103 protein-coding genes, 3 tRNA genes and 2 pseudogenes (2 of these 108 running past the window's edge) are annotated in these 112,088 nt (G+C 72.6%); 64 read left to right on the forward strand and 44 right to left on the reverse strand.

Going from position 1 to position 112,088, the window contains the following annotated elements:
- The 7 genes from BS73_RS35085 to BS73_RS26230 all read left to right on the forward strand — a co-directional run.
- Positions 1–728, forward strand: the 3' portion of a protein-coding gene (locus BS73_RS35085; protein ID WP_051940648.1) for a tetratricopeptide repeat protein. Its footprint begins 481 nt before the window's first position; 728 of the gene's 1,209 nt are visible here — the last part of the coding sequence; its start codon lies off the left edge, out of view; the stop codon is at positions 726–728.
- Positions 729–837: 109 nt separating this feature from the next.
- A complete protein-coding gene (locus tag BS73_RS26205) occupies positions 838–1,833 on the forward strand; it encodes a tetratricopeptide repeat protein (protein WP_037576529.1) in 996 nt (331 codons plus the stop codon).
- A 65-nt stretch (positions 1,834–1,898) separates the two neighbouring features.
- Positions 1,899–2,261 carry a histidine triad nucleotide-binding protein gene (locus BS73_RS26210; protein ID WP_037576532.1) on the forward strand — a complete coding sequence of 121 codons (363 nt, stop codon included), beginning with the start codon at positions 1,899–1,901 and terminating at the stop codon, positions 2,259–2,261.
- 105 nt (positions 2,262–2,366) lie between these two features.
- Positions 2,367–3,335 carry a ribonuclease Z gene (locus tag BS73_RS26215; RefSeq protein WP_051940659.1) on the forward strand — a complete coding sequence of 323 codons (969 nt, stop codon included), beginning with the start codon at positions 2,367–2,369 and terminating at the stop codon, positions 3,333–3,335.
- A gap of 105 nt (positions 3,336–3,440) precedes the next feature.
- Entirely contained in the window at positions 3,441–4,631 is a 1,191-nt protein-coding gene (locus BS73_RS26220; protein WP_051940662.1) for a PhoH family protein, read from the forward strand.
- Positions 4,632–4,665: 34 nt separating this feature from the next.
- Positions 4,666–5,163, forward strand: coding sequence for an rRNA maturation RNase YbeY (ybeY, locus tag BS73_RS26225; protein WP_037576534.1), 498 nt, complete (start codon positions 4,666–4,668; stop codon positions 5,161–5,163).
- A 19-nt stretch (positions 5,164–5,182) separates the two neighbouring features.
- Entirely contained in the window at positions 5,183–6,535 is a 1,353-nt protein-coding gene (locus BS73_RS26230) for a hemolysin family protein (RefSeq protein ID WP_037576537.1), read from the forward strand.
- 129 nt (positions 6,536–6,664) lie between these two features.
- Here BS73_RS26230 and BS73_RS26235 read toward each other — a convergent pair whose 3' ends face one another.
- Positions 6,665–7,510: a thioesterase family protein gene (locus tag BS73_RS26235; RefSeq protein ID WP_037576540.1), complete on the reverse strand. Its 846-nt coding sequence runs from the start codon at positions 7,508–7,510 to the stop codon at positions 6,665–6,667.
- Positions 7,511–7,619: 109 nt separating this feature from the next.
- On the opposite strand from BS73_RS26235, the gene BS73_RS26240 reads away from it, so the two are divergent.
- From BS73_RS26240 to era, 4 genes are all read left to right on the forward strand, one after another.
- Entirely contained in the window at positions 7,620–8,069 is a 450-nt protein-coding gene (locus BS73_RS26240; RefSeq protein WP_407675061.1) for a PPOX class F420-dependent oxidoreductase, read from the forward strand.
- Between the two features lie 17 nt (positions 8,070–8,086).
- Positions 8,087–8,446 (forward strand): cytidine deaminase, encoded by a 360-nt coding sequence (locus tag BS73_RS26245; RefSeq protein ID WP_037576546.1) that lies wholly within the window; start codon positions 8,087–8,089, stop codon positions 8,444–8,446.
- Positions 8,447–8,515: 69 nt separating this feature from the next.
- Complete coding sequence (locus tag BS73_RS38360) at positions 8,516–8,674, forward strand: hypothetical protein (protein ID WP_161789705.1); 159 nt, start codon at positions 8,516–8,518, stop codon at positions 8,672–8,674.
- A gap of 52 nt (positions 8,675–8,726) precedes the next feature.
- Complete coding sequence (gene era / locus BS73_RS26255; RefSeq protein WP_084704372.1) at positions 8,727–9,674, forward strand: GTPase Era; 948 nt, start codon at positions 8,727–8,729, stop codon at positions 9,672–9,674.
- Positions 9,675–9,699: 25 nt separating this feature from the next.
- Here era and BS73_RS26260 read toward each other — a convergent pair whose 3' ends face one another.
- Entirely contained in the window at positions 9,700–10,761 is a 1,062-nt protein-coding gene (locus BS73_RS26260) for a M4 family metallopeptidase (protein WP_051940665.1), read from the reverse strand.
- Between the two features lie 271 nt (positions 10,762–11,032).
- Here BS73_RS26260 and leuA point away from each other — a divergent pair, with 271 nt between their 5' ends.
- Entirely contained in the window at positions 11,033–12,781 is a 1,749-nt protein-coding gene (gene leuA / locus BS73_RS26265) for a 2-isopropylmalate synthase (protein ID WP_037576554.1), read from the forward strand.
- Positions 12,782–12,958: 177 nt separating this feature from the next.
- On the forward strand, positions 12,959–13,687 hold the full coding sequence (locus tag BS73_RS26270) for a hypothetical protein (protein WP_037576557.1): 729 nt from the start codon (positions 12,959–12,961) through the stop codon (positions 13,685–13,687).
- 77 nt (positions 13,688–13,764) lie between these two features.
- On the opposite strand, the gene BS73_RS26275 is transcribed toward BS73_RS26270, so the two are convergent.
- Entirely contained in the window at positions 13,765–14,754 is a 990-nt protein-coding gene (locus BS73_RS26275) for a helix-turn-helix domain-containing protein (protein ID WP_037576560.1), read from the reverse strand.
- An 87-nt stretch (positions 14,755–14,841) separates the two neighbouring features.
- Between BS73_RS26275 and BS73_RS38365 the strand changes: the two genes are divergently transcribed.
- The 4 genes from BS73_RS38365 to BS73_RS26290 are packed head-to-tail and all read left to right on the forward strand — an operon-like array spanning position 14,842 to position 17,187.
- Entirely contained in the window at positions 14,842–15,000 is a 159-nt protein-coding gene (locus BS73_RS38365) for a hypothetical protein (protein WP_161789706.1), read from the forward strand.
- Positions 14,997–15,545, forward strand: coding sequence for a universal stress protein (locus BS73_RS35090; protein WP_051940668.1), 549 nt, complete (start codon positions 14,997–14,999; stop codon positions 15,543–15,545). Before BS73_RS38365 ends, BS73_RS35090 begins: the two co-directional genes overlap by 4 nt.
- Positions 15,542–16,294: a DNA repair protein RecO gene (gene recO, locus BS73_RS26285; RefSeq protein ID WP_037576562.1), complete on the forward strand. Its 753-nt coding sequence runs from the start codon at positions 15,542–15,544 to the stop codon at positions 16,292–16,294. The genes BS73_RS35090 and recO overlap by 4 nt, the downstream gene beginning before the upstream one ends.
- Positions 16,294–17,187, forward strand: coding sequence for an isoprenyl transferase (locus tag BS73_RS26290; protein ID WP_051940672.1), 894 nt, complete (start codon positions 16,294–16,296; stop codon positions 17,185–17,187). The genes recO and BS73_RS26290 overlap by 1 nt, the downstream gene beginning before the upstream one ends.
- Positions 17,188–17,230: 43 nt before the next feature.
- Here BS73_RS26290 and BS73_RS26295 read toward each other — a convergent pair whose 3' ends face one another.
- Positions 17,231–17,680: a Fur family transcriptional regulator gene (locus BS73_RS26295; RefSeq protein ID WP_037576565.1), complete on the reverse strand. Its 450-nt coding sequence runs from the start codon at positions 17,678–17,680 to the stop codon at positions 17,231–17,233.
- A 283-nt stretch (positions 17,681–17,963) separates the two neighbouring features.
- Here BS73_RS26295 and BS73_RS26300 point away from each other — a divergent pair, with 283 nt between their 5' ends.
- Positions 17,964–19,352 carry a glycine--tRNA ligase gene (locus tag BS73_RS26300; RefSeq protein ID WP_037576568.1) on the forward strand — a complete coding sequence of 463 codons (1,389 nt, stop codon included), beginning with the start codon at positions 17,964–17,966 and terminating at the stop codon, positions 19,350–19,352.
- 91 nt (positions 19,353–19,443) lie between these two features.
- Here the strand turns inward: BS73_RS26300 and BS73_RS26305 are convergent, their stop codons facing one another.
- On the reverse strand, positions 19,444–19,890 hold the full coding sequence (locus BS73_RS26305) for a hypothetical protein (RefSeq protein ID WP_152617724.1): 447 nt from the start codon (positions 19,888–19,890) through the stop codon (positions 19,444–19,446).
- 167 nt (positions 19,891–20,057) lie between these two features.
- Here BS73_RS26305 and BS73_RS26310 point away from each other — a divergent pair, with 167 nt between their 5' ends.
- Genes BS73_RS26310 through BS73_RS26320 form a run of 3 tightly spaced genes read left to right on the forward strand, consistent with a single transcriptional unit; the run spans position 20,058 to position 22,854 of the window.
- Positions 20,058–21,413 carry a sensor histidine kinase gene (locus BS73_RS26310; RefSeq protein ID WP_084704373.1) on the forward strand — a complete coding sequence of 452 codons (1,356 nt, stop codon included), beginning with the start codon at positions 20,058–20,060 and terminating at the stop codon, positions 21,411–21,413.
- Entirely contained in the window at positions 21,401–22,048 is a 648-nt protein-coding gene (locus BS73_RS26315) for a response regulator (protein WP_037576573.1), read from the forward strand. Before BS73_RS26310 ends, BS73_RS26315 begins: the two co-directional genes overlap by 13 nt.
- Positions 22,045–22,854, forward strand: coding sequence for a DUF4097 family beta strand repeat-containing protein (locus BS73_RS26320; RefSeq protein ID WP_152617725.1), 810 nt, complete (start codon positions 22,045–22,047; stop codon positions 22,852–22,854). The genes BS73_RS26315 and BS73_RS26320 overlap by 4 nt, the downstream gene beginning before the upstream one ends.
- Before the next feature lie 111 nt (positions 22,855–22,965).
- On the opposite strand, the gene BS73_RS26325 is transcribed toward BS73_RS26320, so the two are convergent.
- The gene (locus BS73_RS26325) at positions 22,966–24,450 is read right to left on the reverse strand and encodes an MFS transporter (protein ID WP_235215531.1); all 1,485 of its coding nucleotides are present in this window, start codon (positions 24,448–24,450) and stop codon (positions 22,966–22,968) included.
- A 101-nt stretch (positions 24,451–24,551) separates the two neighbouring features.
- Here BS73_RS26325 and BS73_RS26330 point away from each other — a divergent pair, with 101 nt between their 5' ends.
- Both BS73_RS26330 and dusB read left to right on the forward strand, forming a co-directional pair.
- Positions 24,552–25,448 carry a helix-turn-helix transcriptional regulator gene (locus BS73_RS26330; RefSeq protein ID WP_051940675.1) on the forward strand — a complete coding sequence of 299 codons (897 nt, stop codon included), beginning with the start codon at positions 24,552–24,554 and terminating at the stop codon, positions 25,446–25,448.
- Positions 25,449–25,515: 67 nt separating this feature from the next.
- A complete protein-coding gene (dusB, locus tag BS73_RS26335) occupies positions 25,516–26,703 on the forward strand; it encodes a tRNA dihydrouridine synthase DusB (protein ID WP_051940678.1) in 1,188 nt (395 codons plus the stop codon).
- A 25-nt stretch (positions 26,704–26,728) separates the two neighbouring features.
- Here dusB and BS73_RS26340 read toward each other — a convergent pair whose 3' ends face one another.
- Positions 26,729–27,451 (reverse strand): response regulator, encoded by a 723-nt coding sequence (locus BS73_RS26340; protein ID WP_051940680.1) that lies wholly within the window; start codon positions 27,449–27,451, stop codon positions 26,729–26,731.
- Positions 27,448–28,671, reverse strand: coding sequence for a sensor histidine kinase (locus tag BS73_RS26345; protein ID WP_051940683.1), 1,224 nt, complete (start codon positions 28,669–28,671; stop codon positions 27,448–27,450). The genes BS73_RS26340 and BS73_RS26345 overlap by 4 nt, the downstream gene beginning before the upstream one ends.
- A gap of 157 nt (positions 28,672–28,828) precedes the next feature.
- Between BS73_RS26345 and BS73_RS26350 the strand changes: the two genes are divergently transcribed.
- From BS73_RS26350 to BS73_RS26375, 6 genes are all read left to right on the forward strand, one after another.
- Positions 28,829–29,755, forward strand: coding sequence for an ATP-binding cassette domain-containing protein (locus BS73_RS26350; RefSeq protein ID WP_037576581.1), 927 nt, complete (start codon positions 28,829–28,831; stop codon positions 29,753–29,755).
- Entirely contained in the window at positions 29,752–31,404 is a 1,653-nt protein-coding gene (locus BS73_RS26355; RefSeq protein ID WP_051940686.1) for an ABC transporter permease subunit, read from the forward strand. Before BS73_RS26350 ends, BS73_RS26355 begins: the two co-directional genes overlap by 4 nt.
- Positions 31,401–32,189: an ABC transporter permease gene (locus tag BS73_RS26360; protein WP_037576583.1), complete on the forward strand. Its 789-nt coding sequence runs from the start codon at positions 31,401–31,403 to the stop codon at positions 32,187–32,189. The genes BS73_RS26355 and BS73_RS26360 overlap by 4 nt, the downstream gene beginning before the upstream one ends.
- 565 nt (positions 32,190–32,754) lie before the next feature.
- On the forward strand, positions 32,755–35,463 hold the full coding sequence (gene ppdK / locus BS73_RS26365) for a pyruvate, phosphate dikinase (protein WP_037576585.1): 2,709 nt from the start codon (positions 32,755–32,757) through the stop codon (positions 35,461–35,463).
- Positions 35,464–35,817: 354 nt separating this feature from the next.
- Positions 35,818–36,789: a PAC2 family protein gene (locus tag BS73_RS26370; RefSeq protein WP_037576587.1), complete on the forward strand. Its 972-nt coding sequence runs from the start codon at positions 35,818–35,820 to the stop codon at positions 36,787–36,789.
- A 216-nt stretch (positions 36,790–37,005) separates the two neighbouring features.
- Complete coding sequence (locus BS73_RS26375) at positions 37,006–37,962, forward strand: SGNH/GDSL hydrolase family protein (protein WP_051940687.1); 957 nt, start codon at positions 37,006–37,008, stop codon at positions 37,960–37,962.
- A 38-nt stretch (positions 37,963–38,000) separates the two neighbouring features.
- On the opposite strand, the gene BS73_RS26380 is transcribed toward BS73_RS26375, so the two are convergent.
- Complete coding sequence (locus tag BS73_RS26380) at positions 38,001–38,558, reverse strand: MarR family winged helix-turn-helix transcriptional regulator (RefSeq protein WP_051940689.1); 558 nt, start codon at positions 38,556–38,558, stop codon at positions 38,001–38,003.
- Between the two features lie 98 nt (positions 38,559–38,656).
- On the opposite strand from BS73_RS26380, the gene BS73_RS26385 reads away from it, so the two are divergent.
- Positions 38,657–40,015 carry an MFS transporter gene (locus BS73_RS26385; protein ID WP_063837070.1) on the forward strand — a complete coding sequence of 453 codons (1,359 nt, stop codon included), beginning with the start codon at positions 38,657–38,659 and terminating at the stop codon, positions 40,013–40,015.
- Positions 40,016–40,063: 48 nt separating this feature from the next.
- On the opposite strand, the gene BS73_RS26390 is transcribed toward BS73_RS26385, so the two are convergent.
- Entirely contained in the window at positions 40,064–41,152 is a 1,089-nt protein-coding gene (locus BS73_RS26390) for an alpha/beta hydrolase (RefSeq protein ID WP_037576590.1), read from the reverse strand.
- 263 nt (positions 41,153–41,415) lie between these two features.
- Here BS73_RS26390 and BS73_RS26395 point away from each other — a divergent pair, with 263 nt between their 5' ends.
- From BS73_RS26395 to BS73_RS26420, 6 genes and pseudogenes are all read left to right on the forward strand, one after another.
- Positions 41,416–42,375 (forward strand): trypsin-like serine peptidase, encoded by a 960-nt coding sequence (locus BS73_RS26395; protein ID WP_152617726.1) that lies wholly within the window; start codon positions 41,416–41,418, stop codon positions 42,373–42,375.
- A 56-nt stretch (positions 42,376–42,431) separates the two neighbouring features.
- The gene (locus BS73_RS38370) at positions 42,432–42,599 is read left to right on the forward strand and encodes a hypothetical protein (RefSeq protein WP_161789707.1); all 168 of its coding nucleotides are present in this window, start codon (positions 42,432–42,434) and stop codon (positions 42,597–42,599) included.
- A gap of 85 nt (positions 42,600–42,684) precedes the next feature.
- Positions 42,685–43,986, forward strand: a complete 1,302-nt coding sequence (locus BS73_RS26405; protein ID WP_037581214.1) for a deoxyguanosinetriphosphate triphosphohydrolase — start codon at positions 42,685–42,687, stop codon at positions 43,984–43,986.
- A gap of 127 nt (positions 43,987–44,113) precedes the next feature.
- The gene (locus BS73_RS26410) at positions 44,114–45,358 is read left to right on the forward strand and encodes an NAD(P)/FAD-dependent oxidoreductase (protein ID WP_235215534.1); all 1,245 of its coding nucleotides are present in this window, start codon (positions 44,114–44,116) and stop codon (positions 45,356–45,358) included.
- Positions 45,359–45,437: 79 nt separating this feature from the next.
- Complete coding sequence (gene dnaG / locus BS73_RS26415; RefSeq protein WP_084704376.1) at positions 45,438–47,417, forward strand: DNA primase; 1,980 nt, start codon at positions 45,438–45,440, stop codon at positions 47,415–47,417.
- Positions 47,418–47,884: 467 nt separating this feature from the next.
- Positions 47,885–48,811, forward strand: a pseudogene (locus BS73_RS26420) (RNA polymerase sigma factor); the annotation flags it as partial.
- A 33-nt stretch (positions 48,812–48,844) separates the two neighbouring features.
- On the opposite strand, the pseudogene BS73_RS26425 reads toward BS73_RS26420, so the two are convergent.
- Positions 48,845–50,277: pseudogene (locus BS73_RS26425) on the reverse strand (FGGY-family carbohydrate kinase).
- Between the two features lie 112 nt (positions 50,278–50,389).
- Positions 50,390–50,653: a hypothetical protein gene (locus BS73_RS26430; protein WP_037576602.1), complete on the reverse strand. Its 264-nt coding sequence runs from the start codon at positions 50,651–50,653 to the stop codon at positions 50,390–50,392.
- Between the two features lie 186 nt (positions 50,654–50,839).
- On the opposite strand from BS73_RS26430, the gene BS73_RS26435 reads away from it, so the two are divergent.
- Together BS73_RS26435 and BS73_RS26440 are read left to right on the forward strand one after the other, a co-directional pair.
- Positions 50,840–50,912: transfer RNA gene (locus BS73_RS26435), tRNA-Asn, on the forward strand.
- A 40-nt stretch (positions 50,913–50,952) separates the two neighbouring features.
- Positions 50,953–51,025, forward strand: a tRNA-Asn gene (locus tag BS73_RS26440).
- Between the two features lie 174 nt (positions 51,026–51,199).
- Here BS73_RS26440 and BS73_RS26445 read toward each other — a convergent pair.
- Both BS73_RS26445 and BS73_RS26450 read right to left on the reverse strand, forming a co-directional pair.
- Positions 51,200–51,273: transfer RNA gene (locus BS73_RS26445), tRNA-Ile, on the reverse strand.
- Positions 51,274–51,396: 123 nt separating this feature from the next.
- Positions 51,397–51,903 (reverse strand): MarR family winged helix-turn-helix transcriptional regulator, encoded by a 507-nt coding sequence (locus tag BS73_RS26450; RefSeq protein ID WP_037576604.1) that lies wholly within the window; start codon positions 51,901–51,903, stop codon positions 51,397–51,399.
- 119 nt (positions 51,904–52,022) lie between these two features.
- Here BS73_RS26450 and BS73_RS26455 point away from each other — a divergent pair, with 119 nt between their 5' ends.
- From BS73_RS26455 to BS73_RS26465, 3 genes are all read left to right on the forward strand, one after another.
- Positions 52,023–53,057, forward strand: a complete 1,035-nt coding sequence (locus BS73_RS26455; RefSeq protein ID WP_037576606.1) for an NADP-dependent oxidoreductase — start codon at positions 52,023–52,025, stop codon at positions 53,055–53,057.
- A gap of 284 nt (positions 53,058–53,341) precedes the next feature.
- Positions 53,342–53,836 (forward strand): DUF3145 domain-containing protein, encoded by a 495-nt coding sequence (locus BS73_RS26460; protein ID WP_037576609.1) that lies wholly within the window; start codon positions 53,342–53,344, stop codon positions 53,834–53,836.
- A 210-nt stretch (positions 53,837–54,046) separates the two neighbouring features.
- The gene (locus tag BS73_RS26465) at positions 54,047–56,131 is read left to right on the forward strand and encodes a S53 family peptidase (RefSeq protein ID WP_051940692.1); all 2,085 of its coding nucleotides are present in this window, start codon (positions 54,047–54,049) and stop codon (positions 56,129–56,131) included.
- A 36-nt stretch (positions 56,132–56,167) separates the two neighbouring features.
- Here the strand turns inward: BS73_RS26465 and BS73_RS26470 are convergent, their stop codons facing one another.
- From BS73_RS26470 to BS73_RS26500, 7 genes are all read right to left on the reverse strand, one after another.
- Positions 56,168–56,638 carry a hypothetical protein gene (locus BS73_RS26470; protein WP_322987296.1) on the reverse strand — a complete coding sequence of 157 codons (471 nt, stop codon included), beginning with the start codon at positions 56,636–56,638 and terminating at the stop codon, positions 56,168–56,170.
- 120 nt (positions 56,639–56,758) lie between these two features.
- Positions 56,759–57,493, reverse strand: coding sequence for an enoyl-CoA hydratase/isomerase family protein (locus BS73_RS26475; RefSeq protein WP_051940695.1), 735 nt, complete (start codon positions 57,491–57,493; stop codon positions 56,759–56,761).
- A gap of 155 nt (positions 57,494–57,648) precedes the next feature.
- The gene (locus BS73_RS26480; RefSeq protein WP_037576614.1) at positions 57,649–58,935 is read right to left on the reverse strand and encodes a beta-ketoacyl-[acyl-carrier-protein] synthase family protein; all 1,287 of its coding nucleotides are present in this window, start codon (positions 58,933–58,935) and stop codon (positions 57,649–57,651) included.
- A gap of 64 nt (positions 58,936–58,999) precedes the next feature.
- Positions 59,000–59,248: an acyl carrier protein gene (locus BS73_RS26485; RefSeq protein ID WP_037576617.1), complete on the reverse strand. Its 249-nt coding sequence runs from the start codon at positions 59,246–59,248 to the stop codon at positions 59,000–59,002.
- Between the two features lie 99 nt (positions 59,249–59,347).
- Positions 59,348–60,394: a beta-ketoacyl-ACP synthase III gene (locus tag BS73_RS26490; protein ID WP_037576620.1), complete on the reverse strand. Its 1,047-nt coding sequence runs from the start codon at positions 60,392–60,394 to the stop codon at positions 59,348–59,350.
- A gap of 111 nt (positions 60,395–60,505) precedes the next feature.
- The gene (locus BS73_RS26495; RefSeq protein ID WP_037576622.1) at positions 60,506–61,453 is read right to left on the reverse strand and encodes an ACP S-malonyltransferase; all 948 of its coding nucleotides are present in this window, start codon (positions 61,451–61,453) and stop codon (positions 60,506–60,508) included.
- Positions 61,454–61,575: 122 nt separating this feature from the next.
- Positions 61,576–62,802, reverse strand: coding sequence for a PucR family transcriptional regulator (locus tag BS73_RS26500; protein WP_037581220.1), 1,227 nt, complete (start codon positions 62,800–62,802; stop codon positions 61,576–61,578).
- Positions 62,803–63,002: 200 nt separating this feature from the next.
- On the opposite strand from BS73_RS26500, the gene BS73_RS26505 reads away from it, so the two are divergent.
- Positions 63,003–66,470 carry an ATP-binding protein gene (locus BS73_RS26505; RefSeq protein ID WP_051940698.1) on the forward strand — a complete coding sequence of 1,156 codons (3,468 nt, stop codon included), beginning with the start codon at positions 63,003–63,005 and terminating at the stop codon, positions 66,468–66,470.
- On the opposite strand, the gene BS73_RS26510 is transcribed toward BS73_RS26505, so the two are convergent.
- The 11 genes from BS73_RS26510 to aceE form a co-directional block, all read right to left on the reverse strand.
- Positions 66,418–67,254 (reverse strand): ABC transporter permease, encoded by an 837-nt coding sequence (locus tag BS73_RS26510; protein ID WP_084704378.1) that lies wholly within the window; start codon positions 67,252–67,254, stop codon positions 66,418–66,420. The two genes, BS73_RS26505 and BS73_RS26510, sit on opposite strands and share 53 nt — an antisense overlap.
- A complete protein-coding gene (locus BS73_RS26515) occupies positions 67,251–68,270 on the reverse strand; it encodes an ATP-binding cassette domain-containing protein (RefSeq protein WP_084704379.1) in 1,020 nt (339 codons plus the stop codon). The genes BS73_RS26510 and BS73_RS26515 overlap by 4 nt, the downstream gene beginning before the upstream one ends.
- A gap of 114 nt (positions 68,271–68,384) precedes the next feature.
- Positions 68,385–69,221 carry a serine hydrolase domain-containing protein gene (locus BS73_RS26520; protein ID WP_037576625.1) on the reverse strand — a complete coding sequence of 279 codons (837 nt, stop codon included), beginning with the start codon at positions 69,219–69,221 and terminating at the stop codon, positions 68,385–68,387.
- A gap of 56 nt (positions 69,222–69,277) precedes the next feature.
- On the reverse strand, positions 69,278–70,435 hold the full coding sequence (locus BS73_RS26525; RefSeq protein ID WP_037576628.1) for an alpha/beta hydrolase: 1,158 nt from the start codon (positions 70,433–70,435) through the stop codon (positions 69,278–69,280).
- A 338-nt stretch (positions 70,436–70,773) separates the two neighbouring features.
- Positions 70,774–71,472, reverse strand: a complete 699-nt coding sequence (locus BS73_RS26530) for a response regulator (RefSeq protein ID WP_037576631.1) — start codon at positions 71,470–71,472, stop codon at positions 70,774–70,776.
- The gene (locus tag BS73_RS39945; RefSeq protein WP_235215535.1) at positions 71,469–71,615 is read right to left on the reverse strand and encodes an ATP-binding protein; all 147 of its coding nucleotides are present in this window, start codon (positions 71,613–71,615) and stop codon (positions 71,469–71,471) included. Before BS73_RS39945 ends, BS73_RS26530 begins: the two co-directional genes overlap by 4 nt.
- A 5-nt stretch (positions 71,616–71,620) precedes the next feature.
- Positions 71,621–72,754, reverse strand: coding sequence for a sensor histidine kinase (locus BS73_RS26535; protein WP_051940704.1), 1,134 nt, complete (start codon positions 72,752–72,754; stop codon positions 71,621–71,623).
- A gap of 32 nt (positions 72,755–72,786) precedes the next feature.
- Positions 72,787–73,365: a hypothetical protein gene (locus tag BS73_RS26540; protein ID WP_037576632.1), complete on the reverse strand. Its 579-nt coding sequence runs from the start codon at positions 73,363–73,365 to the stop codon at positions 72,787–72,789.
- Between the two features lie 93 nt (positions 73,366–73,458).
- The gene (locus BS73_RS26545; protein WP_152617728.1) at positions 73,459–74,247 is read right to left on the reverse strand and encodes a G1 family glutamic endopeptidase; all 789 of its coding nucleotides are present in this window, start codon (positions 74,245–74,247) and stop codon (positions 73,459–73,461) included.
- Between the two features lie 147 nt (positions 74,248–74,394).
- The gene (locus BS73_RS26550; RefSeq protein WP_037576635.1) at positions 74,395–75,165 is read right to left on the reverse strand and encodes a G1 family glutamic endopeptidase; all 771 of its coding nucleotides are present in this window, start codon (positions 75,163–75,165) and stop codon (positions 74,395–74,397) included.
- Between the two features lie 267 nt (positions 75,166–75,432).
- On the reverse strand, positions 75,433–78,183 hold the full coding sequence (gene aceE / locus BS73_RS26555; RefSeq protein ID WP_037576637.1) for a pyruvate dehydrogenase (acetyl-transferring), homodimeric type: 2,751 nt from the start codon (positions 78,181–78,183) through the stop codon (positions 75,433–75,435).
- A 476-nt stretch (positions 78,184–78,659) separates the two neighbouring features.
- On the opposite strand from aceE, the gene BS73_RS26565 reads away from it, so the two are divergent.
- Complete coding sequence (locus tag BS73_RS26565) at positions 78,660–79,097, forward strand: DUF3052 domain-containing protein (protein WP_037576644.1); 438 nt, start codon at positions 78,660–78,662, stop codon at positions 79,095–79,097.
- A 198-nt stretch (positions 79,098–79,295) separates the two neighbouring features.
- On the opposite strand, the gene BS73_RS26570 is transcribed toward BS73_RS26565, so the two are convergent.
- Positions 79,296–80,255, reverse strand: a complete 960-nt coding sequence (locus BS73_RS26570; RefSeq protein ID WP_037576646.1) for a hypothetical protein — start codon at positions 80,253–80,255, stop codon at positions 79,296–79,298.
- A 109-nt stretch (positions 80,256–80,364) separates the two neighbouring features.
- Here BS73_RS26570 and BS73_RS26575 point away from each other — a divergent pair, with 109 nt between their 5' ends.
- The 4 genes from BS73_RS26575 to BS73_RS26590 all read left to right on the forward strand — a co-directional run bounded on the left by BS73_RS26575 (position 80,365) and on the right by BS73_RS26590 (position 83,779).
- The gene (locus tag BS73_RS26575; RefSeq protein WP_037576647.1) at positions 80,365–80,823 is read left to right on the forward strand and encodes a peroxiredoxin; all 459 of its coding nucleotides are present in this window, start codon (positions 80,365–80,367) and stop codon (positions 80,821–80,823) included.
- 67 nt (positions 80,824–80,890) lie between these two features.
- Positions 80,891–81,466 (forward strand): TerD family protein, encoded by a 576-nt coding sequence (locus BS73_RS26580; protein WP_037576648.1) that lies wholly within the window; start codon positions 80,891–80,893, stop codon positions 81,464–81,466.
- 353 nt (positions 81,467–81,819) lie between these two features.
- The gene (locus BS73_RS26585; protein WP_037576650.1) at positions 81,820–82,476 is read left to right on the forward strand and encodes a TerD family protein; all 657 of its coding nucleotides are present in this window, start codon (positions 81,820–81,822) and stop codon (positions 82,474–82,476) included.
- A gap of 19 nt (positions 82,477–82,495) precedes the next feature.
- Positions 82,496–83,779 carry a DUF475 domain-containing protein gene (locus BS73_RS26590; RefSeq protein ID WP_063837071.1) on the forward strand — a complete coding sequence of 428 codons (1,284 nt, stop codon included), beginning with the start codon at positions 82,496–82,498 and terminating at the stop codon, positions 83,777–83,779.
- Positions 83,780–83,972: 193 nt separating this feature from the next.
- Here BS73_RS26590 and BS73_RS26595 read toward each other — a convergent pair whose 3' ends face one another.
- Positions 83,973–85,145, reverse strand: a complete 1,173-nt coding sequence (locus BS73_RS26595; protein WP_037576652.1) for an ROK family transcriptional regulator — start codon at positions 85,143–85,145, stop codon at positions 83,973–83,975.
- A gap of 89 nt (positions 85,146–85,234) precedes the next feature.
- Between BS73_RS26595 and BS73_RS26600 the strand changes: the two genes are divergently transcribed.
- Positions 85,235–85,978: a Tellurium resistance gene (locus BS73_RS26600; RefSeq protein ID WP_037581228.1), complete on the forward strand. Its 744-nt coding sequence runs from the start codon at positions 85,235–85,237 to the stop codon at positions 85,976–85,978.
- A gap of 64 nt (positions 85,979–86,042) precedes the next feature.
- On the opposite strand, the gene BS73_RS26605 is transcribed toward BS73_RS26600, so the two are convergent.
- Both BS73_RS26605 and BS73_RS26610 read right to left on the reverse strand, forming a co-directional pair.
- Positions 86,043–86,831, reverse strand: a complete 789-nt coding sequence (locus tag BS73_RS26605; protein ID WP_084704382.1) for a TerD family protein — start codon at positions 86,829–86,831, stop codon at positions 86,043–86,045.
- 9 nt (positions 86,832–86,840) lie between these two features.
- Positions 86,841–87,146, reverse strand: coding sequence for an MTH1187 family thiamine-binding protein (locus BS73_RS26610; RefSeq protein WP_037576654.1), 306 nt, complete (start codon positions 87,144–87,146; stop codon positions 86,841–86,843).
- A gap of 200 nt (positions 87,147–87,346) precedes the next feature.
- Between BS73_RS26610 and BS73_RS26615 the strand changes: the two genes are divergently transcribed.
- Entirely contained in the window at positions 87,347–88,531 is a 1,185-nt protein-coding gene (locus BS73_RS26615) for a cysteine protease StiP domain-containing protein (protein WP_063837072.1), read from the forward strand.
- A 99-nt stretch (positions 88,532–88,630) separates the two neighbouring features.
- On the opposite strand, the gene BS73_RS26620 is transcribed toward BS73_RS26615, so the two are convergent.
- The 3 genes from BS73_RS26620 to BS73_RS26630 all read right to left on the reverse strand — a co-directional run bounded on the left by BS73_RS26620 (position 88,631) and on the right by BS73_RS26630 (position 90,481).
- Positions 88,631–89,155, reverse strand: coding sequence for a DUF4383 domain-containing protein (locus BS73_RS26620; protein WP_084704384.1), 525 nt, complete (start codon positions 89,153–89,155; stop codon positions 88,631–88,633).
- A 193-nt stretch (positions 89,156–89,348) separates the two neighbouring features.
- On the reverse strand, positions 89,349–89,573 hold the full coding sequence (locus BS73_RS26625) for an FmdB family zinc ribbon protein (RefSeq protein ID WP_037576657.1): 225 nt from the start codon (positions 89,571–89,573) through the stop codon (positions 89,349–89,351).
- 32 nt (positions 89,574–89,605) lie between these two features.
- Positions 89,606–90,481 (reverse strand): SDR family NAD(P)-dependent oxidoreductase, encoded by an 876-nt coding sequence (locus BS73_RS26630; protein ID WP_037581238.1) that lies wholly within the window; start codon positions 90,479–90,481, stop codon positions 89,606–89,608.
- Positions 90,482–90,567: 86 nt separating this feature from the next.
- Here BS73_RS26630 and BS73_RS26635 point away from each other — a divergent pair, with 86 nt between their 5' ends.
- Together BS73_RS26635 and BS73_RS26640 are read left to right on the forward strand one after the other, a co-directional pair.
- Positions 90,568–91,425, forward strand: coding sequence for a helix-turn-helix transcriptional regulator (locus BS73_RS26635; RefSeq protein ID WP_037576660.1), 858 nt, complete (start codon positions 90,568–90,570; stop codon positions 91,423–91,425).
- Positions 91,426–91,653: 228 nt separating this feature from the next.
- A complete protein-coding gene (locus BS73_RS26640) occupies positions 91,654–93,363 on the forward strand; it encodes an L-lactate permease (protein WP_037576662.1) in 1,710 nt (569 codons plus the stop codon).
- 59 nt (positions 93,364–93,422) lie between these two features.
- Here BS73_RS26640 and BS73_RS35100 read toward each other — a convergent pair whose 3' ends face one another.
- Genes BS73_RS35100 through BS73_RS26655 form a run of 3 tightly spaced genes read right to left on the reverse strand, consistent with a single transcriptional unit; the run spans position 93,423 to position 96,606 of the window.
- Complete coding sequence (locus tag BS73_RS35100) at positions 93,423–94,157, reverse strand: hypothetical protein (RefSeq protein ID WP_051940720.1); 735 nt, start codon at positions 94,155–94,157, stop codon at positions 93,423–93,425.
- Positions 94,148–95,914, reverse strand: a complete 1,767-nt coding sequence (locus tag BS73_RS26650; protein ID WP_063837073.1) for an ATP-binding protein — start codon at positions 95,912–95,914, stop codon at positions 94,148–94,150. Before BS73_RS26650 ends, BS73_RS35100 begins: the two co-directional genes overlap by 10 nt.
- Positions 95,911–96,606: a response regulator transcription factor gene (locus BS73_RS26655; protein ID WP_037576665.1), complete on the reverse strand. Its 696-nt coding sequence runs from the start codon at positions 96,604–96,606 to the stop codon at positions 95,911–95,913. Before BS73_RS26655 ends, BS73_RS26650 begins: the two co-directional genes overlap by 4 nt.
- 354 nt (positions 96,607–96,960) lie before the next feature.
- Here BS73_RS26655 and BS73_RS26660 point away from each other — a divergent pair, with 354 nt between their 5' ends.
- From BS73_RS26660 to BS73_RS26670, 4 genes are all read left to right on the forward strand, one after another.
- Positions 96,961–97,866, forward strand: coding sequence for a DUF3152 domain-containing protein (locus BS73_RS26660; RefSeq protein ID WP_037576668.1), 906 nt, complete (start codon positions 96,961–96,963; stop codon positions 97,864–97,866).
- A gap of 161 nt (positions 97,867–98,027) precedes the next feature.
- On the forward strand, positions 98,028–98,486 hold the full coding sequence (locus BS73_RS26665; protein ID WP_235215539.1) for an Hsp20/alpha crystallin family protein: 459 nt from the start codon (positions 98,028–98,030) through the stop codon (positions 98,484–98,486).
- 622 nt (positions 98,487–99,108) lie between these two features.
- Entirely contained in the window at positions 99,109–101,943 is a 2,835-nt protein-coding gene (locus BS73_RS36580; RefSeq protein ID WP_084704890.1) for a DNA methyltransferase, read from the forward strand.
- A gap of 168 nt (positions 101,944–102,111) precedes the next feature.
- Entirely contained in the window at positions 102,112–102,678 is a 567-nt protein-coding gene (locus BS73_RS26670) for an NUDIX hydrolase (RefSeq protein ID WP_037576670.1), read from the forward strand.
- 7 nt (positions 102,679–102,685) lie between these two features.
- On the opposite strand, the gene BS73_RS26675 is transcribed toward BS73_RS26670, so the two are convergent.
- Positions 102,686–103,819, reverse strand: a complete 1,134-nt coding sequence (locus BS73_RS26675; RefSeq protein WP_037576672.1) for a hypothetical protein — start codon at positions 103,817–103,819, stop codon at positions 102,686–102,688.
- Between the two features lie 142 nt (positions 103,820–103,961).
- Between BS73_RS26675 and BS73_RS35105 the strand changes: the two genes are divergently transcribed.
- The 4 genes from BS73_RS35105 to BS73_RS37720 all read left to right on the forward strand — a co-directional run bounded on the left by BS73_RS35105 (position 103,962) and on the right by BS73_RS37720 (position 107,400).
- Positions 103,962–104,582: a hypothetical protein gene (locus BS73_RS35105; protein WP_152617729.1), complete on the forward strand. Its 621-nt coding sequence runs from the start codon at positions 103,962–103,964 to the stop codon at positions 104,580–104,582.
- On the forward strand, positions 104,572–104,862 hold the full coding sequence (locus BS73_RS26690) for a hypothetical protein (protein ID WP_051940727.1): 291 nt from the start codon (positions 104,572–104,574) through the stop codon (positions 104,860–104,862). Before BS73_RS35105 ends, BS73_RS26690 begins: the two co-directional genes overlap by 11 nt.
- 2 nt (positions 104,863–104,864) lie before the next feature.
- Entirely contained in the window at positions 104,865–105,194 is a 330-nt protein-coding gene (locus BS73_RS35110; protein WP_051940730.1) for a hypothetical protein, read from the forward strand.
- 838 nt (positions 105,195–106,032) lie between these two features.
- Positions 106,033–107,400, forward strand: coding sequence for a hypothetical protein (locus BS73_RS37720; RefSeq protein WP_152617730.1), 1,368 nt, complete (start codon positions 106,033–106,035; stop codon positions 107,398–107,400).
- Positions 107,401–107,459: 59 nt separating this feature from the next.
- On the opposite strand, the gene BS73_RS26700 is transcribed toward BS73_RS37720, so the two are convergent.
- A complete protein-coding gene (locus BS73_RS26700; RefSeq protein ID WP_037576674.1) occupies positions 107,460–108,212 on the reverse strand; it encodes a GntR family transcriptional regulator in 753 nt (250 codons plus the stop codon).
- Positions 108,213–108,416: 204 nt separating this feature from the next.
- Between BS73_RS26700 and BS73_RS26705 the strand changes: the two genes are divergently transcribed.
- From BS73_RS26705 to BS73_RS26725, 5 genes are all read left to right on the forward strand, one after another.
- On the forward strand, positions 108,417–108,752 hold the full coding sequence (locus BS73_RS26705; protein WP_037576677.1) for an SCO3933 family regulatory protein: 336 nt from the start codon (positions 108,417–108,419) through the stop codon (positions 108,750–108,752).
- Between the two features lie 17 nt (positions 108,753–108,769).
- A complete protein-coding gene (locus BS73_RS26710) occupies positions 108,770–110,185 on the forward strand; it encodes an FtsK/SpoIIIE domain-containing protein (protein ID WP_084704892.1) in 1,416 nt (471 codons plus the stop codon).
- Positions 110,186–110,217: 32 nt separating this feature from the next.
- Positions 110,218–110,409 carry a hypothetical protein gene (locus BS73_RS26715; RefSeq protein ID WP_037576679.1) on the forward strand — a complete coding sequence of 64 codons (192 nt, stop codon included), beginning with the start codon at positions 110,218–110,220 and terminating at the stop codon, positions 110,407–110,409.
- A gap of 23 nt (positions 110,410–110,432) precedes the next feature.
- A complete protein-coding gene (locus BS73_RS26720; RefSeq protein WP_037576683.1) occupies positions 110,433–110,771 on the forward strand; it encodes a hypothetical protein in 339 nt (112 codons plus the stop codon).
- Positions 110,772–110,881: 110 nt separating this feature from the next.
- Positions 110,882–112,088 carry the 5' portion of a replication initiator gene (locus BS73_RS26725; RefSeq protein WP_051940733.1) on the forward strand. The gene runs 197 nt beyond the window's last position, so 1,207 of the gene's 1,404 nt are visible here — the first part of the coding sequence; it begins with the start codon at positions 110,882–110,884; its stop codon lies beyond the right edge, outside the window.

Here is a 112,088-nt window from a genome sequence, read left to right on the forward strand (position 1 = left end):
CCGGCTTCCGCTGGGGCCCGGTGGCCGTGGCGGCCTTCGAGGAGGCGCTCCGCCTCGACCCGGAGTTCACCCCGGCGCGGAACACCCTGGCGGTGATCCAGCTGGGCTCCGGCCGGGTCGGCGAGGCCGCCCGCGGTTTCGCGGCGAGCGCGGCCGCCGACCCGCAGCAGGGCATCTACCAGCACAACGTGCAGGTGGTGGCGCTGCGGCTGGTGTCCAGGCTGCGCTGGATCGCGCTGGCCGCCCTGGTGGTCTGCGGCGGCGTCGGCTCGGCGATGTTCCCGGAGCCGCTGGGCCACCGGCTCACCGCCAACGCGGTGCTGACCTCCGCCCTGCTGCTGGCCTGGGCGCTGTGGTGGGCGGGCACGCTGCGCCCGCTGCCGAAGCCGGTCCGGGCGACGGTGTTCCGGCTGGTCCGCACCCGCGGTTCGGTGCGGCTCGGCGCGATCGGCGTGGGCGTCGGCAGCGCCTGCGGGCTGATCGCGGCGGCCGTTCCGCTGCCCGATCCGGGCTGGTACGGCCTGCTGTGGTTCGTCGGGCTGGTGACGCAGGCCGTCCTGATCCTGGTGGCGGGCCAGGTCTCCCGGGCCCGTCTTGCCGAACTCCGGCGTACCGGCGAGGCGGTGAGCCGGCGCGACTTCCGGCCGGCCGGCCCGCCGGGCCCGCGCCCGCCGTTCGCCCCCGAGTCGCCGCCCGGGGCTACTCCACCGGGCCGATCCGAGGGATGATCGCCGGGCACATCCGGCGCGGCTCTTCCGCACCTCGCACGGCCTCTTCCGCACGCCGCACGGCCTCTTCCCGCCCCACCGTGGTCCGCCCGCACCCCATGGAGTCCGCATGCCCGCCGACCTCCCCGAGCCCCGCGACGAGGACTGGTGGGTGGCCAGGGCACGGGCCCTGCGCGCCGAGGACCGCCATGAGGAGGCCGTCCTCCACTGTGCGGAGGCGGTCCTTGCGCTGCCCGGCCGGGCCTCGGTGCACCGTGAGTACGGCTTCAGCCTCCTCTCCTGTCCCGGCCCGCTGCCGGCCGCCCGCCGGCAGGAGGCCTACCGGGCCGCCGCCGAGGCCGTCCGGCTGGACCCGGACCAGGCCGTCCACCACTACCTGGCCGGCCTCGCCGCCGAGCGGCTGACCCCCGGGACGCCCTGGCGGCGGGTCGCCCGCCGGGCCTTCCGGGAGGCCCTGCGGGTCGACCCGGAGTTCGCCCCGGCGCGGAGCGAACTCCTGCTGGCCGCACCGCGTCCCGAGGGCCCGGGCAGAGCGGTCGAGGCCTTCGCGGCGGCGGCCGCCGCGCCCGGCCTGCCGGAGCATCGGCATGACCGGGAGGTCGCCGCGGTCCGGCTGCTGAACGGCCTGCGCTGGATCGCGGTCCCCGCGGTCGTCCTCGCCGCCTGCGTCCAACTGGCCGTATGCCACCGGCCGATGGCCCAGCGGCTGACCGTCTCCGCCGCCATGACCGCGGTCCTCCTCGCCACCTGGGCGCTGTGGTGGGCGAGGGCCCTGCGCCCGCTGCCGCGGCCGGCCCGGGCGGCGCTCGGGCGGCTGGTGCGGACCAGGGGCCCGGTGCCGGCCGCCGTACTCGGCCACGCCTGCGGCAGCGCCTGCGCGCTGGTCACGGCGGCTGTTCCGCTGCCGGCCCGGGCCTTCTACGGCGGCCTGGCGGTCCTCGGGCTCGCCGCCGGCCAGCTGGCCCTGGCCGAGGCGTTCGACCGGCTGTCCCGCGCCTCCCTGAGCGGGCTGCGCCGCGCCCACGGCACGCTGCCGCGCCCCCCGTTCGTCCCCGCACCTCCTCCGCTGCCGCTGCCGCCTGCGGAACCCTGGCACCGAACCTGACCCCGCGACCTCCGCGGACTACGATGCACGGGCACCAACCAGCGCGCGCATGAAGGAGAGTCGACGTGGCCGGCGAGGCTCAGGCGGACTGCCTGTTCTGCAAGATCGTGGCGCGGGAGATCCCGGCGACGGTGGTCCGGGAGACCGACACCACGCTGGCCTTCCGCGACATCAACCCGCAGGCGCCCACCCACGTGCTGGTCGTCCCCAAGGCCCACTACCCGAACGCCGCCGCCGTCGCCCAGGCCGAGCCCGAGCTGGCCGGCCAGGTGCTCGCCGAGGCCGGCCGGGTCGCCCAGGAGGAGAAGGTGGACGAGAGCGGCTACCGGCTGATCTTCAACACCGGCTCCGGGGCCGGGCAGACCGTCTTCCACGCCCACGTCCACCTCCTCGGCGGCGGCGACGGCATGCACGAGCGGCTGCTCTGAGCGCCCGCACGCGACAGCGCGGCAGCGGAACACCGCGGCAGCGGAACACCGCCACAGCGGATCAGCGGAACAGCGGAACAAGTGAACCGACGGGACGTGGGCAGAGTGTCGCAGCGTGAACTCCTGGTCCTGGGCACGGCCGCGCAGGTGCCGACCCGGCACCGCAACCACAACGGCTACCTCCTGCGCTGGGACCGGGAGGCGCTCCTCTTCGACCCCGGCGAGGGCACGCAGCGGCAGATGCTGCTGGCCGGGGCGCCGGCCGGGCAGATCACCCGGATCCTGGTCTCGCACTTCCACGGCGACCACTGCCTCGGCCTCCCCGGGGTGATCCAGCGGATCAACCTCGACCGCCCGCCGCACGGCTACGCCGCCTACTACCCCGCCTCCGGACAGCACTTCTTCGAGCGGCTGCGGGGAGCGGCGGCCTTCCACGAGACCGTGGCCGCGGACCTCCACCCGGTCGACGGCGACGCCGCCGACCTCCCCGCCCCCGGCGCCCCCTTCACCCTCCGCGCCGAGCGCCTCTCGCACCCCGTCGAGTCCTACGGCTACCGCCTGGAGGAGCCGGACGGCCGCCGGATCCTCCCGGACCGCCTCGCCGCCCGCGGCATCACCGGCCCGGACATCGGCCGGCTGCAGCGCGAGGGCCGGGTCACCGCCCCCGACGGCGGCACCGTCGCGCTCGACGAGGTCTCCGTCCCCCGCCCCGGCCAGAGCTTCGCCTTCCTCATGGACACCCGGCTCTGCCAGGGCGCCGCCCGGCTGGCCGAGGGCGTGGACATGCTGGTCGCCGAGGCCACCTTCCTGGAGGCCGAGGCCGACCTCGCCGAGGCGTACGGCCACCTCACCGCCCGGCAGGCGGCCCGGCTGGCGGCCGAGGCCGGCGTGCGGCACCTGGTGCTGACCCATTTCTCCCAGCGCTACCAGGACACCGAGGGGCACCTCGCCGAGGCCAGGGAGTGCTTCGACGGCGAGATCAGCCTGGCCGCGGACCTCGACCGGATCCCGCTGCCCGCCCGCCGGGCGGCCCCCCTCGGCGAGCCCGCCGGGAAAACCGCTGGCGGGAGCTGAGCGAGTGACCGAACATCGGTCTCCGGCGGGTTGACCGTCGTACCCTTGGCAGTACCCACGCCAGTCCTACTGAAGACGGGATGACCCAGGCCGCAGCGCCGACCCATGACTTCCACACCACGCTCCCGCAGCACCGCAGCAGCCAACGGCTCTCGGGGGGATTCCGAGACATCCGAGACCTCCGGGTCCGCGGTGGCCCGCATCGTGATCCCGGAGAAACACCCGATGGTGACCGTCCTCGGTTCGGGTGACTCACTGCTGAGGGTGATCGAGAAGGCGTTCCCCGAACTCGACATCCACGTCCGAGGCAACGAGGTCACGGCGACCGGCGACAAGGCCGGGACCGCTCTGGTGCAGCGGCTCTTCGACGAGATGATGCTGGTGCTGCGCACCGGGCAGCCGCTCACCGAGGACTCCGTCGAGCGCTCCATCGCGATGCTGCGCGCCGCCGCCGTCGACCCGGAGCACCCGGACGCGGCCGAGTCCCCGGCCGAGGTGCTCACCGCGAACATCCTCTCCAACCGCGGCCGCTCGATCCGTCCCAAGACGCTCAACCAGAAGCACTACGTGGACGCGATCGACAAGCACACGATCGTCTTCGGCATCGGCCCGGCCGGTACCGGGAAGACGTACCTGGCGATGGCCAAGGCGGTGCAGGCCCTGCAGTCCAAGCAGGTCAACCGGATCATCCTGACCCGGCCCGCGGTCGAGGCGGGGGAGCGGCTGGGCTTCCTGCCGGGCACCCTCTACGAGAAGATCGACCCGTATCTGCGCCCGCTCTACGACGCGCTGCACGACATGATCGACCCGGACTCGATCCCCCGGCTGATGTCCGCCGGCACCATCGAGGTCGCGCCGCTGGCGTACATGCGCGGACGGACCCTCAACGACGCGTTCATCATCCTCGACGAGGCGCAGAACACCAGCCCCGAGCAGATGAAGATGTTCCTCACCCGGCTCGGCTTCAACTCCAAGATCGTGGTCACCGGCGACGTCACCCAGGTCGACCTGCCGGGCGGCACCAGGAGCGGGCTCCGGGTGGTGCAGGACATCCTGCGCGGCCTGGACGACGTCCACTTCTCCCAGCTGAGCAGCCGCGACGTGGTCCGGCACAAGCTGGTCGGCCGGATCGTCGACGCGTACGCCCGCTGGGACGCCGAGAGCTCCGAGGGCGCCGAGAGCGCCGAGAGCTCCCGGGGGGCAGGCGCGGACGGCGACCGTCCGCGCTCCGGCCACTCCAAGGGCGGGGCCCGGCGCGGACGCGCCCCCCGCCAGCCGCACCGCAGCGAGAGCTGACCGAGCACAGCACCACCAGAGGGCGACAGAACCCATGTCTATCGACATCAACAACGAGTCCGGCACCGAGGTGGACGAGGAGGCGATCCTCGACATCGCCCGCTTCGCCCTGGACCGGCTGCACATCCACCCGCTCTCCGAGCTCTCCGTCATCGTCGTCGACGCCGCCGCCATGGAGCAGCTCCACATCCAGTGGATGGACGAGCCCGGCCCGACGGACGTGATGTCCTTCCCGATGGACGAGCTCCGCCCCGGCACCCCCGGCAAGGAGGAGGAAGAGCTGCCGCAGGGCCTCCTCGGCGACATCGTCCTCTGCCCCGAGGTGGCCGAGAAGCAGGGCGCGGCCAACGGCCACTCGATGGACGCCGAGCTGCAGCTGCTCACCGTCCACGGGGTGCTGCACGTCCTCGGCTACGACCACGGCGAGCCGGAGGAGAAGGCGGAGATGTTCGGCCTGCAGAAGGCGATCCTGGACGAGTGGCGCGCCGCGCGGGGCCTCACCGGCCCGTCCCCGGCCCCGACCACTCACTGAGGCGGGGTGCGTCGCTCCGATGAGCGGTGAGAGTACGAGCCTTCTGGTCGGCGCCGTGCTGCTGGTGCTGGTGGCCTGGCTGGCCGCCTGCGCGGAGGCCGGCATCTCCCGGGTCTCCCGCTTCCGCGCCGAGGAGGCCGTGCGGCACGGCCGGCGCGGTGCGAAGCGGCTGCTGGCCCTGGCCTCCGACCAGGTCCGGTACCTCAACCTGGCCACCCTGATCCGGGTGGCCTGCGAGATGGCGGCCGCGGTCCTGGTGACCGTGGTCTGCCTCCACTCCTTCGACACCACCTGGGCCGGCGTGCTGGTGGCGATCGGCGTCATGGTGCTGGTGTCCTATGTCGCGGTGGGGGTGTCGCCGCGGACGATCGGGCGGCAGCACCCGATGAACGCGGCGACCGCCGCCTCCGTCCTCCTCATCCCGCTGGCCCGGATCCTCGGCCCGCTCCCCAAGCTGCTGATCATGCTGGGCAACGCGCTGACGCCGGGGAAGGGCTTCCGGGAGGGGCCGTTCGCCTCCGAGGCGGAGCTGCGGGCGCTGGTCGACCTCGCCGAGAAGGACTCGCTGATCGAGGACGAGGAGCGCCGGATGGTGCACTCGGTCTTCGAGCTCGGCGACACCATCGTCCGCGAGGTGATGGTGCCGCGCACCGACCTGGTGATGATCGAGCGCTACAAGTCCGTGCGGCAGGCGCTGACGCTGGCGCTGCGCTCCGGCTTCTCCCGGATCCCGGTGGTCGGCGAGAACGAGGACGACGTGGTCGGCATCGTCTACCTCAAGGACCTGGTCCGGCGCACCCACGTCAACCGCGCCGCGGAGTCCGACCCGGTCTCCGAGGTGATGCGCCAGGCCACCTACGTCCCCGACTCCAAGCCGGCCGCGGACCTCCTCCGCGAGATGCAGCGGGACCGCATCCACGTGGCCGTGGTGATCGACGAGTACGGCGGCACGGCGGGGCTGGTCACCATCGAGGACATCCTGGAGGAGATCGTCGGCGAGATCACCGACGAGTACGACCGGGAGGCGCCGCCGGTGGAGCCGCTGGGCGGCGGCCGCTTCCGGATCACGGCGCGGCTCGGCATCGAGGAGCTGGGCGAGCTGTTCGGCGCGGAGCTGGAGGACGAGGACGTCGAGACGGTCGGCGGCCTGCTGGCGAAGGCGCTGGGCCGGGTGCCCATCCCGGGCGCCAGCGCGGAGGTCCCGCTGCCGGACCCGGAGGCCCCGGACGAGGACGCGCCGCCGCGCCGGGCCATCCGGCTGACCGCGGAGAGCGCGGCCGGCCGGCGCAACCGGATCGGCACCGTCCTCGCCGAGCCGCTCCCCGCGCGGGGCGACGCCGCGCCGGAACCGGCGGAGACCCTCGCGGACTGAGGCCCGCGGGCGGCGCGGCTCCCCGCGCCTCCGGCGAGCCCCGCGGGCCCGGGCGCCCGGCGGGCCCGGGCGCCCGGCGGGCTCAGCCGGTCGGCGGGCTCAGCCGGCGGGCTCAGGCGCCCCGCGGGCTCAGGCCGGGGTGGGGGCCTTGGCGAGTTGGCGGGACTGGGCGACCAGGCGGCCGGCGGAGTCCCAGACCTCCGCGTCCTCCTCCAGCAGGCCGCCGGCGAAGTTCTTGGTGGCGTGGCGGATCCGCAGCCACCCCGGCGCCGGCACCGCCCGGACGTGGACGGTCAGCTCCAGCGTCGGGCACCACCCCGGCAGGCCCATGTCCATCGTCACCGGCGGCAGGGCGTCCACCGCGAACAGCAGGGACAGCGGGTCCGGCTCCCGGCCGTCGGCCAGCCGCAGCCAGCCCTGGATGACCCCGCGCCCGGACGGCTTCCCCCGCAGCCACCCCATGCAGGCCGGGTCGTACCGGATCTCCGTCCGCTCCATCAGCTCCATGTGCGGCAGCCGCGGGCCGTCCGTGCTGGAGAGGCAGTCCGCCACGGCCGGCAGCTCCGGCGGAACCGCCGTGGTGAGCACCTCGCCGTCCAGGCCCGCGTGGTCGCCGTAGGTGCCCAGCACCCGTATCCGCTCGCGCTCGCGGCCGGTCCGCTCGTCGGTCTGGACCAGCGAGGCCGTCCCCGTGGAGAGCGACCGCCCGCGCTTCAGCACCTCGGTGCGGACGTTCGCCGCGCCGGCCCGCGAGGCCGAGAGGTAGTGGGCGGTGACGGTGAACGGCGAGCCGCCGAGTTCCGCGCCGAGCGCGCGGGCGGCGACGGCGAGGACCAGGCCGCCGTTGATGCCGCCGCCGATCCGCCAGTCCACCGGCAGGTCGGCGCGGTAGGCGCCGTCCGACTCGTGGGCGACCTCGGTGGCGCGGTCGAACTCGGAGTCGAGCGAGCTTGCCGGTTCGGCGACGCTGGTCATCTGCTGTTCCCTCCCGGGGCGGAGTTACTGATGGGTAGGGTACCCGAAGGCCGCCCGGCCGATCAGGCTCGCGCGTGTCGGCGGGCGGCCCGGCCCGGTGTCGCCGACGATGGACCGCATGGCCACCATGGATGGGAACGAATGGCGGGCGTTCCTCGCGGAGGGAACGCGCACCGGCAGGCTGGCGACCACGCGGAGCGACGGGCGGCCGCATGTCGCCCCGATCTGGTTCCTGCTGGACGGGCCGCCGGGGCGGGAGGACGAGATCGTCTTCAACACCGGCGCTGAGACGGTGAAGGGGCGCAATCTCGCGCGTGATCCGCGGGTGATGATCTGCGTGGACGACGACCGGCCGCCCTTCTCCTTCGCGCTGGTGGAGGGCGTGGCCCGGCTCTCCGACGACCTGCCGGAGGTCCGCGCGTGGGCGACCAGGATCGCCGCCCGCTACATGGGCGCCGACCGCGCCGAGGAGTACGGCGCCCGCAACGGCGTCCCCGGCGAGCTGCTCGTCCGGGTGGCGATCCAGAAGGTCAACGCCCAGCGGGACATCGCGGGCTGACCCTTAGGATCGTCCGTATGAGCGAGCAGCAGCAGTCCCAGCAGTTGGACTCCGAGGACCGCAAGATCATCACCCTGGCGCGCTCCGCCCGCGCCCGCAACGGGGTGCCCGAGGGCGCCGCCGTCCGGGACGAGACCGGCAGGACGTACGTCGCCGGCACGGTCGCCCTCGCCTCGCTGGAGCTGACCGCCCTGCAGGCCGCCGTCGCGATGGCGGTGGCCAGCGGCGCAAAGTCGCTGGAGGCGGCCGCCGTGGTCGGCGAGGCCTCGATCCCCGCCGAGGTGGACACCGCCGCGGTGCGGGACCTGGGCGGCCCCGGCACGCCGCTGATGCTGGCCGGCCCGGAGGGCGAGCTCCTTGCGGTGCACCACGCCTGACGGATCATGAGGTCCTGTGCGCGGATCTCGAACGCAGGTATGGTTCGGGCGACGAGGGGGGCTGGTTCCATGGGTGCTGTGCGGTTCATCGCCGGTGTGCTTTTCGTTCTGATGGGGATGGGGCACTGGCAGCAGGACAGGAACCCGGGCTGGCTGGCCGCGTCGATCGTCGCGGCCCTCTTCACCCTCGTCTTCGGGCTGCCGGATCTCTTCAGACGCGGCAAGTAGCGCACGGCCCCGCCGGGCCGGTGGCGCCGAGCAGCGGTGGCGATGGGGGACAATGTGCTCCATGAGTGATCGCACCACCCCTGCCCCGGCGCACCGGGCCGGCTTCGCCTGCTTCGTCGGCCGCCCCAACGCCGGTAAGTCCACGCTGACCAACGCCCTGGTCGGCACCAAGGTCGCGATCACCTCGAATCGCCCGCAGACCACCCGGCACACCGTCCGCGGGGTGGTCCACCGGCCGGACGCCCAGCTGGTGCTGGTGGACACCCCCGGGCTGCACAAGCCGCGCACCCTCCTCGGCGAGCGGCTGAACGACGTCGTCCGCACGACCTGGGCGGAGGTCGACGTGATCGGCTTCTGCCTGCCCGCCGACCAGAAGATCGGCCCCGGCGACCGGTTCATCGCCAAGGAGCTCGCCGAGCTCAAGCGCACCCCCAAGGTCGCCGTGATCACCAAGACCGACCTGGTCCCGAAGGACCGGCTGGCCGAGACCCTGATCGCGGTGGACCAGCTGGGCCGGGAGCTGGGCATCGAGTGGGCGGAGATCGTCCCGGTCTCCGCGGTCCGGGACGACCAGGTGGGGCTGCTGGCCGACCTGCTGGTGCCGCTGCTGCCGGAGAGCCCGCCGCTCTACCCCGAGGGCGACCTCACCGACGAGCCCGAGCAGGTGATGGTCGCCGAGCTGGTACGGGAGGCCGCGCTGGAGGGGGTGCGGGACGAGCTTCCGCACTCCATCGCCGTCGTGGTGGAGGAGATGCTGCCGCGCGAGGGCCGGCCGGCGGACAAGCCGCTGCTGGACGTCCACGCCACCGTGTACATCGAGCGGCCGAGCCAGAAGGGCATCATCATCGGCCCGAAGGGGGCCCGGCTGAAGGAGGTCGGGACCAAGTCGCGGCAGCAGATCGAGGCGCTCCTCGGCACCCCGGTCTTCCTCGACCTCCATGTCAAGATCGCTAAGGACTGGCAGCGGGACCCCAAGCAGCTGCGGAAGCTGGGCTTCTGACGGCTCGTCAGCCGTCTGCCGCGCTTCAGCAGGTGACGCCGACCTGGCCCCAGGCCTTCACCACCGCCTCGGTCTCCTCGCCGCCCGGCCCGTAGCGGTCGCGCGCGGCGGCGGCGGTGGCCGCGGCGAACTCGGCGAAGCCGGCGCCGGCGGCCAGCCGTCCGCCGGTCAGCGCCTCGTACCAGATGCGTCCGGCCCGCTCCGCCGCGTCGCCGCCCAGGGCGTCCGCGAGGAGGAAGAAGGCGTGGTTGGGGATGCCCGAGTTGACGTGCACCCCGCCGTCGTCGTCCGTGGTGCGGACGAAGCCCTCCATGGTGGCCGGCTGCGGGTCCCTGCCCAGCAGCGGATCGTCGTAGGCCGTGCCGGGCTCGCGCAGGGAGCGCAGGCCGGCGCCGTGCAGCCCGTCGGCGAAGAGGCCGGAGCCGATCAGCCAGTCCGCCTGCTCCGCCGTCTGGCCCAGCTGGTGCTGCTTGGCCAGCGAGGCGAAGACGTCCGCCAGCGACTCGGCGAGCGCCCCGGACTGGCCGTGGTACTCCAGACCGGCCCCGAACTGCACCAGCCCGTGGGCGAGTTCGTGGGCGATCAGCTCCGGGCAGGCGGTGAGGTCACGGAAGACCACCCCGTCGCCGTCCCCGATCACCAGCCGCTCGCCGTTCCAGAACGCGTTGGCGTAGTGGGGCCCGTAGTGGACGGTGGCGTCCAGTGGCAGGCCCTGGCCGTCGAGGGAGGAGCGGCGGAAGGCCGTGCGGAGGAAGTCGAAGGTCCGGCCCATCGCGTCGTAGACCCGGTTGACCTGCGGGTCGGAGGTGGGGCGCGCGCCCTCGGCGCGGACCGCCCGGCCGGGCAGCCGCTCGCCGCACTCGGCGTCGGCGACCGAGCGCAGCGGCCGGTCCAGGGCCGTGTCGGCCGGGCCGACGGCGGTGCGCGGAGCCGAGGACCGGCGGCGTCGATGCAGGTGGTCGAGGGTGAGCGACTGGCGGGCGGCCTCCCGGACGGTCTCGTCCTGGGCGAGTGCCAGCCGCTCCAGAAGATGCGGCGGAACGATCCGGCAGCATGCCCGCCGGTGCGCGGAGTCCAGCTCGGTCATGTGACTCAAAGTCGCAGAACCATGACGCATTGTCACCCCTTCGCGGGGCGTTCTTCGTCTCATACTCCGGAAAGAACGGGGAGCCGGGTGCGGTCGCGGTGAGCCGTGGGTTAACGTGGTCGGCATCATGCGCTACGGGCTGCTTCTTCTTAGCTGCCGCGGCGGGGGCCTGTAGAAGAGGCCGGCTCCCTCGCCGCGGGTGTTGTGGTGCTGCGTGAGAACTCCGCAGAAGCCGACCACCAAGGGCCCACAGCCAGGGAGAACACCTCTGATGAAGCGTCAGACCCCGATCACCGCCGCCACCGTCCAGCAGAAGCCCTCGGGCATGCCGTTCCAGCGCTACAAGCCCTTCGGGACCGTCGACCTGCCGGACCGCACCTGGCCGGGCAAGGTCATCACCAAGGCGCCGCGCTGGCTCTCCACCGACCTGCGGGACGGCAACCAGGCGCTGATCGACCCGATGTCCCCGGCCCGCAAGCGCGCCATGTTCGACCTGCTGGTACGCCTGGGCTACAAGGAGATCGAGGTAGGGTTCCCGTCCTCCGGCCAGACCGACTTCGACTTCGTGCGCTCCATCATCGAGGAGGGCGCGATCCCGGAGGACGTCACCATCTCGGTGCTGACCCAGGCCCGCGAGGACCTGATCGAGCGCACCGTGGAGTCCCTGGTGGGCGCCCCGCGGGCGACCGTCCACATGTACAACGCGACGGCGCCGCTGTTCCGCCGGGTGGTCTTCCGGGCCTCCCGGGACGAGGTCCGGCAGATCGCCGTGGACGGCACCGGCCATGTGATGAAGTACGCCGAGCAGCTGCTGGGCGAGGACACGGTCTTCGGCTACCAGTACTCGCCGGAGATCTTCGTCGACACCGAGCTGGACTTCGCCCTGGAGGTCTGCGAGGCGGTGATGGACGTCTGGCAGCCCGAGGAGGGCCGCGAGATCATCCTCAACCTGCCGACCACCGTCGAGCGCTGCACCCCGAACGTCTACGCCGACCAGATCGAGTGGATGTCCCGGAACCTGTCCCGCCGCGAGTTCATCGCGCTGTCCAGCCACCCCCACAACGACCGGGGGACCGGCGTGGCCTCGGCCGAGCTGGCCATCATGGCCGGCGCCGACCGGGTCGAGGGCTGCCTGTTCGGCCAGGGCGAGCGGACCGGCAACCTGGACATCGTCACCGTCGGGATGAACCTCTTCTCGCAGGGCGTCGACCCGATGGTCGACTTCTCGGACATCGACGAGATCCGCCGGGTGTACGAGTACTGCAACCAGATGACCGTCCCGGAGCGCCACCCGTACGTCGGGGACCTGGTCTACACCTCCTTCTCCGGCTCCCACCAGGACGCCATCAAGAAGGGCTTCGAGGCGCTGGAGAAGGACGCCGAGGCGGCGGGCGTGCCGGTCGGGCAGCAGACCTGGGGCGTGCCGTACCTGCCGATCGACCCGAAGGACGTCGGCCGCAGCTACGAGGCGGTCATCCGGGTCAACTCGCAGTCCGGCAAGGGCGGCATCTCGTACGTGCTGAAGTCCGAGCACCAGCTGGACCTGCCGCGTCGGATGCAGGTCGAGTTCTCGAAGATCATCCAGACCAAGACGGACACCGAGGGCGGCGAGGTCACGCCGGCCGAGATCTGGTCGATCTTCGAGGACGAGTATCTGCCGACCGAGTCCGCCTGGGGCCGGATCCGGCTGCGCTCCCACCAGTCCTCGACCACCACCGACGGCCGGGACGAGCTGGTCGTGGACGCCGTGGTGGACGGCGAGGACACCGTGCTCAAGGGCGCGGGCAACGGCCCGATCGACGCCTTCTTCGACGCGCTGGGCGCGGTCGGGGTCGACGTCCGGCTGCTGGACTACGTCGAGCACACCCGCTCGCAGGGCGCGGCCGCGCAGGCGGCGGCGTACGTCGAGTGCGCGGTGGGCGAGAAGGTCGTCTGGGGCGTCGGCGTGGACAACAACATCGTCCGGGCCTCCCTGAAGGCCGCGATCAGCGCGGTGAACCGGGCCGAGAAGCGCGGCTGACGAACCGTCCGGGCCGGCGGGCGGAGCGGTGCTGGTGCTCCGAACTCCGCCTTCCGGCACGGCAGTTCACAGAAACGGTTACTCATCTCGCAGGAAGTGCTGACAGCGCGTCACTCTCATGGCAGCATCGGTCGATACGAAGCAGGCCGGTCGGCACACCGCAGGGGGTAGAGCGCCGTGACGCATCTCGTCGGGGTACGCGCCCGCTGGCGCACGGATTCACTCGGCGAGTTCTTCTGCCCCGGCTGCGGAGGCGACCGCCGCCACCGCCGCCAGCACGGCCGCCGCTGGCTGCGACTGGTCGGGGCGCCGCTGCTGCCGCTGCGCACCCTGGACGAGTGCGTGCAGTGCATGACCTGCCGCCGGCGCTACCCGCTGGAGGCCCTGGAGCGGCCCACCAGCGCCCGGCTCACCACCCTCCTGCGGGACGCGCAGTACACCGTCGCGCTGGCCGTGCTGGCGGCCGGCGGGACGACCGCCCGGGCGGCCCGGGAGGCGGCCTGCCAGGTGGTACGCGAGGCCGGCTTCGAGGACCACGGCGAGGCGCAGGTGCTGGCCGCGCTCGCCGCGCTGGGCGGACTGGGCGAGTCCGCCGGGGCGCCGGACGCCGCGGACGCCGGCGTGGAGGCGGCCGGCGCGGCCGGGCCCGGGCCGGACCGGTTCAGCGGCTGCGGCAGCGAGCTCGCCGTCGAGCTGCACGCGACGCTGGAGCCGCTGGCCCCGCATCTCGCCCCGCAGGGGCTGGAGCGGCTGCTGCTGCAGGGCGCCTGGATCGCCCTGGCGGACGGGCCGTACCGGCCGTCCGAGCGGGACACCCTGACCGCCGTCGGCTGCTGCCTGCGGATGACGGCCGAGCAGATCGACTCCACGCTGGAGGCGGCGGCGCGGATGCCGCATCAGCACTGAGCGGAGTCCGCATCAGCACTGAGCGGATGCCGCATCAGCACTGAACCGGGGGCGCGGGGAGCCTCGCCGCCCGCCCGTCACGGCGTCGCGGCCGCCAGCTCGCCCTCCGGCGCCGCCCGGGGCGCGAACGTCCGGCGGTAGGCCTGCGGCGTGACGCCCATCGCACGGCGGAAATGGTGGCGCAGCAGCGCGCCCGAGCCCAGCCCGCACAGCCTCGCCACCTCCTCCAGGTCCAGCGCGGTCTCCTCCAGCAGGCGGCGCGCGTGGAGCACCCGCTGCTGGGTCAGCCAGCGCAGCGGGGTGCTGCCGGTCTCGGCGGCGAAGCGGCGGGCGAAGGTCCGCTCGGACATCCGGGCCCGCTTGGCCAGTCCGGCCACCGTCTGCTCCCGGTCCAGATGCTCCAGCATCCAGTCCAGCAGCGGCTGGAGCCCGTCCGCCCGCGTCTCCGGCACCGGCAGGTCGATGAACTGCCGCTGGCCGCCGTCCCGTTGGGGCGGGACGACCATCCGGCGGGCGATCAGGTTGGCCACCTCGCTGCCCATCTCGCGGCGGACCAGGTGGAGGCAGGCGTCGATGCCGGCGGCGGTCCCGGCGCTGGTGATCAGCCGCCCCTCGTCCACGTAGAGGACGCCGGGGTCCACCTCGGCGCGTGGATAGCGCTCGGCGAGGGCCGCGGTGTGCCGCCAGTGGGTGGTGCAGCGCCGGCCGTCCAGCAGCCCGGCCTCGGCCAGCAGGAAGGCGCCGCTGCACACGGAGAGGATGATCGCCCCGCGCTCGTACGCCTCGCGCAGCGCGGCGATCGCGGCCGGGGGGTAGCGGGTGATCTCGGTGCCGACCGCCGGCACGCAGACCAGGTCGGCGTCGACCAGTTCGTCCAGGCCCCGGTCGGGGACGAAGGCGCAGCCGACCCGGGTGCTCAGCGGCCTGCCGGGGTGCTCGCCGCAGACCCGGAAGTCGAACGCCGGCACGCCGTCCTCGGTGCGGTCCAGCCCGAACACCTCGCACACCACGCCGAATTCGAACGGCGCGGTGCCGTCCACCAGCAGTACGGCCACGGAACGCAACATGTCCGCCACTGTACTTGGCAGGATTTTGCGGGACAAGGGCACTGCTGCCACTGGTGGCGGAATGTTGCGGGCAGAAGACTTACTGCCATGGCTGACACACTGATCGCAATCGCCCTGCTGGTCCTGCTGGCGCTCGCGCTGGAGCGCAACCACCGAAGGAACGGGCGCGGCCCCGACCGGTCCGGCCTCTCCCCGCTCGACCTGCAGCGCATCCGCGCCGAGCTGGACTCGGCGGTGGACCGATGAGGACCGGCGAACCGCGCGGATCCCGCGGCGAGGCGCAGGGGGAGCAGGCGGCACCGGGCCGGGAGCGGGTCGTGGTCGGGGTCAGCGGGAGCCCCGCCAGCCGGGTCGCCCTGCGGAGGGCCGCGGAGGAGGCCCGGCGGCTGCGGCGGCCGCTGCTGGTCGTCCAGGCCTGGCGGCCGCCGAACGGGGAGACGGCGGCGCGGGTGGCGCCCTGCCCGGAGCTCGACCGGGAGATCGAGTTCCGCGCGCAGGCGCGGCTGGACCGGATCCTGCTGGACGAGTGGGTGTATCTGACGGACGTTCAGGTCACCTCCTGGTCGCTGCGGGCGCCGGTCGCGGCGGAGGCGCTGGTCCGGGTCGCCCGCCCGGGGGATCTCCTGGTCGTCGGGGGAGCCGCCGGCCGCTCCCTCTTCCGCGGCGCCACCCGGCGCGCGGTCCGCGCGCGGGCCCGCTGCCGGGTCCTGGAGACCCCGCGCCCCGTTCCCGGGCCCTCCTTCCGCCTTCGGCGCCTCACCCGGGGCGGGACCGGCAGAATGGGGGTATGAGTCTGTACCGGGATGACGGCGTGGTGCTCCGCACCCAGAAGCTGGGGGAAGCGGATCGGATCATCACCCTGCTGACCCGCCAGCACGGGCGGGTCCGCGCCGTCGCCCGAGGCGTTCGCCGGACCTCCTCCAAGTTCGGCGCCCGCCTGGAGCCCTTCTCCCACGTCGACGTCCAGTTCTTCGCCCGTGGGAGTGAACTGACGGGCCGCAGCCTGCCGCTCTGCACCCAGGTCGAGACGGTCGCCCCCTACGGCGGCCGGATCGTCACCGACTACCCCGCCTACACGGCCGGCACGGCCATGCTGGAGACCGCCGAGCGGTTCACCGAGAACGAGGGCGAGCCCGCCGTCCAGCAGTACCTGCTGCTGGTCGGAGCCCTGCGCACGCTCGCCGCCCGCGCCCACGACGCCCATCTGGTGCTGGACGCCTTCCTCCTCCGCTCCCTCGCGGTGAACGGCTACGCCCCCTCCTTCGACACCTGCGCCAAATGCGGGCTTCCCGGACCCAACCGCTTCTTTTCGGTGCAGACCGGGGGCGTCCTGTGCGGGGACTGCCGAGTGCCCGGATGTGCCGTACCCTCCCCTGAGACACTGGAGCTGCTGGGGGCGCTCCTGTCCGGGGACTGGGAGACGGCCGACGCCTGCGAGCCGCGCCACTGCCGGGAGGGCAGCGGACTGGTCGCCGCCTACCTGCAGTGGCATCTGGAGCGGAGCCTCCGCTCGCTGAGATACGTGGAGAGCCAGACCTGATGGTGTTCGGAACGTCGTCCAAGGCAGCAGCGGCGTCGGCCCAGCCGGCGCAGTCGTCGAGGCGCCGCAACCGCCGCGAGTACCTGCCGCCGAGCCCGCACCCGAGCGGCGCCCGGCCGCCCAAGATCCCGGGCGAGCTGGTGCCGCGGCATGTGGCCATCGTGATGGACGGCAACGGGCGCTGGGCCAAGGACCGCGGCCTGCCCCGCACGGAGGGCCACAAGGTCGGCGAGGGCGTGGTGCTGGACGTCCTCAAGGGCTGCATCGAGCTCGGCGTGAAGAACCTCTCGCTGTACGCCTTCTCCACCGAGAACTGGAAGCGCTCCCCGGACGAGGTGCGCTTCCTGATGAACTTCAACCGGGACGTCATCCACCGCCGCCGGGACGAGATGGACGCCATGGGCGTCCGGGTCCGCTGGGCCGGCCGGATGCCCAAGCTGTGGAAGAGCGTCGTCCAGGAGCTCCAGGTCGCCGAGGAGATGACCAGGGACAACGACGCGATGACCCTCTACATGTGCGTCAACTACGGCGGCCGGGCGGAGATCGCGGACGCCGCCGCGGCGATCGCCCGGGACGTCGCGGAGGGCAGGCTGGACCCGAAGAAGGTCAACGAGAAGACCTTCGCCAAGTACCTCTACCACCCCGACATGCCGGACGTGGACCTGTTCCTGCGGCCCAGCGGGGAGCAGCGCACCTCCAACTTCCTGGCCTGGCAGTCGGCGTACGCCGAGTTCGTCTTCCAGGACGTGCTGTGGCCGGACTTCGACCGCCGCGACCTGTGGCGGGCCTGCGAGGCCTACGCCTCCCGGGACCGGCGGTTCGGTGGGGCGGTCCCCAACGAGACCCAGCGGGCGGGCGAGCCGGCCGAGCTGCCGTCCCAGCCCCAGCGCTGAGCCCCCGGGCCTGAGCGCCCAGCGCGGGCCCCCGGCGCGGAGCTCAGCCCGCGGGCCGCGCGGAGTGCGAGCAGTCCGCGCAGGTCCCGAAGATCTCCAGGGTGTGGGCGAGCTCGGTGAAGCCGTGCGCCGCGGCCACCTCGTCCGCCCACTCCTCCACGGCCGGGCCCTCGACCTCGACCGTCCGGCCGCACTCGCGGCAGACCAGATGGTGGTGGTGGCCCCGGCTGCAACGCCGGTACACCGCCTCGTTGTTGTCGGTGCGCAGCACGTCGATCTCGCCCGCGTCCGCCAGCGCCTGGAGGGTGCGGTAGACGGTGGTGAGGCCGACCCCGTCGCCCCGGTGCCGGAGCAGGTCGTAGAGCTCCTGGGCGCTGCGGAAGTCGTTCACCTCGTCCAGCGCGGAGCGGACCGCCGCACGCTGCCTCGTCGATCGGCCTCCCGGCCGACCGGACGGCCGGTCGGAGGGCGACTGCCGATTGGCCGTGGTCACCGCGGATGCTCCCGTCTGTCGCCGTCTTGGGCGTCCATTGTGCCAGCGGGGGCCGGGCCGACCGGAAGGGCCGCGCGAGGAGCCCGTCCGCGGGCCGGCCGCGGGCCCGCCGCGGGCCGACCGGCGCCGCACCGCGGGCGCGCGGCACACCGTCGTACCCGTAGAGTGCCCACCGATTTGAATCCGGCATGGCGGGGGCCGGTAACCTGAGGTATTCGGTCGGGGCGACGCGCCGATCGACCCCACCCGTCACTGACCGCTTCGTCGTACTGAAGAGAGCACTGTGGCCGCCGACAAGATCGACACGATCGTCAGCCTGAGCAAGCGCCGTGGCTTCGTCTACCCCAGCAGCGAGATCTACGGTGGCCAGCGCGCCGCCTGGGACTACGGGCCGCTGGGCGTCGAGCTCAAGGAGAACATCAAGCGGCAGTGGTGGCGCGCCATGGTCACCAGCCGCGAGGACGTCGTGGGCATCGACTCCTCGGTGATCCTCGCCCGCGAGGTCTGGGAGGCCTCCGGACACGTCGCCACCTTCAGCGACCCGCTCACCGAGTGCACCTCCTGCCACAAGCGGTTCCGCGCGGACCACCTGGAGGAGGCGTACGAGGCCAAGCACGGCCGCCCGCCGGCCAACGGCCTCGCCGACATCAACTGCCCCAACTGCGGGAACAAGGGCGGCTTCACCGAGCCCAAGCAGTTCTCCGGGATGCTGCAGACCCACCTGGGCGCGTTCAACGCGGATGATCCGGCGGGTCTCGCGTACCTCCGCCCGGAGACCGCGCAGGGCATCTTCATCTCCTTCGCCGCCGTGCAGCAGACCTCGCGGAAGAAGCCGCCGTTCGGCATCGCGCAGACCGGCAAGTCCTTCCGCAACGAGATCACGCCCGGCAACTTCATCTTCCGGACCCGCGAGTTCGAGCAGATGGAGATGGAGTTCTTCGTCAAGCCGGGCGAGGACGAGAAGTGGCACGAGTACTGGCTCGAGGAGCGGATGAACTGGTACCGCGGCCTCGGCGTCCGCGAGGAGAACCTGCGGTTCTACGAGCACCCCAAGGAGAAGCTGTCGCACTACGCGAAGCGGACCGTGGACATCGAGTACCGCTTCCAGTTCGGCGGCAGCGAGTTCGGTGAGCTGGAGGGCATCGCCAACCGCACCGACTACGACCTGGCGCAGCACGCCCAGCACTCCGGCCAGGACCTCAAGTACTTCGACCAGGAGTCCGGCGAGCGCTGGTTCCCGTATGTGATCGAGCCGGCGGCCGGCGTCAACCGCGCGATGCTGGCCTTCATGCTGGACGCGTACGTCGAGGACGAGGCGCCGAACGCCAAGGGCGTGATGGAGAAGCGCACCGTGATGCGCCTCGACCCGCGGCTCGCGCCGGTCAAGGTCGCCGTGCTGCCGCTGTCCCGCAACGCCGCGCTCTCCCCGAAGGCCCGCGGTCTCGCCTCCGACCTGCGCAAGCACTGGAACGTCGAGTTCGACGACGCCGGCGCGATCGGCCGGCGCTACCGCCGCCAGGACGAGATCGGCACGCCGTTCTGCGTCACGGTCGACTTCGACACCCTTGAGGACAACGCGGCGACGGTCCGCGACCGCGACTCGATGGGCCAGGAGCGCGTCTCCCTCGACCAGGTCGAGGGCTACCTGGCGGGCAAGCTGCTCGGCTGCTGACGCGGCAGGCGCCGCAGGCGCGAGCAAGGGGCGCGAGGAACCCCGCGCCCCTTGCTCGCCCTACGGGCTCAGCGGGCCGCGGGCCGAAGGGTCAGCGCGCCCTGCGGACCCGGAGGGCGACGCCCTGCCCGCGAACCACCGTCGGCCGGACCGTCCCCGTCGTCGTCGCCAACCAGAACGCCGCCCCCACGGGCACCGTCGCAGACGGTAGCTCCCGCCGCGGCCTGCGCCCGAGGAAGGCGATCTCCGGCCCACCCGCGCCCGCGCCTTCCGCGACCACCCCCCACGCCAGCCCGTACCAGCGCCCGGCCCGCCGGACCGCCTGCGCGTCCCGCAGCGGCCGGGCGTCCAGCGCGGTCCCGGCGACGACCACGTCGACCAGCAGCCCGTCCCGGTACACCTCGAGCGCCGGCCGCCCGCCCGCGCCGCGCCCGAACCGGACGGACCACGGCCCGTCCGTCGCCTCCTGGAACCCCGGCAGCGGCAGGCCCGGCGGCTCGTGGACGACGGCGCACGGCGCGTCACCGGTGATCGGCATCATGGTCCCCCCAAAAACGGTCCTGGTCGGCCGTCTCCCACTCTGCGCGTCGGACCTGTGTGAAGTCGGTAGTGGCCGCAGCCGGATCCGGGGTGTACCCAGCACCACCCCCACCCGGAACGGAAGTTCATGGCCGCCGCCCGACCAGGGCACATAGGCTCTGGCCCATGGCATCCGCAGCCGCCGGCCCCGGCCCGGGCCCCGGCGCATCGCAGAGCGCGCCCGCCGCCCCGCGCGGCGCCGGCCTGCGCCGCGCCTACCGCCTGCTGCGGGAGCGGGCCCCCTGGGCCCACCAGGCCCTGCTGGGGCAGGCCTTCGCGGCGACCGCGGTGGCGATGGGCCTGCCGGCCTTCCTGCTGGTGGCCGTCGCGCTGGGTGCCCGAGGCGGCTTCTGGCTGGTGCTCCTGCTGACGGCGCCCCTGGTGGCGCTGTCGATCCGGCCGCTGACGGCGGTTCAGCGGAGCCGCTTCGCCGCCCTCCTCGGCCTGGAGATCCCGGTGCTGCCCCGGATCGCGGGGCCGTACGGCCCGCGCCGGCTGCACGCCTGGCTGCGCGCGGAGACCACCCGGCGGCAGGCCGGGTACCACCTGCTGGCCGCCCCCGTGCTGGCCGCCGCCGGAGCCGCCTCGCTCGCCTGCTCCGCCGTCGGGCTGCTGTTCTCCACCGTCTACCTGTGGGTCTGGGCGCTGCCGCCGCAGAACCGGGTGGCCGACTGGGGCTATACCACCCAGGCCGCCTACCTCACCGCGCTCGGTCTGGCGCTGCTCTGGCTGGCGCCGTGGATCGCCGAGGGGGTGGTGCGCGCCGACGTCCGGCTGGCCGCCGCACTCCTCGGGCCGAGCCTCGCCGAGCAGCTGGAGCGCCGGGTCGAGGACCTGGCGGAGTCCCGCGCCGGGGTGGTGGACGCGGCCGACGCCGAGCGCCGCCGGATCGAGCGCGACCTCCACGACGGGGTCCAGCAGCGGCTGGTCTCGCTGGCGATGAACCTCGGTCTGGCCCGCCGGACCCTCAAGGACCTCCCGCCGGAGGCGCTCCGGGTGATCGCCGAGGCGCAGCAGGAGGCCCAGGCCGCCATCGCCGAACTCCGGGACGTGGTACGGGGTCTCCACCCGGCCGTCCTGGAGGACCGGGGCCTGGACGCGGCGCTCTCCGGGATCGCCGCCCGGGCCCCGCTGCCGGTCCGGCTGCATGTGGACATGCCGGAGCGGCCGGTGCCGACCGTCGAGGCGGTTGCGTACTTCGTGGTCGCCGAGGCGCTGACCAACGTGGTCAAGCACGCCGGGGCGAGCCGGGCGGAGATCTGGGTGGCGGCCCGGAACGGGCTGCTGCGGATCGCCGTCTCGGACGACGGCCGCGGCGGGGCCGATCCGGACGCGGGCCCGCGGGCCGGCTCCTTCGCCGGGGGCGGCTCCGGCCTCTCCGGCCTGCGCAAGCGGGTCGCCTCGGTGGACGGCCGGTTCTCCCTCTCCAGCCCCGTCGGGGGCCCGACCACCGTGACCGTGGAGCTGCCGTGCGCGCTGTGATCGCCGAGGACTCGGTCCTGCTGCGGGTGGGACTGGTCAAGGTGCTTGAGGCGGTGGGGTACGAGGTGGCGGCGGCGGTCGGGGACGCCGAGGGGCTGCTCGCGGCCGTGGAGGAGCACCGCCCGGATGTGGTCGTGGTGGATGTCCGGATGCCGCCCGGCTTCACCGACGAGGGGGTCCGGGCCGCGCTGGTGATCCGCCGCCAGTGGCCGCAGATCGGCGTGCTGCTGCTCTCCCAGTACGTGGAGGAGCGGTACGCCGCCGACCTGCTGGCCGCCAACACCCGCGGGGTCGGCTATCTGCTGAAGGAGCGGGTGGCGGACGTCGACGAGTTCGTGGAGGCGCTGCAGCGGGTCGCCGGCGGCGGCACCGCGCTCGACCCGGAGGTGGTCGCCCAGCTGCTGCTGCGCCGCCACAGCAGCGACCCGCTCGAAGCGCTGACCCCGCGCGAGCGGGAGGTCCTGGGGCTGATGGCGGAGGGCCGCTCCAACGCGGCCATCGCGGAGCTGCTGGTGGTCAGCGACAGCGCGGTGGCCAAGCACATCAACTCGATCTTCAGCAAACTGGACCTGCCGCCGGCCGAGGCCACCCACCGGCGGGTGCTGGCCGTGCTGCGCTTCCTGGAGGGGACGTGAGCCCGTCTCCCGAACCGCATCGGGGTCCGCGGCCGCATCCTCATCGTTCGCTGTGGCTGGCGGTGGCCGCGCTGGTGGCGGCGGTGGTGGCGGGGCTGAGCGGGATGCGGATCTGGAGCTCGCTGGTCCAGCAGGGCACCAGCTCCGACATCGGCTACCAGCGGCCGATCGGCTCGCTGGTGATCGACTCCGGCGGGGCCGACGTGGTGGTCGCACCCGGCGGTGCGGGGGAGGTGATGGTCCATCAGGTGCTCGACTGGACCCTCCGCCGGCCGACCGTGCAGCAGGCCTGGTCCGGCGACACCCTGACGGTGCGGGCCCGCTGCCGGACGGCGGGGCGCTGGCCCTTCGCCCGGCAGTGCGCGGTACGGCTGGCCATCGCGGTGCCGGCGGGCACGCCGGTCACCTATCTGGGCGGCTCCGGCAGTCTGCGGGCGAGCGGGCTCGGCGGGGCGCTGCGGCTGACCGCCGATTCGGGGGAGATCGCCCTCTCCGGGGTGCACGGGCCGGTGAGCGCCTGGGTGCGGTCGGGCACGATCGTCGGCCTCGGGCTGACCTCGTCCCGGGTCACGGCGCGGACCCAGTCCGGCTCCGTGGCGCTGGACTTCGCGGCGCCGCCGCTGGCGGTGGACGCGTACACCGGCGCCGGCTCGGTCGCCGTCACCGTCCCCACCGCCACCCACTACCGCATCACCGGCACCGCGAGCGGCTTCGACGTCACCCCGGAGGGGCTCCGCGACCCGGCGTCCCCCCTGCGGATCAACGCCTCGGCCCCGTCCGGCTCGGTGGGGATCGCCTACCGCTGAGAGCTGGGAAGGGGAGTGCGGGTCCGGGGGAGCGCACCCGCGGCTCCCGCCCAGCTCCCCGATCCCCCGCGCCGGGCCACCGCCTCAACCGCCTGAACCGCCTCAACCGCCTCAGCTCAGCGCCCGCGGCAACCGCGTCGTCAGCACGGCCACCACCAGCGTCATCGCCAGCTGGATCGTCAGGACCAGCGGGAGGGCGTCCCGCGTGCCCAGGCTCGGCGACAGTGCGAGGAAGAGGGTGCCGAGGGTGGCCACGCCCAGTGCCAGGCTGGACTGCTGGGTGGTGGCCATGATGCCGCCGCCCACACCGGCCCGGTCCGCCGGGACGTCCGCCAGCACCACCCGGAACAGCGGCGGCATGACCAGCCCCTGGCCGATCCCGGTGATCGCCATCCCGGGGATCAGCGCGTACGGGCTGATGTGCGACCAGTCGGCGTAGACCGTCGCCGCCAGCACCGCCAGCCCCACGGCCTGCAGCAGCGCGCCGAAGGTCATCACCCTGGTGCCGAAGCGCGGCAGCAGCCGCGGCCCGGAGAGCGAGGCGAGGAAGAAGCCGGTGGCCATCGGCACCATGGAGAGGCCCGCGGAGATCGGCCCCTCGTGCATCCCGACCTGGAGGGCGACCGCGATCACCATCATGAAGCCGCCGAATCCGGCGAAGAACGGCACCGCGGTGGTCAGCCCGAGCCGCAGCCCGCGCACCTGGAGGAGGGAGATCGGCACCAGCGGCACTCCGCCGTTCCGCTCGGTCCGCCGCTCCACCGCGACGAACCCGGCCAGCAGGAAGGGGAACGCGCCCAGCAGCAGCCGGCTCCACCACGGCCAGCCCAGCGAGCGGCCCTCCATCAGCGGGACCAGCAGCGCCAGCAGCGCCGAGGCCAGCAGTGCGGTGCCCGGCACGTCCGTCCTGGCCGGGTGCGCCGAGCGGGTCTCCGGCACACTGCGCACCGCGAGCACCGAGGCGACCAGCGCCACCGGCACGTTCACCAGGAAGATGAACCGCCAGCCGGTGCCGAAGAGGTTCGCGGTGACCAGCACACCGCCCAGGACCTGGCCGATCACCGTGGCGATGCCGCCGACCGCGCCGTAGATGCCCATCGCCCGGGTGCGGCGGTGGCCCTCGGTGGTGGACTGGATGGTGGCCAGGACCTGCGGCAGCATCATCGCGGACGCCGCGCCCTGGGCCGCCCGCGCGGCCACCAGCGCCCCGGCGGTCGGGGCGACCCCGCAGGCCAGCGAGGTCAGGGCGAAGAGGAGGGCACCGGTGATGAAGAGCCGGCGCCGCCCGTAGCGGTCGCCGAGCCGCCCGCCGAGCACCAGCAGCACGGCGTACGAGATCCCGTAGCCGGCGACGAAGAGCTCCAGGGTGGCCGGCCCGGCGGTCAGGTCGCGCTCGATGGTGGGCAGTGCGACGTTCACGATGAAGAAGTCCAGCATCGGCAGGAACGCGCCGAGGAGGACGGTGAGCAGCCCGATCGGGCTGAGGAGGGACGGGGGGTGCGGGGAGTCGGGGGCCGCGGCACGGCTGATGCGGGTGACGCTCGGCAGCACGGCGGCCCTTGAGCGGGGAGCGGAGGATGTCTGCGGTGTGCTCACGGGTACCAGGTTGCGATGGCTCTGAGCCTGGTACCAGACAGTGTTTATCCAGGTACCACGACCACCTGGCAACAGGATGCGGAAGAAGGCATCCTGGTGGCATGACGAGCCTCAGCCCTGCCCCCACCCGGCTCGATCCGGATGCCGCCCGCCGCCGCGAACTGGCCGACTTCCTGCGCAGCCGCCGCGAGCGGATCTCGCCCGACCAGGTCGGCCTGCCGTCCACCGGCCGCCGGCGCACCCCCGGCCTCCGCCGCGAGGAGGTCGCGCAGCTCGCCGCGGTCGGGGTCACCTGGTACACGTGGCTGGAGCAGGGCCGGGACATCCAGGTCTCCGCGCAGGTGCTGGACGCCGTGGCGCGCACCCTCCGGCTGGACCCCAACGAGCGGGGGCACCTCTTCCTGCTGGCCGGGGCGAGCGACCCGATGCCGGGCAAGATCTGCTCCACCGTCACCGACCCGATGCGGCTGATGCTCGACCAGCTGGAGCCGCATCCGGCCGTGGTGGTCAACTCCCGCTACGACCTCCTCGCCTACAACCGCACCTACGCCCACCTCCTGGTGGACCTGGAGGGGCTGCCCCCCGAGGACCGCAACAACGTCTGGCTCGCCTTCACCCACCCCGCCTGGCGCGAGTGCCTGCCGGACTGGGAGTCGGCGATCCAGGGGATGGTCGCCAAACTCCGCTCGGCGATGGCCGACCACGTCACGGAGCCGGCCTGGAAACTGCTGGTCAAGCGGCTGCGCGCGGCCTCGCCCGAGTTCGCCGAGGCCTGGGACCGGCATGAGGTCGCGGACGCGGCGAACGGGGTGAAGCGGATCCGGAACCCGCACGTCGGCATGCTCCACGTCGACTACACCAACCTCTGGCTGGGCCCGCGGCACGGCCCCCGGATGATCGTCTACTCGCCGACGGACGAGGAGACCGCGCAGCGCCTGGAGCGCCTGCTGGAGTACGCGGTCGCGGTGGAGGAGCGGCGCGGTCGGGGCGCGGCTTAGGGCTCACGCGGCGGCGATGGGAGAATGGGGGCTGCGCCCCCGCCGTCCCCGTACAGAAAGCCGCGACATGACCGTGACCGACGTCGCCGCCCCCGCCACGCCGTCCGCCGCGCCGCCGGCCGTAGCACCGCTGCGGCTCGGCGCGAAGCTGCGGATCTGGCCGCCGGTGGTGCTGGCGCCGATGGCGGGGATCACCAACGCGCCGTTCCGCACCCTGTGCCGCGAGCAGAGCGGCGGCAAGGGGCTCTTCGTCTCCGAGATGATCACGACCAGGGCGCTGGTCGAGCGGGACGCCAAGACGCTGCGGCTGATCCGCTTCGACCCGAGCGAGCAGCCCCGCTCGATCCAGCTGTACGGGGTCGACCCGGTGATCGTCGGCAAGGCCGTCCGGATGATCGTGGACGAGGACCTGGCCGACCACATCGACCTCAACTTCGGCTGCCCGGTGCCGAAGGTGACCCGCAAGGGCGGCGGCTCGGCGCTGCCGTACAAGCGGAACCTGATGCGGGAGCTGCTGCGGCAGGCGGTCGGGAACGCGGGCGAGCTGCCGGTCACCGTCAAGATGCGCAAGGGCATCGACGACGACCACATGACCTACCTGGACGCCGGGCGGATCGCCGCCGAGGAGGGCGTCTCGGCGATCGCCCTCCACGGGCGGACCGCCATCCAGCACTACAGCGGACAGGCGGACTGGGAGTCCATCGCGCGGCTGCGGGAGGCCGTGCCGGCCGAGATCCCGGTGCTGGGCAACGGCGACATCTGGTCCGCGGACGACGCGGTGCGGATGGTCCGGGAGACCGGCTGCGACGGCGTCGTGGTCGGGCGCGGCTGCCTGGGGCGGCCGTGGCTCTTCAAGGAGCTGGTCTCGGTCTTCGAGGGAGAGGTCGACTACGCGCGGCCGGACTTCGGGTACGTGGCCGGGGTGATGCTGCGCCACGCCGAGCTGCTGGGGGAGTGGATCGGGGACGAGGCGCGCGGCGTCATCGACTTCCGCAAGCACGTCGCCTGGTACACCAAGGGCTTCTCGGTCGGCTCCGAGCTGCGCAGCCGGCTGGCGCTGGCCTCCTCGCTCGCGGAGATGGGCGAGCTGCTGGCCCAGGTGGACCAGGAGCAGTCCTGGCCGGAGTCGGCGGACGGCCCGCGCGGCCGCACCTCCGGCGCGCACCGCGTGGTCCTCCCGGACGGCTGGCTGGACGACCCGTGGGACTGCGCGATCCCGGGCGCGGACGCGGAGCTGGACACCTCCGGCGGCTGACCGGGCTGACCGGGGCTGCGCTGGCTCAGCCGCCGCGGTTGCCGGGCACCACCAGCCCGGACTCGTACGCGATGACGACCGCCTGGGTGCGGTCGCGCAGGCCGAGCTTCGCCAGTACCCGGCTGACGTGCGTCTTCACCGTCTCCTCGGTGACCACCAGGCGGGCCGCGACCTCCGGGTTGGAGAGCCCCTCTGCGACCAGCCGCAGCACCTGGGTCTCCCGCGGCGTCAGCGCGTCGAGGGCGGGCGGCGGTGCGGACGGCCCGCCGGGCACCGGCCGGGTGCGGGCGAACTCGCTGATCAGCCTGCGGGTGACGGACGGCGCGAGCAGGGCGTCGCCGGCGGCCACCACCCGCACCGCGTCGAAGAGCCGCTCCGCCGTGACGTCCTTGAGGAGGAAGCCGCTGGCCCCGGCGCGTAGCGCGTCGTAGACGTACTCGTCGAGATCGAAGGTGGTCAGGACGAGGATCCGCGGCGCCTCGGGTCCGGCCGCGGGCCCGCTCAGCAGGCGGGTCGCGGCGATGCCGTCCATCCCGGGCATCCGGATGTCCATCAGCACCACGTCCGGGGCGAGTTCGCGGCAGACCGCCACCGCCTCGCCGCCGTCGCGGGCGGTCCCCGCGACGGTGAAGTCCGGCTGGGTGTCGAGCAGGGCGGCGAAGCCCGCGCGCACCACCTCGTGGTCGTCGGCCACCACGATCCGCACGGCGCGGTCCGGAGCAGCGCGGTCCGGTACAGGGACGCTCATCGGCCCGCCTCCTTCGGTGACTCGGCCGACTTCACCGGCAGCCGCGCCTCGACCAGGAACCCGGTCCCCGGCGCGGCGCCGGCCCGCAGCTCGCCGCCGACCGCCGCGGCCCGCTCCCGCATCCCGAGCAGTCCGTGGCCGGCGATCGGGTCCGCCGGGGCCGGTCCGGGGCCCCGTCCCGGTCCCCGTCCCGGGTCCGGTCCCGGCCCGTTGTCGCGGATCCGCAGCCGCAGCCCGTCGGCGCCGTAGTGGACCTCGACGTCCACGGCCGAGCCGGGCGCGTGCCGCCGGGCGTTGGTGAGGGCCTCCTGGGTGATCCGGTACGCGGCCAGCTCCACGCCGGGGTCGAGGGGGACCGGCGGGCCGCGGAAGATCAGGCGGGCCGGGGCGCCCGAGGTGTCCCGCGACTCGTCGACCAGTGGGAGCAGCTGGGCCACGCCCGGCTGCGGCCGCAGGTCGGCGGCGGCCGGACCGGTGTCCTCGCGCAGCACGCCCAGCAGCCGGCGCATCTCGGTCAGCGCCTCGCGCGCGGTGTCGCCGATCGCGGACAGCCGCTGGGCCCCGGCGGCGGGCATCCCGGGCGTGGTCAGCCGGGCCGTCTCGGCCTGCACCGACAGCATCGAGATGTGGTGGGCGACGACGTCGTGGAGTTCGCGGGCGATCCGGGCGCGCTCGCCGCGCGCCGTGTGCTCGACCAGCGTTCCGGCCACCGCCTCGCGCGCGGCGATGTGGACCCGGGCCTCGTCCCGGGCCCGCCGCGCGAATCCGGAGAGGGCGGCCGCCGGTGCGAGGCCCGCGAGCACGGCGGTCAGGAACGCGGCCTCGCCGGCGGACGGGCGCGGCCCGGTCAGCACCAGCACCAGATACGGAGCCGACAGCACCGAGCAGGCCCACCAGCCGCCGCCGGCGCGGTACAGGCAGCCCAGCAGCGCGCAGCAGCCCGCGACCGTCAGGGTGTGGAACAGGGCGGCCGACAGCACGGCCGCCGCGGTCGAGGCGATCGCCGCGGCGGCGGCCGCGCGGGGGCGCGGAACGGAGGCCGCGAGCGGCAGCGCCGTCGCCAGCGCGAGCAGGAGGTAGACCGTCGCCTGCTGCGGAGGCGCGTCGCTGCCGGCCGCGTGGGCGACCGCCTCGGCCGCCGCGACACCGGCGAGCGGGACGCCGACGCGGAGCGGCGTCCACGCGGCGACGGGTATCGGCCTCCGTTTCACGGGCCTCATTCTTCCGTGCGCACCGACGCCGAACGTCCCCGTGAATCGGGAGACGGATGTCCCTCCCACGGGGGATGCGGGGCCCGTCGTCCCCCGTGCCAGCCATCCGGAAGACAGCCGCTGGGCGGGACGTGCCGGGACCCCGGCCGTCCCTAGCCTCTCGGCCATGGAAGCCACCATCGAAGTCGAGGGCCTGCGCAAGCGGTTCGGCCCGACCCAGGCGCTGGACGGGATGACCTTCACCGTCACCCCGGGCACCGTCACCGGGTTCGTCGGTCCCAACGGGGCCGGGAAGAGCACCACCATGCGGGCCGTCCTCGGCCTCGACGCGGTCGACGAGGGCCGCGCACTGGTCGGCGGGAAACCGTACGCGGCCCTCCGCCGTCCGCTCGGCACGATCGGATCGCTGCTGGACGCGGCCGCGCTGCATCCGAGGCGCAGCGCCCGCAACCACCTGCTGTGGCTGGCGCATTCGCAGGGGCTGGGCGCCCGGCGGGTGGACGAGGTGGTCGCCGCCTCCGGTCTCGAGTCGGTGATCCGGCGCCGGGCCGGCGGCTACTCGCTGGGAATGCGCCAGCGGCTGGGCATCGCGGCGGCGCTGCTCGGGGACCCGCCGATCCTGATGCTCGACGAGCCCTTCAACGGCCTGGATCCGGAGGGGATCGTCTGGATCCGCGGCTTTCTGCGCTCGCTGGCCGCCGAGGGGCGCGCGGTGCTGGTCTCCAGCCATCTGATGAGCGAACTCCAGGACACCGCCGGGCACTTGGTGGTGGTCGGGCGCGGGCGGGTGGTGGCCGACACCGGTGTCGCGGAGCTGATCGCGGAGGCCTCCGGCGGCCGCGTCGAGCTGCACACCGCCGAGCGGGCCGCCGCGACGGCCGCGCTGACCGGCGCCGGGGCCACGGTCGCCGTCACCGGCGCCGACACGCTGACCGTCGCCGGGCTCGCCCCCGAGCGGGTGATCGAGGCCCTGAGCCGGCAGAACGTGCCGTTCTCGCAGGTGGCGGCGCACCGCGCGACCCTTGAGGAGGCCTATATGGAGCTGACCCGGAACGACGTCCAGTTCCGCGCGGCCGAGGAGCCGACCCGATGACGGCGGAGACGCACACCGCGGAACCGGTGGCGCCGTACCGCTCGACCGCCGCCGCCGGACGCGACGGCCTCCCCGCCCTGGTCCGCTCCGAGTGGACCAAGTTCCGCACGGTGCGCGGCTGGACGGCCGGGATGGCGCTCGCGGCGCTGATCACCGTGCTGATCGGCCTCCTCGGTCCGCTGGGGACCAGCTCGCAGTGCGAGTCGAGCGGCGGCGGAGGCGGCGGCCACCCCTGCGGGGCTTCGCAGCCGGCGCTGGGTCCGGACGGGCAGCCGGTCTCGGACACCTTCTCCTTCGTCCACCGGCCGGTGACCGGCGACGGCGGCATCACCGTCCGCCTGACCTCGATGCGCGGCTACTACCAGGGCGCGAACGCGGCCCCGGCCGAGTCCCTCGCGGACATGCGGCAGCGGCTCGAACCGTGGGCGCGGGCCGGGATCGTGGTCAAGGCGAGCACCAGACCCGGCGCCCCGTACGTGGCGGTGGTGGTCACCGGGGCGAACGGCGTGCGGATGGAGTCGGACTTCAGCTCCTCCGAGCCCGCGCTCGGCGGCCGCCGCACCGGGAGCACCGTCTCGCCGTCCTCCCCGCAGTGGCTGCGGCTCAGCCGGACCGGCGACTCCTTCACCGGCTACCTCTCGGCCGACGGGACGCACTGGACCGCGGTCGGCAGCAAGACCGTCCGGGGGATCCCGTCGAGGGCGCAGGCCGGGATGCTCGTCTCCTCGCCCGACCACGGTTCGGTCTCCCACCAGTTCGGCGGGACCAGCGTGGACAGCTCGCCGAGCGTCGCGGTGGCCGCCTTCGACCATGTCGGCTTCGCCGGCGCCTGGACCGGCGGCAGCTTCGCCGCGCCGCCCGCGACCGGCCAGGACGCCGGCCCGGCGGGCTCGGCGCTGGTGCGGAACACCTACACCCGCTCCGGCGGGGAGTACCGGGTGGAGGGCTCCGGTGACATCGCCCCGGGCACGGCCGCCACGGTGGGCGACGCCAAGTCCCTGGAGAGCGCGCTGATCGGGGTGTTCGCCGGCTTGATCGCGGTGGTCGCGGTAGCGGTGCTGACGATCACCTCGGAGTACCGGCGCGGCCTGATCCGCAGCACCTTCAGCGCCACCCCGCGGCGCGGGGCCGTGCTGGCCGCGAAGTCCACGGTGGTGGGTGCGGTGGGGTTCGCGGTCGGCCTGGTGTCCGCCGGGATCGCGGTCCCGCTGGTCAGGGCGATGAACACGGCCAAGGGCAGCTATGTGCTGCCGGCGTCGGCGGGGGCCGAGGCGAGGGTGGTCGTGAGCACGGCCGTGCTGCTGGCGCTCGTCGCGGTGTTCGCGGTGGCGGCCGGGACGCTGCTGCGGCGCGGCGCCGGGGCGGTCGCGGCGGTGATCGCGCTGGTGGTGCTGCCGTACGTGCTCGCGACCGCCTCGGTGCTGCCGGCCGGGGCGTCGGAGTGGCTGCTGCGGCTGACGCCGGCGGCCGGCTTCGCCGTGCAGCAGACCCTGGCGGTGTACCCGGGCTACGCCGAGGCGGCGTCCGGTTACACCCCCGCGGCCGGCTACTACCCGCTCGCGCCCTGGGCCGGTCTCGCGGTGACCGCCGCGTACGCCGCCCTGGCGGCGGGGCTCGCCTGGTACGCCCTGCGCCGGAGGGACGTGTGAGCGCCTGCGCGGGCGCGGTCCACGCCGAGTGGACCAAGCTGCGGACCGTGGCCGGACCGCTCTCGCTGACGGCGGCGGCGGTCGTGCTGACCGTCGCTCTGGGCGTGGTCGCCGATCTCGCCGCCTCCTGCGGCGGTCCCGGCTGCGCGGCGGACCCCGCCAGGACCGCGTTCACCGGGGTGATGCTGGGTCAGGCGCTGGTCGTGGTGGCGGCCGTGACGGCGATCGGCTCCGAGTACGGCAGCGGAATGATCGCCACCTCGCTCGCGGCGGTCCCGCGACGGCTGACCGGTCTGGCCGCCAAGGCCGCGGTCGTCGGCGGGGCGGTGCTGACGGCGGCGCTGCTCGCGGTCGCGGGGAGCCTGGCCGCCGGCTGGCTGATCCTGCCGGGGCGCGGCTTCACCGCGGCGAACGGGAGCGCGCTGTCGTCCCTCGCGGACCCCGCGCTGCTGCGGGCCGCGGTCTGCACCGTCCTCTACCTGTGCCTCGTCGCCCTCCTCGGCCTCGGCGCGGCCTACGCGGTGCGGGACTCGGTGGCGGCGACCGGCCTCGTCCTGGGACTGCTCTACCTCTTTCCGATCGTGGCGCGGGTGGTCGGGGATCCGGCCTGGCACAGGCGCCTGGAGCGGCTCGGCCCGATGACCTCAGGCCTGGCGGCCCAGACCGTCAGGGACGTGGCCGCCCAGCCGATCACGCCCTGGCACGGCATCGGCGTCGTCGCCCTCTGGGCGCTGGCCGCGCTGGCCGCCGGCGGCGCGACGCTGCGGGCACGCGACGCGGAGTGAAGCGTGCGGACCCGGCCTGCCGCCGCGCGCAGTTCCCCGCGCCCCTGATTCGCTGCCCCTTCGGGGCGCAGCCAGGGGCGCGGGGAACTGCGGGCGGCAGCCCCGTGAATGTCACCGTCAGGTGGACAGCCGTCGACGCTGCGTGAGGATACGTACGCAGAACGAGTGAGACATCCGGGTGACGCTGGACACATATTCGGCCGGGGGCCCACGCCCCGACCGCTCCGCGCTCCCCGCGCGCCTGCGGATCGCTTCCCGAACGAGCGCGTTTGCGCTGCTCGCGCCCCGTATCCAGAAAATCAAGACCGCGGTGGCGGCCGTCACCCAGCGAAGCGTTCCCTCCTGGGGCTTGTCTGATCTTGTGCATTCATGCGTTCAAGAGTTGAACGAATAGTAGCGTCAGACCGACGATTTCAGGATCACAGGCGTTTCTCCTTCGAAGGCATGCAATCGATCGCGCAAGGGGCCGTTCGGCGCTTCGAAGGCCCGTTAGGCAGGCGAAAGCGCCTTGGGATCTGGGTATGTTCATCCACGTCAGGGCAATCGTGCGGCAGGAGACCGACCCGTGGCGGCGAAGCAGAAACTCGTCTACGACTTCACCGAGGGCAACAAGGACCTCAAGGACCTCCTCGGCGGTAAAGGCGCGAACCTCGCCGAGATGACCAACCTCGGCCTGCCGGTCCCTCCCGGCTTCACCATCACCACCGAGGCCTGCAAGACGTACCTGGAGAAGGGCGACGAGCCGGCCTCGCTCCGCGACGAGGTGAGTGCGCACCTCGACGCCCTGGAGCAGAAGATGGGCAAGAAGCTCGGCCAGGCCGACGACCCGCTCCTCGTCTCGGTGCGCTCGGGCGCCAAGTTCTCGATGCCCGGGATGATGGACACCGTTCTCAACATCGGCCTCTCGGACGCCTCGGTCGGCGGCCTCGCCGCGCAGGCCGGGAACGAGCGGTTTGCCTGGGACTCGTACCGCCGGCTCATCCAGATGTTCGGCAAGACCGTGATGGGCGTGGACGGCGACCGGTTCGAGGAGGCGCTGGAGGCCGCCAAGCAGGGCAAGGGCACCAGCAACGACCTGGAACTCGACGCCGGCGACCTCAAGGTGCTGGTCAAGGCATTCAAGGGGATCGTCCGCGAGGACACCGGCCGGGACTTCCCGCAGGACCCGCGGGAGCAGATGGACCTGGCCATCCGCGCCGTCTTCGACTCCTGGAACGGTGACCGCGCCCGCCTCTACCGGCGCCAGGAGCGCATCCCGAACGACCTGGGCACGGCCGTCAACGTCTGCTCGATGGTCTTCGGCAACCTCGGCCCCGACTCCGGCACCGGCGTCGCCTTCACCCGCGACCCCTCCACCGGGCACCAGGGCGTCTACGGCGACTACCTGCAGCACGCCCAGGGCGAGGACGTGGTGGCGGGCATCCGCAACACCGTCCCGCTGGCCGATCTGGAGAAGCTGGACAAGAAGTCCTACGACGAGCTGATGGCCATCATGGCCACCCTCGAGAACCACTACCGCGACCTCTGCGACATCGAGTTCACCATCGAGCGCGGAAAGCTCTGGATGCTGCAGACCCGGGTCGGCAAGCGCACCGCCGCGGCCGCCTTCCGGATCGCCGTCCAGCTGGTCGACCAGGGCCTGATCGACCTGGACGAGGCGCTCACCCGGGTCAACGGGCAGCAGCTCGCCCAGCTGATGTTCCCGAGGTTCGACGAGAACACCAAGGCCGAGTACGTGGCCTGGGGGATCGCGGCCTCGCCGGGCGCGGCGGTCGGCAAGGCGGTCTTCGACAGCTACACCGCGGTGAAGTGGTCGCGGTCGGGCGAGAAGGTGATCCTGGTCCGCCGGGAGACCAACCCGGACGACCTGGACGGCATGATCGCCGCCCAGGGCATCCTGACCTCGCGCGGCGGCAAGACCTCGCACGCCGCCGTGGTGGCCCGCGGGATGGGCAAGACCTGCGTCTGCGGTGCCGAGGAGCTGGAGGTCGACACCAAGAAGCGGCGCTTCACCACGCCGGACGGGCGGGTCGTCGAGGAGGGCGACCTGATCTCGATCGACGGCTCGACCGGCAAGGTCTACGTGGGCGAGGTGCCGGTCGTGCCCTCGCCGGTGGTCGAGTACTTCGAGGGGACCCTCCACGCCGGCGCCGACGAGCAGGGCGGCCTGGTCAAGGCCGTGCACCGGATCATGGCGCACGCCGACGAGCGCCGGATCCTGCGGGTACGCGCCAACGCGGACAACGGCGAGGACGCCAACCGCGCCCGCCGGTACGGCGCCCAGGGCATCGGCCTGTGCCGCACCGAGCACATGTTCCTCGGCGAGGAGCGGCGCAAGGAGGTCGAGCACCTGATCCTGGCCGACAACGACAAGGACCGGGAGACGGCGCTGAAGACCCTGCTGCCGCTGCAGAAGGGCGACTTCGTCGAGCTCTTCCAGGCGATGGACGGGCTGCCGGTGACGGTGCGCCTCCTCGACCCGCCGCTGCACGAGTTCCTGCCGGACATCACCGAGCTGTCCGTCCGGGTGGCGCTCGCCGAGGCGCGGAAGGACCCGAACGAGAACGACCTGCGCCTGCTGCAGGCCGTCCACCGGCTGCACGAGCAGAACCCGATGCTGGGGCTGCGCGGCGTCCGGCTCGGGCTGGCCATCCCCGGCCTGTTCTCCATGCAGGTGCGGGCGATCGCGGAGGCGGCGGCCGAGCGGAAGCTGGCCGGCGGCGACCCGCGGGCGGAGATCATGATCCCGCTGGTCGGCACCGTCCAGGAGCTGGAGATCGTCCGGGACGACGCGGAGACGGTGCTGGCCGACGTCGAGCGGACGCACAACGTCGAGCTGGACATCAAGCTCGGCACGATGATCGAGCTGCCGCGGGCCGCGGTGACGGCGGGTCAGATCGCCGAGGCCGCCGAGTTCTTCTCGTTCGGCACCAACGACCTCACCCAGACGGTGTGGGGCTTCAGCCGGGACGACGTGGAGGCCTCCTTCTTCACGGCCTACCTGGAGAAGGGGATCTTCGGGGTCAGCCCGTTCGAGACCATCGACCGGGACGGCGTCGGCGCCCTGGTCAAGCAGGCCGTCGAGGCCGGCCGGGCGACCAGGCCCGACCTCAAGCTCGGCGTCTGCGGCGAGCACGGGGGCGACCCCGACTCGGTGCACTTCTTCCACGAGGTGGGCCTGGACTACGTGTCCTGCTCGCCGTTCCGGATCCCGGTGGCACGGCTGGAAGCCGGTCGGGCCGCCGTACAGACCGCGGGCAGCGACTCGCGCTGAAACCCTCCGCCGGGCCCGTCGCCCGCCCCACCGCACCGAGCATCGGTACCCGGGTGGGGCAGGGCGCGGGAACCCTCACCCGGCGTCAGCGCGAGCTGCCTCACCGCCCCCGCCACCTGAGCTGACATCGGCAGGAAGGGAGAGCGGAGCAGCTGCCCGCACCACCGCGCGGCGGAGCTCGGCGCAGGGTAGCCGCCGCGTATGCCGGGGCGTGGCACTGGACAACGGCGTCCGGTGCCGCGCCCCGGCCCTGTGCTTCTCGCGTACGTCTCGTGCGCTCCGCCCATCGGGGCCCCCGGACGGGAATGTCGGACGCTCCGGGGATGCTTATCCGTGCTGAAGGCAACGAATCAGATGGGGTGCGCGGTGCGCGAACGCGATCCGAGGGATCTGTACACGCTCGAACCTGGGGCGACCGAGGCACTCGCCGAGGCGTTCGGCGGGGACTCCGACGGGGGCGGGCCGGCGCTGCTCTACTTCTTCGAGGGCTTCATGGACGCCGGTGAGGTCGGCGAGCAGATCTCCGAGTACCTCCTCGGCGACGCCGACCGGCGGCTGATCGCCTCCTTCGACACCGACCGCCTGGTCGACTACCGGGCCCGCCGGCCGCCGATGGTCTTCGCCCGCGACGAGTGGATCTCATACCAGCCGCCGGTGCTCGACCTCTATCTGGTGCACGACGCGGTGGGGGTGCCGCTGCTGCTGCTCTCCGGCCCCGAGCCGGACGTCGAGTGGGAGCTCTTCGCCTCCGCCGTGCGGGATCTGGCGCAGCGGCTCGGGGTGCGGCTGGCGGTGAACTTCCACGGGATTCCGATGGGGGTTCCGCACACTCGCCCGGTCGGGCTCACCCCGCACGGCAACCGGCCGGGGCTGATGGGCGACCACCCGCGCTGGTTCCAGTCCGCGCAGGTGCCGGGCAGCGCCGCCGCGCTGGTCGAACTCCGGCTCGTCGAGGCGGGGTTGGGCGCGCTGGGCTTCGCCGCGCATGTGCCCCACTACCTGGCGCGGGACGCGTACCCGCCGGCGGCGGTGGCCGTGCTGGAGGCCGTGCAGGCGGCCACCGGTCTTGTGCTGCCGGGCGCCGAGCTGCGGGCCGCGGCCGAGCGGACCCGGGAGGAGGTCGACCGCCAGGTCGAGGAGGGCGGCGGCGAGCTGCGCTCGGTGGTGACCGGCCTGGAGCAGCAGTACGACGCCTTCGCGGGCGCGGTGGAGCGGGGCAGCCTCCTCGCCGAGACCGCGGACCTGCCGTCCGCCGAGGAGCTGGGCGACGCCTTCGAGCGCTTCCTGGCGGAGCGCGAGGACCCGGGAGACGGACCGCTCTCCTGACGGTCCGTACCGATCCGCGCCCACTGCCTGTCGAACTGCCGTAGACCAGGCGTTCGTCTCCCGTTCGACTGGCGTCTCCCTGGCGGCACATGGAGCACGGGGGTTACGCGACAGGTGTGAGTCCTGTCACCCGGACCGCACCGAACTTCGGAATCCGGGTACGGAGGACGCAGCATCGGATGGGTGAGGGTTTCGCGGGTGATCCGGGGGAGGACTATGAAGTGGCGGACGAGGGGTGCCGCGGTCGCGAGTGGGCTGCTGGCGCTCGGCGTCCTGTCCGGCTGCGGACTGGAGTCGCAGGGGGCCAAGACGCTCGGCGCGGTGGGCGGTGACTCGCCGAGCCCGCAGCGGCAGGCGGCGTTCGCCCCGTACGTCGCCCTCGGCGACTCGTACACCGCGGGGCCGATGATCCCCCACCAGGAGGGCAGTCCCAAGGGCTGCCGCCGGTCCAGCAGCAACTACCCGTCCGTGGTGGCCAGGCAGCTCGGCCTGTCCGGCGCGGACTTCCGGGACGTCAGCTGTTCGGGCGCGACCGCCGAGGAGATCGCGTACGGGCAGCGGCAGAAGGTCTCCGGCGGGACCGCGCCCGCGCAACTGGCCGCGCTCTCCGGGAACACCAGGCTGGTGACGGTCGGGGCCGGGGGCAACGACGTCGGGTACTTCGACGTGCTGGAGACCTGCGCGCGGCTGGGCATCGCGGCGACCGCCCTGGGCGACGCCGGCGCGGAGACCGCGCCCTGCCGCGACCACTACGGGACCGGCGGGCTGGACGGGCGGATCCAGCAGGCCGGGGCCACCATGGCGGATCTGCTGCGGGCCGTGAAGGAGCGGGCGCCGCGGGCGCGGGTGCTGGTCGTCGGCTATCCGGCGATCTTCCCCGAGCACAACGGCAGCTGCGGGTCGCTGCTGATGACCGGCGGGGACCTGCCCTACCTCCGGGGCCTCGAGGAGGAGCTCAACGCGGAGCTGCGGAGGCAGGCGCTGACGGCGGGGGACGAGTACGTGGACACCTACGGGCCGTCGATCGGCCACGACGCCTGCGAGGTGGCGGACGCCCGCTGGGTCGAGCCGCTGCTGCCCTCGCGGGACGCGTCGCCGCTGCATCCCAACTCCGTCGGCGAGGCGGGGATGGGCCAGGCGGTCCTCTCCGTGCTGCGCGCCCGCACGAGCTGACGGCCCGCTAGCCGCGCGGGCGGCGCTGCCTCCGGGGCCTACGGCTGGTCGAGGTCGTCGGTGCGGCCGGTGGCGTCCGGCTGGGTCGCCTCGACGCGGACCAGCATCCGGGTCAGCATCGCGGCCATGGCCTCCCGGTCGGCGGCCTCCAGGTCGCTGAGGAGCTCCTCCTCGAAGCCCGAGGCCAGGCGCATCGCCTCAAGCCACTTGTCGCGGCCCTTGGGGGTCAGCTCGATGATCACGCGGACCCGGTTGGACTCGTCCCGGGTCCTGGTGACCAGGCCGTCGTCGAGCATCCGGTCGATCCGGTGGGTCATCGCCGCCGGCGTCAGGCCGAGCCGCTTGGCCAGCTCCCCCGGCGTCAGCCGGTACGGGCGGCCGGCGAGGACGAGCTCCTTGAGGACCTCCCACTCGGCGTTGGTGATGTCCAGCGTGCGCAGCTGGCGGGCGTAGGCGAGGTCCATCCGGCGGTTCAGCCGGAAGATCGCCGCGACGATCCGCTCGACCTGCGGGTCGATGTTGGGGAACTCGCGGCGGTAGCGCGCGACGTGGCGGTCCAGGTCGCGTACGGCCGCAGGCACCTTCGGCTCGGTCATGCCGCCAGTATCGCATTCAATTCGTTAGCGTCGAAGCCTTCGGGCCTGTATTCTTTAGCTTCGAAGTCTTCGGACGTGTATGAGCGGAGGTGTGGAGAGTGACCACGGTGATCACGAAGTCGACGGTGGAGGCGCCGCGTGCCCTGCGAAGGGTGCAGGTGGGGAACGCTCTGGCAGCGTTCGGCGCCGGTTTCACCGTGCCCTTCATCTACGTCTACGCGACCGAGGTCCGGCATCTCAGCGCCGGCGTGGGCGGCGCCCTGTTCAGCATCTGGGCGGTGGCCGCGCTCCTCGTCCTGCCGGTCATCGGCAAGGTGGTGGACCGGCGCGGGCCGCAGCCGGTGCTGGTCGCGTCCTGTCTGCTGGCCGCCGCGGGGTCGATCGGCTTCGGGTTCTCGCACGGGCCCGCGGCCATCATGATCTTCGCCGCGCTGTTCGGCGCCGGGATCGCCGGCGAGCAGCCGGTGCTTGCCACCATGGTGGCGCGGTGCACCGAGCCCGGCGGCCGGGCGAAGGCCTTCGCGTTCCAGTTCTTCCTGAACAACCTGGGGCTCGGCATCGGCGGGCTGCTCGGCGGGCTGATCGTCGACCCGTCCCGGCCCGCCAGCTTCGAGGTGCTGTTCTGCATCGAGGCCGCGATGATCCTGGTGCTCGCCGGGGTGGCCGGGACGGTCCGGCTGCCGCAGGTGGGCTCGCTCCAGGTCGAGGTGCCGGAGTCGGCGGAGGCCGCGGCCACCGCTGCCGCCGCCACCGCGGCCGCGGGCGGCGGGGGCTACCGGGCGATGCTGCGGGACCGCGCCATGGTCGGGGTGTGTGTGCTGGCCATGGTGATCTTCTTCAGCTGCTACGGGCAGTTCGAATCCGGCCTGGCGGCCTTCGCCACCAGCGTCACCAAGATCTCGCCGAGCACCCTCGGCTTCGCCCTCGCCGCCAACACCGCGGTGATCGTGGTCGGCCAGCTGCTGGTGCTGCGGATCACCGGGCGGCGGCGCCGCTCCTCGGTGATCGCCGTGGTCGGATTGATCTGGCTGGCCGCCTGGGCGCTGGCCGGGGTCTCCGGGCTGGTCGGCCCGGGCACCGCGCTCGCCACCGCCGCGATCCTGGGGACGTACATGCTGTTCGGGGCCGGCGAGATGCTCCTCTCCCCGGTGCTCGGCCCGCTGGTCGCGGACCTGGCGCCGGCGAGCCAGCTCGGGCGCTACAACGCGGCCTTCGCCGGGGTGCGGCAGGTCGCCATGGTGGCCGGACCGGCCTTCGCCGGTCTGATGGTCGGCATGCGGGCGTACCCGGAGTACCTCGGCATCCTGTTCCTCTGCACGATCGGGGTCAGCGTCCTCGCGCTGCGGCTCGGACGGCGGCTGACGCCGGTGCAGAACGGACTGGTGAAGGTCGAGTCGGTGGAGCCGGCGGTGCGCCGGGCCGAGCTGGAGCGGGAGAGCACCGTCCCGGTCGCCTGACGCCGCGTCAGGTCGGCGTCAGGTCGGCGTCAGGTCCTCACGTCTGATTCACAACCGGCCGGCCGTCTTCTTCACGGCCGGCGGCGCCGGGTTCGGCAGGTGCTCGCTGAGCCAGGGGAAGACCACCGGGTACATCCGCAGCCAGGTGTTCCAGTTGTGGCCGCCCTGGGCGAGGATCAGCGTCGCGACCGTGGCCGGGGCCCGGACCGCCCGCTTCAGCGCCTCGATGTTGGCCGGCTTGCTGTACTTGTCCTGGCGCGAGGTGGCGAGGAAGAGCGAGACGTCCGGACGGCCGTGCTTCGCCAGGTACAGCGGGCTGTTGAGTTCCCGGGTACGGGCGTCCGGCAGGGCGGACCTGTCGCCGGTGAAGGGGTCCGGGCTCATCGCGGCCCCGGTGGCGAACACCTTCGGGTACTGCAGCGGCAGCTTCGCCGCGCAGAAGCCGCCGGTGGAGAGGCCGAGGAGGCCCCAGGCGTGGGCCTGGCGCTGCACCCGGAACTGGCTGCCGACCAGCTCCGGCACGTCCTGCGACAGCCAGCTGCCGACCCGGCGTTCAGGAGTGTCGCTGCAGGTGGTGTCGATCGAGCCGGGGTCGATCACCGGCATCACCAGGATGAACGGCTTGATCTCGTGCTGACCGAGCATCTGCTCGACGGCGCCCGGGATGTCCCCACCCTCCAGCCAGGACTGCGGGGAGCCGGGCACGCCGTGCAGCAGCATCACCACGGGGAAGTCGTCCTTGCGGTACTGCGGCTCGGAGTACTGCGGCGGAGTCCAGACCAGGACCTGGCCGGAGAGCTTGGAGTGGGAGCCGCGGAAGTAGGTGTCCAGCACCCCGTTCTGCGCCCGGGTGAACTTGGCCCGGGAGGCGGGCGGACCGGGCATCGCGGCGGTGGCCGAGCCGTTGTCGTTGCCGAGGAGGTCGTTCCAGGACGAGTAGAGGCCGTAGCTGTTGTTGATCCACACCGCCACCACGCAGATCGCCGTGGCCTGGCAGATCAGGATCAGCACCAGCCGGGCCGTCCAGCGCAGCGCGCGCGGACCCCGCATCCGCCCCCACAGCAGCAGGGTTGCGGCCACCGCCAGAACGGTGAGGACCGCGAGCAGGATGAGGAACGGGGTTCCGGTCAGGCTCAATTCGGGCTCCTGCTCGGTCTGTCACGTAATGCTCGGTTCGTTCTCGCCGACGATAGTCGGCGACCGTGGGCCGCACGGTTCCCAGACGCGCAGGTCACACACCCTCCCCTTACCGGCTTACTCGGCTCTGGCAGCATCGTGACGCAACCGGGGCGATCCGACGCGGCCGATGCGGTAGGTGGTACCCGCGGGGCGCCGGGCCGAATACCATCCGAGGTCGGGGCCGCCGAAGCCCACGGCCGGCCGGAGAGGGGAACGAACGGGTGTCTCGGCTGACAGGGCGACAGCTGCGCGGTCTGCGAAGGCTGCTCGGGGTGGCCGTGGTCGCCGTTCTGCTGGTGGTCGTCTTCGAGCGGATGGGCGGCAGCGCGTCGAGCACCCCGGCGGCCGGGCATCCGGCGCCCACCCCCACCGGGTCGGTGCCCTCGCCGGGGGCGGACGACCGGTTGCGCGGGCTGCCGCAGGGCGCGCGGGTGCCGGAGGCGCTGGTCGCGCCCAGCCCGGCGGACTCGCCGAGCGCCGTTCCGTTCACCGGGCTGATGCCGCAGGTGGGGGCGCTCTTCAGCCTCGACTCCAACGGGCAGCCGAGCCGGCACTTCTGCACCGGCAGCGTGGTGGACAGCCCGAAAGGGGACGTGATCGCCACCGCGGCGCACTGCGTGATAGACCCCGGCGGCGGGCAGCAGGCCGGGTCCAAGGGCGCCTTCGACTTCGTGCCCGGCTACCACGACGGGCAGTCGCCGTACGGGCTGTGGGCGCCCGTGGAGGTGCTGGTGGACCCACGGTGGAGCGGCGGCGGGAACCCTGACTACGACATCGCCTTCGTGGTGCTGCGGCAGGTTCGGCCGGGGGCACCCGGGCAGTCCGGTCGCAGCCTGCAGGCGCTGGTGGGCGCGGACCCGATCGGGTTCGGCTCGGCGGACGCGGAACCGGGGGTGGTCGGGGCCATCGGGTACCCGGTCTCCGCGGACCGGCCGATCGCCTGCCTCAACGCGACCCGGCCGTATAACCCCAACCAGTCCGAGTTCGACTGCGGCGGCTTCGAGAACGGCAGCAGCGGGGGGCCGCTGCTGCGCGGGATCTCGCCGGACACCGGGACGGGGACGCTGGTCGGGGTGATCGGCGGCTACCAGGAGGGCGGGGACTCGGCGGACGTGTCCTACGCGGCGCATCTCGGGCCGGACATCGAGGCGCTCTACCGGCGGGCGGTCGCCGTTTCTTGACTGGGCGTCACCGAGGAGCAACCGTGCGGAAACAGCGGGGCGCGAGGCTCTTTCGCATGGAGACCGAGACGGAGACGGAGCCCCTTCCCGAGCTGCGGCAGCCGCGGCAGCGGCGGGAGCCGGAGGCGGCGGGTGAGCCGGGCGTGCCCGAGCTGGCCACACAGGGCGAGCTGCTCGCGCGGATAGCCGCCCAGCTGATCGCCCCGCGGCGGGCGCGCGCCTGACCTCCCTTCGCCCCTGCGCCTTCGGCGCCGCGCTCGGGGCGTCTTCGGGGCTGTTGTCGGTGGGGCGGGGTAGCTTGGGTAGGTGGTGGATGTCGGGGCTTGGGGCGCGGCGCGCAGCGCGCACTATGACGCCAACGCGGAGGCGCGTTGGGTTCCGGAGCCGGATAAGCGGCCCGGACGCACCGCGTTCCAGCGCGACCGCGCGCGGCTGCTGCACTCCGCCGCGCTGCGCCGGCTCGCCGGCACCACCCAGGTGGTCGCCCCGATGGAGCGCGATTTCCCGCGGACCCGGCTGACGCATTCGCTCGAATGCGCCCAGGTGGGGCGGGAGTTGGGGGCCGCGCTCGGCTGCGACCCGGACCTGGTGGAGACCGCCTGCCTGGCCCACGACATCGGCCACCCGCCCTTCGGGCACAACGGGGAGCAGGCGCTCGCGGTGGCCGCCGCGGCCTGCGGGGGGTTCGAGGGGAACGCGCAGAGCCTGCGGGTGCTGACCCGGCTGGAGCCCAAGCGGTTCGCGCCGGCCGGCGAGCTCACCGACCGCGGCGGTCCGCGCCCCGGCCGGAGCGTGGGGCTGAACCTCACCCGCGCGGCGCTGGACGCGGCGACCAAGTACCCGTGGCCGCTCGGCGGCGCCCCGGAGAGCACCCGGGAGCCGGGCAAGTTCGGGGTGTACGCCGAGGACCTGGCGGTCTTCCGCTGGCTGCGGCGGGGCGCGCCCCCGCTGCGGCGCTGCTTCGAGGCGCAGGTGATGGACTGGTCCGACGACGTCGCCTACTCGGTGCACGACGTGGAGGACGGACTGCAGGCCGGCTTCATCGACCCGCGGGCCCTCGCCTCCCTCCCCGAGCGGGAGGAGGTCTTCGCCGTCGCCGCCGGCCGCTACGCCCCGGGCGCGGAGCCCGGCGAGCTCGCCGAGGCGCTGGACCGGCTGCTCGGCCAGGAATGGTGGCCCGCCCGCTACGAGGGCAGCGCCCAGGACCGGGCCCGGTTGAAGGACGCCACCAGCCAGCTGATCGGCCGCTTCTGCCTGGCCGCCGAGGGCGCCACCCGGGCGGCCTTCGGCACCGGCCCGCTCACCCGCTACGCCGCCGACCTGGTGGTCCCACCGGAGGTGCGGGCGGAGTGCGCGGTGCTCAAGGCGGTCGCGGACCGGTTCGTGATGCAGCGGCCGGACCAGGAGGAGCTCAGATCCGGGCAGCGGGTGGTGATCGCGGAGCTCGCCGAGGTGCTGATCCGCACCGCCCCCGAGGGGCTGGACCCGGTCTTCCGCGCGCACTTCGACGCGGCCGGGGACGACGGCGAGCGGCTGCGCACGGTCATCGACCAGATCGCCGTGCTCACCGACGCGTCGGCGCGCGCGCTCCACCGCCGTCTGGTCAATTGAACGGGGTTGCGGGACCCTTCGGCCTAGCCGGAACAGGCACGACGGGGCATCGCACAGAGAGTCGACGTCGACACGAGCGGACGGGAGACCGCGGGTGGTCAACTCAGTGGACGCACACCAGACTTACGTGATCGTCGGAGCCGGTCTGGCCGGCGCCAAGGCCGCCGAGGCGCTGCGGTCCGAGGGCTTCTCCGGGAGAGTGATCCTGGTCGGCGACGAGCGCGAGCACCCGTATGAGCGGCCCGGGCTCTCCAAGGGCTATCTGACCGGCAGCGAGGAGCGCTCCTCGCTCTTCGTCCACGAGTCCTCCTGGTACGCCTCGCGGGAGGTCGAGCTCCACCTCGGCCAGCCCGCCGTCCGGCTGGACCCGCGGACCCGCGAACTCGCCCTCGCCGACGACACGGTGCTCGGCTACGACCGGCTGCTGATCGCCACCGGCGCCACCCCGCGCCGCCTCCCGGTGCCGGGTGCGGACCTCGGCGGCATCCACTACCTGCGGAAGCTCTCGGACGCGGAGCGGCTGCGCGGTTCGCTGCAGGCGCTGGGCCGGGAGAACGGCCGGCTGCTGGTGATCGGCGGCGGATGGATCGGCCTGGAGGTGGCCGCGGCCGCCCGCGGCTACGGCGCCGAGGTGACCGTCGTCGAGCAGCAGCCCACCCCGCTCCACCAGGCGCTGGGCCCGGAACTCGGCGAGTTCTTCGCCCAGTTGCACCGGGACCACGGGGTGGACCTCCACACCGGCCGCGGGATCGCCTCCTTCGAGGGCCAGGACGGCATGGTGCTCGCCGCGCACACCGAGGACGGCGACGAGCTGCCCGCCCACGCGGTGGTGGTCGCGGTCGGCGCGGTGCCGGAGACCGGCCTCGCCGAGGCCGCGGGCCTGGCGGCGGCCGACCGGGCGGAGGGCGGCGGGATCGCCGTCGACTCGGCGCTCCGCACCTCCGACCCGGCGATCTTCGCCGCGGGCGACGTGGCCAACGCCGAGCACCCGGTCTTCGGCCGCCGGCTGCGGGTCGAGCACTGGGCCAACGCGCTCAACGGCGGCCCGGCGGCGGCGCGCTCCATGCTCGGCCAGGAGGTCGTCTACGACCGGATCCCGTACTTCTTCACCGACCAGTACGACCTGGGGATGGAGTACTCGGGCTTCGCCGCGCCCGGCGCCTACGACCGGGTGGTGGTCCGCGGCGACCTCGGCAAGCGCGAGTTCATCGCCTTCTGGCTGGCCGGCGACGGCCGGGTGCTGGCCGGGATGAACGTGAACGTGTGGGACGTCACCGAGCCGATCCAGCGGCTGGTGCGGTCGGCGCGCCCGGTGGACGTGGACGCGCTGGCGGATCCGGGGCGGCCGCTGGAGACCCTGCTGCCGAAGTGACGGCCGCGCCGGGGCGGGGCCGCCGGGGAGTCCGCGGCGGGCCTGCCGGGTTGTCGGCGGGCGCCCGTAGACTTCTCCTGTGGCAGGCGGTGGCGGGCGGATCCGGGACGAGGACGTGCAGGCGGTGCGGTCCGCCGTGCGGATCGACGCCGTGGTGGGCGAGTACGTCCAGCTCACCTCGGGGGGCGGGGCCCAGCTGAAGGGGCTCTGCCCGTTCCACGACGAGAAGTCGGCGTCCTTCTACGTCAACCCCTCGAAGGGCGTCTACAGCTGCTTCGGCTGCGGCGAGGGCGGCGACACGATCAAGTTCGTGATGTCGATCGAGCACCTCACCTTCGTCGAGGCGGTCGAGCGGCTGGCCGCCCAGATCGGCTACACCCTGCGCTACGAGGGCGGCGGGTACCAGCCCGGCCGGCAGAAGGGCGAGCGCACCCGCCTGCTGGAGATCAACAAGCTGACCGCGGCCTGGTTCACCGAGCAGCTCGGCACGCCCGAGGCGGAGATCGGCCGGCGCTTCCTCAAGGAGCGCGGCTTCGAGGCGGAGGCCGCCCAGCACTTCGGCATCGGATACGCGCCCGGCGGCTTCGAGAACCTCACCCGCTTCCTCCGCGGGAAGGGGTACACCGACAAGGAGCTGCTGGTCAGCGGCGTCTGCTCGGAGGGTCGGCGGGGGCCGATGGACCGCTTCCGCGGCCGCCTGGTCTGGCCGATCAAGGACATCACCGGGGAGGTCGTCGGCTTCGGCGCCCGCAAGCTGCGGGAGGACGACAACGGGCCGAAGTACCTCAACACCCCGGAGACCCCGCTCTACCGCAAGTCCCAGGTGCTGTACGGGCTGGAGCTGGCCAAGAAGGAGATCGCCAAGAGCGGCCGGGCGGTCGTCGTGGAGGGCTACACCGACGTGATGGCCTGCCATCTGGCCGGGGTCACCACCGCCGTCGCCACCTGCGGCACCGCCTTCGGCGAGGAGCACATCAAGATCCTCCGTCGGCTGATCATGGACACCTCCTCCTACAAGGGCGAGGTGGTCTTCACCTTCGACGGTGACGCCGCCGGGCAGAAGGCCGCGCTGCGGGCCTTCGAGGACGACCAGAAGTTCGCCGCCAAGACCTCGATCGCCATCTCGCCCGGCGGCATGGACCCCTGCGAGCTGCGGCTCGCCCAGGGCGACGCGGCCGTGCGCAACCTGGTCGACCACCCGGTGCCGCTCTTCGAGTTCGCCATCAAGACGGTGGTGGCCCGGCACAACCTGGAGACCGCGGAGGGCCGGGCGGCCGCCCTGGAGGAGGCCGCGCCGATCGTCGGCCGGATCCGGGACGGCTCGGTGCAGCACGAGTACGCGGTCAAGCTGGCCGGCCTGGTCGGCATGCTGGACGAGCAGTTCGTGGTCCGCCGGGTGGGCAGGATCGCCCGCTGGGAGCGGGAGCGGCAGTCCTCCGGCGGCGGGGGAGGGCGGAACGGCGGGGCTCCGGCGGGGCCGGGCGGCCCCGGCGCCCCCGGGCCGGGCGGGTACCAGGCGTCCTCCGGCGGCGCTCTCAGCGGCGCGGAGGCGGCCGCGGAGCTGCGGAGGAACGCGCGGAACCCGGTCCAGTTCGTGGAGCGCGAGCTGCTGAAGATCGCCCTCCAGCATCCGGCGATGGTGGCCCCGATCTTCGACGCCTTCACCGCAGAGGAGTTCGCCACCGGCCCGTACGTCGCCGTCCGGCAGGCCGTCGCGGCGGCCGGCGGGGTCGCCGCGGGCGCGGCGGCGCCGGACGCCTGGCTGCCCGCGGTCCAGGACGTGGCCCCGGACGACCGGCTGCGCGGCCTGATCACCGAGCTGGCGGTGGAGCCGCTGCGCCAGGGCCGCGGGCGCGAGGTCGACGAACTCTACGCTCAGCAGTTCCTGGTCCGGCTCCGCCAGCAGGCGGTGGACCGGAGGATCCAGGAGGTCCGCAGCTACCTCCAGCGGCTCGGCCCGGGTGCCGACCAGGAGGCCCTGGGCCCGGTGCAGAACGAGCTGTGGGCCCTCCAGCAGTACGCCCAGGCGCTGCGGGTCCAGGGGGCCCAGGCGCTCTGACGGTCGCCGACGGCAGCCGTTCGTGATCAGACGATCACGGAGTGTTGGAAAAAGAGGCCGCACGACCCTCGGCCGGGGAGCGCGCTTGGCGCACACTGGTTTCGGTGTCCCAGCCCTTACGCAATCCCTCGCCCAGAGGTCGCGACGCGCGCCCATCACACACGCGTTCCGCGGCCGGAAGGGAACGACGTGGACCTCGCGACCGTCCCCCGTACCGCCACCGGCCGCGTTGCGGTGGTTACGCCGCCGGAGGAGGGCGACGTGACCGAACGCCACGCCGCCGACGAACCGCTCCCCCCGGAGCCGGAACCGGCGCCCGAGGCCGCCACCGGCGCCGCGCCCGAAGCCGCCACCGGACGGGCCCCGAGGCCCCGGGGGCGCGGGAGGCGCCGGAGATCCGCGAGGCGCCGGAGATCCGCGAGGCCGAGACCGACAACGACGACCCCGGGCCCTCGCTGGACGACGTGGCCGGCCCGTCCGCCGACCTCTTCCGCCAGTATCTGCGCGAGATCGGCCGGGTGCCGCTGCTCACCGCCGCCGAGGAGGTGGAGCTGGCCCGCGCGGTCGAGGCCGGCCTCTTCGCGGAGGAGCACCTCAACCGCCGGCTCGGCGGACTCGGCGAACTGGACGCCCAACTCACCGACGAGCTCGACCGGTTGGTGGTCCTCGGCCGGATGGCCAAGCGCCGGCTGATCGAGGCCAACCTCCGGCTGGTCGTCTCGGTGGCCAAGCGCTATGTCGGGCGCGGACTGACCATGCTGGACCTGGTGCAGGAGGGCAACCTCGGCCTGATCCGCGCCGTGGAGAAGTTCGACTACGCGCGCGGCTACAAGTTCTCCACCTACGCCACCTGGTGGATCCGCCAGGCGATGAGCCGGGCGCTGGCCGACCAGGCCCGCACGATCCGCGTCCCGGTGCACGTCGTCGAGCTGATCAACCGGGTGGTGCGGGTGCAGCGGCGCCTCCTCCAGGAGCACGGGTACGAGCCGACGGCGGCGGAGGTCGCGGCGGTGCTGGAGATCCCCGAGGAGCGGGTCGGCGAGGTGCTGCGGCTGGCCCAGGAGCCGGTCTCGCTGCACGCCCCGGTCGGCGAGGAGGACGACGTCGCGCTCGGCGACCTGATCGAGGACGGGGACGCCGCCTCGCCGGTCGAGTCCGCCGCGTTCATGCTGCTGCGCGAGCATCTGGAGGCCGTGCTGTCCACCCTCGGAGAGCGCGAGCGGAAGGTGGTCCAGCTGCGGTACGGGCTGGTGGACGGGCGTCCGCGGACGCTGGAGGAGATCGGCCGGCTGTTCGGGGTGACGCGCGAGCGGATCCGCCAGATCGAGTCCAAGACCCTCAACAAGCTCCGCGACCACGCCTTCGCTGACCAGCTCCGCGGCTACCTCGACTGAGGGACCGGCATCCGGAGGCGTGGCCGCCGGGCGCTACGCCTTCGGATACAGCTGGTCGCGGGTGGCGGCGTACTGCTCGCGGACCGCGGCGCCGAGGGCGGTCTCCTCGCCCGGGTCGACCGTCGTGCAGCCCTCCAGCGGCCACAGCGGCGGGTCGGCGCCGCCCGCCAGCGCCCACGCGGCCTGGCGGGCCGCCCCCGGGACGCCCAGTCGCCGGTCGGCGGGACCACCACCGGGACCCCGAAGACCTGGGCCGCGATCCGCTGCACCGCCTCCAGCCGGCCGGCCGAGCCCAGCAGGAAGACCCGGCGCACCGTCACCCCGCGTTCGCGCAGCAGGTCGAGGCCGTCCGCGAGTCCGCACAGCATCCCCTCCACGGCCGCCCGGGCCAGATGCTCGGGCGCCATCGAGTCCTCCCGCAGCCCCGCGAGGGTGCCCGCCGCCTGCGGCAGCGCGGGCGTGCGCTCCCCGCGGAGATACGGCAGCAGCACCAGCCCGCGCGCCCCCGGCGTCGAGCGCAGCGCCAGCTCGCCCAGCCCCTCGGCGTCGGTGTCCAGCAACTGGGCGGTGGCCCGCAGCACATGGGCCGCGTTCAGGGTGACGACGGTCGGCAGATGGCGTCCGGTCGCGTCGGCGTACGGCGCGATCAGCCCGGCCGGGTCCGGCAGCGTCTCCCGGTGCGGGGCGTACACCGTCCCGGAGGCCCCGAGCGACACCACCGCGTCGCCGGGGACCAGGCCCAGGCCCAGCGCGACCGCCATCCCGCTGCCCGTGCCGGCGGAGATCAGCAGGCCCTCGGGGCTGGTGCCGGCGGCCGCGCCGGGCGGCAGCACCTCGGGCAGCTGGGGAGCCTCCGCGCCCAGGGCGCGGGCGGCCAGCTCCGGCCGGTACGCCGAGTCGAGCGGCGACCAGTAACCCGTGCACGAGGCGTCCCCGCGGTCGGTGGTCGGGCGGGCAGGACGGCCCAGCAGCTGCCAGACCAGCCAGTCGTGGGGTTGCAGCACCAGCCTTACCCGGCGGGCGAGTTCCGGCTCCTGGCGGGCCAGCCAGCGGAGCTTGGCGAGCACGCCGGTGGCCGCCGGTGGCCCGCCGATCACCCGCGCCCAGGCCTCCGCCCCGCCGGCCTCCGCGCAGAGGTCCGCGGCGGAGCCGGCCGCCCGCCGGTCGCCGCGGAGGATGGCCGGCCGGACCGGTGCGCCGTCCGCGTCCAGCGCGACCAGCGACTGCGACTGCGCGGCGACGCCGATCGCCTGGACGTTCTGCAACCGGTTGCCGCCCGCCGCCGCGCCGAGCGAGCGCAGCCAGGACTCCGGGTCGATCTCGCTGGTGTGCCGCTCCGGCGCCGGGGCGCCGGGGTGCGGGGCGCGGTTGTCCGCGCGGTCTGGCAGCGGCGCCCCGGTGTCCGTGTCCCGGACGGTGAGCGTCGTACTGCGGGCGGAACTGTGGAAACCCGCGACGATCGGCATGAGCGGATTGTGTCAGGTCCGGCGGCGGAATCCTGCCGCCGGGGTAGCTGACGGGCCGTCAACTGACATTTCAGTCAGCGCTCGTACAGCGTTCGTACGGCGCTCGCCTGGCTCAGCGGCCGGGCGCCGAGTCCCAGTCGGCCGCGCCGTCCTGCTGCCGGCGCAGGCCGGGGATCCGGTCGGTCACCGCCGGCGGCAGCCGGTCGCCGAGCTGGCTGCCCACCGCGTCCCGCGCCGACCTGGTCGCCTTCTGCACGGCCGGGCTCTGCGAGAGGTCCCGGGCCGACTTGCGGATCTGCTCGTAGCGCTCCCGGCCGGCCCGTGCGCCGAGCACGTATCCGAACGCGAGACCGCAGAGGAAGGAGAGCTTGCGCATGGTGCCACCGCCGCCTTTCTGCTTGCTGCTGCTGTGTTCCGGAGGTTACGGGGAGCCGCTCCGGGCCGCTCCTCCGCCACGCCGCCGCGGCGGGCCGCGAGGGCGGTGGAGATCGGATTGGCGGAGCACCCCCCCACGTGCGCTAATGTATGACCCGCAGCGGACGCCGTGAGGCGCCCCCCGCAGTCCCGCATAGCTCAATTGGCAGAGCAGCCGGCTGTTAACCGGCAGGTTATTGGTTCGAGTCCAATTGCGGGAGCGTCCGGCCCGGGTGGATGCCCGGGTCTGGGGCGGAGCGATCCCGCATAGCTCAATTGGCAGAGCAGCCGGCTGTTAACCGGCAGGTTATTGGTTCGAGTCCAATTGCGGGAGCTTGATCCCGAAGGCCCGCAGCGAGCAAGCTGCGGGCCTTCCTGCGTTCCTGACGGCTCGCCGCGCCGGTTCCGGCCGGAGCCTGCCCATTCGAGTGAAAAACGGCCTGTCGGTTCGAGGACCGACAGGCCGTTGGGCTAGCGTGTGGGCTGGTCGCACCGCGTCTAGCGAAGGTGGGGCGGGTGGGACTCGAACCCACGACCAAGGGATTATGAGTCCCCTGCTCTAACCGGCTGAGCTACCGCCCCGTGGCCGGCGTGCGAACGCGTGTGCGCGCAGCCGCCAGCACAAGCGGCCCGCGTGGGGCCGCTCCGCCGCAGCATAGCTGGTCACCTGCGCTCCGCGCGCGCCGGCTTCGATCTGAGGGCTCGTCAATCGTCCGCGGTGGGCGCGGTGGGCGCGGCATCGCTCCGCTCGGCGCCGTCCTCCGGCCTGGCCGCTTCCAGGGTGCGGCGGAGGAGATCGCGGAGCTGCTCGCGCTCGGCGGGGGAGAGGGCGGCCAGTGGGGCGCGGGCGAAGCCCAGGGTGGAGCGGAGGTCCTCGGCGGCGCTGCGGCCCGGCTCGGTGAGGCGGACCAGCTTCACCCGGCGGTCCCGCTCGCCCCGGATCCGTTCGACCAGTCCGCGGTTCTCCAGCCGGTCGACGATCCCGGTGATGTTGGACGGCTCGCAGCTGAGCCGCTCGGCGAGGTGCCGCATCGGCTGGGGGTCGCGGGCGAGCAGCGAGAGCACCTTGGCCTGCGCCGCGGTGAGCGAGCGGTCCGCCGCCGCGGCCTCGTAGTCCTGGTGGAAGGCCGCGACCAGCTCGGCCATCAGCCCGACGACCTCCGCCGTGAGGGGGTCCCCGGCGGTGCTCGCGGTGGGTGTCTCAGCTGCCATGACCTCGAGTCTAGGCGGGACGGGCAGATGTTTGACATCGTGAACTTTCGGCTGCACGGTTGCAGGAGCCATTACTTCAGCACGGAAACCTTTTGTGCTCTCGAGAGGAGCATCCCCGTATGTCGCAGCAGGCTGTGCCCGCCACCGAGCAGCCCAAGACCGCCCGCGCCTGGACCCTGGTCCGGCGCCCCAAGGGCTGGCCGGTGGCCGAGGACTTCGAGCTCGCCGAGCTGTCGCTGCCGGAGCTGGGCGCCGGGCAGATCCTGGTGGCCAACGAGTTCTTCTCGGTCGACCCCTACATGCGCGGCCGGATGAACGACGTGAAGTCGTATGTGCCCCCCTTCCAGCTGGGGCAGCCGATGGACGGCGGGGCCGTCGGCCGGGTGCTGGCCTCGACCGCGGACGGGTTCCAGCCCGGCGACTCCGTGCTCCACCAGCAGGGCTGGCGGGACCACGCGGTGCTGGACGCCGCCCAGGCGGTCAAGGTCGACCCCGAGCTCGCCCCGATCAGCACCTACCTGGGCGCCCTCGGGATGACCGGTCTGACCGCCTACGCGGGACTGCTGCGGGTCGGCGGCCTCAAGGAGGGCGACACCGTCTTCGTCTCCGGCGCGGCCGGCGCGGTCGGCAGCATGGTCGGGCAGATCGCCAAGCTGCGCGGGGCCGCCAAGGTGATCGGCAGCGCCGGCTCCCCGGAGAAGGTGCGCAAGCTGGTCGAGGAGTACGGGTTCGACGAGGCCTTCGACTACAAGCAGGGCCCGGTCGCCGAGCAGCTGCGGAAGGCCGCCCCGGACGGCATCGACGTCTACTTCGACAACGTCGGCGGGGACCACCTGGAGGCCGCGATCGGCTCGCTCAAGGTGCACGGCCGGGTGGTGGAGTGCGGAATGATCGCGCAGTACAACGCGACCGAGCCGCCGGCCGCCCCGCGCAATCTGGCGCTGGTGATCGGCAAGCGGCTGCGGATCGAGGGACTGCTGGTCCGGGACCACTTCGACCTCCAGCCGGAGTTCGTCGACGAGGTCGGCGGCTGGCTGCGGGAGGGGCGGATCGCCTTCGACGAGACGGTGGTGGACGGCATCGACCGGGCCGTGGACGCCTTCTTGGGGCTGTTGCGCGGTGAGAACATCGGCAAGATGCTGGTCCGGGTCTGACCGGTTCCGGTCACTGCGAGTGATGTTGACGGTCCGTCAGGATGCCGCCGTTCGGGCGGTTCCGACGGACCGTCACCCGTGGCGCGGCCGCTCGGGGTAGCGTGGGCCGGGTTGGATCCCTTCGGCCATCCGCCACTTGACGGAGGGTGAGAAGTTGCCCGTTTTGTCCACATAAGTGATCGTGTAGTGTTTACCCATTGTCACCACGGGTAGACATGCGGATGACTTCGGTCGTGGCATGAGGCCGCTGGGGAAGGCGCCCCTCGCACCACACTGGAGGTCCGGTGACGACTCGTGGAGTTCTGTACGTGCACTCCGCGCCGCGTGCGCTGTGCCCGCATGTCGAGTGGGCCGTCGCAGGCGTGCTCGGCGTGCGCGTGAGCCTGGACTGGATCCGGCAGCCGGTCGCGCCCGGGACCTGGCGGGCCGAGTTCTCCTGGCAGGGCGAGCCCGGCACCGCTTCCCGGCTCGCCTCCGCCCTGCGCGGCTGGCATCTGCTGCGGTTCGAGGTGACCGCCGAACCCTGTGCCACCGCTGAGGGGGAACGGTTCAGCAGCACTCCGGAACTCGGCATCTTCCACGCCGTCACCGGGATGCACGGGGACATCCTGATCCCCGAGGACCGGCTGCGCTCGGCCCTGCTCAGGGCGCGCGCCGGGGAGAGCGACCTGGAGGCCGAGCTGGAGCGGCTGCTCGGCAAGCCCTGGGACGACGAGTTGGAGCCCTTCCGCTACGCCGGCGAGGGCGCTCCGGTGCGCTGGCTGCACCAGGTGGTCTGAGGCTCCGGGCCGCAGCGCCGCGGCTTCCGGCGCGCGATGCCGAAGCGACGTACCCACGCCGGGTGGTGACAGTTCGTCCGCAGTTCCCGTTCGCCTCTTGCGCATCGGTTGTGCACGCGTGTACACAACTGACCATAAGCAGGGGACACAGCGGGCGCTCCGAACGGGCGTGGTTGTTCGGGGGGCCACCCGTCACCGTCGTTCCGGCACTTGGAGCTACCCATTTCTCGTGGTCTCAGACGAATATCGGCGGCTGCCGTCGCCCTCGGCGCATCCGGTGCGCTGACCGTCGGCGCGCTCGCCCTGGCCGCCCCCGCGGGCGCGGCCACCCCCTCCGCAGGACCGATCTCCGCCGACGCGGCGAAGACCCTGAGCGGGACCAGCCCCTCCTGGGCCAAGCCCGCCGCCGACCAGGGCGCCGCTCCGGCGAGCGCCACCCGCACCGCCCGGGTCTTCCTCTCCGGGCGGGACGCCTCCGGCCTGGCCGCCTACGCCAAGCAGGTCGCCACCCCCGGCAGCGCCGTCTACGGCAGGTACCTCTCGCCGGGCCAGGTCGAGCAGCGCTACGGCACCAGCGCCCAGCAGCTCGCCGCGGTCCGGCACTGGCTGAGCGGCGCCGGCCTGACCGTCACCGGCACCAGCGCCGGCGGCTTCACCGACTACCTCACGGTCAGCGGTTCGGCCCAGGCGATGGACGCCGCCTTCCACACCACCCTCCACCGCTACCGGGTCGGCTCCGCGGTGCACACCGCGCCGAGCCGCAACGCCCAGGTGCCGGCCGCGGTCGCCGGGGCCGTCCTCGGCGTGACCGGCCTGAGCGACGTGCAGCCGGCCGCCCACTCGGGCGCCACCAAGGCCACGCCGAACACCGCCTCGCCGGGCACCACCACCGCGTCCGGCTCGTTCCCGAGCGCCGCCACCTGCTCCAGCTACTGGGGCGAGAAGAAGGTCGGCGCCACAGGACCGGCTACGTACAACGCGGACACCCCGTACGACCAGTGCTCCTTCTACCCGAGCCAGCTGCGCAAGGCGTACGGGATCACCGCCAGCGGGCTGACCGGCAAGGGCGCGACGGTGGCCATCGTGGACGCCTACGGCTCCTCCACCATGGAGTCCGACGCGAACACCTACGCCACCAACCACGGTGACAAGCCCTTCCGTCCGGGCCAGTACTCCGAGGTGATCGACCAGTCCAAGTGGACCGACCAGGACGCCTGCGGCGGTCCCGAGGGCTGGGCGCCCGAGGAGGCCCTGGACGTCGAGATGGTGCACGGCCTCGCGCCGGACGCCCACGTGGTCTACGTCGGCGCCAACTCCTGCATGGACAGCGACCTCTACGACGCGCTGGACACGATCGTCAGCAAGCACCTCGCCGACGTGGTGTCCAACTCGTGGGGCGAGATCATGCACACCACGGACGGCAACGACGTCAGCGCCTCCACCATCGCCTCCTACACCCAGCTCTTCGAGCGGGGCACGATCGAGGGGATCGGCTTCGACTTCTCCGCCGGCGACTGCGGGGACAGCTCCCCGCTGTCCGCCGCCACCGGCGCCAACTGCCAGACCGACACCCCGCGGGCGCAGGCCAACTGGCCGGACTCCTCCCCGTGGGTGACCGCGGTCGGCGGCACCGCCCTGGGCATCAAGGACTCGTCGGGCACCTACGGCTTCGAGACCGACATGGGCACCCACCGCTCGGCGCTCTCCGCCGACGGCCAGAGCTGGACCCCGTTCCCGGCGCCGTTCTACTTCGGCGGTGGGGGCGGCACCAGCGAGGACTTCGCCCAGCCGTGGTACCAGGCCGGGCACGTCCCCGGGTCGCTCTCGCACACACTGATGACCGGTCAGAAGAGCGCCACCGCGATGCGGGTCACCCCGGACGTCGCGCTCAACGGCGACCTGTACACCAGCGTCCTGGTCGGCATGTCGGACGGCGCCCCGTACTCCGAGGGCGGCTACGGCGGCACCAGCGTCTCGGCGCCGGAGTTCTCCGCGGTGCAGGCCGACGCGATCCAGGCCCGGCACGGCATCGCCCTCGGCTTCGCCAACCCGGAGCTCTACGCCAAGCAGCACACCGGCGCGTTCCGCGACGTGGTCAACGAGCGGGCGCTGAAGGGCCAGGCGCCGCTGGACTCGGTCTACGACGCGGGCATCATCAGCGGCTCGCTGCGGGTCCGCCTGGTCACCTTCGGCCAGGACTCCTCCCTGGTGGCCACGCCGGGGTACGACGACGCGACCGGCCTCGGCACGCCGACCGCTCGGTACCTCGACTCGTTCAAGTGGGGCTGGAACTGACCGCCTGCCCCGTCCGCCCCGCCGCCCCCGTCGGCCTCAGTCGACGCGGGCGGCGGTCGCCGGCCAGATGACCTGGACCGGCACCCCGATGTCCCGGGCGGTGGCCACCGTGTGAGCGGTGCCGCCGCCCGGTCCCGTCTCCAGGCCGTCCCACACCGCGAACAGCTCGTCGCTGCGTTTCAGCATCTCCTGGCTGGCTGCCTCGTAGGCGGCCTGGCCGGCCGAGCCGAAGGGCATCAGCACCACCTCGGAGGCGGCGTTCACCAGCCGGTCGTAGCGGTCCGCGGCGCTCGGGCCGGCCGCGGCGGCGTGCCTGCGGTAGTCGGCCGAGGGCAGGACGGCCACCAGTTCGCCGCCGGCCGCGAGCACCGCCTCGGCGAACAGGGTGTCCGTGCCGGGGGCCAGGCAGGAGACGCCCACCAGCCGGTCGGTCTGGGTGGCCTCGTCGTCCACGGCCGCCCGCAGCGCCTCCCGGACCAGCGCAGTGGTGGCCGCGGTCAGTAACACATGGCCCGTTACCCCGACCGTGCGCATATCGCTTCACCTGTCCCCAGCAACCGGTCTCGCGGTGTGTGTCCGGTCCCTCGGCCAGTCTGGCAAACCCGCCGTCCCGGTGCGACGGGGCGGTCAGCGGCGGCCGAGACCGGCCCGGTAGGCGGCCAGGGCCTCCCGGGTGTCGTCGGCGGCGAAGACCCGGCCGAACTCGCGGGTGCTCAGCTCGGCGCCCTCGGCGAGGCCCTTGTTGAGCCAGAGCTCGAAGAGACGGCGCTGGGAGGCCAGCACGGTGGGGGTGTGGCCGACCAGCTTCGCCAGGTAGCCGTCGACGGTGGCGGTCAGCTCCTCCGGCGCGACCAGGGCGTTGGAGAGCCCGGCGGTACGGGGGTCGTCCGCGCGGTAGGAGTCGCCGGTGAGGATCATCTCGCGGGCGAAGCCGAGGCCGACGTGCCGCTCCAGCAGGGCGGCGTCGATCACCGAGGGGATGCCGAGCTTGATCTCCGGCAGGCCGAAGTGCGAGCGGGGAGTGGCGATCCGTAGGTCGCAGGCCATCGCCAGCTCGAAGGCGCCGCCGAGGCAGTGGCCGTCGACGACGGCGACGGTGGCGGCGGGGGCGTTGCGGACGGCCGCGAGGAGGTCGCGGAGGGCGGTGATGAAGCCGACGGCGGTGTCGGGGGTGAGCGCCAGGAACTCGTCGACGTCCACGCCGGCGCTGAAGGCGCGGCCGCCGGTGCCGGAGAAGACGACGGCGCGGGTGCCGGGGGCGAGGCCCTCGACCTGCGCGCGCATGGCGTCGATGTCGGTGCGGCGGAGGGCGTTGAGCTTCTCCGGCCGGTCGAGGGTGATCCGCAGGACGTCATCGGTCATGAGCCGCAGACTCTCGCGCGCGGGGCCCCGCTGTCCAAGTCCGGGTGGCCGCACCATTCTGTCGCTCCGCGACCTGATCCCGCCCCCGGCCCCGGCGAGCCCGCAGGGCTCACCAAGGGGCGCGGGGACCTCCGTCGCCGGGGGCGACGCCCGGGTCAGGCCTGCGGGCTGGCGAAGGCGAGCACCACGTTGTGGCCGCCGAAGCCGAAGGAGTTGTTGAGGGCCACCAGGCGGCCTTCGGCCGGAAGGTCGCGGGGCTTCTCGCGGACGATGTCCGCGCCCTCGGCGGCCACCTCCTCGTCGAGGTCGTCGATGTTGATGGTGGCGGGGGCCGTCCGGTGGTGGAGGGCCAGCACCGTGGCGACGGACTCGATCCCGCCGGCGCCGCCCAGCAGGTGGCCGGTCATGGACTTGGTGGCGGAGATCGCGATCCCGCCCAGCGCCTCGCCGAAGACCCGGTGCATCGCCTTGATCTCGGCCACGTCGCCCTGCGGGGTGGACGTGGCGTGGGCGTTGGCGTGCACCACCGTCGCCGGGTCGATCCCGGTCGTCTCCAGCAGATCGCTGATCGCGTCCGCGACGCCGCGCCCGGTCGGCTCCGGCTGCGCGATGTGGTGGCTGTCGGCGGAGACGCCCTGGCCGATGGCCTCGGCGTAGATCCGCGCCCCCCGCGCCGCCGCGTGCTCCGCGGACTCGAGGATCAGGATGCCCGCGCCCTCGCCGAGGACGAAGCCGTCCCGCGCCTTGTCGTACGGCCGCGAGGCGGTGGTCGGGTGCTCGTTGTTCTTGGACATCGCCATCATGCTGCTGAAGGCGGCCACCGGCAGCGGGTGGATCGCCGCCTCCGTACCGCCGGCGACGACCACGTCGGCCCGGCCGGAGCGGATCATCTCGATGGCGTAGCCGATCGCCTCGGCGCCGGACGCGCACGCGGAGACCGTGGAGTGGACGCCCGCCTGGGCGTTGAACTCCAGGCCGACGTTGGCCGCGGGGCCGTTCGGCATCAGCATCGGCACGGTGTGCGGGGAGACGCGGCGGGCGCCCTTCTCCTTCAGCACGTCGTACTGGTCGAGCAGGGTGGTGACGCCGCCGATCCCGGAGGCCACCACGGTGCCCAGGCGGCGCGGCGAGACGGGCGCGCCGTCCTCGTCACCCGCCGGGGCGGTGAAACCGGCGTCGGCCCACGCCTCGCGGGCCGCGATCAGCGCGAACTGCGCCGACCGGTCCAGCTTGCGGGCCTGTGGCCGGGGGATCACCTCGGTCGGGTCGACAGCCGCCCGCGCGGCGATGCGCACGGGCAGCTGTTCGGCCCATTCCTCGGTGAGGACGGACACGCCGGAGCGCCCGGCGAGCAGTCCCTCCCAGAAGGAGGCGACGTCGCCCCCGAGGGGGGTCGTCGCGCCGAGACCGGTCACGACCACGGTGCGCTTGTCGGTGGTCACTTGCTTCTCTCCCACGTGGATGGATCGTGTCCGCAGCTCAACGAGGACTGCAGGGTGCCGCTGGTCAGGCCTGCTGGCCGACGATGTAGTCGACGGCGTCGCCGACGGTCTTCAGGTTCTTGACGTCGTCGTCCGGGATCTTGACGTCGAAGCGCTCCTCGGCGGCGACGACGACCTCGACCATGGACAGCGAGTCGACGTCCAGGTCGTCGGTGAAGGACTTGTCCAGCTGGACGTCCTCGGTGGGGATCCCGGCGATCTCGTTGACGATCTCGGCGAGACCGGACAGGGCCTCTTCCTTGGTGACGGCCATCTCGGGCTGCTCCTTCTCTTCGAAACTGCTGTGACGGGGGTTGAACCGCGGCCCGCGGTCGCGGGCCACGAAAAACCTACTGGCAGGCGGTGCGCCGCCCTACGGGAGGGTAACCACTGCCGCGGCGTAGACGAGACCGGCGCCGAAGCCGATGATCAGCGCGAGGTCGCCGCTCTTCGCCTCCCCGGAGGCCAGCATCCGCTCCATGGCGAGCGGGATGGAGGCCGCCGAGGTGTTGCCGGTCTCCGCGATGTCCCGGGCGACCGGGACGGATTCCGGCAGCTTCAACGCCTTGATCATCGCATCGGTGATCCGCATGTTGGCCTGATGCGGGATGAACGCGCCGAGCTGGTCGGCGGTGATCCCGGCGGCGTCCAGCGCCTGCTGCGCCACCTTGGCCATCTCCCACACCGCCCAGCGGAAGACCGTCTGGCCCTCCATCCGCAGCGCCGGCCAGGCCGGGGCGCCGTCCTCGGCGGTGGTCGGGCCGTTGATCGCCTCGGGCCGCGCCATCGCCGAATCCCACGCCTGGGTCTGCGTGATGACGTCCCGTTGGCTGCCGTCCGAGCCCCAGATCACCTTACCGATGCCGGGGGTGTCGGAGGGGCCGACGATGGCCGCGCCGGCGCCGTCGCCGAAGATGAAGGCCGTCGACCGGTCCGACTTGTCGGTCAGGTCGGAGAGCCGCTCGACGCCGATGACCAGGACGTACTCGGCGTTGCCGGCCCGGATCAGGCCGTCCGCGAGGGAGAGCCCGTAGCCGAAGCCGGCGCAGGCCGCGGAGATGTCGAAGGCCGGGGCGGTGCCGCAGCCCAGCCGGTCGGCGATCTCGGTGGCCACCGCGGGCGTCTGCTTGAGGTGGGTGACGGTGGAGACGATCACCGTGCCGATCTTCTCGGCCGGCACGCCCGCCTGCGCTATCGCCTTGCCGGCCGCCTGGACGGACATCTCGGCCACCGACTCCCCGGCGCCCGCCCAGCGGCGCTCGGTGATGCCGCTGCGGGTGCGGATCCACTCGTCGGAGGAGTCGATCCAGTCGAGCACCTCGGAGTTGGGGATGACCCGGACCGGGCGGTAGCCGCCCACGCCGAGGATGCGCGAGAACTTCGCGCCAACGCTCGGGCGGATCTCGGGAGTCGGTGTCATCGGTGGCCCCTCCTCGGGGTGATCGCAGCAGTGGTGGGGTGGCCGGTCATGGTAGCCGGTGGGGGTCGGGACGACCCTGGTCGGCTGCCTGGCCGGCCGGCCGGCCCCGCGTCAGCCGGCCGCGTGCTCGGCGACGAGTTCGCGCGCCTTCGCCAGGTCGTCCGGGGTCTTCAGCGCCAGCGTCGCCACACCCTTGAGGTTGCGCTTGACCAGGTTGGTGAGCGTCCCGCCGGGCGAGACCTCGATCACGCAGGTCGCGCCGAGCCGCTCCAGAGAGGCCATGCAGAGGTCCCAGCGGACCGGGTTGGACACCTGGTTCACCAGGCGCCGGATCAGCTCACCGCCGTCGGCCACGGCCGCGCCGTCGGCGTTGGAGAGGTAGGTGACCGCGGGGTCGGCCGGGGTGACCGTCTCCGCGAACTTGGCGAGCCGCTCCACACCGGGGGCCATGTGCTCGGTGTGGAAGGCGCCGGCCACGGCCAGCGGGATGATCCTGGCCTTCGCCGGCGGGTCCGCCTTGAGGGCGGCCAGCTGCTCCAGGGTGCCGGCCGCGACCACCTGGCCGCCGCCGTTGTTGTTGGCCGCGGTCAGCCCGTGCTCGGCCAGCTTGGCCGCGACCTCGTCCGGGTCGCCGCCGAGGACCGCGCTCATTCCGGTGGGGGTGAGGGCGGCGGCCTCCGCCATCCCCTGCCCGCGCTCGCGGACGAAGGCCAGCGCGGTCTCCGGGGTCAGCGCGCCCGCGAGGGCGGCCGCGGTGATCTCGCCGACCGAGTGGCCGGCCACCGCCGCCACGCCGGACGAGGCGAGCCCGCTGTTCCCCGAGGCGGCCTCGGGGAACAGCGCCAGGCCGGTGGCCAGGCCGGCGGCGACCAGCAGCGGCTGGGCGACCGCGGTGTCCTTGATCTCCTCGGCCCCGGCCTCGGTGCCGAAGCGCACCAGGTCGATGCCGGCCGGGTCGGACCAGGCGCGCAGCCGGTCGGCCACGCCGTCGACGTCCAGCCACGGGGTGAGGAATCCGGGCGTCTGGGCGCCCTGTCCAGGAGCAACGAGTACGAGCACGACTCAACCTTCTCCCGTCGGGTACCCCCGACGCGGGTGCGAACGGTGACGAAGAAGGGGGCATGGGCTTGTAGGTTCCCCACAGCCCCGGTACAGCGCGGATGCCCGTAACGGGCCGGACCTCAGTCCGTCCGGAGACGGCCGAGGGCCAGGGCGATCCGCAGGGTGAAAGCGGAGCGGACGTCGGAGGGCGAGTAGCCGGTGACGTCGGTCACACGTCGAAGCCGGTAGCGGACGGTGTTCGGGTGTACGAACAGCATCCGGGCCGCGCCCTCCAGGGAGGACGCCTGCTCCAGGAAGACCGAGAGGGTCTCCAGCAGCGCCGAGCCGGCCTCGTCCAGCGGGATGTAGATCTCCTCCACCAGCTGCCGGCGGGCGACCGCGTCGCCGGAGAGCGCCCGCTCCGGCAGCAGGTCGTCGGCCAGTACCGGGCGCGGGGCGTCCGGCCAGGCGGCGACCGCGCGCAGCCCGGCCGCGGCGGCCTGCGCCGAGGAGGTGGCGGAGAGGAGGTCGGAGACCGGCGGGCCGACCACCACGGGACCGGTGGCGAACTGCCCGATCAGGGCCTTCGCCGCGGAGACCGGGTCGGCCGGACGGGGCGCCTTGGTACGGGTGGCCGGGGCGTTCTTGGCCGCGGTCGGGTTGATCCCGACCACCACCACCAGCCGGGCGCCGAGGACGCCGGTCAGCACGTGCAGCCGGGCGTGCCGGGCGGCCCGCCGGATCGCCTCCACCACCAGCTCGCTGTCCCCGTCCGGGGAGCTGCCCATCACCACCACGACCTGCTCGGGCGCGCCCCAGCCGAGCGCGGCGGCGCGGGACAGCACCCCCTCGTCGACGTCCCCGGAGAGGAGGGAGTTGACGACCAGGGCCTCGAGGCGGGCGTCCCAGGCGCCGCGGGCCTCCGCCGCCTGGGCGTAGACCTGGGCGGTGGCGAAGGCTATCTCCCGGGCGTAGACCAGCACGGCCTCCCGGAGGCCGTCCTCGTCGCCGGGCGCGGCCACCTCGTCGATGGTCTCCTCGACCACCTCGATGGTGGTGCGGATCATCTCCACGGTCTGACGGAGCGTCACCGCCCTGGTCAGCTCGCGGGGGGCGGTGCCGAAGACGTCGGTGGAGATCGCCTGGGGGGCGTCCGGGGTGCGGAACCACTCGATGAAAGCGGCGATACCGGCCTGGGCGACCAGGCCGATCCAGGAGCGGTGCTCGGGCGGCATCCTGCGGTACCAGGAGAGGGTCTCGTCCATCCGGGCGATCGCCTTGGACGCCAGCTTCCCGGAGGACCTCTCCAGTCGCCGCAGCGTGTCCGCGTGCCGCTTGGCGCGCTCGGCGGCCGCGCGCCGCTCCACCGACGTGGCGGCGCCCCGGGGGCTCCTCGGGGTCGGGTCCTCCGCGGTGTCCACCGTGTCCTGACTGGTCACACCGTCCGGCACTTCGGTCTGAGCTGCGTCGTCCGCCACGTGCTCAGCCTAAGCGAGTCCGCGTCGCAGGCGTTGCCGGGGCCGCGCGTTCGCGATTCCCCGAACGGAACATGTTCGATAATGAGCCGGTGCGCTACGGGATTCTGGGGCCGGTGCGGGTCGAGCGAGCGGCCGGGGCGACGGACGGCCGGGACGGGGAGGAGATCCCCGTACGGGGCGCGCGGCTGCGTGCCCTGCTGACCGCGCTCGCCGCGCGCGCCGGGCGGGAGGTCTCGGTGGAGGCGCTGGCCGCCTCGGTCTGGCGGGACGAGGAGCCGCTGCCGGCCGACGTGCCCGCGGCGGTCCAGGCCCTGGTCGGCCGGCTGCGCCGGGTGCTCGGCGCGGAGGCGGTGGCCTCCGGCGGGGCCGCGGGCGGCGGCTACCGGCTCGCCGCCTCCTGGGCGGAGGACGTGGACGCGGGCCGCTTCGAGCGGCTCGCCGCCGAGGGCTCGGCGGCGCTGGCCGCGGGCGACCCCCGGCGGGCCGCCGTACTGCTGCGCGAGGCGCTGGGGCTGTGGCGCGGGGAGGCGCTGGCCGATCTCGCGGACCAGGTCCCGGCGGCCCGGGCCCGGCTGGAGGCCTCCCGGGCGGCGGCGCTCGAGCAGCGGCTCGCGGCGGAGCTGGCGGTGGACGGCCCCGCCGCGGTCCTGCCCGAGCTGGGCGAACTGGTCGAGGCGTACCCGCTGCACGAGCCGTACCGGGCGCTGCGGATCCGCGCGCTGGCCGCGGCCGGGCGCCGGGCGGAGGCGCTGGACGCCTACGAGGCAGCGCGGACCGGGCTGGCGGACCGGCTCGGCGTCGACCCGGGGCCCGAACTCCGGGCTCTCCACGCGGAGTTGCTGGCCCAGGACGGACCCGGGGGCGGACCGGCGCGGCCGCCCGCCCGAACGGAGCCGGCGGTCCCGAGCGCCCCGCGGCGGCTGCCGCCCCGGCTCTCCTCCTTCGTCGGCCGGGACGCCGACCTCCACCGGCTGCGCGAACGGCTGTGCGGCTCCCGCCTGGTGACCCTGACCGGGCCCGGCGGCGCCGGGAAGACCCGCCTCGCCCTGACCGCCGCGGAATCCCTCTCCGGCGCGTCCGGCGGGGCCGCGGCCGCGCCCTTTCCGCACGGGGTGCGGCTCGCCGAGCTGGCGCCGGTGGAGGACCCGGCCACCATCCCGGCCGCCGTGCTGAACGGCATCGGCGAGCGCGACACCGTGCTGTGGAACGGCCTGGACAAGCCGCTGGAGCCGCAGGAGTCGCTGCCCCGGCTGCTGGACGTCCTCGCCGACCGCAGCCTGCTGCTGGTCCTGGACAACTGCGAGCACCTGGTCGACGCCGCCGCCCGGTTCGCCGAGACCCTCCTCGCCGCCTGCCCCCGGGTCACCGTGCTGGCCACCAGCCGGGAGCCGCTGAACATCCCCGGCGAGGAGGTCGTCCCGGTCGGCCCGCTGCCGCCCGCCGACGCGCTGCGGCTCTTCGAGGAACGGGCGGCCGCCGCCGGCCGACCGCCGACCCCCGCGGACCGGCCGGCCGCCGAGGAGATCTGCACCCGGCTGGACGGCCTGCCGCTGGCCATCGAGCTGGCGGCCGCCCGGCTGCGGATGCTGTCGCCCCAGCAGATCGCCGACCGTCTCGACGACCGCTTCCGCCTCCTCACCAGCGGCGCCCGCACGGTGCTGCCCCGCCAGCAGACGCTGCGCGCGGTGGTCGACTGGAGCTGGGAGCTGCTGGACGCCGAGGAGCGCCGGCTGCTGGCCCGGCTCTCGGTCTTCGTCGGCGGCTTCACCCTGGAGGCCGCCGAGGCGGTGCTCGGCGCGGACGCCTTCGAGCCGCTGGCCGCCCTGGTGGACAAGTCGCTGGTGGCGGCGGTGCCCGCGGCCGAAGGGCGGGCGGACGGCGCCGCCGGGCCGCGCTACCGGCTGCTGGAGACCATCCGCGAGTACGCCGGCGAGCGGCTGCGGGAGGAGGGCCGGGGCCCCGCCGAGGCCGCCCGGGACGCCCACGCCGCCCACTACGCGGACCTGGTCGCCGGGCTGGAGCCGCGGCTCCGGGACGCCGGCCAGCTGGCCGCGCTGGCCGAGATGGAGACCGAGCTCAGCAACATCCGCGCGGCCCTGCGCCGGCTGCTGGACGCGGGCACCCCCTCGTCCGCCGCCACCGCGCTGCGCACCGTCAACGCCCTCTCCTGGCTCTGGCAGCTGCGCTCCTACGCGGACGAGGCCGCGGCCTGGTTCACCGAGGCGCTGGAGGCCAACGGCTGGGGCCTCCCGGAGAGTTACGCCGCCCAGCCGCCGCTGAGCATGACGGAGCTGCTCAGCTGGCGCCCGGAGGAGCCGGAGGAGGCGTCCGAGCCGCTGCCGTTCACCATCGACCCGTACGACCCGCTGGACCGGGACCGGATGGACGCCTGCATCGAGCTGATGATGTGCGGCCAGGACTCGGCGACCATCGGCCGCTGGCGGCGCTGGTTCGCCCGGCTGGCGCAGGAGATCACCCCCATCGCGCGGGAGACCGACTACGGCATCGGCTATCCCGGCATGATGTTCGTCCCGATCGGCGCCTTCATGCGCGGCGACTTCCAGGCCATGTCGGAGAGCCTGGAGGATCAGGTGCGCCGCTGCCGGGCGTCCGGGAAGCGGTGGGAGCTGGCGATGCTGCTCAGCCTGCGCTCCCGGGTGCCGCTGCCGACCGGCGACCGCGCCGAGCGGGAGGCGCGGCGGGCCGAGGACGCGGCGGAGGCCCTGGAGATCTTCACCGCCCTCGGCGACCGGATCGGGATCAACCAGGGCAACTCCGCCGTCGCCGAGACCCTGATCAACGCCGGCCGGACCGAGCTGGCCCGGGAGCACATCGCGGCCGCCATGGCCGCCGCCCGGGAGCTGGAGGCCCGCGGCGAGATCCCCGAGCTCCACCTCCAGCTGGCCACCGCGTGGAACGCGGAGGGCAACGAGCGGGAGGCGCTGCGGGAGGCGCACCGGGCCCTCGAACTGGCCGAGGAGCTGGCCGTCCGCGATGTCACCACCTTCGCCCGGATCATCGTCGGCGAGGCCGAGCGCCGGGCCGGGAACCTGGAGCGGGCCTGGGAGCTGCTGTCCCGCGCCGAGGGGCAGAAGGACCTGGGCACCCCGCCGCCGTTCTTCGAATGCTGGCTGCGTTCCTTCAACGGCTCCCTCCTCGCGGACGAGGGCCGGTACGCCGAGGCGGTGGCCCAGCACCGCCGGGGTCTGGAGTCGCTGGACTTCCCCTGGACCGAGGGCAACCCCGCCTGGCAGATGCTGGCCGCGGCGATCCCGGCGCTGCGCGGTGCCGGCGAGCCGGAGCGCGCCGCGGAGCTGCTGGGCGCCGCCGCCGCGTGGGGCCAGGGGGTGTCGGTGCCCCCGCACGACGTGCGGATGGTGGAGGCCGAGCGGGCCGCGCTGCGCGAGGCGCTCGGCGAGAGCGCGCTGGACGCGGCGACGGCCCGCGGTGCGGAGCTGGACAAGGCCGGGGTGCTGGCGCTGGTCGACTCCGTCCTCGACGACCTCAGATCTTCTTCCGGTACATCCGGACCGCGACCGGCGCCGCCACCACGATGATGCCGGCGATCCAGGCCAGCGAGATCCACAGGTCGTGGGCGTAGGCGCCGCCGGTCATCAGCCCCCGGCAGGCGTTGATCACGTGGGTCATCGGGTTGACCTCGACGAAGGCCTGCAGCCACCCCGGCATCGTGTCGGCCTGCACGAACATCGAGCTGCCGAACTGCAGCGGCATGGTGACCAGCACGCTCAGCCCCTGCACGGCCTGCGGGTTCTTCCCCCGGATGCCGACGATCATGAAGACCCAGCCGAGGGCGAAGGAGAAGGCCATCACCAGCAGGACGGCCAGCAGCGCCGCCCCGGCGTTGGTCTGGAACCGGAAGCCCAGCAGGCTGGCGAAGGCGACCGTGATGGCGGCCCCGAGGAGCAGCCGGCACTGGTCCGAGAGCAGCCGGCCGACCAGCACCGCCGAGCGGGCGATCGGCAGCGAGCGGAAGCGGTCCATCACGCCGTTGTTGAGGTCGGTGTTGATCCCCACCCCGGTGGTGGACCCGGCCATGATGGAGGTCATCACCAGCATGCCGGGCACCACGAACTGCAGGTAGGCGTGGGTGGAACCGGAGATCGCGCCGCCGAAGACGTAGCCGAAGAGCAGCAGGAAGATGATGGGCATCAGCACGACGTCCATCAGCTGCTCCGGATCGTTCTTGATCAGGATCAGATATCGCCGGGTGACCGCGCCGACATGGCGCAGCATCGAGCGGAACGGGACCCGCTGGGAGGCGTCGTCGTCGATGTGGTCGGAGATCTGCGGGGCGGCGGGGGCGAGGGCGGCGCTGCTCATCGGGTGGCCTCCGGTTCGGTGGTGGTGCCGGTCAGGGTGAGGAAGACCTCGTCCAGGCTGGGACGGGCCTCGGTGACGGAGGCCAGCGGGACGCCGGTGGCGGCGACGGCGGCCAGCGCGGCGGTGAGCTGGTCGTCGTCCGCGGGCGAGCCGACGGCGGTGCCCTCCGCCAGCCGGACGTCGGCCAGCCCGGCCGCGCGCAGCGCGTCGGCCACGGCGGGGGCGTCCTCCGGGCGGGTCGGGCGGAAGCGCTGCTCGCGGGCTCCGATCAGCTCCTTGAGCTGGTCCGGGGTGCCGCGGGCGATGATCCGGCCGCGGTCGATCACCACCAGGTTCTCGGCCAGCGCCTCGGCCTCCTCCATGTACTGGGTGGTGAGGACGATGGTCGCGCCCTGGCCGGCCAGCTCCCGGACCTCCTCCCAGACGCCGTTGCGGGCGCGCGGGTCGAGGCCGGTGGTGGGCTCGTCCAGGTAGAGCACCCGGGGTCGGCCGACCAGGGAGGCGGCCAGGTCGAGGCGGCGGCGCATGCCGCCGGAGTACTGGCCGGCCCGGCGGCCGGCGGCGTCGGTGAGGCTGAAGCGCTCCAGCAGCTCGTCGGCGCGGGCGCGGGCCTCCCTGGCCGGCAGGTCGAGCAGCCGGCCGATCATGTAGAGGTTCTCCCGGCCGGAGAGCCTCTCGTCCACCGAGGCGTACTGACCCGTCAACCCGATGGTGCGGCGCACCAGTTGGGGGCGGGCCAGCACGTCGTGGCCGTCCACCACGGCGCTGCCGGAGTCCGGGCGCAGCAGGGTGGCGAGGATGCGGACCAGGGTGGTCTTGCCGGCGCCGTTGGGGCCGAGGACACCGAGCACCCGGCCGCGGGGGGCGGTGAGCGAGACGCCGTCCAGGGCGCGGTTCTCGCCGAAGGTCTTCACGAGGTCCCGGACGACGATGGCGTCCTCGGCCCGCGTCTCGCCGTGCGGCGGGGCGGGGACGGCGGCCTGGGGGCTCGTCCGGGTGCTGGTCGTAGTCGTCATGGCTACGACTCTGCGGCCGGCCGCCGACAGGGCGCCGACAGGCGGCCTACAGGCCTGCCGACACGCTACCTACAGGCCTGCCGACAGGCCGTTTACAGGACTGCCGCGCGGCGCCTAGACGCCGAGTTCGCGCAGCACGCCGTCGGTGAAGGCCGGCCAGGCCTCCTTGGACCAGTCGCCGAAGGAGCGGTCGGTCAGCGCCACGCAGGCCGCGCCCGCCGCCGGGTCCACCCACAGGAAGGTCCCGGACTGCCCGAAGTGGCCGTAGGTGCCCGGCGAGGAGAGGCCGCCGGTCCAGTGCGGCGACTTGCCGTCCCGGATCTCGAAGCCCAGGCCCCAGTCGTTGGGCCGCTGGTGGCCGAGGCCGGGCAGGACGCCGCTGAGCCCGGGGAAGGCCACCTCGCGGGTGGCTGCCCGCAGGGTGGAGGGGTGGAGCACCTTCGGCTGCTCCGCCTGGAGCTCCGCCGCGAACCGGGCCAGGTCGGCCGCGGTGGAGACGCCGCCGGCGCCCGCGAGGCTCTTCGCCTCGGCGTGGAAGTGGGTGGCCGCCATCCCCAGCGGCTGCAGGACCGCCTCGGCGACGTACGCCGGGAAGGCCATCCCGGCCGCCGCTTCCAGGGTCTCGGCCAAAACGTCGAATCCTGCGTTGGAGTACAGGCGGCGGGTGCCGGGGGCGGCCATCGCCCGCCGCTCGTCGAAGGCCAGGCCGGAGGTGTGGGCGAGGAGGTGGCGGACGGTCGAGCCCTCCGGCCCGGCCGGCTGGTCGAGCTCCAGCGCCCCCTCCTCGACCGCGACCAGCACCGCGTAGGCGGTCAGCAGCTTGGTCACCGAGGCCAGCATGAACGGGCGGTTCACCGGCCCGTGCACTCCGGCGGTCGAGCCGTCGCTCCGCACCACCGCGGCGGCGGCCGTGCTCACCGGCCAGTCGTCGATCGCCCGCAGGCTGTCCATTCCGCTCCCACTCCGGTCGTCCCGCGCTCAGGTCGTCCTCCGCGAGGGTACGCGGCTCACAGACCCCGGTCGCAGCTCGGGTCACCCGTCGCGCAGACCACGTCGGAGTACCGGCCGAGGGCGATGTCGGCGAAGCTCCGCAGGCTGTCCGTGCCGGGGTAGAGGTAGCCGGTGTGGCCGTGCGCCCCGGCCGCCGAGACCACCCGGGAGCCGAAGCCCGCGCTGGTCGGGTCGGCCCCGTGGCCCAGGCCCTCGACCTCCAGGTACGGGACGTTGGAGATCCAGTCGCTGCCGTTCCTGGTCGCCCACAGCCGTACGCCGTCGCCGAGCTTGGCGGCGTCCGGGACGCCCATCCCGGGGCTGCCGAAGACCACCATGTCGGTGACCCCGTGGCTGCGCCGGATCCCGGGCGCGGCGAGGCCGCAGACCACCGAGCCGTAGGAGTGGCAGAAGAGCGAGGGCGCGGTCAGCGGGTGGGTGGTCGCCCGCAGCCCGGCGAGGAGGTGGTCGAGCCGGGGGACGGCCGCCTCGGCGAGCCGCGAGGTGGCGGCGTCCGCGCCGAGGCCGACCGGGGTGGTGTAGTCGGCCCAGGCGATCACGGCGGTCCTGGTGCCGGGGGAGTCCGCCTGCTCCTGCGCGTAGAGCGACTGGGCCATCCCGGCGGCGGCCCGCGGGGGCTGCTGGGTGTCCTCGTAGTGGGTGGCGTCCACATCGGAGCCGGGGACCAGGACGGAGATCCGCTGAGCCGCCGTCAGGTCGCCGAAGACCTCGGCCACCTGGCCCCGGCTGCGCGGGTCGAAGGCGAGGATCTGCCGGCCGGGCCGCAGCAGCGCCCGGTACTCGCCGGCCAGCGCGGCCGAGGTGCGCGGATCGGCGACGGCCTGCTGGAGGGCGATCCGGTTGGCCCGGTAGCGCAGCTGGACGGGGGCGCCGTCGAGGTTGCCGACCACCAGCGGGTACCGCTGGGCCAGCTGCTCCTGCTGGGCGTCGCTCAGCGAGGCGAAGAACGCGGCGGTGTCGGCCGGCTCGGCGCTCTGCGGGTCGGGCAGGGAGCGGTCCAGCGCGTGGTCGCGGTGCCATGCGGTGGTCCCGGGCAGCGGCCCGGTGATCGCGACCTGCTCGTCGGAGACGGCCGCCCCGGCGGCGGCCGCTCCGCTGCCGCAGAGGACGGCGAGGGAGACCACCGCCGCGATCAGCGTGCGCTTCAACCGCATCCGCAGGTGTCTCCCTCTGTTGGGCCGGCGACCGTGGCACGGGCCGGGCCCGCAGGTCGTGCTCTGGCTGGTCGGGTACTGCTGGTCGGGTCGCTGGTCTTCTCGCGACCGGCGACCGGCGACCGGAAACCGGCGACCGTCGGCCAGCGTAAGGCGGTTCCTCAAAGGATCAAGGGCCGCCCCACATCGACAACTGCGACAAGTGTCACAAAGGTGCTGCTTCGTGCCTTGTTTTCACTCTCGATTCACACGATCGGTCCAGGTCCGGTCGGATTCGGACGCCGTGTCGCCTTACTGTGACCCTCGTCACGCGGAGGCCGTTTTCCGCGCGCCCCTGGTCAGCCCTCGTCGCCCGCGACGACCAGCCCGGACTCGTAGGCGAAGACCACCGCCTGCGCCCGGTCACGCAGCGCCAGCTTGGTCAGCACCCGGCTGACGTGGGTCTTCACCGTCTGCTCCGCCAGCACCAGCCGCCCGGCGATCTCCGTGTTGGACAGCCCGCGGGCGACCAGCACCAGCACCTCCCGTTCCCGCGCGGTCAGCGCCGGCAGCCGGAGGGCCGCGGCCGAGGGGGCCGCGGCCCCGGCCGGCCGGCTGCGGACGAAGTCCGCGATCAGCCGGCGGGTCACCGACGGGGCCAGCAGCGCGTCGCCGGCGGCCACGATCCGGACCGCGGAGATCAGGTCCGCCGGCGGGGCGTCCTTCAGCAGGAAGCCGCTGGCGCCCACGCGCAGCGCCTCGTAGACGTAGTCGTCGATGTCGAAGGTGGTCAGCATCAGCACCTTGCAGCGGTGGGCGGTCAGGGCCGCCGCCGCCTGCGCGTCCAGCAGGAGCCGGGCCGCCTCCAGCCCGTCCAGCTCGGGCATCCGGACGTCCATCAGCACCACGTCGGGGTGGGTGGCGCCGCAGACCTCGACCGCGGCCCGGCCGTCCGGCGCCTCGCCGACCACGTCGATGTCCGGCTGTGCGTTCAGCAGGGCGGCGAAGCCGGCCCGCACCATCGCCTGGTCGTCGGCGATCACGACCCTGGTGGTCATTCCGGTCGGGACCCTTCCTCCGGTGGGGCGCCGCCGCCGCACGGCGGTACGGCGAACGGCAGTACGGCGATCACGTGGAAACCGCCCTCCGGGAGGGCGCCCGCGGTCAGCCTGCCGCCCAGGGCGGAGACCCGCTCGCGCATCCCCGTCAGGCCGTGGCCGGGCCGATCCGGTCCCGAGGCCTCCACCGGGGAGCGCCCGCGGCCGTCGGGAGCCGGATCATTGCACACCGACACCCGCAGCACCGCGCCTCCCTCGGCGCCCCCGTCCGGGCCCCCTCCGCCCGCTCCAGCCGCACCCGGGTGGGCGCCCCCGGCGCATGGCGCACCACATTGCTCAGCGCCTCCTGGACGATCCGGTACGCGGAGAGGTCCACCGCGCGGGGGAGGGCGCCGGGCTCGCCGAGCCCCTCGGCCACCTCCAGCCCGACCGGGAGCCCGGCCCGCCCGGTCGCCGCGACCAGGCGCGGGAGCTCCTCCACCCCCGGCTGCGGGGCCCGCTCCACCGCCGCGTCCTCGCTGCGCAGCACCCCGAGCAGCCGGCGCAGCTCGGTCAGCGACTCGCGGGCCGCGCCGCCGATCGAGGCGAACTCCTCGGTGGCCGCCTCCGGCAGCCCGGTGATCCGGTACGGGGCGCTGTCCGCCTGCACCGCGATCACCGACATATGGTGCGCCACCACGTCGTGGAGTTCGCGGGCGATCCGGGCGCGCTCCTCCAGCAGCATCCGCCGGGCCCGCTCGGCCTCGCTGATCCGCTCCTGCTCGACCAGCCGGCGCTGGGTCTGCCCCCGCTCCCGGACCGCGTAGCCGGCCACCAGCACCACCCCGCCGAGGAACAGCACGATCAGGCTGTCGCCGAAGCCGTGCTGCCGGGGCACGGCGGCGCTCACTCCGAAGCCGAGGAGCGCGGTGGCCGCCCAGACCGCGGCCGCGGTCCGGCGGGACTCCCGCAGCCCCACCGTCAGCAGCACGAAGAGGTAGCCGATCAGGGCGGGCGCCGCCCATGGCCAGGGGAAGACGTCGCGCCGGCCGGTGCCCAGCACGGTGAGGGCCGCGGCCAGGTCCGTCGCGGCCGCCCAGACCCAGCCCGGTAGCGCCCGGCGGGCGGCCACCGGCAGCGCGGAGGCCTGCAGCACCGAGAGCACCCAGGCCGCGGCGGCCGGCAGGCCGAAGTCCTGCTGCAGATAGATCTGCTGGGTGGGCACCAGCACCAGCGCGAGGAGCCAGGCGAGGGCGTGCGGTAGCGCGCGCAGCAGGCCTCCGCTCTCCTGATGTGTCGTCATCCCGCGCCCAGCCTAAGTGCGTCGGCCCCCGGTCAGGGCGCGGCGGTCAGCCGACGGGCTGCTATTCGGCTCCGCAGCCGCCGGTGGGCGGCGAACAGCGGCAGCGCGGCGGCCTGGAAGGCGACCACGATCCCGGCGTGCACCATCCAGGCGCCGAACAGGGTGGGTCCGCCCCAGGAGTCCCGCATCCGCGGGTCGGCGCTGAACATATGGCCGATCGAGGGGAACGCGTCCGGCCGCAGCGGATAGAGCCAGCCGGCGCCGATTCCGTAGACGCAGAGGCCGGCGGAGACGAAGGCGAGGAGGGAGAGCGGCAGTACGGCCAGCGCGTACCGGACCGGCTGCGGGCGCCCGGCGGGGGGCGGACCGGACCGGCCAAGCGCCAGGCGCGCGGCCCGGCGCCGCGCTCCGGCCAGGCCGAGGAGCAGCGCCCCGGCATCCCGGGGGAGGGCGGTGAAGCCGAAGCGGGTCAGCCGCAGCGCCCGGCGGACCGGGCCGGCGGGCCCGCTGTGGATCCCCGCGCTGTGGGTCGGCGTGCTGCGGGTCGGCGTGCTGCGGGTCGTGGCGCTGCCGTGGGTGATCGGACGTCGGACGGTCGTGTTCTCGTTCATGCCGCGGACGGTAGGTCGACGGCCGCCGCGGGGGCGTCGTACCGGGGCGGTCATTCTGGCGCGGCCCGCTGGTACCCGGGTAGGGGGTCCTGATCAGTGGTGGTACCAGGTGACGGTGAACTGCCGCCCCCCGTCCAGCGGCGAGGTCCGCGCCTTGACCGTCCCCCCGCGGGAGGCCATGGTCAGCCGCTGCGGTCCGGCGGAGCCGAGCGACCGCCCGTCGGCGGTGGCGCCGAGGAAGGTCACCGCGCCGAAGTCGGCCAGCGGCTGCACGCTGCCCGAGGAGCTGGACGGCGCCTCCGCGATCACCTCGGCCGAGGAGAGCCGCGCGGCGCCCAGCCGGCGGTGCTCGGTCCGGCTCCAGCCGCGGGTGATGTCCACCAGCCGCAGGGTGAACGAGCGGCCCGCGCCCGCGGTGACCGAGGCCCACATGTGGTCCCCGGCCCGCACCGGCGCGGCGAAGTCGACCGGGGGGCCGGGGTAGAGCTCGTACCAGCCGTAGACGGACGGCAGGCCGGCGGCGCAGTCCGTGTCGGTGCCGATCTGCTCGACCGTGCCGCTGGACACCCCGTCCAGGCCGACCCAGAAGGAGGAGACCCCGTCCCCCGCCGAGCAGCGCGCCGCGGGCTGGCGCCAGCCCGCCGAGACCTGGGTCCAGCCGCCGCCGGAGGCGGTGTAGCCGGCCCAGTTGGTGCTGGTCGCGGAGGCGGCCCGGTGGAGGCGGACCTGGCGGGAGGCCGCGTCGGCGGCCTTCGCCGCGGCCCCGGCGGAACCGGTCGGGACGGCTGCGCCTGCGGCCGCGGTGGCCATCGCGGCCACCGCGGCACAGCCGGCGGCGAGCGCCCGGCGTTTCGTCTGCTTGGTGAATCGGCGTGCGGGCAAAGGGAATCCCCCTCTTTCCCTGGACGGTCGCGTGGTGCCGTTGCCCGTCAAGGTAGGAGGGGGATCAGTGGGCGGACAGGTGCTCGGCTCAAGTGGCTCGGCGCCTTCCGGACGGATCGGGCCGATCCGGGCGTCCGCCCCTCGCCGTCAGCTGTGCTTCCAGGTCACCGAGAAGGCGGTGCCGCTGCTCAGGGACGAGGTGGTGGCCTTGGTGGTGGAGCCGGAGGCCATGTTGATCTGGTCCGGGGAGAAGTTGCCGATGCTCTGGCCGTTGGCCTTGGAGCCGCTGAAGTTCACGGTGCCGAAGTTGGAGAGCGGCAGCACCCCGCTGGAGCTGGACGGCGCCTCCGCGATCACCTCGGCCGAGGCCAGGGCGGCGCTCTTCAGGGTCGCGTTGACGGTCTTGGTCCAGCCCTCGGTGTTGTTGGCCAGGGTGAGGGTGAAGGAGCCGCTGCCGTTGGTGGTCACGGTGGCGGTGAACTTGTCGCCCGGCCTGACCGTGTTGGAGAAGTTCACCGGGTACTTCGGGTACATCTCGTACCAGGACGAGTAGACCGGGCTGCCGCCCGAGCAGTCGGCCTCCGTGCCGGTCTGCTCCACCGAGTTGCTGCCGTCGCCGTCCAGGCCCACCCAGAAGCTGGAGTACGTGGTCGAGCTGCCGCAGCTCACCGACGGCTGGGTCCAGCTGGCGGTGATGCTGGTGAACTTGGAGCCGGTGGCCGCGTAGCCGGCCCAGTTGGAGCTCGAGGAGTTGAGTATTCGCCCGTGGGGGTCCGTCACATGGGCGGCCAGGCTCTGGGCGGGGGCGTTCAGGGCGGCTGCCGCGGGGGCGGCGACGGCTGCCGCGGGTGCGGCTGCGCCGAGCACCGCGAGGATCGCGGCGGACAGTGCGGTGGTGCGACGGGGGTTCGCCGGCATCGACTGCTCCTTCAGGCCTTTGCACCGGTTCCGGAGGTGGCGGGTTCGCGCCGTCCGGGGAACCGATGTTGTTGATGTGCCGTCAAATCTAGGGCGCGGTTCCGCCGGCGAACCCCGCCGGTTCACAACTCTTCACGGGAACTCCCGCGCGCACCGGCTCGAACAAAGGCCCGGTAAAAACACCGGTGCCCGGTGGGTGACGATCCGTCACCCACCGGGCACCGTACGTCGATCAGACGTCACTCAGACGTCGATCGGGTGGCAGCGTCAGGCGTCGCCGCCGGCCGCCCCCGGGTCCGCCGCCGCGACGTCCAGCAGCTGGTACCGGTCGATCGCGGCCTTCAGCACCGAGCGGTCCACCTTGCCCTGCTTCGCCAGCTCGGTCAGCACGCCCACGACCACCGACTCGGCGTCGATGTGGAAGAACCGGCGGGCGGCGCCGCGGGTGTCCGCGAAGCCGAAGCCGTCCGCGCCCAGCGACTGCCAGGGGCCCGGCACCCAGCGCGAGATCTGGTCCGGGACCGCCCGCATCCAGTCCGAGACGGCCACGAACGGGCCCTCGGAGCCGGAGAGCTTGCGGGTCACGTACGGGACGCGCTGCTCCTCCTCCGGGTGGAGGAGGTTGTGCTCCTCGCAGGCCACCGCGTCCCGGCGGAGCTCGTTCCACGAGGTGGCGGACCAGACGTCGGCCTTCACGTTCCAGTCGCGGGCCAGGATCTCCTGGGCCTCCAGGGCCCAGCCCATCCCCACGCCGGAGGCGAGGATCTGCGCCGGGATCTCGCCCTCGGTGCCCGGCCGGTACTTGTAGACGCCCTTGAGGATGCCCTCGACGTCCACGTTCTCCGGCTCGGCCGGCATCTTGATCGGCTCGTTGTAGACGGTGAGGTAGTAGAAGACGTCCTCGCCGTGGGGGTGCTCCGGCGAGGAGCCGTACATCCGCCGCATGCCGTCCTGGACGATGTGCGCGATCTCGAAGCCGAAGGCCGGGTCGTAGGCCACGGCCGCCGGGTTGGTCGAGGCCAGCAGCTGCGAGTGGCCGTCGGCGTGCTGCAGGCCCTCACCCGTGAGCGTGGTCCGGCCGGCGGTCGCGCCCAGGACGAAACCGCGCACCAACTGGTCGGCCATCTGCCAGAACTGGTCGCCGGTGCGCTGGAACCCGAACATCGAGTAGAAGACGTAGACCGGGATCAGCGGCTCGCCGTGGGTCGCGTACGCGGAGCCCGCGGCGATCGCCGAAGCGGTGCAGCCGGCCTCGGAGATGCCGTCGTGCAGCATCTGCCCGGTGGTCGACTCCTTGTACGCCAGCAGCAGCTCGCGGTCGACCGACTCGTAGGTCTGGCCCTGCGGCGAGTAGATCTTCGCCGAGGGGAAGAGCGAGTCCATGCCGAAGGTGCGGTACTCGTCGGGCGCGATCGGCACGAAGCGCTTGCCGATGTTCTTGTCCCGCATCAGGTCCTTGAGCAGCCGGACGAACGCCATCGTGGTGGCGATCTGCTGGTTGCCCGAGCCCTTCTTCAGCGCCTTGTAGGCGTCGTCGCCGGGCAGCTCCAGCGGCTTGCTGCGGACCTTGCGGGTCGGCACGAAGCCGCCGAGCTCCCGCCGGCGGTCGTGCATGTACTGGATCTCCTCGGAGTTCCGGCCCGGGTGGAAGTACGGGGGCAGGCCGCTCTCGAGGTCCTTGTCGGCGATCGGCAGGTGCAGACGGTCGCGGAACCGCTTGAGGTCCTCGACGGTCAGCTTCTTCATCTGGTGGGTCGCGTTGCGGCCCTCGAAGTTGGGGCCGAGCGTCCAGCCCTTGACGGTCTGGGCGAGGATCACCGTCGGCTGGCCCTTGTGCTCGCGGGCCGCCTTCATCGCGGCGTAGATCTTGCGGTGGTCGTGGCCGCCGCGACCCAGGTGCTGGATCTGCTGGTCGGTCAGGCCCTCGACCATCTTCCGCAGCCGCAGGTCGCTGCCGAAGAAGTTCTCCCGGATGTACTCGCCGGACTCGGTCGCGTACGTCTGGAACTGGCCGTCCGGGGTCTTGTTCAGCTTCTCGACCAGGACGCCGTCCCGGTCCTGCGCCAGCAGCGGGTCCCAGGTGCGGTCCCAGACCAGCTTGATGACGTTCCAGCCGGCGCCGCGGAAGACCGACTCCAGCTCCTGCATGATCTTGCCGTTGCCGCGGACCGGGCCGTCCAGACGCTGGAGGTTGCAGTTGACCACGAAGGTCAGGTTGTCCAGGTTCTCCCGGGCGGCGATGGTCAGCTGGCCGAGCGACTCGACCTCGTCCATCTCGCCGTCGCCGAGGTAGGCCCAGACGTGCGAGTCCGTGAGGTCCTTGATGCCCCGGTCGGTCATGTACCGGTTCATCCGGGCCTGGTAGATCGCGCCGAGCGGGCCGAGGCCCATGGAGACGGTCGGGAACTCCCAGAAGTCCGGCATCGAGCGCGGGTGGGGGTAACTGGAGAGGGCGTTCGGCGCCTTCGACTTCTCCTGGCGGAAGCCGTCCAGCTGCTGCTCGCTGAGCCGGTCCAGAAGGAAGGCCCGGGCGTAGATGCCGGGGGAGGCGTGGCCCTGGAAGTAGACCTGGTCGCCGGACTCACCCTCGGCGTCCTTGCCCCGGAAGAAGTAGTTGAAGCCCACGTCGTAGAGGGACGCGGAGGAGGCGAAGGTCGCGATGTGGCCGCCGACCCCGATGCCGGGGCGCTGGGCGCGGGACACCATCACGGCCGCGTTCCACCGGGTCGCGTTCAGGATCTTGCGCTCGATCTCCTCGTTGCCGGGGAAGAACGGCTCGTCCTTGGTCGCGATGGTGTTGACGTAGTCCGTGCTGCGCATCTCGGGCACGGCCACGCGCTTGGCGCGGGCATGCTCGATCAGGCGGAGCATCAGGTAGCGGGCACGCTCGCGGCCGCGCTCGTCGATGGCGGCGTCGAGCGAGTCAAGCCACTCGCCGGTCTCCTCGGGATCGAAGTCCGGGACCTGGCTGGGCAGGCCGCCAATCATGATCGGGTTGCGATCGGATCCGGAAGCCACGCTGTTCCTTCACTGTCGGTCGTAGAGATGGGTCGCGCCGCCTCCATCGTGTACCGCGGTCGGAGATCCGTCATCTCTACTCATCGGTAACCGATTATCGATCAAACCGACCGGTGGTGGGTGGCGATGGTTTGGTGGGCCACCCCGAGACTGTACGCCTGTTCTCCCCCTGGGCGGGAAGGGGCCACGAGGACCTGCGGTTCGCGGCGAGTGAACGCGGCGTGGAGTTCTCGGCGCCCGCGGTGGGCGACCGTCACACCGTCCTCTTGCTCCCCCGTGGGCAGAGGCGGTCGGGAAGCGTCTAAATGAGGACAAAGGGCAGTGAGGTGTGTCACGCTCTACGGCGTGTCCAGCAATCAGACGTCAACGTTCGGGCGACGGCGCGACCTGGGTACTTGCGCGAACCGCCCCGCCCGTGTGGACTACGCCCACAACCCCGGCCGGGAAGGCCGGGACGGATACAGGAGGTCATACCCGTGAGCGCGACCGCGGACCCCGCGGAGGACAGGCTCAAGACCGCACGTCGGCTGGGCCTTGAGCCGGGACAGGTGGTCCAGGAGCTCGGTTACGACGAGGACTCCGATCAGGAGTTCCGCGAGGCGGTCGAGGAACTGCTGAACACCGAGCTCGTCGACGAGGAGTACGGCGACGTCGCTGACGCGGTGCTGCTGTGGTACCGAGACGATGAAGAGGACGGCGATCTGACGGACACCCTCGTCGATGCCCTGGAGTATCTGGCCGAGGGCGGCCTGGTGTGGCTGCTGACGCCGAAGACCGGCCGGCCCGGGCATGTGGAGCCGCAGGACATCGCCGATGCCGCGAAGACCGCAGGCCTTTCGCAGACGTCGACTCTGACGGTCGGCAAGGACTGGGTAGCCAGCAGGCTGGCCTCCCCCAAGTCGTCGAAGAAGTAACGCTTCCCGGGGCCGCCGCCCCGGGCCCGATGGCGCGAAGCGCCGTCACGGGCCGCGGGGAACCGCGCGCCCGGCCGTGAACTCCGCCGCACTCGGCAAGGGACTCCGGATCTCCCCGGAAGCCCTTGCCGGGTGCGGCTTCGTCATGGGGGCGGGCGCGCGGCTCCGGAACGGCCGCTCAGCGTGGGTCAGGCGGCGCTAGAAGGCGAGCCTGCCCAGCAGGCCGGTCACCGCCCGGGGGAGCGGGATGCTGACCGGGAGGTCGTCCAGCAGCGGGGTCAGGGCGAGCAGCTGCGGGATCCGGCGGAGGCGGAGCTCGCGGCGGGCCAGCAGGGTGGGGACGGAGCAGCGGCCCGCGGCCACGCCCAGCAGGACCTCCGTGCGCGCCTCCGGCCCCGGCAGGTCGCCGCCGGGCGCCGGCGCCAGGGTCCAGCCCTCGCCGTCGGCGCGGAACCACCAGCCGCGGCCGTCGGTGGTGTGCGCCGCCGCGGTGGCCCGCAGGCCGCGCCGGAAGGCCAGGGCGCCGAGGACGTCGAGGAGCGCCGCGCAGGCGGCGTCCTGCAGCGGCTCCCCGGCGGTCGCGGTCCGCGGCAGCGCCAGGGCGAGCTGGAAGGGGATCGCGTGCACCTGGGTGAGGAGGGGGAGGGGGCCGTACGCGGAGCCCGTCCGGGCCGCGGCCAGCGCCGCCGACTCGGGACGGGCCAGCCGGTCGAGCACCTCGGCGGTGGTGTCCCGGGCCCGCCGCAGGGCGGACCGCAGGTCGGCGGCGGAGGGCGGCGGCAGCCGCCGCGGCTCGGCGGCGGCGACCGCGCCGTGGGGGGCCGGGGGTGACGGGACCTGGGCGGGGCCTTCGGCGACGGGTCCGCGGGCAGCTGTGCGGGCGGCTCCTTCGTCGGGCGGGCCGGGGGCGGCTCCTGGGGCGGCTCCTGGGGCGGCGAGGCCGTGGGCGGGGCCCTCCGCGGCGGACCGCGCCTCGGTCAGCAGGCGGGCCAGGAAGCGGTCCTCGGGCCAGTCGCCCAGGGCGGCCAGCGCGGGGGTCGGCTCGGGGGCCTCGCCGAGCCCGGCGAGGAAGGCGTCCCAGGCGCGCAGTACCCGGCCGCGCAGCTCGTCCTGGGGATGGGAGGCAGCGCCCCGCGGGCCGCGCGGATGGTCGTACATGGGATCCATTGTCCGCTGCGGATCTTCCGGATGGGACACTGGGCGGGGCGTCCGAGTGGGCGCCTCTTCGACGGACTTCTACAGTCTCCGACTTGGAGGGCGAATCGCTATGGCGGTCGAGATCGGTACCGAGGCTCCGGACTTCGAGCTGAAGAACCAGCACGGCGAGCTGGTGAAGCTCTCCGACTTCCGGGGCAGCAAGAACGTCGTCCTGGTGTTCTACCCGTTCGCCTTCACCGGCGTCTGCACCGGTGAGCTCTGCTCCCTGGAGCGCGAGCTGCCGCAGTTCCAGAACGACGACGTGCAGATCCTGGCGGTCAGCAACGACAGCCCGTTCAGCCTGCGGGTGTTCGCCGAGAAGGAGGGCCTGGAGTACCCGCTGCTCTCGGACTTCTGGCCGCATGGAGCCGCTTCCCGGGCCTACGGCGTCTTCGACGAGGAGAAGGGCTGCGCGGTGCGCGGGACCTTCGTCATCGACAAGCAGGGCGTCGTGCGCTGGACCGTGGTGAACGGCCTGCCGGACGCCCGTGACCAGCAGGAGTACCTGAAGGCGCTGTCGGCCCTCTGATCGGCCGGCTGACCTGCGGGTGCTGAAGGACCGTCACCGTTCCCGGCCGAAGGGGTAGGTAGCTCTCGTGGTGGTGAGCCTCAACAAGGGCGGCACCGTCTCGCTGTCGAAGGAGGCGCCCGGGCTGACCGCGGTCGACGTCGGACTGGGGTGGGACGTCCGGACCACCGCGGGCACCGGCTTCGACCTGGACGCCAGCGCGATCCTGGCCACCGCGGAGGGCCGGGTTGCCCGGGACGAGGACTTCGTCTTCTACAACAACCGGGCCAGTTCGGACGGGTCGGTCGAGCACTCGGGAGACAACCGCAACGGCGTCGGGCCGGGCGACGACGAGGCGATCCGGGTCAATCTGGCGGCGGTGCCGCCGGAGGTGCAGCGGATCGTCGTGGTGGTCTCGGTCTACCAGGGCGAGCAGCGCGGCCAGAACTTCGGCCAGGTGCGGAACGCCTTCATCAGGGTGGTCAACCGGGCGAACGGGGAGGAGATCGCGCGCTACGACCTCTCCGAGGACGCGGCGCTGGACACCGCGGTGGTCTTCGGCGAGCTCTACCGCTTCGGCGGGGAGTGGAAGTTCCGGGCGATCGGGGAGGGGTACCGCACCGGTCTGCGCGGGATCGCCGCCGACTTCGGGGTGGACGTCTGATCCCCTTGATCCCCTGAACCGCTCTGCCCAGGTGGCGCCCTGACGGGTCGTCGGATGCCGATCGCCGGCTTCCGGCGGCCCGTTCCGCGTTGCGTGGCAGTGGTGTGCGCCGGGGGAGTTGAGGCGCGGATAGGCGCACGTGGTGAAGCGCGCGCCGGGGGGCGCGCACCTTCAGTTCAGGGAAATTCAGGTGCTCTTCGGGCACCACCGGCGCTCGCGGTGCCGTAGGACTGGAGGAGCGGCCTGCGGGGGAGGCCTGCTTCGTGCGTGCCGTCGCTCGCCGTCACGGCGGGCACCGCGGCGCGGGGACACGACGTCGCAGACCACCCGAGCGGAGCCGAAGGAGGAGCAGGATGAGCGTGACGCTCGCCAAGGGCGGAAACGTCTCCCTGAGCACGGTGGCCCCCCATCTCAGCGCCGTGGAGGTCGGCCTCGGCTGGCGGGCGCGGCCAGGGGGCCGGGAGCCCGCCGACCTCGCGGAAGCGGCGGAGCGCGGAGAACCGGTGGACCCGGCCGCGGCGCCGTTCGATCTGGACGCCAGTGCACTGCTCTGCGCGCACGGCAGGGTGCTCGGCGACGACTGGTTCGTCTTCTACAACAACCTCAAGTCCCCCGACGGCTCCGTCGAGCACATGGGCGACGAACTGCGCGGCGGCACGGGCGCCCAGGACGACGAGACGATCCAGGTCGACCTGGAGCAGGTGCCGCCGGAGGTGGACGCGATCGTCTTCTGCGTCTCGATCTACGAGGCGGAGATCAGAGGCCAGAACTTCGGGCGGGTGAGCGACGCCTACATACGCGTCGTCGACCAGGCCGACGGGAGCGAGCTCGCCCGCTACGACCTCACCGGTGAGGCCTCGGAGCAGACCGCGATGGTCTTCGGCGAGCTGGTGCGGGCCGAGGCCGACGGCCCCTCCGGGCGCGGCGACTGGCGGTTCCATGCGGTGGGCCGCGGATATCCGACGGGGCTGCGCGGCATCGCACTGCAGCACGGCGTCAACGTCCAGTAGCGGAAAGGGATCCACCGCCGTGTTCTTCCGCACCTTCGGGTGGGCCGTCGGCGCCTCGGCCGTCGCGCTCGCCGCCTCCGCCACGCTCTGGGGACCCACCGGCTTCGGGGTGGTCCTGATCCTCGCCATCCTGGAGATCTCGCTCTCCTTCGACAACGCCGTCGTCAACGCCACCGTGCTGCGCCGGATGCCGGCGTTCTGGCAGAAGCTCTTCCTCACCCTCGGGGTGCTGATCGCGGTCTTCGGCATGCGGCTGGTCTTCCCGCTGCTGGTGGTCGGCGCGACCGCGCAGATCGGCCCGAAGACCGCCATCGAGCTGGCCCTCGACCCCCACCGGACGTACCACGGGCTGGACTACGCACAGCATCTGCAGGCGGCGCACCCGGCGATCGCCGCCTTCGGCGGGATGTTCCTGCTGATGATCTTCCTCAACTTCCTGATCAGCGAGAGCGAGTACGCCTGGCTCAAATGGATCGAGAACCCGCTGCAGCGGTTCGCGCTGCGCAGCCGGAGCGACGGGCGGCTGCCGGTGGTCTTCTTCGCGCTGCTGGTGCTGGTGGCGGTGGTGGTCTTCCTTCGCCAGGACGGCATCGGCACCGGCACGGTGGCGATAGCCGGGATCTCCGGGCTGGCCGCCTTCCTGCTGGTGGAGGGGGCGTCCAACTGGTTCGAGTCGAGCGCCGAGCGGCAGGACGAGGAGACGGCGGAGGCGAAGGAAGGGGCGGAGGAAGGGGCGGAGGGCGGAGGCCGGCCGGCCGCCGGATCCGGGCGCGGGACGGCGGTGGCCGGACGGGCCGCGTTCCTCCTCTTCGTCTACCTGGAGGTGCTGGACGCGACCTTCTCCTTCGACGGGGTGGTCGGCGCCTTCGCGGTCAGCCAGGAGATCTTCCAGATCGCGGTCGGCCTGGGCATCGGCGCGATGTTCATCCGCTCCCTGACCGTCTACCTGGTCCGGCAGGGCACGCTGGACGAGTACGTGTACCTGGAGCACGGGGCGCACTACGCGATCGGCGCGCTGGCGGTGGTGCTGCTGATCGGCATCAAGTACCAGGTGCCGGAGATCGTCACCGGGCTGATCGGGGTCTGCTTCATCGCCGTCGCGCTGTGGTCCTCGGTCCGGCTCAACCGGCGCGACGCGCGGGCCGCGCGGGAGCGGGAGTGGAGCGAGACGCGGTCGGCGGAGGCGGAGACGGAGGCGGTCTCGCCGGCGGAGCCGGTCGACGCGGCGCCTCCGGGGACACCCCGGGACGTCATCCAGGACGCCGTCCCGGCACGCCCGGACGGGACGCCCCACGGCGCGTAGTGCGGCCCGCGCGCGACGGCCGCGCGGCCCGGCAGTGGGCCCGGGGCCGCCGCGGCCTCCGCTGCCGAGTGCGGCAGCTCACCGGCCGGCCGTGCGGTTCTCCCGCCCCTTGTTGCCGGCGCCTGCGGCGCCGCGCTCGGCGTCGCGTCCGAGCGGAGCCGGCTGAGGGGAGTCGGCTGAGCGGAGCCGCTCGCTACAGCGGGGCGTGGAAGCGGTGGCTCAGGATCTGTTCCAGCGCCGCCTGGGCGGCCACCGCGACCGCCCCGGACAGCACCGCCCCCGACCCCAGTCCGGAGACCGCCAGCCGCGGCGGGTAGGGCACCCGGCCGGCCAGCCTGGCCGACACCCGGTCCAGCAGCAGGTCGCCGTTGAGGCCGATGCCGCCGCCCAGCACCACCAGCTCGACGTCCGCCACCGCCGCGAGCGGGGCGATGTAGCCGGTGATCCGCCGGGCCTCCTCGTCCAGCACGGCCAGCGCGCCCGGATGCCCCTCGCGGGCCAGGGCGAAGACCCGCTCCGTGGTCAGCGGCGGCCCGTCGGCCGGGACCTGGAGCCGTGCCCGGGCGTAGCGCAGCAGCGCGGGCGCGCACGGGTCGTTGTCCGGCTGGGAGCGCTGGTCGATCGCGTAGTCCAACTCGCCCGCCGCACCGGAGAATCCGCGGTGGAGCTCGCCGCGGAGCACCAGGCCGGCGCCGACCCCGGTGCCGATCGAGACGAAGGCGAAGTCCTCGGCGTCCCGGCCCAGCCCGCACCAGCGCTCGCCCAGCGCGGCCAGGTTGATGTCGTTCTCCACGGTCACCGGCATCCGCAGGGCCGAGCGGAACTCGGCCTCGGCCGGGAAGCCGTCCAACGCGGGCACGTTGAGGGCCTGCGCGAGCCGTCCGCGCCTCCGGTCCACCACCCCCGGCACCCCGACCGCGGTGTGCCGCAGCGCGGTGCGCGGGAGGCCGGCCTCGGCTGCCAGCCGGTCCGCGAGCCGGGCCGAGGCGGCCACCACCCGCGGTGCGTCCTGCCCGTCCACGTCCACGTCCTCGCGGATCAGGACCGTGCCCTCCAGGTCCGCGAGCACCCCGCGGAGCCGTCGGGCGCCCATGTCCAGGCCCAGGACGTGGGCCGCGTCCGGGCGCGGGGAGAAGAACAGCGCGCCGTAGGTGGGTCCTTGGGCCGGCCGCCCCTGCGGGCCGGTCTCGGCCACCAGGCCCATCTCCAGCAGATCCTGGAGGAGGGCCGAGACGGTGGGCTTGGATATCCCCGTGCGCCGGGCCAACTGGGCGCGGGAGACCGGCCGCTCGGCACGGATCGTCTGGAAGACGGTGCGGAGGTTGATCTCCTTGAGCGTGCGCGAGGTGGCCGGGCCGGCAGTCATGGCGACACCCTAAGGTGCAGGCCGGAGGGTGCGGGAGTGCCCTTCCGGGTAATGGACTTGTCGGTACGTCAGGTGAAGGGGTGGAGCCGATGGCGGGGGTCCGGGACTTTCTGCGCAGGAGCGAGCGCCAGTACGACACCGGTGTCAACCGGGTCACGCTCACCAAGTCGCAGCCGGTCGTCGAACTGGGCGAGCAGGCCACGCTCTCCGGCACGCTCCAGGTCAACCTGCACTGGACGATGCGGGAGGCGGACCTGACCCCGCGCCGGCAGCGCGGCGGCGGGCTGTTCAACGGCGGGGGGCTGTTCCGGCCGATCGAGGTGCAGTCGGCCAGCAAGCCGATGGTGAACGTGGACCTCGACCTGGCCTGCATGTACGAACTCACGGACGGCACCAAGGGCGTGGTGCAGCCGCTCGGCGGCTACTTCGGGGAGCTCCAGCACCCGCCGTTCATCAAGCTCAGCGGCGACGACCGGTACGGCGCCCCGTCCGGCGAGACGATGTACGTCAACATGGACCAGAAGGAGGCCTTCCGGCGCCTGCTGATCTTCGTCTACATCTACGACGAGACCCCGGCCTTCGCCCGCACCCACGGGGTGGTGACCTTCTTCCCGTACGCCGGCCCGCGGATCGAGATCCGCCTGGACGAGCGGGACTCGCACGCCCGCTCCTGCGCGGTCGCACTGCTGGAGCGGAAGGGCGAGCGGATCACCGTCCGCCGCGAGGTGCGCTACGTCTACGGCTACCAGGCCGAGTTGGACCGGTTGTACGGCTGGGGCCTGCAGTGGAAGCGCGGCTACAAGGGCGGCTCCGGGCCGGAGGTCAACGGCTGAGGTGCGGGGGCCGCGCGGGCCGGCGCCGGGCGGGTCTCCAGCCGCGGACCTCGGGGACTACCGGTCAGCGGGGGGTGAACTGCGGGCCCTGGGGCGGCAGGGCAATATCCGGCGAGCCGCCGGAGCCGGGGCGCCCGCCCTGGCCGCTTCCGCTCCCTCTCCCGCTCCCCGTCCTACTCCCGACGCCTTTCCCGCTGCCGCCCCCCGCGCCGGTCGGCGGGGAGCCGGCCTCGGTCGGGGTGTCCGCGCCGGACCGCGCGGACGGCGGCGTCCGGGAGGCCGCCTCGGCAGGCGCCCCGGCCGGCTCCTCGTCCACCACGATGCCGAAGTCGGTGGCCAGGCCGACCAGGCCGGACTCGTATCCCTGGCCGATCGCGCGGAACTTCCAGCCGCCGTCCCTGCGGTAGAGCTCCCCGCAGAGGAGCGCGGTCTCGCGCACGGCGTCGGTCAGGTCGAAGCGGAGCAGCGGTTCGTCACCGGGTAGGCCGGCCGTGCGCTGGTCGTGCAGCAGCAGCCGGAGCGCCGGGACCCGGCCGAAGGTCGCGCCCTCGGCCGAGGCGGCGACCACCACCCGCTCGACGGCGGCCGGCAGCCGGCCCAGGTCGACGTCGAGCAGGTCCGCGACCTCTTCCCCGAACCGCTGCTTGGCCCGGTGCCTGACCAGGCCGGACGGGTGCCGGGGCTGGTTGTAGAAGACGAAGTCGGCGTCGGTGCGCACCCGGCCGTCCGCGCCCAGCAGCAGCGCCGACACGTCGACGTCGGGGGTGCCGGGGGCGTCGTGCCAGCGCAGAACGGCCCGCACCGCGCGTACCGCGAGCCGGGTGTTCGCGCCCTTGGACATGACCTCCGCCATGGGAAGAGGCTAGCTCTTGGCGGTGTCGGCGAGGCGTCGCTCGACGCTCTCGACCTTGGCGGTCATCCCGTCGGTCACCCCGGCCCGGATGTCCGCCTTGAGCACCAGGCTCACCCGGCTGCTGGCGGCCCGGACCGCGTCGGTGGCCCGGCGCACCACGTCCATCACCTCGTCCCACTCGCCCTCGACGGTGGTGAACATCGAATCGGTCCGGTTGGGCAGCCCGCTGGCCCGCACCACGCGGACCGCCTCGGCGACCGCGTCGCCGACGTCCTCACCGCTGCCGATCGGGGTCACGGAGAACGCCACGATCATGGGGTACCGCCTCTCTGTCGCACCGCTGTGTCATTCGTCTCTGTATTTTGTCGGATATGCCCGACTCTGTGCCCGAGCATCGCCTTCCCTGAGGGAGAATGGCGCCGGGAGCAGTGGAACCAAACGTGATCTCGGCTACGTTCTTCGTGTATCGCCGAGCCCTGCCGGACCGAAGTGCACGCCGAAGATCGGGGACGCCCATGACGACGATGCCGCCGCCCGTCGACGCCGCCTCGTCCGGCCATGTCCCGGTGCCGGCGCCGCTCCGCGCCCCCGGGCGGAGGGAGCTCGTCCCGCTCGGCGGGCCGGGGTTCTCCAGCTGCGCGGGCGAGGAGGTGGCCTGGCTGCTCACCGACCTCACCGGGGTGCCGCTGGACGCGGCCCCCACCGCCCTTCCGGTCGAGTACCAGCCCGCCGCCGAGCACCAGCGGCTCTTCGAGGAGGCGCTCGCCGAGGGCGCCCGGCACACCGCCCGCGCCGTCGGCGTCCTCACCGAGACCCTGATAGCCGAGCGCGGCCGGGAGCAGCCGGACGGCTTCGGCGGGAACATCGTGCTGGCCTCGCTGCTGCGAGCGGGCACCCCGGTGGGCATCCTGATCCGCCGCTGGGCGGCCTGGGGCCACGGCATACGGCTGCGGCACTACGCCGTCTCGATGGTCCGCGGGCGCGGGGTCGACCCGGCCGCCCTCCGCTACCTGGCGGCCCGGCACGATCCGGCGGACGTGGTCTTCGTGGACGGCTGGACCGGCCGCGGAGCGCGCACCAGGGAGCTCGTCGAGGCGCTGGACGGCACGCCGTTCACCCCGGAACCCGCGGTGCTGGCCGACCCGGCGCGCTGCGCCCGCACCTTCGGCACCCGCGAGGACCTGCTGATCCCGTCCGCGCACCTGGACGCCACCGTCTGCGGTCTCGTCTCCCGCCCGGTGCCGGTCGCCGAGGGCGCCTTCCACGGAGCGCGCTGCTTCCGCGAGCTGGCCGGGGCGGACGCGACGGCGACCTTCCTGGAGGCGGTGACCGCCCGCTTCGAGGAGGTACGGGACGAGGCCGTCCACGAGGCGGCCGAGCTGGTCGAGGCCGACCCCGAGGACCGCGAGCCGGACTGGGCGGCCTGGGACGCCGCGGAGCGGATCGCCCGTGAGCGGGGGCTGGCGCACGGCAGGAGCTCAGGCGCCGAGCTGGTCCGGCCCGGGGTCGGCGAGACGATCCGGGTGCTGGAGCAGCGGCGGCCGCTCGCCGTACTCGTCAGCGCGTCGTCGCCGGAGTCGGCGGCGGCCGAGGACCTGGGGCTCCGCCAGGCGCTCGCGCTGGCGGGGCAGCACGGCGTCCCGGTCGAACGGGTCGAGGGCCTCCCCGTCACCTGCGCGGGGATCGTGGCTCCCGACTGATCCGTGCCAGTGGACGGATCAGTCCGACCGGGACGCCGGTCGACCGCCGCCCGCGCCGCCTTCCATGCCGTCCAGGCGCGGGTCGGAGGGCGGGCGCGGTCAGAGGCTGCGCGGCGGGACGTGCGGGACGCGGGCGATGGCGATCGCGTCCTCCTTGGCCGCCTTCTCCGGGTGCCGCTTGCGCCAGTAGGGGTTGTCGTGCGCCAGGCCGCCGGTGACCCGGCCGTAGAGGCCGAACATCATCAGGATCAGCCCGACCACGAAGCTGAACAGGACGTTCTGGATGTGGAAGGCCAGGAAGTTGTTCGGCCCGTCCAGCAGGCCCAGATTGACGAAGCCGCTGATCAGGAAGATCACTCCGACCACCGTGTTGAGGGTGGAGGCGAAGTTCCCGCCGCGCACCGCGCCGAACATCAGCAGCAGGCCGAAGAGGATGGAGAGCAGGGAGAGCAGTCCGTTGGTGGACAGCCCGGCGAGCTTGTCCCCGTTGGTGCTGAAGAAACCGACGTCGCCGGCGAAGCCGAAGGCGCCGAAGACCAGCAGCACGAGGCCGATGAAACCGGCCCCGTAGCGGTAGACGAGGTTGAGCCGGTGGTCCGCCGGATGCTTGTCGTTGAGTTGCATCGCCGCCTCCTGGGGGTTGGGGGGCAGGACGGTCGACGCATCCATGGTCCGGCCGCTGAGTGAACCCGGCAAGCGAACCGGGGCGTGCGGGGGGCTCGGCCCCGGCGCGCGCCCCGATGTCCGTGCGGCTCAGCGTTGCGACCCGGCGGTGCGGCTCAGCGTTGCGACCCGGCGGTGCGACCCGCGGTGCGGCTCAGCCGCCGCAGCCGCAGGACCCCCCGCAGCAGCCGCCACCGCCGCCCGCGCCCGGGGCGGGGGCCTGGGCGCCGGCCGTGCCGGTCACCGCGACCGTCGAGAGCAGCTTCACCACATCGTCGTGCCCGGACGGGCAGACGGCCGCGGCGTTCGCCGCCGCCATCGGCCGCCGCAACTCGAAGGTCGCACCACAGGTCCGGCACCGGTATTCGTAACGAGGCATGGCCGCAGCGTACCGTCCGGGCGCCGGCTCGCTCAGGCGCGGGCGCCGCCGTCCACCGGGAGGACCGCGCCGGTGACGTACGAGGAGCGGTCGCTGAGCAGCCAGGCGGCGGTCTCGGCGATCTCGGCCGGGTCGGCCGCGCGGTGCAGCGGGGTGAGGGAGATCAGGTGGTCGACCAGGCCGGGGGTGTGCTCCGCCCATTCCCGGATCATCTCGGTGGAGGTGTGGCCGGGGGCGATCGCGTTGACCCGGATGCCCTCCGGGCCGTAGGTCACCGCGGCCGACTCGGTGAGGCTGTTGACCGCGCGCTTCATGGCTCCGTAGGCGGGCAGCGCGGGGTTGCCGCGAAGGCTGCCGACAGAGCTGTTGTTGACGATCGCCCCGGTGCCGGCGGTCGCCCGGATGGCGGCGACCTCGGCGGACATGGCCACCCAGACGCTCTTCAGGTTGACCTGGTAGAGCTGGTCGAAATCGGACTCCGGGGTGGTGTCCATCGGGCCGGGCGGGACGGCGATCCCACCGTTGTTGAAGGCGGCGTCCAGCCGCCCGAAGCGGTCCACGGTGGCCTCCACCGCGGCCCGTACCGCGGCCGGGTCGGCCAGGTCGCAGACCACGTACTCGGCGGTGCCGCCGGCCGCCCGGACCTCCCCGGCCACCGACTTCAGCTGCGCCTCGGTGCGGGCCGCGAGCATCACGCGGGCGCCCTCGCGGGCGAACAGCCGGGCGGCGGCGGCGCCGATGCCGCGGCCGGCGCCGCTGATGAAGGCGACCTTGCCGGCCAGGAGCGGGCGGGGGGCGGTCGCGGTGTCCGTGGCGTCCGTCGTGCTCGCGGTGGTTGGGGTGGTTGCGGTGTTCGTCGTGCTTGCGGGGTTCGTCGTGCTCGCGGGGTTCGTCGTGGTGTCGCTCATGGCATCGAGGCTGCGCCCGGCCGGGGCGGCCATCCAGGCATCACCCGTACCTGGCTCCGCGATCCGGGGTCGCGCAGACTGGGTGCGTGGACAGACGAGAGCTGGCGGACTTCCTGCGCAGCAGGCGGGAGCGGATCAGTCCCGCGGAGGCGGGGCTGCCGACCGGGCAGCGCCGGCGCACCCCGGGACTGCGGCGCGAGGAGGTGGCCCAGCTCGCGTACATCTCCATCGAGTACTACACGCGGCTCGAACAGGCCCGCGCGCCGAAGCCCTCGGCCGAGGTGCTCGCCGGGCTCACCCGGGCGCTGCGGCTCTCCGACCGCGAGCGCGACCATCTCCACCTGCTGGCCGGCGCGCCGCCGGTGCGCCCGCTGGGGCCGCCCCGTGAGGTGCGGCGGAGCATCCTCGACATGCTGGACCGGATGCCGCTGTCCGCCGCCTTCGTCACCTCCGCCGCGTTCGAGGTGCTCGCCTGGAACGAGCTGGCGGCCGCGCTGATGGAGGACTTCTCGGCGGTGCCGCCCCGGGACCGCAACCTGCTGCGCCGGGCCTTCCTCCAGCCGCGCCAGGAGGGGCGGACGCTCTACGGGGTGTCGGACGTGGAGGCGTTCCGGCGCAACTCGGTGGCCAGGCTGCGGAACTCGACGGCCCGCTACCCGGAAGATCCGGGGCTGGCCGAGCTGGTGGACGAACTCCGGGCCGGGAGCCGGGAGTTCGAGCGGTTGTGGGCGGCCCGCGAGGTGGTCGGCGAGCCGACGCTGCAGAAGACCTTCCAGCACCGCCTGGTGGGCCGGATCACGGTCGACTGCGACGCCCTGGACATCTCCGACCGCGACCAGCAGGTCGTCATCTACACGGCCGTCCCCGGCTCGCCGTCGGAACAGGCTCTGCGGCTCCTCTCGGTGCTGGGCACCGAGCGGATGGGCGCGGACTCGCGCGGCTGAGACCGGGTCGCGCGGGCGGGTTTTGTTAGCAGCCTTGACAGTCACCTGGGCTGCGCCCATATTCCTCTACGCGAAAGGCGTTGATCACATCGCGGAATCCGCACCCGTACCGTGCGGAGCCCATGGAGGTCCCATGCCCGTCCCGTCGCTTGCGTCCCCGCCCACCGCCGGTGCCGGTCCCGGCACCCCCGCCGACAGACGGTCGTGCCGGGCCGAGGAGGTGTGCGGATGACGGCCGACGTCTTCCACCAGGTGCTGGACCCCGCGCACAGCACTCTGGGCAGCACCCTCCTCGCGCTGGTGCCCGCAGTGGTCCTGCTGCTCCTGCTGGCCGCCTTCCGGATGAGTGCCTGGAAGGCGGCGATCATCGCCTCGGTGGTGACCCTGGTCGAGGCGATGACGCTGTGGCAGGCACCGGTCGGGCATACCTTCGCCGCGTACGGACTCGGCGCCGCCACCGGTGTGTGGTCGGTGGACTGGATCGTGCTGTGGGGCGTCGTCATCTACAACACGATGGTGGTCACCGGGGCGTTCGAGGCCTTCAAGCGCTGGCTGGTGACCCATGCGACGGCCGACATCCGGGTGCAGACACTGCTGATGGCCTGGGCGTTCGGGGCACTGATGGAGGGGCTGGTCGGGTTCGGCTACCCGTGGGCCGTGGTGGCCCCACTGCTCATCGGCTTCGGAATGGCCGACCTGGCCGCGATCCGGGTGGCCGCGCTGGCCAACAACGCACCCGTCTCCTTCGGAGCGCTGGGGGCGCCCATCATCGGTCTGGCGGCGGTGACGGGGCTGCCGCTGATGTCGCTGTCGGCGGCGGTCGGAAAGATCGTCGCGGTGCTGGCGCTCGCCCCGCCGTGGCTGCTGATCTACCTGGTGAGCGGGAAGCGCGGGTTCCGGGACGGCTGGCCGCTGGCGGTGGTCGGCTCGCTGGCGTACATCCTCGGGCAGTACCCGACCTCGCAGTGGCTCGGGCCGTATCTGCCGGACGTGATCGGGTCGCTGGTCTGCTTCGGCGCGCTGCTGGTGCTGCTGCGGTACTGGAGGCCGAAGTCGATCCTGGGCTTCGGCGGGACGCCGCTGACGGAGGAGCAGATCCGGGAGCACGAACGGGGGCTGGCGGGCGAGCCGCCGTCCGGCGAGTCGCCGTCCGGGGAGTCGCCGTCCGGGGAGCCGGCGTCCGCCGGGCCGGGGGCCGCCCGGGCCGGTGCTCCGGTGCGGCAGGCGTGGCGGGGGCTGGTGCCGTTCGGGATCCTGGTCGCCGTGGTGGTGGCCTGGACCGGCCCGTGGTCCCCGCTGCCGAAGTACGTGCCGTTCGCCCCGCATGTGGACGCCGTCTCCTCGCTCTCCGGCAAGCTGAGCAAGGCGAGTTGGTCCTTCGCGCCGTTCGTGGCCGGCACCGCGATCCTGGTCTGCTGGATCATCATCGCGGCCTTCCTGCGGCCGAACGCGGCGGAGCTGCGGCAGGTCGCGCGGAACACCTTCCGGCAGATGTGGGGCGCGCTGCTGGTCGGGCCGATCGTCTTCGGCCTGGCGTACGTCTACAACTTCTCCGGGATGGGCAACTCGGTGGCGCACGGCTTCGCGCAGGCCGGCTCGGCGTTCATCATCGTCTCCCCGCTGCTCGGCTGGGTCGCGGTGGCCCTCTCCGGCAGCAACACCTCGGCGAACGCGCTCTTCGGCGGGCTGCAGTACTCGGTGGCGAACCTGCTGCACGCGCCGGTGCTGCTGTTCCCCTCACTCAACTCGCTGGGCGCGGAGGTCGGCAAGCCGGTCGCCCCACAGACCGCGAGCGTCGGGGTGGCCACGACGCGGCTGGTCCGCAGCGAGGGGCAGGTGATCCGCTACAACCTGGGCTGGACGCTGGCCGTGCTGGCCTATCTGGTGCTGATCGGGCTGCTCTTCTACTACGTGCTGCCGGGGACGATGCGGGTGTAGCGAGCAGGGGTGTCAGGTCGGTTCCGGTCGAGTCCAGTCGAGTCCGGTCGGGTCGGTGGTCAGCCGGGGCTGGTCGGCGGCGGGCAGGACTTGGCCGTGCCGTCGCTGCGGCCGGTGAGCCGGTGGCCGGAGGTGAGGACGTCGACCTCGACTCCCTCCGCGCCCTCCCCGCCCGTGACCGGGGAGGGGGTCGGCGCGGCGGTGGCGGTGCGGAGGGCGAGCGCTGCGGTGCAGGTGAGCTGGCGCATCGCCAGGGCGTCCGGTGCGGGCGCCCGTCCGGGCAGGTCGACGAGGACGGTCCGGCCGGCCACCCGCACGTGGACGGTTCCGGCGGGGCGGGACAGGCGGGTGCCCAGCCCGGCGGGGCCGGCGCGCTCGGCCGCGGTAGGGCCGGCGAGGAGGGCGTTCACCGCGGCGGCGACCGGGTCGCCGCCGGCCCGGAGGTCGCGGACGACCGGGCGGAGGCGGCCGGCGGCCAGGAGGTAGACGAAGACCCGGAGGCGGGCGGGGGACGCGGTGGGCGCGGTCGTCGGTGCCGGAGCCCTCGATGCCCAGGGCGCGACGGTGCCCGACGGCGGTCGCGTCGGCGGCATCGCCAGGCCGGTCGCCGGCGCGCCGGCGTCGATCACGCCGGAGCCGGGGACGCCGCAGCCGGCGAGGGAGAGCGCCAGCGCCGTCCCGAGAGCTGTCGCGAGCGCCGTGCCGAGCGCCTTCGCGGGCGCTGTGCCGGTCGGTGGCAGGAGCCGGCCGTCGGCCGTCGGCCGTGGGCGGGAGTCCGGTCCGGTCACGCCCATGCCGGCTCCTCGTCCGGGCCGGTGACCGCCTCCGGCGCGCCCGCGCGGTTCGGCGCGGCGGGGCGGACGGGGAGGTCCACGGTGAAGACCGTCCCCTCCTGTGGGTGGCTGGCGGCCCGGATACGACCGCCGTGCAGCCGCACGTTCTCCTTGGTGATGGCGAGGCCGAGGCCGCTGCTCTCGCTGCGGACGCGGGCCGAACTCGCCTTGTAGAAGCGCTCGAAGATATGCGGCAGCGCCTCCCCCGGGATGCCGGGGCCGCGGTCGCGGACGGTCAGCCGTACCTGCTCCGCGCCACCGGCGGACGGGCGCGCCCGGAGCCGTTCCAGGGTGAGGGTCACCGGCGGCGAGCCGTGGCTCAGGGCGTTGCCGACCAGGTTGGCCACCACCACGTCGAAGCGGCGCGGATCGACCGTGGCGCGGAGCACCCCCGGCGCGGGCAGCCTGGTCACCACCCGGTCCTGCCAGCCGCGGCCGGCCAGGGTGTGCCGTACCGACTCGGCCAGGTCGATCTCGTCCAGGCGGAGTTCGGCGGCGCCGGCGTCGAAGCGGGAGATCTCCATCAGGTCGTCGACCAGCCGGGCGAGCCGGGCCGTCTCCTCGCTGACCAGCCGGACCGCGTCGGCGGTGTCCCCGGTCAGCTGGGCCGCCTCACCGTCCAGGATGTCGGTCACCGCGGACATCGCGGCCAGCGGGGTGCGCAGCTCGTGGGAGACGTCCGCGACGAAGCGGTGCGCCTGCGCCTCCATGCGGCGGAGCTCGGTGACGGACTGCTCCAGGGCGGCCGCGGTCTCGTTGAACGCCCGGGAGAGGTCGGCGAGTTCGTCCGAGCCGTGGACGCTGAGCCGGGTGTCGAGGCGGCCGGCGGCCATCCGCCGGGTCGCCTGGCGCAGCGCCCGCACCGGACGCAGCACGCCCTGGGCGACGAACAGCGCCAGCAGGACGGCCAGTCCGAGGGCCGGCACCGCCGCCCGTTCGGCCGCGCCGACCAGCGCGTCGACGTTCTCCTGCTCCGTGGACTGCGGTACCACCAGGTAGAGGTCGAGTCCGCTGCCGATCCGGGTGCCGTCGGCCGAGTCGGCGGCCACCGGGAGGCCGACGACCAGGGAGGAGCGGCCGCCGGTGCGCACCCGCTGGAAGACGGCGACCGAGCGGGTGCCCACCGACCGGCGCAGGGCGGGGGTCAGCTCCGGGAAGCGGTCCCCGGTCGGGGAGGCCGCCTGGCGGTCTCCGTAGGTGGCCAGGACGCGCCAGTGCTGCGAGCGGTGGGTCCAGGAGAGCTGCTCCGCCAGGGCCGACAGGTCGGTCTGGCCGGGCGGGACGGGGACGTCCGGCGCGAGGGTGTCCACGCTGTCCCGGAACTCGTCCACCACCATGTCCTGGCTCTGCTGGAGGACGCCGATCCGGGCCTCCCGGAACGTCATCACGCCGGTGGCCAGCACGCCCGCGACCGCGACCAGGGTGAAGCCGACGACGAGGCGGAAGCGGAGCCCGCGCAGCGCGTTGCCCGCCTTCGCGGCGGCCGCGGCGGTGAGGGCGCGGCGGGCGGCTGCGGCGGGTTGGTCGACCGGAGGGGGCTGGGCGGGGTGACCGGGGTGGACGGGGTGGCCCTGGTGGACGGGGTGGCCGGGGTGGCTGGGCTGGCCGGGTTGGCCAGGCAGGCCGGGTAGGCCGGGCTGGCCGGGGCGGCGCAGTGGGGTGTTTCGGCTGCTCCGGTCGGGGTGGTCGGCCCGGTCGTTCCGGCTGGTGCCGCTCATCCGGCGCGGAAGCGGTACCCGAAGCCGCGTACCGTCTCGATGTAGCTGGGCGCGTCGCCGAGTTCGCCGAGCTTGCCGCGCAGGCGCTTCACGCAGGCGTCCACCAGCCGGGCGTCCCCGTGGTAGCCGTGCTCCCAGACGGTCTCCAGCAGCTGCTGGCGGCTGAAGACCTGGCCCGGGGCGGCCGACAGGGCCAGCAGCAGGCGCAGTTCGGAGGGGGCGAGCGGGACCGGCTCGCCGCGGTGGGTGACCTCCATGGCCGCCCGGTCGACGGTCAGGTCCCCGTAGGTCCGCGGGACCGGCCGGCCGGGGGCGGCGCCCGGTCCCGCCGGGTCGCTGCGGCGCAGCACCGCGCGTATCCGGGCGTCCAGGACTGCCGCGCGCACGGGCTTGACCACGTAGTCGTCCGCGCCGGCCTCCAGGCCGACGACCACGTCCACGTCGTCGCCGCGGGCGGTCACGATGATGATCGGGATCTGGTCCCGGTCGCGCACCCGCCGGCAGACGTCCAGGCCGGAGACGCCGGGCAGCATCAGGTCGAGGATCAGCACGTCGGGGCGGTTGGAGTGGAACTCGGCGAGGCCCTCCTCGCCGGTCGAGGCCGCCGTCACCTCGTGGCCCCGGTACCGCAGTCCCGATGCGACCCCGCGTTGGACGGCGGGATCGTCTTCGATCAGCAGGACACGCGGCATGGGCATCAGTATGCGCAGTTGGCGGGGCTGATCCACAGGGGGTTCGCACCGCAGGGGCACGATTGTTCCACAACCGTCACACAGGGAGGGGGCTGCTGCGGGCCTGCTGCGGCCCCGCTGCGCCGCTGCTGCGCCGCTGCTGCGCCGCTGCTCAGGGGGTGGTGCCCGGCTGCCTCGGGTGTTGCCCGCGGGCACCGCGGGCCTGCTCCCGGCGGGGCCAACTGCCCTCCCGGCGGGTGGTGTTACGGACTCGTGACCGTACCGCCCTGGTGCGATCATCTGACTGAATCAGCCTTCCCTCTGTCGTCGTGGAGCGTGCCCAGGTGCCGACTCCGTGGATGGGGAGGGCATGGCATGGGTGGGCACAGGGGGCGTCCGGCGCCCGGGCGCAGGGGGTCACGGCGGCGGGCACCGCGGCGGAGGGGGTCCCGCGTACTGCTGGTGCTCGTGGTCGTGGCGCTGGCGGGTTCGGGCCTCTTCGTACTGAAGCGGGAGGTGCCCGGGCTCACCGGCGACTCGCGGTCGGCCGGCTCGGTGGCCGGCGCGGCCGGTCCCGGCAGCGGGGCGACCCAGGCCGATCGGGGCGACGGTCGGCTCGGCGCGAGCACCAGCCCGACGCCGGGGGCCTCCGCGTCCCCGACGGTGCGGACGAGCCCGACGCCCACCGCCTCCCGGTCCTCCGCCCCGCCGTCCGTCCCCGAGCACGGCACCGGCGACTTCACCGTCGCGCAGCACTCCGGCGGGGCGTACGGGCACGGGTATGTGCGCCGGTACGAGGTCGAGGTGGAGGGCGGCGCCGGAATCTCCGCCAACGCGGCGGCCGACGCGGTGCAGGCGATCCTCGCCAACCCGCGCGGCTGGACGGCCGACGGCCACGACGCCTTCCGGCTGGTCTCCTCCGGCCCGGTGGACTTCGTGATCAAGATCGCCACCCCGGACACCGTGGACCGGATCTGCGGGGCCGCCGGACTCGACACCCACGGCGAGGTCAACTGCGACGTCGGCGCGGACGTCGTGGTCAACCTCCGGCGCTGGCAGCTGGGTTCGCCCGAGTTCCCCGGGCCGGTGGCGGAGTACCGCGCGCTGATCATCAACCACGAGGTGGGCCACCGCATCGGCCACGGCCACGAGGGCTGCCCGGGGCAGGGGATGCTGGCCCCGGTGATGATGCAGCAGATCTTCGGCCTCCACGGCTGCCGCGCGAACGCGTGGCCGTACGACTCGGCGGGGCACTACATCCAGGGGCCGGCGGTGGCGTGAGGCGGGGGGTTCGGGGTTCGGGTGGGCCGTGGCTGGGTCTCGGCTGGGTCTCGACTGGGCCGAGTGGAGGGTGAACGGGACCATCGGCCCCCCTCGGCGCGGCCCGGCCCGTGCGCACAGTTGCGGTGGGGGAGAGGACTCCGCGAGGAGATGATCCGATCATGCCCGCACCGCTGATCCAGCGCCGTCGCGCGCTGCTGCCCGAGCTGAGGCAGCGGCTGGAGGGCGGTCTGCCCGTCATTCCCATGCTGTCCCTGCCGTGGCTGCACGAGTTCGTGAGCCGCACCTTCCCCGTCGAGCTCGCCGAGCTGGACGACGCGTACGTGGTGCGCGCCGAACTGCCGGGGCTCGACCCGGACCGCGACATCGAGCTCACCACGGACGCCGAGACCCTGACCATCCGCGCCCACCACCCCGAGCAGCCGGAGACCGAGGAGGAGAAGCTCTGCTCGGAGTTCCGCTACGGCACCATGGAGCGCACCGTGCGGCTGCCCTTCACCGTCCCGGACGAGGGCATCAAGGCCGCCTACCACGGTGGTCTCCTGACCATCCGCATCCCGGCCCCGCCGGAGTACATCAAGCACCACGCCCGCACGATCCCGGTGGAGCACGGCGCCTGACACCCCGTCGGCGCTTCCGTCCAGACCCCCGGCGCCCGCCTGCCGCCTCACCGGGCGAGCGCCGGGCCGTGCCGGGGCCCTGCCCGGTCTCGGACCTCGACCACGGCCGCCCCGCGCGGAGGTCCGCAGACACCAGCCGTGGGTCGCCGCGCCGGCCGGCGCGAGGCGCATGACCTGGGAGCTTTGGGCCCGGGGAGCAAGAGAGGCCCAGGCTCGGCGGTAAACTTCGCTGAGCTGGGCCTTCGTCGAATCTCGGAACGCGGGGATCCGGCTGGTGGGCGCAGACGGTTTCGAACCGCCGACCCCTGCTTTGTAAGCCTTCGGTGGTGATCATAGGAACGACCTGGGGTATCCCGAGCTCAGGTCCGCGCGTAGGGGAGCGCCCGTGCCAGACCGCGAGTGCCCGCGGGTGGCCCCTCGATCTGGCACGGATCTGGCACGGAGCAGCGTCCGGTGACGCGGGCCGTGTTACGACCAAGCGCCGCAGGTGCAACGGCCAAGGCTGCCTGGGGTGGTGGGCTCGGCCGTTGCCGAACAGCGAACCCAGTACCCCGAGACCTCTCCGCACGCGCGATGCCGTGTTAGAGGGGTAAGGCAACGCCTGCTGTCCTACCATGCCAGTATGGCGAACCCAGCACCGGATGACCTGCGCTCACGACTGAATGAGTTCAAGCGATACCGCAACGAACATCTCAGCGGGGATGAAAAAGGCGAGTCTCAGGTATTTCTAGATCGCCTCTTCCAGGCATTCGGACACGGTGGCGTTCGCGAGGCTGGGGCAACCCTAGAAATGCGCATAAAAAAGCGCGACAGAGTTTCCTTCGCCGACCTCCTTTGGAAGCCGCGATGCCTAATTGAGATGAAGAAGGCGGGCTCAGATCTTTCTCGGCACTATCGACAAGCTTTCGATTATTGGATAAATGCAGTTCCAAATCGGCCACGATTCGTCATTCTTTGCAATTTTGACGAGTTTTGGATCTATGACTTCGATGCGCAGCTCGATGCGCCAGTGGATCGGGTGTCGATTGACCAGATTGACCACCGATATGACGCACTTTCGTTTCTTCTCCCCGTCGAAGTAAAGCCGATCTTCCATAACGACCTCGTTGCAGTGACGCGCGAGGCGGCTGCAGGCGTTGCCAGGGTTTTCTCAGAAATGCATGAACGCGGCGTGTCCAGGACCGCAGCCCAGCGATTCGTCTTGCAGTCGGTGATGGCAATGTTTTCGGAAGACATTGGCCTTCTCCCGAGCGGACTATTCACGCGCGCGCTGGATGACTCCCTCGGCAAAGATAGTGCCTATGATCTTGTTTTTGGCCTATTTCGGGAAATGAACACGCCGGGGGTTACGCCAGCAGGCCGCTATCGGGGAACGCCTTATTTTAACGGTGGCCTCTTTTCCGAGATCTTCCCGGTAGAGCCCACTAAGGATGAGCTGGAGGCTCTCCGCAGAGCGGCTGAAACGGATTGGTCTGCTGTACGGCCGGAGATTTTCGGAACACTTTTCGAGGGCTCCATGGAAGAAGGCGAGAGGCACGCTCATGGGGCACATTTCACCAGCCAAGCAGATATCGTTAAAATTGTTAATCCTGTCATAGTCAATCCCTGGCGCGAAAGGATCGCCCAGGCAGGAACCATCCAAGAGCTACAAAAACTCCTGCTTGAGCTGGCGAATTTCAAGGTTCTGGATCCAGCTTGTGGCTCAGGAAATTTCCTATACGTTGCCTACCGAGAGTTGAGGAGGATTGAAAATGAAATCCAATCTATGATTTCGGAAAGAAGAAGGGGAGGGCTAGCCGGCCAGACATCAATCTCAGGGATTACAGGGAACCACTTCCTCGGCTTGGACAGCAATCCGTTCGCGGTCGAGATGGCCAAAGTAACGATGATGCTCGCCAAGAAACTATCAACCGACGAGTTGGATGACCATGAAGAGGTCCTCCCGCTGGAGAACCTCGACGGAGCTATTCGCGCGGCCGATGCTTTGTTTACCGATTGGCCTCAGGCCGACGTCGTAATTGGAAACCCGCCTTTTCTGGGGCGTCGTCGAATGATCCGTGACCTAGGCCCTGATTACTGCGCCCGGTTGGCTGAGAGGTTCCCGACCGTGAGTGGGGTGTCCGATTTCGTTACCTACTGGTTTCCGTTGGCCCACGCCCACCTGCCAGCAGGTGGTAGGGCTGGATTGGTTGCCACGAACACTATTCGTCAGAACCATTCCCGTAGATCGTCATTGGATCATATCGTAGACAACGGTGGACAAATCTTCGAAGCAGTTTCTTCTCAGCCGTGGTCGGGTGACGCTGTTGTACACGTTTCACTAGTCAATTGGCTCAAGGGTGCAGAACCTGGGAAAAAGATCCTTTGGCTTAACGATGGCCAACTTCGGCTGGAGATGGATCATATCCCCACATCACTCAGCCCGGGGATTGACGTTACCAAGGCTGCCATTCTCCCGGTGAATAAAGAACCCCAGGTTTGCTTTCAAGGACAGACCCCTGGCGTTACCAAGGGAGATGGATTTGTACTTGACCGCGCTACTCGCAGAAGAATCGTTGTGGATCCTAGAAATCGGGACGTAGTTCACCCGTATCTTGGCGGGCGGGAGATGCTGCACGATACCTCTGTGGATCGTTGGGTAATTGACATCCCGGAAACAGATAGCCTAGAGGCAGAAGCGCGTTACCCGACACTGATGTCTTATCTGCGCAAGAACGTGCTGCCGAAACGACAGGAGAAGGCAGCAGATGAATCCAGTCGTAATACTCCTCTCCTGGCGCGGAATCCAAAAGCTCGTGTTAACATGCACCATTCCCGTTTCCTTGAAAATTGGTGGAGGCTCAACTATCGACGCGGTGACATGCTAGCGGCAATCTCGTCGCTCGACCGCTATATTGCTACCTCTCGTGTTGCGAGTATCAATCGTCGGACAGTGGTCTGCTTTGTCGACGCTTCAATCCGGCCTGGCGACTCGATGACGGTTTTTTCTCTGGATGATGACTATTCTTTCGGCGTTTTGAGTAGCTGTTTCCATGATGTCTGGACGCGAGCTCGTTGCTCTTCTATGAAATCAGATCCTCGGTACACATCGACCACCGTTTGGGATACCTTCCCGTGGCCCCAAAACCCTTCCCGAGAGGTCATTGCGGGGATTGTTAACAATTCCTCTGAAATTTTGAAGGAGCGCGAGAAGTATCTCGATCGCGGGGTGTCGCTTGAGCGGCAATATGAATCGCTAAATAATCCTGGAAATAATAGACTAAAGACTCTGCATGAATCTCTCGACCGCTTGGTGGCGCAGGCATACGGATTTTCCCTTGATGAGGATCCGCTAGCTCAGCTTTACGCCCTTAATCAGGATTTGGCGGCATCTGCTGCTGATATGCGGGGTCCGGGAAGCCATGCTCTCGGAGGCGTAAGAATTTCTGATTCGCGGGTTCTTCCCCCGATCGCGTGACTCCATCAATCGGGGGTTTGGCTTCAGGTGTGGATACCGATGGCGGTGAGCGAGCGGTCCGGTAGATCAGCTGTGCGGTCCGAGCTGCGCACCCGATGTGCGAACTCTCGGTGCTCCTGCGTTGGGATCGCCCTGTGCGCGCTGCCCTTCGGAAGGTACGTTCCTCGTGTGGCTACTGAACCTGAGGACACCTCGACGGCGTGGCGGGTGCATGGTGAGCGGATCATCTATGACAACGAGTGGATCAGGGTCTTCCTGACGGATGTTGAGCTGCCGGACGGGGATCGGTTCGAGCATCACACCGCGAAGTTGAAGCCGGCCGCGATGACGGCGCTGATCGACGAGGAGGATCGGGTGCTGCTGATGTGGCGGCATCGGTTCGTCTCGGATCGGTGGGGCTGGGAGCTGCCGGGCGGTGTGGTGGATGAGGGGGAGGACCCGGAGGAGACGGCGCTGCGGGAGATGGTGGAGGAGGTGGGCTACCGGCCCAAGTCTTTCCGGCATGTGACGCGGTTTCAGCCGATGGTGGGGATGATCGACTCCTGGCACGACGTGTTCGTCGGCGAGGGGGCGGTGAAGGTCGGGGAGCCGACCGAGAAGACCGAGATGCAGCGGATGGAGTGGGTGCCGCTGTCCTCGATCATGGACAAGATCCGGGACGGGGACATCTGGAACTCGGGGACGCTGGTTGCGCTGCTGTACGTGCTCGCGGAGCGCGGTCAGCGGGGGAAGTGACGGTGGGTCAGAGTTTGAGGGCGAGTTGATCGACGCGGCGGCGTTGCCGGGCGGAGCCGGCGAGGTCCACGAGCTTGCGGGCCTGGTCGATGTGTTCGCGGGCCTGGGTGGTGTCGCCGCGGGCGATCAGGGCGCCGGCGAGGTCGCAGTGTAGGCCGGCCTCGGCGCGGGTGAAGGTGCCGGAGCCCATGCCTTGGAGGGCTTGGGTCAGGTCCTCGATTGCTTCGGCGTCGCCGAGTGAGGCCAGTACGGAGCCGCGCCACCGGGAGAGGTGGACGAGGTTCAGTGCGAGGTAGGGCATGCTCGGGTCGTTGCTGTCCTGGGGGAGGGTGCCGGCGGCGGCGTCCATGGCGCGCAGCGCGGTGGCCTGGTCGCCGAGTGCGGCATGGGCCTCGGCTTCGGCGGCGTAGAGCCAGGCGCGGATCAGCGGCGGTAGGTGGGCGCGGTCGGCCTGGTGGGCGTGCTGGATGAGCTGGAGAGCCGGTTCGGGGCGCTGGAGGTCCAGCAGGACGTATGCCTGTTCGGCGGTGGCGAAGGCCAGCACCATTGGGTCGCCTGCTTCGCGGCCGGCGGCCTTGGCGCGCTCGAAGTGGTCCCAGGCGTCGCGTAGAGAGCCGGTATCGATGGCCTGCCAGCCGGCGAGGGCGGAGGCGTCGGCCAGTACGTAGGCGAGGGCTGAGCGGTCGGCGTGGAAGGTGCCGAACCGTAAGAGGTCTTCGGTCTGCTGGAGATGGGCGGTCATCTCCTGGGCGAGGACGTGAGCCCCGAGCTTGCGGTCCTTCATCCGGATCATGTCGGTGTGCAGGTTCATCATGCGGATGAGCTCGGCGTCCACCGAGGTTGCGGTGTCCAGGTGTTGGAGTAGGTCCGCGGTGAGGGCGTCCAGGGGATCGGGGGCTGGGCCGTAGCCGAGATCCGCGGGCTGGCACTGGAAGATCTCGCAGAGCAGCGGGAGGTAGAAGTCGTCGGGCGCCTGGGTGCCCTTCTCCCAGTAGATGACGCGGCGGCGGATGCTCTCGTCCTTGGCCACGCTGAATCCGTGCCGCTGGGCGGTGGTCCGGATCCGCGAAACCAGTTGCGCCAGCGACCAGTTGCGATCGGTCCGCGCCTTGCGGAGCGGGGTGTCCGGTGCCGTGGTCATCGCCTCGTCTCCCGTGGAGGTGACGGGGGGACGCGTCACCCCCGCATCACTACCCGTCATCTTCTGACTCTGGTGTGCGCGGGTCAACGCTGTTCCCCAAGAGCCACACGAACACTGACGGATGATCAAGGGGTGGATGGCGGTGGGTGTCGTAGCGGACAGGGGCCTGACCTGGCTGGCGGGCGCGGCGGATCGGCCGGCGCTGTGCCGGCAGTTGTGGCAGGACAACCCGCGTCGGCCCGGGTTGCTGGCGGCCGGCTGGAGCTTCGACGTGGTGATCGTCGGTGAGCGGCTGGGTGTGGAGGCGTGGGATCTGCTGCGGCGCCATCGGCTGCCCAGCGGCCCGATCGTGGTCGATCACGGCGCGAGCAAGGTCGGGTTCATGGTGCCGACCACCGGGCGGGAGGTCTTCGTCAGCGTCCTGGGTCGCTTGGCGCCGAAGGGACTGGAGTACCAGTACCTGTCCAGCGGTGCGTACTTCGTGGTGCCGGGGCCGGAGCCGCACCCGGACGACCCGTACCAGTGGCTCGCGCCTCCGGCGGCCGGGCTGGAGGAGAGCCGGCGTCCCTCGGCCGCGCTGGCCGTCATGCTCGGCTCGGCCGCTTGGCTGCTCAAGCGGGTGGACGAGTGGGGTGCGAGTGACGGGCAGGCGCTGGTGGCCCCGAAGGTGGGGCCGGAGCTGAGCGCGTGGGTGCACGGCGAGAGCCAGGGGTCGCATGCGGAGCGCGTGGTCCTGGAGGGGGTGCCCGGTCGTGGCGAGTGAGCTGATCGACCCGGACGGGGAGGGGTCGGATGCCTCGGCGGATCCGTGGTTCGAGGCGCGGGAAGCGGTGTTGGACCTGCGCGATGTGTTGAAGGCGGCCGGCCTGGCGCGGCAGTTCCCGTACCTGCAAGCGGACGTCAATGCCTTCGGCAACGGGTTCGTGACGCTGGGGCGCACGACGCCGAAGGCGGCCAAGCGGCTCGCGGAGCTGTTGAAGGCGGCTCGGGAAGCGATGGGTGAAGCCGCCTTCGCCGGGCGCGAGCGGGAAGAGGAGCGGTAGCCATGGCGGCCGATGAGGACGAGGTGCCCGACCTGGGACAGGAGCGGGCGGAGGTGCTGTACGACGGCATCCCGTACGTACGGGGTTGGGCCACAGCCCACGGGGCGGCGGATGAGTTGGCGGGCGAGCTGCGGGCGCTGGGCTTCGAAGAGGACTTCGCCTACCTGCGCGCGGATGTCGACGTGCGCGGGCAGGGCTTCGTCAACCTCGACGTGATCACCACCGAAGCGGCCCAGCGCCTCGCGCGGCTGCTGACCCTCGGGCTGTGCACCGAGCTGGAGCGCCTGGCGCCGGCGGACATACCCGGCGACCGGGCACCGCGGGTGAGTTGACGCCCTCCCCGGACTCCGGCGGACGGTCGGTTCCGTACTGGGCGCCCGCCCCGGACCCCGGCGGGCGGCCGGCACCGCACACCCCGTCCGCCGGGTGATCGGACTCCGGACGGAGGGCAACGCTTCCGGAGTCCGAAGGCCCCGCTCGCGGAGCGGCTGATCCCCCGAACAGCCAACCACGGGTGGGGCTCCTCCGCGTCTGCGGGACGGTAGCGCGCTCGGGCCTTGACCATTCCGGGGCCACCCTCCCGATGGCTGCGAGGTTTTGGACCTTCGGCGCCCGCGTCAAGGGCCGAAGAGGACCAGGACGCGCCGGCCAACTGGGCTGTGCCGTGGGCAGCTTCGGGTGCGCGTCCTGGTCCGTGCCCTTGACGCGGGCGCCGAAGGCCCACAATCGGCTGTCGGGAGGGTGGACCCGTACGGCGAGCAACCGGCGCCGGAACTCCGTTGCGGGGCAGGATCTTCGACGGGGCAGGGTGATCGCTTCCGGCTGAGCCGCCCGCCGTGCGGGCGGGCCGGACCGGCGCCCCAGCGCCGCACGCCGGGCCGCCCGAAGCGGCGGGCGGCGGCGAGCGGAGCGAGCCGCCCTTGAATACGTAGAGAAGATTTGAACCACGTCCCAGGCAGCCGTTGCCGTGACTGGCGCTTGGCGCTCTGCTGACCTCCCGCCACGAAAGATAGCCGGTGAAGGTGTCACGAGTTCTATACTGACGGGGTGATTCGACGTCTTCGGCACTCAAACTTGACTCCGACCATGAACTCAGAATGGCCGAAGAATCCAACAGGTCGACGTGCTTCGTTGTTCGTTCCCCGCGCCCCGATGCGGTGTTTGGTTGTAATGGCTGATGCGGACACAATTATTACTGATGTAGACGGCCCGTGGTGCCCAAAACTAGTGCTGAGCGGATTGCTTACGCATGAGTTTGTGAAACTGTATCGGTATGCCGATGGTGGTCCGCCAGTCGACCTGCCTCACAAGAAGTACGGACCATATGCCGAAGCCGTGCCAGGATGGGTAGAAGTGCTTCCTAAGAAGGCGGGGAGCGACGTTTGGCCTGTGGCTTATGCGACCTCCGAACATGTAGGACGAAGTGGAATTATCGGGAATCGGACGCTGATTGCGCAGAACGACGTAAAAGCACAGTCGTACAAGCAACTCGGCGAGGTGGAGGCACGTTCCCGGCGTGAAGCAGACTCTTTGGCTGCTCAGGCGGCAGAGACGGTGCATGCGGATCTCTTCATCACCGAGAGGCCCTATCTGAGTGAGACTAGGACTCCGTATGGCGTGATGGTGTGTACGCCAGAGGAAGCACTCGCATTCGTAGGGCTGTATCTCCGTGCACAGGGCCTATATATCACCTACCGAGGCCCTGATGGGCGTGGCACATATTCGATGAACAAGGGGCTCTACTACTGGGTGGGTACTCGGGAGTTGCTGCCGGCTGCTTGGCGCTGGTTCGGCGCTTGCGTCCAGAACGCAAGCAACGTCGGAGATCAGTCGTTTGTCCAGCTCGGTGGTTCACTGCTGCGACGGGTTCAAGCGTCGCTACAGAGCCGTGACGAACTGCACATCGCACTGAATCTCGAACAGAACAACGACACCGCTCTGGAAGTGCTAAACTGCCTGGACGTCATTCTAGTTTCGCTCATGGGCGCAGTTGACGTGTCTGCTCGGGTGGCGCACAAAGTTCTTGGTCTGCAAAGCAGATCCTACCAAGCGGCTTGGCAAAATAAGAACTGGCTTAAGGAAATTCGAGATAAGGATGCAGCGCTGGCATCGATTGTGGGACCGAATTCGCAAGGAAAGCACACGGTCACAGTTCTCCGACTGTTGCGGAACTCGGTACATGGCGAGGCTCTATCGACCTTGGCGGTCCGCAATATGGGTGGGCCAATCGAGACTCGCGTGCGATTGCCGCATGCAGATGCCGCAGATATTCTGACGGCAATGGATGCCCTGGGTGGCAGGTCAAAATGGGGCGTTAAGAAGATAGTCCGAGGTTCCTGGGATGCTGATCCTGGCGTGCTGGTGGAGGAGCTGTTTCCATGCGTCATGAATTTGCTTAACAACTTGATGAAACTGACGCCTGTGGAAAATCTTAGCTGCGTCAATATCGCAGCAAAGGACGAACTTCCTCCACTTGACCCACAAGGGCCGTTCAATCCGAGGGAGCGTGAGGTTATTCGCTGGCAGCTCGGATTCTGAGGAGGTACGTAAAAACATGCGTCCTAAGGTCGACCTGCATGCCGATACGCCGACATGCATCACAGCTGAGGCGGGTACGTGTAGCTGATCTCCAGGTCGTCACCGGGCATGCGTAGTTCTTCCAGGGCGAGCGGCCGGTCATCTTGGTTGAGCGTCAGGCGCAGGATGTGGAGCAGGGGAACGCCCTCCGCGAGCCGGAGCGTGATCACCTCGTCGGGCAGCGGCATGCGGGTGCGGATGTACTCCGTGAAGTGGATTTCGTGGCCCAGGTCGGCGAGCGCGTCGAAGAGTGCGGGGGCCGGCGGGGGCGCGGTCTCTTCGTACTTGGTGCCGATCAGTACGGAGAACGGGATGTAGGTGCGGTGGAGTTGGCGTAGGCGGCCGTGGTCGGCGGTCTCGTGCTGATCGAAGGTGAACAGCGGCTCGCCCGGCGGGATACGCAGCAGATCGGCGAGTGCGACCGGGGCGTCGGTGCGGGTGGCGGTCGGCTCCTCGGCGGCGGTCCAGCGGATGGCGTCGGCCTCGCTGAACCGGCCGTCCCGGTCGCGCCGGACCCCACGCGGTCGGGTCAGGTTCGGGCGCGCCTGGGGGGAGCGGACGAAGCTGCCTCGGCCCATCATCACCTCGACCAAACCGGCGGCCCGAAGCTCAGCGATCCCCTGCCGGACCGTGGGGCGGGTGACCTTGAACTGATTGGCCAAGACCTCCTCGGACGGGAGCGGCTGTCCCGGTGCGAACGTGCCATCGATGATGCGTTCCCGCAGGTAGTCCGCAATCGCCCGGTACTTCGGGGCCTTCCGCCCGGTCTCCATCGTGTCCGCCCTTCACCTCGTTAGCGGGTACCCGCTATCTCTGCGCCAAGCATCCCGTACTACGGGGAGCTTGACAATCCACACGCCGGGGACCACTCTCGAAGCGCCACCCGAAGTACGGGATGGCAACCACGACGGAAGCAAGGCGCTCCGTCGCTTGATCGAAAGGGAGGTTGCGCGGTGGCTATCGCGCTTCCGATCGACATGAGCAAGTTCACCGGTGCGCTGTGTGCGGTGGCTCCGGCGCCGCGGTTGGCGAACCGGGAGACTGGACAGGTCCGCGTCGACCGCGACTCGGGCCTGACGATGTACCAGGTCGGCGTCTGCCTGCTGGCGGGCACGCAGGCCGAGGTCATCAACGTCTCGGTGCCGGGCGAGCCGAAGGGCGTCACGCTGGGGGTCCCGCTGGAGGTGCGGGAGCTGCGGGCGACACCGTGGGAGAACGACGGGCGGCACGGCATCGCCTTCCGCGCCACGGAGGTCAAGCCGCTGTCCGGCTCCGCGCCGGCTCCGGCGTCCGGGAAGGGCGGCGCGCAGTGATCGGCCCCGGGGCGTACATGACGCGCCACCCTGCGACCGTGGCGCACCATGCCTCTCGTGGCGGCTGGTTCGGCTGGCTGCTGCTGGCCCTGCTTGCCGTGTGGGCGGTGCTGTACCTGGGGGCGCCGGTCTACCGGCGGCGGTTTCCGGCACTGTGGTGGTTCGGCATCGGGCTGCCCGCGGTGCTGTGGCGGGTGCTCGTGCGCTGGCCGGAGACGATGGCGGGATGCCACCTTGCCGCCTCGCGCAAGCCGGCGCTGACCGTGCTGGCGAACCTGGTGGGCAGGGGATCGAAGCCGCCGCGGCCGAGGGTGCCGCGTCGGCGGATGCTCCACCCGACGCGGAACGGCTTCTGGTTGCTGGTGCGGCTGCTGCCGGGACAGGTCCCGTCCGACTTCGCCGACGCGGCTCCCGCGCTCGCGCACGCCTGGCGGGTGCACGGGGTCCGAGTGACCACCCCGGCCGAGGGTCTGGTGAAGCTGACCGCGACGGCGCTGGATCCGCTCGCGGAACCGCATCTGCCCCAACCCGGGCACGGGGCGGGGGAGTTGCTGCGGGTGGTGGTCGGCGCTCTGGAGTCCGGTGGGGCGTGGGTGCTGGATCTGCGCCGGATCCCGCACTGGCTGATCGTGGGGGCCACCCGGTCGGGGAAGTCGACGCTGATCAACGCACTGGTGGCGGGGCTGGCTCCGCAGGCGGTGGCGCTGGTCGGGATCGACTGCAAGGGCGGCATGGAGTTGTCCCTGTACGGGCCACGGCTGTCCGCCCTGGCCACCGACCGGCGGCAGGCGGTCAAGCTGCTGGCCGCACTGGTGGAGCTGACGCAGGAGCGGATGGCGCTGTGCCGCTCCCGCGCGGTGCGCAACGTGTGGGCACTGCCGGACGGCACGCGGCCGGTGCCGGTGGTGGTGATCGTGGACGAGATCGCCGAACTGTTCCTGATCGCCTCCCGCGCGGAGAAGGAAGAGGCGCAGGGTGCGGCAACGGCGCTGATCCGGCTGGCCCAACTCGGCGCCGCCTTGGGGGTGTTCCTGGTGGTGGCCGGCCAACGGGTCGGCTCGGACCTGGGGCCGGGGGTGACCGCGCTGCGCGCGCAGCTCGGCGGCCGGGTCTGCCACCGGGTCGCCGATCCGGAGACCGCCGCCATGACCCTGGGCGACCTGCACCCGGACGCGCTGGAGGCGGCGCAGGCCATCGACCCCACCCAACCGGGCACGGCGGTGCTGGCCTCCGGGGACGGCTGGGAACGTGCCCGCTCCGCCCTGGTGGCGGAGGACGCGGCCCAGCGGATCGCGGAGCGGTTCGCGCACCTGACCCCGGACCTCCCGCTCGACCTGGAGGCGGAGTCGGTCTACGACACCCCGCCGGCCTCGGCCAAGGGACTGATCCCGCGCCAGCGCCGCGCGGCCGACGACCACCAGCCGACCGACTGACCGCCCAGGCCCCCGCCAGGAGGTGAACCCCTGTGATCGTGTCCGGTTCCGCCGCGGTCGTGCTCGGCCTCGTGATCTTTGTTCTCGTGCGCTACCGCGTCCTGTCCTACCTGTCGCTGTTCCTGTGCGGCACGTTCGGCTTCCTGCTCGCCAGCACCGGACTCGCGCCGTTCCTGCGGTCGGTGCTCGGCTTCCTGGCCAACGTCCTCGGCTCCATCGGCTGACCCTCATCTCAGAAAGGCAACCAATGTCCAGCGGACCCGCCCCCGCCTTCCTCCCCGCCGACCTGGACGGTTTCGTCGCCGGCCTGCGGGAGTTGGCGCAGTTCCTGACCGACAACCCGAAGATCCCCGCCCCGTACGCCCCGAGCCTGATGGTCTTCGCCAGGGGCGAGAGCGAGCCGGAGCGCCGTGCGGCCGTCGTGCGGGCCGCCGAGCTGATGGGGACCGAGGTAATCGAGAAGCGCGACCACTTCAAGACGCTCCGCCGGTTCGGTCCCATCGCCTATCAGGTGTGGGGGTCCACCGATGTCGGATACGCCGAGTACGACGCCCGGCGCTCCTACGACGACTCGGTGCGCCTGTGACGGCGAGCAAGCCGGGCACCCGGCGGGGCGACAAGTCGCCAAACTCCACCGCCTCGCCGGGGCCCTCCTCCACCAACCACCGCAAGATGACTGATCGGAGTTCCCTCAGCATGCCCACCCCCCGGCCCCTCGGCCAAACCGCGGCACTCCCGCCGGCGGTCGCCGAGCTGATCCGACAGGCGAACGCCCCCGGCTTTACCGCCTGGCGGGCCAACATCACCCGTGCCGGTGGCTGCACCAACCCCGTCCACCTGGTCGGCACGGCCGACACCGTGGACACCGCCACCGGCGAGATCCTGCACACCCACACCAGCGCGGACGGGCGCCTCCTGGTCGCCTGCGGCAACCGCCGCGCCACCGTCTGCCCCACCTGCTCCCGCCTCTACCGCGGCGACACCTACCAGCTCATCCGCGCCGGACTGATCGGCGGCAAGGACACCCCCGGCACGGTCACAGCCCACCCCCGGGCGTTCGTGACGCTGACCGCCCCGGGCTTCGGACCGGTCCACACCCGCCGGGAGATCGGCGGGAAGGTCCAGCGCTGTCGGCCCCGCCGCGCCGGCGGCACCTGCCCGCACGGTCTCCCCCTCGGCTGCCCGATCCGCCACACCGAGGAGGACGCCCAGCTCGGCGAGCCGCTGTGCCCGAACTGCTACGACTACCCCGGCGCGGTCCTGTGGCAGGCACACGCCGGAGCCCTGTGGCACCGCTTCACCATCCAACTGCGCCGCGAACTCGCCCGCGCCGGCGGAATGTCCCGCGCCCGGCTCGCCCGGATGCTGCGGCTGTCCTTCGCGAAGGTCGCCGAGTACCAGCGGCGCGGCCTGGTCCACTTCCACGCCGTGATCCGGCTGGACGGCCCGACCGGACCGGAGGACGAGCCGCCCGGCTGGGCCACGCTCCCCGTGCTGGAGGCGGCCATACACGGCGCGGCCAAGCGCGTCCGGGTCCTGGCGCCCGGGGCCGAGGTACTGGGCCGCAGGCTGGAGCTGCGGTTCGGGCGACAGCTCGACGTCCGGCCGATCGACGCCTTCGGCCCCGGGGAGCGCATCACCTCGGCGGCCGTAGCCGGGTACATCGCCAAGTACGCCACCAAGGGCGCCGAGAGCGCCGGGGCCGTCGACCGCAGGATCCGGCACCTGTCCGAGCTGGAGTCCATCCCGCTCCGCCCGCACGCGCGCCGGATGATCGAAACCTGCTGGGAGCTGGGCGGCCTGGAGCCGCTGGCGGACCTGGCCCTGCGCCGTTGGTCGCACATGCTCGGCTTCCGCGGCCACTTCTCCACCAAGAGCCGCCACTACTCCACCACCCTCGGCA

Origin of the sequence: Phaeacidiphilus oryzae TH49 (assembly GCF_000744815.1) — a bacterium.
Taxonomy (GTDB): domain Bacteria; phylum Actinomycetota; class Actinomycetes; order Streptomycetales; family Streptomycetaceae; genus Phaeacidiphilus; species Phaeacidiphilus oryzae.

What these genes read in the sequence shown, in the direction of transcription:
- BS73_RS26205 (WP_037576529.1), top strand. Translation starts at nt 838, where the DNA reads ATGCCCGCCGACCTCCCCGAGCCCCGCGACGAGGACTGGTGGGTGGCC.
- BS73_RS26220 (WP_051940662.1), top strand. Translation starts at nt 3,441, where the DNA reads ATGACTTCCACACCACGCTCCCGCAGCACCGCAGCAGCCAACGGCTCT.
- ybeY (WP_037576534.1), top strand. Translation starts at nt 4,666, where the DNA reads ATGTCTATCGACATCAACAACGAGTCCGGCACCGAGGTGGACGAGGAG.
- BS73_RS26230 (WP_037576537.1), top strand. Translation starts at nt 5,183, where the DNA reads ATGAGCGGTGAGAGTACGAGCCTTCTGGTCGGCGCCGTGCTGCTGGTG.
- BS73_RS26235 (WP_037576540.1), bottom strand. Translation starts at nt 7,510, where the DNA reads ATGACCAGCGTCGCCGAACCGGCAAGCTCGCTCGACTCCGAGTTCGAC.
- BS73_RS26240 (WP_407675061.1), top strand. Translation starts at nt 7,620, where the DNA reads ATGGACCGCATGGCCACCATGGATGGGAACGAATGGCGGGCGTTCCTC.
- BS73_RS26245 (WP_037576546.1), top strand. Translation starts at nt 8,087, where the DNA reads ATGAGCGAGCAGCAGCAGTCCCAGCAGTTGGACTCCGAGGACCGCAAG.
- BS73_RS38360 (WP_161789705.1), top strand. Translation starts at nt 8,516, where the DNA reads ATGGGTGCTGTGCGGTTCATCGCCGGTGTGCTTTTCGTTCTGATGGGG.
- era (WP_084704372.1), top strand. Translation starts at nt 8,727, where the DNA reads ATGTGCTCCATGAGTGATCGCACCACCCCTGCCCCGGCGCACCGGGCC.
- BS73_RS26260 (WP_051940665.1), bottom strand. Translation starts at nt 10,761, where the DNA reads ATGACCGAGCTGGACTCCGCGCACCGGCGGGCATGCTGCCGGATCGTT.
- leuA (WP_037576554.1), top strand. Translation starts at nt 11,033, where the DNA reads ATGAAGCGTCAGACCCCGATCACCGCCGCCACCGTCCAGCAGAAGCCC.
- BS73_RS26275 (WP_037576560.1), bottom strand. Translation starts at nt 14,754, where the DNA reads ATGTTGCGTTCCGTGGCCGTACTGCTGGTGGACGGCACCGCGCCGTTC.
- BS73_RS38365 (WP_161789706.1), top strand. Translation starts at nt 14,842, where the DNA reads ATGGCTGACACACTGATCGCAATCGCCCTGCTGGTCCTGCTGGCGCTC.
- BS73_RS35090 (WP_051940668.1), top strand. Translation starts at nt 14,997, where the DNA reads ATGAGGACCGGCGAACCGCGCGGATCCCGCGGCGAGGCGCAGGGGGAG.
- recO (WP_037576562.1), top strand. Translation starts at nt 15,542, where the DNA reads ATGAGTCTGTACCGGGATGACGGCGTGGTGCTCCGCACCCAGAAGCTG.
- BS73_RS26290 (WP_051940672.1), top strand. Translation starts at nt 16,294, where the DNA reads ATGGTGTTCGGAACGTCGTCCAAGGCAGCAGCGGCGTCGGCCCAGCCG.
- BS73_RS26305 (WP_152617724.1), bottom strand. Translation starts at nt 19,890, where the DNA reads ATGCCGATCACCGGTGACGCGCCGTGCGCCGTCGTCCACGAGCCGCCG.
- BS73_RS26310 (WP_084704373.1), top strand. Translation starts at nt 20,058, where the DNA reads ATGGCATCCGCAGCCGCCGGCCCCGGCCCGGGCCCCGGCGCATCGCAG.
- BS73_RS26330 (WP_051940675.1), top strand. Translation starts at nt 24,552, where the DNA reads ATGACGAGCCTCAGCCCTGCCCCCACCCGGCTCGATCCGGATGCCGCC.
- dusB (WP_051940678.1), top strand. Translation starts at nt 25,516, where the DNA reads ATGACCGTGACCGACGTCGCCGCCCCCGCCACGCCGTCCGCCGCGCCG.
- BS73_RS26340 (WP_051940680.1), bottom strand. Translation starts at nt 27,451, where the DNA reads ATGAGCGTCCCTGTACCGGACCGCGCTGCTCCGGACCGCGCCGTGCGG.
- BS73_RS26345 (WP_051940683.1), bottom strand. Translation starts at nt 28,671, where the DNA reads ATGAGGCCCGTGAAACGGAGGCCGATACCCGTCGCCGCGTGGACGCCG.
- BS73_RS26350 (WP_037576581.1), top strand. Translation starts at nt 28,829, where the DNA reads ATGGAAGCCACCATCGAAGTCGAGGGCCTGCGCAAGCGGTTCGGCCCG.
- BS73_RS26355 (WP_051940686.1), top strand. Translation starts at nt 29,752, where the DNA reads ATGACGGCGGAGACGCACACCGCGGAACCGGTGGCGCCGTACCGCTCG.
- BS73_RS26370 (WP_037576587.1), top strand. Translation starts at nt 35,818, where the DNA reads ATGGGGTGCGCGGTGCGCGAACGCGATCCGAGGGATCTGTACACGCTC.
- BS73_RS26375 (WP_051940687.1), top strand. Translation starts at nt 37,006, where the DNA reads ATGAAGTGGCGGACGAGGGGTGCCGCGGTCGCGAGTGGGCTGCTGGCG.
- BS73_RS26380 (WP_051940689.1), bottom strand. Translation starts at nt 38,558, where the DNA reads ATGACCGAGCCGAAGGTGCCTGCGGCCGTACGCGACCTGGACCGCCAC.
- BS73_RS38370 (WP_161789707.1), top strand. Translation starts at nt 42,432, where the DNA reads ATGGAGACCGAGACGGAGACGGAGCCCCTTCCCGAGCTGCGGCAGCCG.
- BS73_RS26430 (WP_037576602.1), bottom strand. Translation starts at nt 50,653, where the DNA reads ATGCGCAAGCTCTCCTTCCTCTGCGGTCTCGCGTTCGGATACGTGCTC.
- BS73_RS26450 (WP_037576604.1), bottom strand. Translation starts at nt 51,903, where the DNA reads ATGGCAGCTGAGACACCCACCGCGAGCACCGCCGGGGACCCCCTCACG.
- BS73_RS26455 (WP_037576606.1), top strand. Translation starts at nt 52,023, where the DNA reads ATGTCGCAGCAGGCTGTGCCCGCCACCGAGCAGCCCAAGACCGCCCGC.
- BS73_RS26475 (WP_051940695.1), bottom strand. Translation starts at nt 57,493, where the DNA reads ATGACCGATGACGTCCTGCGGATCACCCTCGACCGGCCGGAGAAGCTC.
- BS73_RS26485 (WP_037576617.1), bottom strand. Translation starts at nt 59,248, where the DNA reads ATGGCCGTCACCAAGGAAGAGGCCCTGTCCGGTCTCGCCGAGATCGTC.
- BS73_RS26490 (WP_037576620.1), bottom strand. Translation starts at nt 60,394, where the DNA reads ATGACACCGACTCCCGAGATCCGCCCGAGCGTTGGCGCGAAGTTCTCG.
- BS73_RS26510 (WP_084704378.1), bottom strand. Translation starts at nt 67,254, where the DNA reads ATGAGCAGCGCCGCCCTCGCCCCCGCCGCCCCGCAGATCTCCGACCAC.
- BS73_RS26515 (WP_084704379.1), bottom strand. Translation starts at nt 68,270, where the DNA reads ATGACGACTACGACCAGCACCCGGACGAGCCCCCAGGCCGCCGTCCCC.
- BS73_RS26520 (WP_037576625.1), bottom strand. Translation starts at nt 69,221, where the DNA reads ATGGACAGCCTGCGGGCGATCGACGACTGGCCGGTGAGCACGGCCGCC.
- BS73_RS26525 (WP_037576628.1), bottom strand. Translation starts at nt 70,435, where the DNA reads ATGCGGTTGAAGCGCACGCTGATCGCGGCGGTGGTCTCCCTCGCCGTC.
- BS73_RS26530 (WP_037576631.1), bottom strand. Translation starts at nt 71,472, where the DNA reads ATGACCACCAGGGTCGTGATCGCCGACGACCAGGCGATGGTGCGGGCC.
- BS73_RS39945 (WP_235215535.1), bottom strand. Translation starts at nt 71,615, where the DNA reads ATGCGCGAGCGGGTCTCCGCCCTGGGCGGCAGGCTGACCGCGGGCGCC.
- BS73_RS26535 (WP_051940704.1), bottom strand. Translation starts at nt 72,754, where the DNA reads ATGACGACACATCAGGAGAGCGGAGGCCTGCTGCGCGCGCTACCGCAC.
- BS73_RS26540 (WP_037576632.1), bottom strand. Translation starts at nt 73,365, where the DNA reads ATGAACGAGAACACGACCGTCCGACGTCCGATCACCCACGGCAGCGCC.
- BS73_RS26550 (WP_037576635.1), bottom strand. Translation starts at nt 75,165, where the DNA reads ATGCCGGCGAACCCCCGTCGCACCACCGCACTGTCCGCCGCGATCCTC.
- BS73_RS26570 (WP_037576646.1), bottom strand. Translation starts at nt 80,255, where the DNA reads ATGTACGACCATCCGCGCGGCCCGCGGGGCGCTGCCTCCCATCCCCAG.
- BS73_RS26575 (WP_037576647.1), top strand. Translation starts at nt 80,365, where the DNA reads ATGGCGGTCGAGATCGGTACCGAGGCTCCGGACTTCGAGCTGAAGAAC.
- BS73_RS26585 (WP_037576650.1), top strand. Translation starts at nt 81,820, where the DNA reads ATGAGCGTGACGCTCGCCAAGGGCGGAAACGTCTCCCTGAGCACGGTG.
- BS73_RS26595 (WP_037576652.1), bottom strand. Translation starts at nt 85,145, where the DNA reads ATGACTGCCGGCCCGGCCACCTCGCGCACGCTCAAGGAGATCAACCTC.
- BS73_RS26600 (WP_037581228.1), top strand. Translation starts at nt 85,235, where the DNA reads ATGGCGGGGGTCCGGGACTTTCTGCGCAGGAGCGAGCGCCAGTACGAC.
- BS73_RS26605 (WP_084704382.1), bottom strand. Translation starts at nt 86,831, where the DNA reads ATGGCGGAGGTCATGTCCAAGGGCGCGAACACCCGGCTCGCGGTACGC.
- BS73_RS26610 (WP_037576654.1), bottom strand. Translation starts at nt 87,146, where the DNA reads ATGATCGTGGCGTTCTCCGTGACCCCGATCGGCAGCGGTGAGGACGTC.
- BS73_RS26615 (WP_063837072.1), top strand. Translation starts at nt 87,347, where the DNA reads ATGACGACGATGCCGCCGCCCGTCGACGCCGCCTCGTCCGGCCATGTC.
- BS73_RS26620 (WP_084704384.1), bottom strand. Translation starts at nt 89,155, where the DNA reads ATGCAACTCAACGACAAGCATCCGGCGGACCACCGGCTCAACCTCGTC.
- BS73_RS26625 (WP_037576657.1), bottom strand. Translation starts at nt 89,573, where the DNA reads ATGCCTCGTTACGAATACCGGTGCCGGACCTGTGGTGCGACCTTCGAG.
- BS73_RS26630 (WP_037581238.1), bottom strand. Translation starts at nt 90,481, where the DNA reads ATGAGCGACACCACGACGAACCCCGCGAGCACGACGAACCCCGCAAGC.
- BS73_RS26640 (WP_037576662.1), top strand. Translation starts at nt 91,654, where the DNA reads ATGACGGCCGACGTCTTCCACCAGGTGCTGGACCCCGCGCACAGCACT.
- BS73_RS35100 (WP_051940720.1), bottom strand. Translation starts at nt 94,157, where the DNA reads ATGGGCGTGACCGGACCGGACTCCCGCCCACGGCCGACGGCCGACGGC.
- BS73_RS26650 (WP_063837073.1), bottom strand. Translation starts at nt 95,914, where the DNA reads ATGAGCGGCACCAGCCGGAACGACCGGGCCGACCACCCCGACCGGAGC.
- BS73_RS26655 (WP_037576665.1), bottom strand. Translation starts at nt 96,606, where the DNA reads ATGCCGCGTGTCCTGCTGATCGAAGACGATCCCGCCGTCCAACGCGGG.
- BS73_RS26660 (WP_037576668.1), top strand. Translation starts at nt 96,961, where the DNA reads ATGGGTGGGCACAGGGGGCGTCCGGCGCCCGGGCGCAGGGGGTCACGG.
- BS73_RS26665 (WP_235215539.1), top strand. Translation starts at nt 98,028, where the DNA reads ATGCCCGCACCGCTGATCCAGCGCCGTCGCGCGCTGCTGCCCGAGCTG.
- BS73_RS36580 (WP_084704890.1), top strand. Translation starts at nt 99,109, where the DNA reads ATGGCGAACCCAGCACCGGATGACCTGCGCTCACGACTGAATGAGTTC.
- BS73_RS26675 (WP_037576672.1), bottom strand. Translation starts at nt 103,819, where the DNA reads ATGACCACGGCACCGGACACCCCGCTCCGCAAGGCGCGGACCGATCGC.
- BS73_RS35110 (WP_051940730.1), top strand. Translation starts at nt 104,865, where the DNA reads ATGGCGGCCGATGAGGACGAGGTGCCCGACCTGGGACAGGAGCGGGCG.
- BS73_RS37720 (WP_152617730.1), top strand. Translation starts at nt 106,033, where the DNA reads ATGGCTGATGCGGACACAATTATTACTGATGTAGACGGCCCGTGGTGC.
- BS73_RS26700 (WP_037576674.1), bottom strand. Translation starts at nt 108,212, where the DNA reads ATGGAGACCGGGCGGAAGGCCCCGAAGTACCGGGCGATTGCGGACTAC.
- BS73_RS26705 (WP_037576677.1), top strand. Translation starts at nt 108,417, where the DNA reads ATGAGCAAGTTCACCGGTGCGCTGTGTGCGGTGGCTCCGGCGCCGCGG.
- BS73_RS26710 (WP_084704892.1), top strand. Translation starts at nt 108,770, where the DNA reads ATGACGCGCCACCCTGCGACCGTGGCGCACCATGCCTCTCGTGGCGGC.
- BS73_RS26720 (WP_037576683.1), top strand. Translation starts at nt 110,433, where the DNA reads ATGTCCAGCGGACCCGCCCCCGCCTTCCTCCCCGCCGACCTGGACGGT.